110 protein-coding genes (2 of these 110 cut by a window edge) are annotated in these 111,303 nt (G+C 69.5%); 70 read left to right on the forward strand and 40 right to left on the reverse strand.

The features are described 5' to 3' along the window. A protein-coding gene (locus CAL25_RS09585) for a DUF3182 family protein (protein ID WP_094799741.1) crosses the window boundary here: on the reverse strand, positions 1–238 show its 5' portion. It extends 935 nt beyond the left edge of the window; 238 of the gene's 1,173 nt are visible here — the first part of the coding sequence; the start codon lies at positions 236–238; the stop codon falls past the left edge of the window. 167 nt (positions 239–405) lie between these two features. Here CAL25_RS09585 and CAL25_RS09590 point away from each other — a divergent pair, with 167 nt between their 5' ends. Beyond that, a complete protein-coding gene (locus CAL25_RS09590) occupies positions 406–2,226 on the forward strand; it encodes a hypothetical protein (RefSeq protein WP_094799742.1) in 1,821 nt (606 codons plus the stop codon). Positions 2,227–2,349: 123 nt separating this feature from the next. On the opposite strand, the gene CAL25_RS09595 is transcribed toward CAL25_RS09590, so the two are convergent. Genes CAL25_RS09595 through CAL25_RS09605 form a run of 3 tightly spaced genes read right to left on the reverse strand, consistent with a single transcriptional unit; the run spans position 2,350 to position 5,289 of the window. Continuing rightward, complete coding sequence (locus CAL25_RS09595; RefSeq protein ID WP_094799743.1) at positions 2,350–3,348, reverse strand: lysylphosphatidylglycerol synthase domain-containing protein; 999 nt, start codon at positions 3,346–3,348, stop codon at positions 2,350–2,352. Positions 3,349–3,376: 28 nt separating this feature from the next. Then, positions 3,377–4,615 (reverse strand): cardiolipin synthase ClsB, encoded by a 1,239-nt coding sequence (clsB, locus tag CAL25_RS09600; protein WP_094800201.1) that lies wholly within the window; start codon positions 4,613–4,615, stop codon positions 3,377–3,379. Continuing rightward, a complete protein-coding gene (locus tag CAL25_RS09605; protein ID WP_249279039.1) occupies positions 4,615–5,289 on the reverse strand; it encodes an endonuclease/exonuclease/phosphatase family protein in 675 nt (224 codons plus the stop codon). The genes clsB and CAL25_RS09605 overlap by 1 nt, the downstream gene beginning before the upstream one ends. Positions 5,290–5,558: 269 nt before the next feature. Between CAL25_RS09605 and CAL25_RS09610 the strand changes: the two genes are divergently transcribed. The 7 genes from CAL25_RS09610 (at position 5,559) to CAL25_RS09635 (ending at position 8,841) form a co-directional block, all read left to right on the forward strand. Beyond that, positions 5,559–5,744 (forward strand): hypothetical protein, encoded by a 186-nt coding sequence (locus CAL25_RS09610; RefSeq protein ID WP_094799745.1) that lies wholly within the window; start codon positions 5,559–5,561, stop codon positions 5,742–5,744. 152 nt (positions 5,745–5,896) lie between these two features. Continuing rightward, positions 5,897–6,064, forward strand: a complete 168-nt coding sequence (locus CAL25_RS24200) for a hypothetical protein (protein WP_170948454.1) — start codon at positions 5,897–5,899, stop codon at positions 6,062–6,064. Between the two features lie 73 nt (positions 6,065–6,137). Then, positions 6,138–6,296, forward strand: coding sequence for a DUF3309 family protein (locus tag CAL25_RS09615; protein WP_212590903.1), 159 nt, complete (start codon positions 6,138–6,140; stop codon positions 6,294–6,296). An 87-nt stretch (positions 6,297–6,383) separates the two neighbouring features. Then, complete coding sequence (locus CAL25_RS09620) at positions 6,384–6,638, forward strand: hypothetical protein (protein ID WP_094799747.1); 255 nt, start codon at positions 6,384–6,386, stop codon at positions 6,636–6,638. A gap of 148 nt (positions 6,639–6,786) precedes the next feature. Next, positions 6,787–7,395 carry a PadR family transcriptional regulator gene (locus CAL25_RS09625; RefSeq protein ID WP_094799748.1) on the forward strand — a complete coding sequence of 203 codons (609 nt, stop codon included), beginning with the start codon at positions 6,787–6,789 and terminating at the stop codon, positions 7,393–7,395. 61 nt (positions 7,396–7,456) lie between these two features. Beyond that, positions 7,457–8,281 carry a siderophore-interacting protein gene (locus CAL25_RS09630; protein WP_094799749.1) on the forward strand — a complete coding sequence of 275 codons (825 nt, stop codon included), beginning with the start codon at positions 7,457–7,459 and terminating at the stop codon, positions 8,279–8,281. Positions 8,282–8,403: 122 nt separating this feature from the next. After that, on the forward strand, positions 8,404–8,841 hold the full coding sequence (locus CAL25_RS09635; protein ID WP_094799750.1) for a universal stress protein: 438 nt from the start codon (positions 8,404–8,406) through the stop codon (positions 8,839–8,841). 36 nt (positions 8,842–8,877) lie between these two features. Here CAL25_RS09635 and CAL25_RS09640 read toward each other — a convergent pair whose 3' ends face one another. Beyond that, entirely contained in the window at positions 8,878–9,762 is an 885-nt protein-coding gene (locus CAL25_RS09640) for an ornithine carbamoyltransferase (RefSeq protein WP_170948455.1), read from the reverse strand. 236 nt (positions 9,763–9,998) lie between these two features. Between CAL25_RS09640 and CAL25_RS09645 the strand changes: the two genes are divergently transcribed. The 3 genes from CAL25_RS09645 (at position 9,999) to CAL25_RS09655 (ending at position 14,790) form a co-directional block, all read left to right on the forward strand. Beyond that, positions 9,999–11,009 (forward strand): tripartite tricarboxylate transporter substrate-binding protein, encoded by a 1,011-nt coding sequence (locus CAL25_RS09645; RefSeq protein WP_094799752.1) that lies wholly within the window; start codon positions 9,999–10,001, stop codon positions 11,007–11,009. Between the two features lie 106 nt (positions 11,010–11,115). Continuing rightward, on the forward strand, positions 11,116–11,541 hold the full coding sequence (locus CAL25_RS09650; protein ID WP_094799753.1) for a polyhydroxyalkanoate granule-associated phasin: 426 nt from the start codon (positions 11,116–11,118) through the stop codon (positions 11,539–11,541). 210 nt (positions 11,542–11,751) lie between these two features. Further along, positions 11,752–14,790 (forward strand): PAS domain-containing sensor histidine kinase, encoded by a 3,039-nt coding sequence (locus CAL25_RS09655; RefSeq protein ID WP_094799754.1) that lies wholly within the window; start codon positions 11,752–11,754, stop codon positions 14,788–14,790. A 117-nt stretch (positions 14,791–14,907) separates the two neighbouring features. Here the strand turns inward: CAL25_RS09655 and CAL25_RS09660 are convergent, their stop codons facing one another. After that, positions 14,908–15,285, reverse strand: coding sequence for a response regulator (locus tag CAL25_RS09660; protein ID WP_094799755.1), 378 nt, complete (start codon positions 15,283–15,285; stop codon positions 14,908–14,910). A 276-nt stretch (positions 15,286–15,561) separates the two neighbouring features. Here CAL25_RS09660 and CAL25_RS09665 point away from each other — a divergent pair, with 276 nt between their 5' ends. The 4 genes from CAL25_RS09665 to CAL25_RS09680 all read left to right on the forward strand — a co-directional run bounded on the left by CAL25_RS09665 (position 15,562) and on the right by CAL25_RS09680 (position 20,976). Next, the gene (locus CAL25_RS09665) at positions 15,562–16,107 is read left to right on the forward strand and encodes a sigma-70 family RNA polymerase sigma factor (RefSeq protein ID WP_094799756.1); all 546 of its coding nucleotides are present in this window, start codon (positions 15,562–15,564) and stop codon (positions 16,105–16,107) included. Beyond that, a complete protein-coding gene (locus CAL25_RS09670; protein ID WP_094799757.1) occupies positions 16,107–17,093 on the forward strand; it encodes a FecR domain-containing protein in 987 nt (328 codons plus the stop codon). The genes CAL25_RS09665 and CAL25_RS09670 overlap by 1 nt, the downstream gene beginning before the upstream one ends. Before the next feature lie 86 nt (positions 17,094–17,179). Then, positions 17,180–19,615 carry a TonB-dependent siderophore receptor gene (locus tag CAL25_RS09675; protein ID WP_249279011.1) on the forward strand — a complete coding sequence of 812 codons (2,436 nt, stop codon included), beginning with the start codon at positions 17,180–17,182 and terminating at the stop codon, positions 19,613–19,615. Beyond that, entirely contained in the window at positions 19,612–20,976 is a 1,365-nt protein-coding gene (locus CAL25_RS09680; RefSeq protein WP_170948456.1) for a PepSY-associated TM helix domain-containing protein, read from the forward strand. Before CAL25_RS09675 ends, CAL25_RS09680 begins: the two co-directional genes overlap by 4 nt. Positions 20,977–21,022: 46 nt before the next feature. Here CAL25_RS09680 and CAL25_RS09685 read toward each other — a convergent pair whose 3' ends face one another. The 3 genes from CAL25_RS09685 to CAL25_RS09695 are packed head-to-tail and all read right to left on the reverse strand — an operon-like array spanning position 21,023 to position 24,765. Next, positions 21,023–22,831, reverse strand: a complete 1,809-nt coding sequence (locus CAL25_RS09685) for an ABC transporter ATP-binding protein (protein ID WP_094799760.1) — start codon at positions 22,829–22,831, stop codon at positions 21,023–21,025. Positions 22,832–22,856: 25 nt separating this feature from the next. After that, entirely contained in the window at positions 22,857–23,723 is an 867-nt protein-coding gene (locus CAL25_RS09690) for an ABC transporter permease (RefSeq protein WP_094799761.1), read from the reverse strand. Positions 23,724–23,751: 28 nt separating this feature from the next. Beyond that, positions 23,752–24,765, reverse strand: coding sequence for an ABC transporter permease (locus CAL25_RS09695; protein WP_094799762.1), 1,014 nt, complete (start codon positions 24,763–24,765; stop codon positions 23,752–23,754). Between the two features lie 330 nt (positions 24,766–25,095). Here CAL25_RS09695 and CAL25_RS09700 point away from each other — a divergent pair, with 330 nt between their 5' ends. The 8 genes from CAL25_RS09700 (at position 25,096) to CAL25_RS09735 (ending at position 31,731) form a co-directional block, all read left to right on the forward strand. Then, entirely contained in the window at positions 25,096–25,869 is a 774-nt protein-coding gene (locus tag CAL25_RS09700) for a transporter substrate-binding domain-containing protein (protein ID WP_094800203.1), read from the forward strand. A gap of 10 nt (positions 25,870–25,879) precedes the next feature. Continuing rightward, positions 25,880–26,617: an amino acid ABC transporter permease gene (locus tag CAL25_RS09705; RefSeq protein WP_094799763.1), complete on the forward strand. Its 738-nt coding sequence runs from the start codon at positions 25,880–25,882 to the stop codon at positions 26,615–26,617. Next, complete coding sequence (locus CAL25_RS09710; protein WP_094799764.1) at positions 26,607–27,425, forward strand: amino acid ABC transporter permease; 819 nt, start codon at positions 26,607–26,609, stop codon at positions 27,423–27,425. The genes CAL25_RS09705 and CAL25_RS09710 overlap by 11 nt, the downstream gene beginning before the upstream one ends. Continuing rightward, a complete protein-coding gene (locus CAL25_RS09715; RefSeq protein WP_094799765.1) occupies positions 27,412–28,233 on the forward strand; it encodes an amino acid ABC transporter ATP-binding protein in 822 nt (273 codons plus the stop codon). The genes CAL25_RS09710 and CAL25_RS09715 overlap by 14 nt, the downstream gene beginning before the upstream one ends. 83 nt (positions 28,234–28,316) lie before the next feature. After that, positions 28,317–29,003: a cysteine dioxygenase family protein gene (locus CAL25_RS09720; RefSeq protein WP_249279012.1), complete on the forward strand. Its 687-nt coding sequence runs from the start codon at positions 28,317–28,319 to the stop codon at positions 29,001–29,003. Continuing rightward, positions 29,000–30,220 (forward strand): cystathionine beta-lyase, encoded by a 1,221-nt coding sequence (metC, locus tag CAL25_RS09725; protein WP_094799766.1) that lies wholly within the window; start codon positions 29,000–29,002, stop codon positions 30,218–30,220. The genes CAL25_RS09720 and metC overlap by 4 nt, the downstream gene beginning before the upstream one ends. Positions 30,221–30,411: 191 nt before the next feature. Beyond that, positions 30,412–30,762, forward strand: coding sequence for a VOC family protein (locus CAL25_RS09730; protein ID WP_094799767.1), 351 nt, complete (start codon positions 30,412–30,414; stop codon positions 30,760–30,762). A 33-nt stretch (positions 30,763–30,795) separates the two neighbouring features. Further along, complete coding sequence (locus CAL25_RS09735; protein WP_094799768.1) at positions 30,796–31,731, forward strand: CysB family HTH-type transcriptional regulator; 936 nt, start codon at positions 30,796–30,798, stop codon at positions 31,729–31,731. Between the two features lie 23 nt (positions 31,732–31,754). Here the strand turns inward: CAL25_RS09735 and CAL25_RS09740 are convergent, their stop codons facing one another. From CAL25_RS09740 to CAL25_RS09755, 4 genes are all read right to left on the reverse strand, one after another. Further along, the gene (locus CAL25_RS09740; RefSeq protein WP_212590887.1) at positions 31,755–32,837 is read right to left on the reverse strand and encodes a flavodoxin family protein; all 1,083 of its coding nucleotides are present in this window, start codon (positions 32,835–32,837) and stop codon (positions 31,755–31,757) included. A 75-nt stretch (positions 32,838–32,912) separates the two neighbouring features. Continuing rightward, positions 32,913–34,529: an ABC transporter substrate-binding protein gene (locus CAL25_RS09745; RefSeq protein WP_094799770.1), complete on the reverse strand. Its 1,617-nt coding sequence runs from the start codon at positions 34,527–34,529 to the stop codon at positions 32,913–32,915. An 89-nt stretch (positions 34,530–34,618) separates the two neighbouring features. After that, a complete protein-coding gene (locus CAL25_RS09750; RefSeq protein WP_094799771.1) occupies positions 34,619–36,346 on the reverse strand; it encodes a hydantoinase B/oxoprolinase family protein in 1,728 nt (575 codons plus the stop codon). Next, a complete protein-coding gene (locus CAL25_RS09755) occupies positions 36,343–38,496 on the reverse strand; it encodes a hydantoinase/oxoprolinase family protein (protein WP_094799772.1) in 2,154 nt (717 codons plus the stop codon). The genes CAL25_RS09750 and CAL25_RS09755 overlap by 4 nt, the downstream gene beginning before the upstream one ends. A 258-nt stretch (positions 38,497–38,754) precedes the next feature. Here CAL25_RS09755 and CAL25_RS09760 point away from each other — a divergent pair, with 258 nt between their 5' ends. Further along, on the forward strand, positions 38,755–41,013 hold the full coding sequence (locus CAL25_RS09760; protein WP_094799773.1) for a rhodanese-like domain-containing protein: 2,259 nt from the start codon (positions 38,755–38,757) through the stop codon (positions 41,011–41,013). A gap of 66 nt (positions 41,014–41,079) precedes the next feature. Beyond that, positions 41,080–41,295: a TOBE domain-containing protein gene (locus tag CAL25_RS09765; protein WP_056325532.1), complete on the forward strand. Its 216-nt coding sequence runs from the start codon at positions 41,080–41,082 to the stop codon at positions 41,293–41,295. A gap of 20 nt (positions 41,296–41,315) precedes the next feature. On the opposite strand, the gene CAL25_RS09770 is transcribed toward CAL25_RS09765, so the two are convergent. From CAL25_RS09770 to CAL25_RS09780, 3 genes are read right to left on the reverse strand one after another with little or no spacing between them, the layout of a single operon-like run. Next, positions 41,316–41,843 (reverse strand): DsbA family protein, encoded by a 528-nt coding sequence (locus tag CAL25_RS09770; protein WP_094799774.1) that lies wholly within the window; start codon positions 41,841–41,843, stop codon positions 41,316–41,318. Further along, positions 41,840–42,379: a redoxin domain-containing protein gene (locus tag CAL25_RS09775; protein WP_094799775.1), complete on the reverse strand. Its 540-nt coding sequence runs from the start codon at positions 42,377–42,379 to the stop codon at positions 41,840–41,842. The genes CAL25_RS09770 and CAL25_RS09775 overlap by 4 nt, the downstream gene beginning before the upstream one ends. A gap of 27 nt (positions 42,380–42,406) precedes the next feature. Further along, a complete protein-coding gene (locus tag CAL25_RS09780) occupies positions 42,407–42,925 on the reverse strand; it encodes a Dps family protein (RefSeq protein WP_094799776.1) in 519 nt (172 codons plus the stop codon). Positions 42,926–43,184: 259 nt separating this feature from the next. Here CAL25_RS09780 and CAL25_RS09785 point away from each other — a divergent pair, with 259 nt between their 5' ends. From CAL25_RS09785 to CAL25_RS09800, 4 genes are all read left to right on the forward strand, one after another. Continuing rightward, positions 43,185–45,137, forward strand: coding sequence for a PAS domain-containing sensor histidine kinase (locus CAL25_RS09785; RefSeq protein WP_212590889.1), 1,953 nt, complete (start codon positions 43,185–43,187; stop codon positions 45,135–45,137). Continuing rightward, the gene (locus CAL25_RS09790; protein ID WP_094799777.1) at positions 45,134–45,793 is read left to right on the forward strand and encodes a response regulator transcription factor; all 660 of its coding nucleotides are present in this window, start codon (positions 45,134–45,136) and stop codon (positions 45,791–45,793) included. The genes CAL25_RS09785 and CAL25_RS09790 overlap by 4 nt, the downstream gene beginning before the upstream one ends. 115 nt (positions 45,794–45,908) lie before the next feature. Beyond that, complete coding sequence (locus CAL25_RS09795) at positions 45,909–46,274, forward strand: response regulator transcription factor (protein ID WP_094799778.1); 366 nt, start codon at positions 45,909–45,911, stop codon at positions 46,272–46,274. 213 nt (positions 46,275–46,487) lie between these two features. Beyond that, positions 46,488–47,324, forward strand: coding sequence for an alpha/beta fold hydrolase (locus CAL25_RS09800; protein ID WP_094799779.1), 837 nt, complete (start codon positions 46,488–46,490; stop codon positions 47,322–47,324). 99 nt (positions 47,325–47,423) lie between these two features. Here CAL25_RS09800 and CAL25_RS09805 read toward each other — a convergent pair whose 3' ends face one another. Together CAL25_RS09805 and CAL25_RS09810 are read right to left on the reverse strand one after the other, a co-directional pair. Next, positions 47,424–48,368 carry an SDR family oxidoreductase gene (locus CAL25_RS09805; protein WP_249279013.1) on the reverse strand — a complete coding sequence of 315 codons (945 nt, stop codon included), beginning with the start codon at positions 48,366–48,368 and terminating at the stop codon, positions 47,424–47,426. 73 nt (positions 48,369–48,441) lie between these two features. Beyond that, the gene (locus CAL25_RS09810) at positions 48,442–49,773 is read right to left on the reverse strand and encodes an NTP/NDP exchange transporter (protein WP_094799780.1); all 1,332 of its coding nucleotides are present in this window, start codon (positions 49,771–49,773) and stop codon (positions 48,442–48,444) included. A 186-nt stretch (positions 49,774–49,959) separates the two neighbouring features. Between CAL25_RS09810 and CAL25_RS09815 the strand changes: the two genes are divergently transcribed. After that, on the forward strand, positions 49,960–50,382 hold the full coding sequence (locus tag CAL25_RS09815) for a winged helix-turn-helix transcriptional regulator (protein WP_094799781.1): 423 nt from the start codon (positions 49,960–49,962) through the stop codon (positions 50,380–50,382). An 84-nt stretch (positions 50,383–50,466) separates the two neighbouring features. After that, positions 50,467–50,901, forward strand: coding sequence for a hypothetical protein (locus tag CAL25_RS09820; RefSeq protein WP_094799782.1), 435 nt, complete (start codon positions 50,467–50,469; stop codon positions 50,899–50,901). Positions 50,902–50,932: 31 nt separating this feature from the next. Here CAL25_RS09820 and CAL25_RS09825 read toward each other — a convergent pair whose 3' ends face one another. After that, complete coding sequence (locus CAL25_RS09825; RefSeq protein ID WP_094799783.1) at positions 50,933–51,580, reverse strand: PIN domain-containing protein; 648 nt, start codon at positions 51,578–51,580, stop codon at positions 50,933–50,935. Next, a complete protein-coding gene (locus CAL25_RS09830) occupies positions 51,580–52,215 on the reverse strand; it encodes a helix-turn-helix domain-containing protein (RefSeq protein ID WP_094799784.1) in 636 nt (211 codons plus the stop codon). The genes CAL25_RS09825 and CAL25_RS09830 overlap by 1 nt, the downstream gene beginning before the upstream one ends. 309 nt (positions 52,216–52,524) lie before the next feature. On the opposite strand from CAL25_RS09830, the gene CAL25_RS09835 reads away from it, so the two are divergent. From CAL25_RS09835 to CAL25_RS09880, 10 genes are all read left to right on the forward strand, one after another. Next, complete coding sequence (locus CAL25_RS09835; protein ID WP_094800210.1) at positions 52,525–53,301, forward strand: MetQ/NlpA family ABC transporter substrate-binding protein; 777 nt, start codon at positions 52,525–52,527, stop codon at positions 53,299–53,301. 21 nt (positions 53,302–53,322) lie between these two features. Continuing rightward, positions 53,323–53,904, forward strand: coding sequence for an NADPH-dependent FMN reductase (ssuE, locus tag CAL25_RS09840; RefSeq protein ID WP_094799785.1), 582 nt, complete (start codon positions 53,323–53,325; stop codon positions 53,902–53,904). A 35-nt stretch (positions 53,905–53,939) separates the two neighbouring features. After that, positions 53,940–54,914, forward strand: coding sequence for a sulfonate ABC transporter substrate-binding protein (locus tag CAL25_RS09845; protein ID WP_094799786.1), 975 nt, complete (start codon positions 53,940–53,942; stop codon positions 54,912–54,914). Between the two features lie 14 nt (positions 54,915–54,928). Further along, positions 54,929–56,101 (forward strand): FMNH2-dependent alkanesulfonate monooxygenase, encoded by a 1,173-nt coding sequence (ssuD, locus tag CAL25_RS09850; RefSeq protein WP_094799787.1) that lies wholly within the window; start codon positions 54,929–54,931, stop codon positions 56,099–56,101. Positions 56,102–56,113: 12 nt separating this feature from the next. Continuing rightward, on the forward strand, positions 56,114–56,899 hold the full coding sequence (gene ssuC / locus CAL25_RS09855; RefSeq protein WP_094799788.1) for an aliphatic sulfonate ABC transporter permease SsuC: 786 nt from the start codon (positions 56,114–56,116) through the stop codon (positions 56,897–56,899). 70 nt (positions 56,900–56,969) lie between these two features. Beyond that, positions 56,970–58,181, forward strand: a complete 1,212-nt coding sequence (locus tag CAL25_RS09860; protein ID WP_094799789.1) for an acyl-CoA dehydrogenase family protein — start codon at positions 56,970–56,972, stop codon at positions 58,179–58,181. 20 nt (positions 58,182–58,201) lie between these two features. Continuing rightward, complete coding sequence (locus CAL25_RS09865; protein WP_094799790.1) at positions 58,202–59,014, forward strand: methionine ABC transporter ATP-binding protein; 813 nt, start codon at positions 58,202–58,204, stop codon at positions 59,012–59,014. 1 nt (position 59,015) lies between these two features. Then, positions 59,016–59,678, forward strand: a complete 663-nt coding sequence (locus CAL25_RS09870; RefSeq protein WP_094799791.1) for a methionine ABC transporter permease — start codon at positions 59,016–59,018, stop codon at positions 59,676–59,678. 52 nt (positions 59,679–59,730) lie between these two features. Next, positions 59,731–60,558 (forward strand): MetQ/NlpA family ABC transporter substrate-binding protein, encoded by an 828-nt coding sequence (locus tag CAL25_RS09875; RefSeq protein WP_094799792.1) that lies wholly within the window; start codon positions 59,731–59,733, stop codon positions 60,556–60,558. 32 nt (positions 60,559–60,590) lie between these two features. Next, complete coding sequence (locus CAL25_RS09880; RefSeq protein ID WP_094799793.1) at positions 60,591–61,472, forward strand: ATP-binding cassette domain-containing protein; 882 nt, start codon at positions 60,591–60,593, stop codon at positions 61,470–61,472. Positions 61,473–61,543: 71 nt separating this feature from the next. On the opposite strand, the gene CAL25_RS09885 is transcribed toward CAL25_RS09880, so the two are convergent. From CAL25_RS09885 to CAL25_RS09935, 11 genes are all read right to left on the reverse strand, one after another. Next, positions 61,544–62,371 (reverse strand): ABC transporter permease, encoded by an 828-nt coding sequence (locus tag CAL25_RS09885; RefSeq protein ID WP_094799794.1) that lies wholly within the window; start codon positions 62,369–62,371, stop codon positions 61,544–61,546. Beyond that, on the reverse strand, positions 62,364–63,125 hold the full coding sequence (locus CAL25_RS09890) for an ABC transporter ATP-binding protein (RefSeq protein ID WP_094799795.1): 762 nt from the start codon (positions 63,123–63,125) through the stop codon (positions 62,364–62,366). The genes CAL25_RS09885 and CAL25_RS09890 overlap by 8 nt, the downstream gene beginning before the upstream one ends. Beyond that, entirely contained in the window at positions 63,122–64,447 is a 1,326-nt protein-coding gene (locus CAL25_RS09895) for an acyl-CoA thioesterase/bile acid-CoA:amino acid N-acyltransferase family protein (RefSeq protein ID WP_094799796.1), read from the reverse strand. Before CAL25_RS09895 ends, CAL25_RS09890 begins: the two co-directional genes overlap by 4 nt. Further along, entirely contained in the window at positions 64,444–65,526 is a 1,083-nt protein-coding gene (locus CAL25_RS09900; RefSeq protein WP_094799797.1) for an ABC transporter substrate-binding protein, read from the reverse strand. The genes CAL25_RS09895 and CAL25_RS09900 overlap by 4 nt, the downstream gene beginning before the upstream one ends. A 36-nt stretch (positions 65,527–65,562) precedes the next feature. Continuing rightward, positions 65,563–67,098: a class I adenylate-forming enzyme family protein gene (locus tag CAL25_RS09905; RefSeq protein ID WP_094799798.1), complete on the reverse strand. Its 1,536-nt coding sequence runs from the start codon at positions 67,096–67,098 to the stop codon at positions 65,563–65,565. 12 nt (positions 67,099–67,110) lie between these two features. Continuing rightward, a complete protein-coding gene (locus CAL25_RS09910) occupies positions 67,111–67,533 on the reverse strand; it encodes a PaaI family thioesterase (protein WP_094799799.1) in 423 nt (140 codons plus the stop codon). 44 nt (positions 67,534–67,577) lie between these two features. Further along, the gene (locus tag CAL25_RS09915) at positions 67,578–68,582 is read right to left on the reverse strand and encodes a zinc-binding dehydrogenase (protein WP_212590905.1); all 1,005 of its coding nucleotides are present in this window, start codon (positions 68,580–68,582) and stop codon (positions 67,578–67,580) included. Between the two features lie 82 nt (positions 68,583–68,664). Next, positions 68,665–69,660 carry an ABC transporter substrate-binding protein gene (locus tag CAL25_RS09920; RefSeq protein ID WP_094799801.1) on the reverse strand — a complete coding sequence of 332 codons (996 nt, stop codon included), beginning with the start codon at positions 69,658–69,660 and terminating at the stop codon, positions 68,665–68,667. A 17-nt stretch (positions 69,661–69,677) separates the two neighbouring features. Next, the gene (locus tag CAL25_RS09925) at positions 69,678–70,481 is read right to left on the reverse strand and encodes an ABC transporter permease (RefSeq protein WP_094799802.1); all 804 of its coding nucleotides are present in this window, start codon (positions 70,479–70,481) and stop codon (positions 69,678–69,680) included. Continuing rightward, entirely contained in the window at positions 70,478–71,239 is a 762-nt protein-coding gene (locus CAL25_RS09930; protein WP_212590890.1) for an ABC transporter ATP-binding protein, read from the reverse strand. The genes CAL25_RS09925 and CAL25_RS09930 overlap by 4 nt, the downstream gene beginning before the upstream one ends. Further along, positions 71,236–71,964, reverse strand: coding sequence for a GntR family transcriptional regulator (locus tag CAL25_RS09935; protein ID WP_094799804.1), 729 nt, complete (start codon positions 71,962–71,964; stop codon positions 71,236–71,238). Before CAL25_RS09935 ends, CAL25_RS09930 begins: the two co-directional genes overlap by 4 nt. Positions 71,965–72,283: 319 nt before the next feature. Here CAL25_RS09935 and CAL25_RS09940 point away from each other — a divergent pair, with 319 nt between their 5' ends. Genes CAL25_RS09940 through CAL25_RS09975 form a run of 8 tightly spaced genes read left to right on the forward strand, consistent with a single transcriptional unit; the run spans position 72,284 to position 82,651 of the window. Then, positions 72,284–73,924, forward strand: a complete 1,641-nt coding sequence (locus CAL25_RS09940) for an ABC transporter substrate-binding protein (protein WP_094799805.1) — start codon at positions 72,284–72,286, stop codon at positions 73,922–73,924. Then, positions 73,921–74,883, forward strand: coding sequence for an ABC transporter permease (locus tag CAL25_RS09945; protein ID WP_094799806.1), 963 nt, complete (start codon positions 73,921–73,923; stop codon positions 74,881–74,883). Before CAL25_RS09940 ends, CAL25_RS09945 begins: the two co-directional genes overlap by 4 nt. Further along, complete coding sequence (locus tag CAL25_RS09950; protein ID WP_094799807.1) at positions 74,880–75,767, forward strand: ABC transporter permease; 888 nt, start codon at positions 74,880–74,882, stop codon at positions 75,765–75,767. The genes CAL25_RS09945 and CAL25_RS09950 overlap by 4 nt, the downstream gene beginning before the upstream one ends. An 8-nt stretch (positions 75,768–75,775) precedes the next feature. Beyond that, complete coding sequence (locus CAL25_RS09955) at positions 75,776–77,467, forward strand: dipeptide ABC transporter ATP-binding protein (protein WP_094799808.1); 1,692 nt, start codon at positions 75,776–75,778, stop codon at positions 77,465–77,467. A gap of 15 nt (positions 77,468–77,482) precedes the next feature. After that, on the forward strand, positions 77,483–78,847 hold the full coding sequence (locus CAL25_RS09960; RefSeq protein ID WP_094799809.1) for an NtaA/DmoA family FMN-dependent monooxygenase: 1,365 nt from the start codon (positions 77,483–77,485) through the stop codon (positions 78,845–78,847). Positions 78,848–78,884: 37 nt separating this feature from the next. Then, the gene (locus tag CAL25_RS09965) at positions 78,885–80,108 is read left to right on the forward strand and encodes an acyl-CoA dehydrogenase family protein (protein ID WP_094799810.1); all 1,224 of its coding nucleotides are present in this window, start codon (positions 78,885–78,887) and stop codon (positions 80,106–80,108) included. A gap of 12 nt (positions 80,109–80,120) precedes the next feature. After that, positions 80,121–81,524 carry an NtaA/DmoA family FMN-dependent monooxygenase gene (locus CAL25_RS09970; RefSeq protein WP_094799811.1) on the forward strand — a complete coding sequence of 468 codons (1,404 nt, stop codon included), beginning with the start codon at positions 80,121–80,123 and terminating at the stop codon, positions 81,522–81,524. After that, the gene (locus tag CAL25_RS09975; RefSeq protein ID WP_094799812.1) at positions 81,521–82,651 is read left to right on the forward strand and encodes an LLM class flavin-dependent oxidoreductase; all 1,131 of its coding nucleotides are present in this window, start codon (positions 81,521–81,523) and stop codon (positions 82,649–82,651) included. Before CAL25_RS09970 ends, CAL25_RS09975 begins: the two co-directional genes overlap by 4 nt. Positions 82,652–82,661: 10 nt before the next feature. Here the strand turns inward: CAL25_RS09975 and CAL25_RS09980 are convergent, their stop codons facing one another. From CAL25_RS09980 to CAL25_RS09995, 4 genes are read right to left on the reverse strand one after another with little or no spacing between them, the layout of a single operon-like run. Next, on the reverse strand, positions 82,662–83,471 hold the full coding sequence (locus tag CAL25_RS09980; protein ID WP_094799813.1) for an ABC transporter ATP-binding protein: 810 nt from the start codon (positions 83,469–83,471) through the stop codon (positions 82,662–82,664). A 5-nt stretch (positions 83,472–83,476) separates the two neighbouring features. Beyond that, entirely contained in the window at positions 83,477–83,983 is a 507-nt protein-coding gene (azu, locus tag CAL25_RS09985; RefSeq protein ID WP_094799814.1) for an azurin, read from the reverse strand. A 39-nt stretch (positions 83,984–84,022) separates the two neighbouring features. Continuing rightward, the gene (locus tag CAL25_RS09990; protein WP_094800212.1) at positions 84,023–85,090 is read right to left on the reverse strand and encodes a FecCD family ABC transporter permease; all 1,068 of its coding nucleotides are present in this window, start codon (positions 85,088–85,090) and stop codon (positions 84,023–84,025) included. Between the two features lie 8 nt (positions 85,091–85,098). After that, on the reverse strand, positions 85,099–86,262 hold the full coding sequence (locus tag CAL25_RS09995; protein ID WP_094800214.1) for an ABC transporter substrate-binding protein: 1,164 nt from the start codon (positions 86,260–86,262) through the stop codon (positions 85,099–85,101). Positions 86,263–86,444: 182 nt separating this feature from the next. Here CAL25_RS09995 and CAL25_RS10000 point away from each other — a divergent pair, with 182 nt between their 5' ends. The 4 genes from CAL25_RS10000 to CAL25_RS10015 all read left to right on the forward strand — a co-directional run bounded on the left by CAL25_RS10000 (position 86,445) and on the right by CAL25_RS10015 (position 90,962). Then, positions 86,445–87,125, forward strand: coding sequence for a response regulator transcription factor (locus CAL25_RS10000; protein ID WP_094799815.1), 681 nt, complete (start codon positions 86,445–86,447; stop codon positions 87,123–87,125). Further along, positions 87,112–88,494 carry a sensor histidine kinase gene (locus CAL25_RS10005; RefSeq protein ID WP_094799816.1) on the forward strand — a complete coding sequence of 461 codons (1,383 nt, stop codon included), beginning with the start codon at positions 87,112–87,114 and terminating at the stop codon, positions 88,492–88,494. Before CAL25_RS10000 ends, CAL25_RS10005 begins: the two co-directional genes overlap by 14 nt. 310 nt (positions 88,495–88,804) lie before the next feature. Continuing rightward, complete coding sequence (gene cfa / locus CAL25_RS10010; RefSeq protein WP_094799817.1) at positions 88,805–89,986, forward strand: cyclopropane fatty acyl phospholipid synthase; 1,182 nt, start codon at positions 88,805–88,807, stop codon at positions 89,984–89,986. A 265-nt stretch (positions 89,987–90,251) separates the two neighbouring features. Then, positions 90,252–90,962, forward strand: coding sequence for a hypothetical protein (locus tag CAL25_RS10015; protein ID WP_141217910.1), 711 nt, complete (start codon positions 90,252–90,254; stop codon positions 90,960–90,962). Between the two features lie 163 nt (positions 90,963–91,125). On the opposite strand, the gene CAL25_RS10020 is transcribed toward CAL25_RS10015, so the two are convergent. Next, positions 91,126–91,698 carry a hypothetical protein gene (locus CAL25_RS10020; protein ID WP_094799819.1) on the reverse strand — a complete coding sequence of 191 codons (573 nt, stop codon included), beginning with the start codon at positions 91,696–91,698 and terminating at the stop codon, positions 91,126–91,128. A 140-nt stretch (positions 91,699–91,838) separates the two neighbouring features. Here CAL25_RS10020 and CAL25_RS10025 point away from each other — a divergent pair, with 140 nt between their 5' ends. From CAL25_RS10025 to CAL25_RS10055, 7 genes are all read left to right on the forward strand, one after another. Beyond that, a complete protein-coding gene (locus CAL25_RS10025) occupies positions 91,839–93,230 on the forward strand; it encodes a chloride channel protein (RefSeq protein WP_094799820.1) in 1,392 nt (463 codons plus the stop codon). A gap of 176 nt (positions 93,231–93,406) precedes the next feature. Continuing rightward, positions 93,407–94,597 carry an enoyl-ACP reductase FabV gene (gene fabV, locus CAL25_RS10030; RefSeq protein ID WP_094799821.1) on the forward strand — a complete coding sequence of 397 codons (1,191 nt, stop codon included), beginning with the start codon at positions 93,407–93,409 and terminating at the stop codon, positions 94,595–94,597. 259 nt (positions 94,598–94,856) lie between these two features. Continuing rightward, positions 94,857–95,783 (forward strand): LysR family transcriptional regulator, encoded by a 927-nt coding sequence (locus CAL25_RS10035; RefSeq protein ID WP_094799822.1) that lies wholly within the window; start codon positions 94,857–94,859, stop codon positions 95,781–95,783. Between the two features lie 273 nt (positions 95,784–96,056). After that, positions 96,057–96,278 carry a hypothetical protein gene (locus CAL25_RS10040; protein ID WP_141217911.1) on the forward strand — a complete coding sequence of 74 codons (222 nt, stop codon included), beginning with the start codon at positions 96,057–96,059 and terminating at the stop codon, positions 96,276–96,278. Between the two features lie 98 nt (positions 96,279–96,376). Then, positions 96,377–96,757 (forward strand): hypothetical protein, encoded by a 381-nt coding sequence (locus tag CAL25_RS10045; protein ID WP_094799824.1) that lies wholly within the window; start codon positions 96,377–96,379, stop codon positions 96,755–96,757. After that, positions 96,754–96,942 carry a helix-turn-helix transcriptional regulator gene (locus tag CAL25_RS10050; RefSeq protein ID WP_094799825.1) on the forward strand — a complete coding sequence of 63 codons (189 nt, stop codon included), beginning with the start codon at positions 96,754–96,756 and terminating at the stop codon, positions 96,940–96,942. Before CAL25_RS10045 ends, CAL25_RS10050 begins: the two co-directional genes overlap by 4 nt. 15 nt (positions 96,943–96,957) lie before the next feature. After that, complete coding sequence (locus tag CAL25_RS10055; protein WP_094799826.1) at positions 96,958–97,311, forward strand: SH3 domain-containing protein; 354 nt, start codon at positions 96,958–96,960, stop codon at positions 97,309–97,311. A 3-nt stretch (positions 97,312–97,314) separates the two neighbouring features. Here CAL25_RS10055 and CAL25_RS10060 read toward each other — a convergent pair whose 3' ends face one another. Then, complete coding sequence (locus CAL25_RS10060) at positions 97,315–98,115, reverse strand: helix-turn-helix transcriptional regulator (RefSeq protein WP_094799827.1); 801 nt, start codon at positions 98,113–98,115, stop codon at positions 97,315–97,317. A 238-nt stretch (positions 98,116–98,353) separates the two neighbouring features. Between CAL25_RS10060 and CAL25_RS10065 the strand changes: the two genes are divergently transcribed. Genes CAL25_RS10065 through CAL25_RS10075 form a run of 3 tightly spaced genes read left to right on the forward strand, consistent with a single transcriptional unit; the run spans position 98,354 to position 100,675 of the window. After that, positions 98,354–99,322: a Bug family tripartite tricarboxylate transporter substrate binding protein gene (locus CAL25_RS10065; RefSeq protein ID WP_249279014.1), complete on the forward strand. Its 969-nt coding sequence runs from the start codon at positions 98,354–98,356 to the stop codon at positions 99,320–99,322. After that, on the forward strand, positions 99,315–100,184 hold the full coding sequence (locus CAL25_RS10070; RefSeq protein WP_249279015.1) for a PhzF family phenazine biosynthesis protein: 870 nt from the start codon (positions 99,315–99,317) through the stop codon (positions 100,182–100,184). Before CAL25_RS10065 ends, CAL25_RS10070 begins: the two co-directional genes overlap by 8 nt. Then, the gene (locus CAL25_RS10075) at positions 100,172–100,675 is read left to right on the forward strand and encodes a RidA family protein (protein WP_094799829.1); all 504 of its coding nucleotides are present in this window, start codon (positions 100,172–100,174) and stop codon (positions 100,673–100,675) included. The genes CAL25_RS10070 and CAL25_RS10075 overlap by 13 nt, the downstream gene beginning before the upstream one ends. On the opposite strand, the gene CAL25_RS10080 is transcribed toward CAL25_RS10075, so the two are convergent. Beyond that, positions 100,653–101,399 (reverse strand): hypothetical protein, encoded by a 747-nt coding sequence (locus CAL25_RS10080; protein ID WP_094799830.1) that lies wholly within the window; start codon positions 101,397–101,399, stop codon positions 100,653–100,655. The genes CAL25_RS10075 and CAL25_RS10080 overlap by 23 nt on opposite strands. Positions 101,400–101,646: 247 nt before the next feature. Between CAL25_RS10080 and CAL25_RS10085 the strand changes: the two genes are divergently transcribed. From CAL25_RS10085 to CAL25_RS10100, 4 genes are all read left to right on the forward strand, one after another. After that, complete coding sequence (locus tag CAL25_RS10085) at positions 101,647–102,408, forward strand: SDR family oxidoreductase (RefSeq protein ID WP_094799831.1); 762 nt, start codon at positions 101,647–101,649, stop codon at positions 102,406–102,408. Positions 102,409–102,662: 254 nt separating this feature from the next. Next, the gene (locus tag CAL25_RS10090) at positions 102,663–103,808 is read left to right on the forward strand and encodes a DSD1 family PLP-dependent enzyme (RefSeq protein WP_094799832.1); all 1,146 of its coding nucleotides are present in this window, start codon (positions 102,663–102,665) and stop codon (positions 103,806–103,808) included. 110 nt (positions 103,809–103,918) lie between these two features. Continuing rightward, entirely contained in the window at positions 103,919–104,611 is a 693-nt protein-coding gene (locus CAL25_RS10095) for an ABC transporter ATP-binding protein (RefSeq protein ID WP_349290548.1), read from the forward strand. Further along, a complete protein-coding gene (locus CAL25_RS10100) occupies positions 104,598–105,404 on the forward strand; it encodes an ABC transporter permease (protein ID WP_094799833.1) in 807 nt (268 codons plus the stop codon). The genes CAL25_RS10095 and CAL25_RS10100 overlap by 14 nt, the downstream gene beginning before the upstream one ends. A gap of 42 nt (positions 105,405–105,446) precedes the next feature. Here the strand turns inward: CAL25_RS10100 and CAL25_RS10105 are convergent, their stop codons facing one another. Further along, positions 105,447–106,259 (reverse strand): alpha/beta fold hydrolase, encoded by an 813-nt coding sequence (locus CAL25_RS10105; RefSeq protein WP_094799834.1) that lies wholly within the window; start codon positions 106,257–106,259, stop codon positions 105,447–105,449. 485 nt (positions 106,260–106,744) lie between these two features. Here CAL25_RS10105 and garD point away from each other — a divergent pair, with 485 nt between their 5' ends. The 3 genes from garD (at position 106,745) to CAL25_RS10120 (ending at position 110,398) form a co-directional block, all read left to right on the forward strand. Continuing rightward, the gene (gene garD, locus CAL25_RS10110; protein WP_094799835.1) at positions 106,745–108,352 is read left to right on the forward strand and encodes a galactarate dehydratase; all 1,608 of its coding nucleotides are present in this window, start codon (positions 106,745–106,747) and stop codon (positions 108,350–108,352) included. A gap of 50 nt (positions 108,353–108,402) precedes the next feature. Then, entirely contained in the window at positions 108,403–109,707 is a 1,305-nt protein-coding gene (locus CAL25_RS10115; RefSeq protein ID WP_094799836.1) for a DUF445 domain-containing protein, read from the forward strand. A gap of 64 nt (positions 109,708–109,771) precedes the next feature. Continuing rightward, complete coding sequence (locus tag CAL25_RS10120) at positions 109,772–110,398, forward strand: ABC transporter ATP-binding protein (protein ID WP_094799837.1); 627 nt, start codon at positions 109,772–109,774, stop codon at positions 110,396–110,398. A gap of 78 nt (positions 110,399–110,476) precedes the next feature. On the opposite strand, the gene CAL25_RS10125 is transcribed toward CAL25_RS10120, so the two are convergent. After that, positions 110,477–111,303: the 3' portion of an extracellular catalytic domain type 1 short-chain-length polyhydroxyalkanoate depolymerase gene (locus CAL25_RS10125; RefSeq protein WP_094799838.1), read on the reverse strand. The gene runs 313 nt beyond the window's last position; only the last 827 of its 1,140 coding nucleotides appear in the window; its start codon lies off the right edge, out of view; its stop codon occupies positions 110,477–110,479.

The following is a 111,303-nucleotide window of genomic DNA, read 5'->3' on the forward strand; positions in this document are numbered from 1 at the left end:
CACGGGCGCGTCCGATGATGGTACGAGCGGGCACGTAATACACGGAGCCGTAGCGCGGCCGCAGCGCCGGCCGATAGGCGGGCTCGGGATCGAGATCGAGCAATGCCGCAATGCGGCGCGCGAGCTGATCCTGCGAGGCGAGCTCGTGTTCGCTGGGCGCCTGGGCGCGGGGATAGGGTACGACCACGCCGCGGCGCGCCGCGGGGACGTAACTGGAAGAACGGGTGGGCGTCGTCATGAACGCGTCAGAGCAAGCCTCGTACCTGTAGTCTCACGACGGAGAGGAAACGGGGCCGCAACAAGCGGCCGGCGGCGGTGCTGCGCCGCAACGGCGGGCACACGACTTGCTACAGCCGCTGTATTGCCCGGTTACGGGCTCCTCCCGCGGCCCCGAGCCGTCGCATCATGACTCTCACGCTGATTTCTTCCATCGACTCGCGCGGTCCCGCCCGTGTAGCGGGCGCACCGGTGTTGCGGGTGCATGAACCTGCCCGCGGCGCCGAAACGCTGAATCGTTTTGCCTACAGCCTGCCCACGCCCTTGCGCATGGCGCTCACTCAGCGGCTCGCCATGGCCCGCCGCGCCCACTGGACCGAACGCCTGTGGCGTGCCGACGCCACCCTCTGGACGGGCGCCGACGAAGGCAACTGGCTGGGCTGGCTGACCTCGCTGCGCCGGCCGCAACGGCTTACGCGCGAGCTGGCCGCGCGCTGCGCGGCGCTCTGCGGCCAGGGCGCCACCGACGCCGTGCTGCTCGGCATGGGCGGTGCGAGCCTCGGCGCCGAAGTGCTCGTCGACATCGTGGGCAAGGCGGCCAAGGGCATGCGGGTGCATGTGCTCGACACCACCGACAGCGCCCAGATCCGGGCCGTGGCGCAGCGCATCGACCTGCGCTGCACGCTGTTCATCGTCGCCAGCAAATCCGGCACGACGATCGAATCGCGCATGCTGGCCGATTACTTCCACGAGCGCCTGTGCGCCGAGCTCGGCGAGGCCGAGGCGGGCAAGCGCTTCATCGCCATCACCGATCCGGGCACGCCGCTCGAAACCCATGCCCGCGAGCGTGGCTACGCCGCCGTTTTCCAGGGCGAGCCGACGGTCGGCGGACGCAATTCCGTGCTCACGCCGTTCGGTCTCGTGACGCTGGGCCTGCTGGGTCACGACCCGGCCGAATTCCTCAAGGCAGCGCGCCCGATGCTGCGCGCGTGCGCGCTGCGCGATCCCGAGAGCAATCCCGGCCTCTTCCTGGGCGCGCTGGTCGGCGAAGCGGCGCTGTGCGGGCGCGACAAGGCGACGATCCTGGCCACCCCGGGTCTGGCGCCTTTCGGTGCCTGGCTCGAACAGCTTTTGGCGGAGTCCACCGGTAAATATGGCCGGGGTGTGATCCCCGTGGACCGCGAGCCGGCCGGCGAGCGCGAAGACTATGGCGAGGACCGCCTCTTCATCGCCTTGATCGAGCCCGGCGAGGCCGGTCTGGCCGTGCGCTCGCGTGCGATCCGACTGGCCGAAGCCGGTCATCCCGTGGTGCTCTTCGAACTGGCGGATCCCGCGCGGCTCGGTCAGGAGTTTCTGCGTTGGGAAGTGGCCACGGCGATCGCCGGCGCGATTCTGGGCGTGAACCCGTTCGACCAGCCCGACGTCGAGGCCGCTAAGCAGCGGGCCCGCGCACTGACCGAGGCGTGGCGCACGGACGGCGCCTTGCCGGTGGCGGAACCGATGCTGCGCGAAGGCCAGCTGCGTTTCTATGGCATGCCGACCGGCGCGGGTTCCGCCGCCGAGCTGCTGGCGCATCACTTCGTGGCGCTGCGCGGCCGTGGCTACGGCGCCGTGCTGGCCTACATCGCGCGCAGCCGCGCGAACGAAGCCCGGCTCGAACAGCTGCGCCGCCTGCTGCGCGACGCCAGCGGCTGCGCCACGGTGGGCGGCTTCGGTCCGCGCTATCTGCACTCGAGCGGCCAGCTGCACAAGGGCGGCCCGGCCGGCGGTGTGTTCCTGCTCATCACGGCGGATACCAAGCCCGAGGTCATCGAAGGCCAGGGTCTGGACTTCGGCGTGATCCAGGCCGCGCAGGCGCAGGGCGATTTCGAGGAGCTGCGCGCGCGCGGACGTCCGTGCGTACGGGTGCATATCGAGGGCGACCTGCACAGCGGTCTGGCCCAGCTCGCGCACGCCCTGCACGAAGGCCTGTCGCAGTCCTGGCATCGCGCCGCCGAAGCGCACGCCTGATTCACGCAGTACAAAAACATCGCGGGACGACCGGTAGTACCGGCGTCCCGCGATTTTTATTGGGTGGAAGGAAGCGGGGTGGCTGCGGCAGACACGGCTCCCGCGTCCGCCGCACCCGCAGGATCAGGAATGCCGCACTTGCCCGCCGCCGTGACGCGCACGCCAGGCGAGCCGGGTTTCGATGATGCCGTAGGCCAGCACCGCGACCCCGAGCGGCACGACCGCGTATAGCGCGCGGTAGGTGAGGGCGGCGCCCAGCACCTGATAGCCGGGCAGCTGGCCCGCGAACGCGGCCATGAAGATCGCTTCGGTGGTGCCGAGACCGCCCGGGATGCGGGTCACGAGGGCGGCGAAACTGGTGCACAACAGCACGCCCAGCACGGCCGCGTAGTCGGCCTTGCCCTGCATCAGCACCCACATGATGGTGCCCATGATGGTCCAGGACAGCGCGGCCAGCAGCGTCTGCGCCACCGCCATGCGCCCGCCGGGCAGCACCAGATGCTGGCCGAACAGGCGGTAGCTGCGTTGGCGCGCCCTGGCGCAGTAGCCGATATAGACCACGCCCAGCACCAGGATCACCACGCCGATGATGCGCAGCACGCCACGGCCGATCTCCCAATCGGCCGGGACCGGCACCGCGCCGCTGACGAACACGGCGCCGCCCACGAAGGCATAGCCGATCCAGTTGGTCGCCGCCGAAAACAGCGCAACGCGCGTCGCCACCGACTTGCGCACGCCGAGTTTGGCGTAGAGCCTGAGCCGCATGCCCAGGCCACCCACCAGCACGCCGAGGTTCAGGTTCATGGCATAGCTCACCAGGGCCACGCCGGCGACCTGCAGCGACGGGAGCTTGTGCCGCGTGTAGCGCTTGGCGAGCAGGTCGAGGCTGGCATAGGCGAGATAGCCCGCCACCACCAGCCCGCCCGCGATCGCGATGTTGCGCGAAGGGATGTCGCGCATCGCGCTCCACACCTGTGGCCAATCGATACTGCGGGCCACGTGGAAGATCAGTCCTCCCACCACCAGCAGCACGAGCACGATCAGCACGCGTTTGATGAGGGGCCAGTGGCCTTGCCAGCGCCGCCGGAGGCGGTGCAGGGTGTGCGTACGCAGGTGTCTCATGACGGACTCCGGAAGCGGAAGCGCGGGTTCATGACGCCTCCGAGGGGGTGCGGGGCGTGGCGCTGTCGATGGTGTCGGCGCCCGGCAGGGCGTCGGCCTGTTGGCCCAGGGTCTTGAGTCGCGGCTTGTGCGCGGGCAGGCTGCCCGCCCAGGCCGGGAAGCGACGCAGGAAGTGATAGATCACGACGCCGAACCAGAGGCGGCGCAGACGGCGCGCGGACTGCGACGGGCGCGGCGCCAGCTTGCAGTGGTCGGCGATCAGGGTCTCCAGGCTCGTGCGCAGCGCCTGGTTGAGTCCGGTGTCGTGCACCACCACATTGGCCTCGAGATTGAGCGCCAGACTGAAGGGGTCGAGGTTGCTCGAGCCGATGGTGCTCCAGGCGCCATCGACGCAGGCGACCTTGCCGTGCAAGGGGCGCTCGCAGTATTCGTAGATCTGCACGCCGGAGCGCGCGAGATAGTCGTACAGCATGCTGGCGGCGTACTTCGCCACCGGCATGTCGGGCTCACCCTGCAGGATCAGGCGCACGCGTACGCCGCGGCGGGCCGCTTTCACGAGATCGCGCAGCAGGTTGAATCCGGGAAAGAAGTACGCGTTGGCGATCAGGATGTCTTCGCGGGCGGAGCGGATGCCGGCGCGGTAGTAGCGCTCGATGTCGGTGCGGTGCGTGTCGTTGTCGCGCACCACCAGGCGGCCGACGCCGTCCGCGCCGGGCGCGGCCTGCGTTGCGGTGCGCCGGCGCCAGCGCCGCCGTTGCCGCGGGCCCAGGGCCGCGCGCGCGTAGTTGGCCAGGTCCACGGCCAGCGGGCCATCGATACGCACGGCGTAGTCCTGCTTGGCCTCCGGCCCGGACTCGATCAGGTGGTCTTCCGAGAAGTTGATGCCGCCGATGAAGGCCACGGTCTCGTCCACCGCCACGATCTTGCGGTGCATGCGGCGGAACACGTTGGTCCGCATGCCGAGGATGCGCGGCCGCGGATCGAACACATGCAGCCGCACGCCGGCTTCGGTCAGTCCTTTGATGAAGGGCTCGGTCAGTTCGTCGGAGCCGTAGCCGTCGACGGTTAGGTCCACCGATACACCACGTCGGGCCGCCGCGATGAGCGCCTCGCGCAGCGCCTGTCCGACCGGGTCGTCGAACAGGATGAACGTTTCGACCAGCACCTCGGTCTTTGCCTGTCCGATGGCCTCGATCACCGCCGGGAAATACTCGCCGCCATTGATGAGCAGCTTGAACGTGTTGCCGTCGCGCCAGGGCATGTTCATCATAGCGAGATCTCCGCGGCGAGCGGCACGTGGTCCGACAGCTGCGACCACGGGCGCGAGGCCAGGGGCAGCGCGCGCCAGCTGCGCACGTTGCGAACATAAATCCGGTCCAGGCGCAGCAGCGGCCAACGCGCCGGAAAGGTCTTGGCCGGCCGGCCATAACGCGTGGCATACACCTCGGCGGCGCCGCAGCGGCGCATCACGCTTTCGGCACGCAGGCGCCAGTCGTTGAAATCGCCGGCCACGAGCACCGGCTCGTTGTCCGGCAGCTCCGCCATCAGGCTGCACAGCCGCGCGATCTGCCGCTTGCGCTGCCATTCGCGCAGGCCCAGGTGGACGCACACCGTGTGCACCGGGGCGCCATCGGCGCCCGCCGCGAGCACACAGTGCAACAGGCCGCGCGCCTCGTGGGGGCCTTCGCTTACATCGTGATTGTCGTAACGCATGATCGGATACTTGGAGAGCACCGCATTGCCGTGATGGCCGTGCGGATAGACGGCGTTGCGGCCGTAGGCGAAGTCCTGCCACAGGCTGTCCGCCAGAAATTCGTACTGCGAGGTCGTGGGCCAGTCGGTGTGACGCGCGGCATGTCGCTGATGCTCGCCCAGCACCTCCTGCAAAAAGACGACATCGGGCGCCGCCTGCCGCAGTGCCTCCCGCAGTTCGTGCAGCATGAAGCGCCGGTTGAACTGCGTGAATCCCTTGTGCGTGTTGACGGTCAGGACCTTGATCACGCCCGCGGCGCGAGGTGCGTCAGCGGCGCCAGAGGCCGGGGTCGATGGGGCGAGTGACTCCCGTGGGGGTGCGGTCATGCGGCGGGCTCCAGTGTGCGAGACGGCACCCAGAGCAAGCGTCATGCCCACGATGTTTTTCACCGGCTGGGCATGACACTTGCGAGAGCGACGGTGCGACCGCACTGTGCGCCGCGTCCAAGGAGACCGATATGCTTCATCTGATTCTGCCCAACGATAGCCTCGCCGCGCACACGCTCCGCATGCACGTGCCGCCGCGTCCCGATCCCATTCCGCCGGGCTCGCCCCCGGGCGATCTGCCCGTCGATCCCGATACCGACGAGCCCGAAGTCGACCTGCCGCCGGGCGAACCCGAGACGCCGCAAAAGGTGCAGTGAGCGAGCCTGGGGCAGCAGGGCGGCGCCGTAAGGCCGCCCGGTCAGGGCCGGCAAGTCGCCGCCTGCAACGCGCCATCCGGCCCGGGCACGCGACTTGCGAAAGGGGCTTCGGCGGAATCACCGCCTGTCTGTCAACACTCAGGAGACACACCATGAGTCAGCAGCGTCAGCCCGACCAGCAGAAACCGCAGAATCCCGGCCAGCGTCAACAGGCCCAGGAAAACATGCGCGACAAGAATGCTCCGCAGCAGCCCGGCAATCCCGCCGGCGGCAATAAGAGCGGGCAACAAGACTCGGGCAAGGGCAATCAGCAACGCTGATCGCTAACCCGAGGGGCCGCGTCTGTCCCAGGGTCGGGGCGGCGCGGCCCGTTTCCAGATAACGGACAAGGAGATCCTAATGGGCACCATACTTTTGATCGTGTTGATTCTGCTCCTCATCGGGGCGCTGCCGAGCTGGCCTTACAGCAGCGGCTGGGGCTATGGCCCGAGCGGCCTGTTGGGCGTTGTGGTGGTCGTACTGCTCATCCTGGTCCTTATGGGTCGGCTATAGAGCCTGCCCGCGCAACACCGTTTATTTCGATAACGCCGCGACGGGCCCGATGGGCCCGTTCGCGCACGCACATGAGAGGGGTAGCCTATGAGCAAGAGCGTTTGGCGTGATTTCGGCCCGTTTCGGGTGCATTGCAAGGTGGTGCGTACGCCCAAGGGGCGCTACGCGATCGAACTCTGCGTGGAAAAGCCGGAGTCCAAGGGCATGCCAAGCGTCTGGCCTTTGCCGCGCAACGTCGTCTTCGATTCCGAAGACGAGGCGATGAACCACGCGCGTCTGGTGCTGTCGGGTGTGCTCGACGTGCATCCGATCACCGGTGAGCCGCGCTTCGGCCTGCTCTGACCGCGACCGCCGGCATATCGTGCCGGCCCGGTTACACCGAGCGCCGGTCCGTCAGAGGCCATCACGCCGCTGACACACACTGCGTGGTTTGACGAACATATATCTTAAGATATATCGTACGATCTATATCGTAAGACATAGGTTCGTCATGCCCGCTCGTTCTCATTCCCTTCATACGTCCCGGCGCGAGCCCGGCCGTGGCGGCGACGACCACGGCTGGGCCCGCGGGCGCAAATTCTCCTCCGAGGATCTGCAGCTCATGGTGCTCGCGCTGCTGCGCGACGGAGCCAGCCATGGCTATGAGCTCATCAAGGCACTCGGCGAACGCAGCCAGGGCTACTACACCCCCAGCCCCGGCATGATCTACCCCACCCTGACCTGGCTCGAAGAAGCCGGTTACGCCACGGCGCAGAGCGAGGGCAGCCGCAAGCGCTACGCACTGACCGCCGCCGGTCTCGACCACCTTGCCTCGCACGAGGCGCGCGTCGCGCTGTTGCTGGCGAAGCTGGCGCATGTGGGCCGCAAGATGGCCTGGATCCGCCGTGCGATGGAGGCCGGCGAGCCCGAGCTCGACGCCGAGGGTGCCGACCGCCAGACCGGCTGGACGCCCGAATACGTGGCCGCCCATATGGCGCTGCGCGAGGCGCTGCTGTTGCGCGGGGGCGCCGCGCCCGCCGAGCAGCGCCGCATCGCCGCCATTCTGGCGCGGGCCACGCGGGCCATCGAGGCGCCGGGCACCGACGAGGCCGCCCCATGACGCCGCGGCTTGCCTGTACCCGGCCCGCCGTGCGGGCCCCTCGCGATACGGAATCACATTCATGAATCAAACGACACTCACCACCCCGGCCGCCGATCTCACCGTCGAGCGCGTGCGTCACACCCTCAAGCTGCGCCAGCTCACGGTGCAGCGCGTGCAATCCCTCACGCCGCACATGGTGCGCGTGACGCTCACCGGCGAGGACCTCGCCGACTTCGTGTCGGCATCGTTCGACGATCACGTCAAACTGTTCCTGCCCGAGCCCGGGCAGGCCGCCGTCCTGCCCACGATGAGCGAGCAGGGCCTCGCGTTTCCCGCCGACGCGCCCAAGCCGGTGATGCGCGATTACACGCCGCGCCGCTACGATGCCGCGCGGCGCGAACTCGACATCGATTTCGTGGTGCATGCGAGCGGCCCCGCCACCAGCTGGGCCGCGCAAGCCCGCGCCGGCGACACGCTCGCCATCGGCGGCCCGCGCGGCTCGTTCGTCGTGCCGACCGGCTTCGACTGGCATCTGCTGGTCGGCGACGACAGCGCGTTGCCGGCGATCGCGCGCCGCCTGGAAGAGCTGCCCGCCACCACGCAGGCCATCGCGGTGATCGAGGTCATCGATGCCCGCGGCGTGCTGGCGCTCGCCAGCCGGGCGGCGACGCGCATCGTGTGGCTGCATCGTGACGGGGCCGCGCGCTCGGGCCTCGCGGATGCCGTGGCCGGCCTGACCTTGCCGCCGGGCGAAGGCTATGCGTGGGCGGCCGCCGAATCGACGGCGGCGCGCGACGTGCGCCGCGTGCTGGTCGAGCAGCACGGCATGGACAAGAAGCGGGTGCGCGCGTCGAGCTACTGGAAGCAGGGCGCCGTGGGCGTGCACGAGACCCACGAAGACTGAGTTCCGCCACCGCGTTTGATCGGCCGCAAGCGTCGTGCGAGAGGTGTTGGCCGACGGGTCGGCGTACTGCCGTAGTATCGAGGGGAGCGGGCGGCTCGCGCCCGTTCCATCAGGAGACCGGTATGTACGAACACATTCTCATCCCCACCGATGGATCCGATCTGGCCGAAAAGGCCGTGGTGCAGGGGTTCGAGCTCGCGCGCAAGCTGGGCGCGCGCGTGACCCTGATCAGCGTCATTCAGCCGCTGCGTCCGCCCGGCGGCGAGTCGGTGCAGTTGCGCGGCACGCTCGAGGAATACGAGCGCGAACAGCGGCGGCAGACCGAGAGCTGGCTGGCGCAGGCGGGCCAGCGCGCCAGCGCGTCCGGCCTGACGTGTGACGTGGTGGCGGTCAACGCCATGAGTCCCGCCGAAGCCATCATCGACACGGCGCGCGAGCGCGGCTGCGATCTGGTCGCGATCGCCTCGCATGGCCGCAGTGGGCTGAGCGCCGTGTTTCTGGGCAGCGTCACGCAGAAGGTGCTGGCCGGCACGGATCTGCCGGTACTGGTCTACCGCTAAGACCGCTCACGGGCCGCGCCGTCGGCCCGTTGCCCCTCATAGCCCGCTTGCCGCCCACTCCAGCAGCGCGTTCTGCGCATGGAGGGCGTAGCCGTGCGCCAGCGGCCCGGTGCATGCCGCATGGCGCCAGGTGTCGGGATCGCAGGTGTCGGGATGGCTGTCGGGCGCCGCGATCACGTCGACGTCGGGGCGCAGCGTGTCGAGCAGCGCGGCATTGAGCCGGAACGGCGCCAGCAGTGTCGCCGCGGCATCGCGCGGCGCGGGCGCGGTCACGATCAGATCGGCGTCTTGGAGCTCGCCCATGTCGGTGCTGGTGACAAAACGCGGCGCCGTGCCTGCCGGCCGCAGCGCCAGCCACGGGCTGGCATAGACCTGCACCACGGTAATCGGCAGCAGCGTCGCTGCCTCGATCCAGGATTGCAGGCGCGCGCAATCGGGCATCACGGCACAGACCTTGATGCCATCGAGACGACCGTTGCGGTGCAGATGCCAGGCCAGATGGCCCAGCACCGGTAGCGGCTGATTGCGCCAGGTGCCCGCATTGATGACGGGGCAGGGCGCCGCGGCCGCGAGCGCCTGCAGCGTGGGGAGTTGCTGCGCGCCCGTCACGATCACGTCGAACCACGCGCCCAGTGTCGCGCCCGCGTCTTCGGCCTGTGCCGCGTCGCCCCAATCGGCGGGCACGCTGGCGCAGGTGCCGCCCATCGCCTGCACGCCGACCTCGAGCGCGGTGTTCTGCCGCCAGTTGCCGGCGGGCGGCAACGCCACGCGGCGTCCTGCCAGCACCTGCGGCACGCGCCGCGCCTGCCACCAGCGCGCCATGTCCTGCGCGCCTTCCAGGATCGCCATCAGATCGCGGGTCTCGAGCGCATCCAGCGCGAGGAAATCACGTGAGGCGGACGGCAGGGACGTGGGCTGCATATGGATATCCGGTTTTCGAGGATGCGGCATTGTGCCGCATGAATGCTGGCTGTGCGCGGTTCGGGCGCGGTTTCGCATGAAGACATTGCGCATCGGTATTTCGCGGGGCGCGCGGCGCGATCCTATCCTGCCTGCATGACAACGCGCCATCCGGACGAGGGCACGAGCAACCGAGATCGGTCTCCCTGTCCCGACCGCGTATTCCACCCGAACGTGTTCGACGCAGGAGCAGCAGCATGAACCGCAAGACGTTTCTGAAAAGTGGGCTGGGTGCCGTCCTGGCCGTGGCGGCCGGACTGGCGCTGTGGTCGGGCTCGGGCGCCGCGCCGGTCCCCGGCGAGGATGCCGCGCGCTTTCCGAACCGCCCGGTCAAGATCATCGTGCCGGTCTCGGCGGGCGGCAGTGCCGACAAACTCGCCCGTACGATTGCGCTGCGGCTGGGCGAGAAGTGGCAGCAGAGCGTGGTGGTCGAGAATCAGCCCGGCGCGAGCAGCGCCATCGGCAATGCCGCGGTCGCGCATGCGAGGCCGGATGGCTACACACTGTTGCTGAGCGGCGACTCGCTTTCCCTCAACGCGCTGCAGAGCAGCCGCGGCTACGATCCGCAACGCGACCTCACCGGCGTCACCAAGGCGGTCACCAATCCGCAGCTGCTGGTGGTGCGGCCGGGCCTGGGTGTGAAGACCTTCGAGGAGTTTGCCGAACTGGTACGCAAGCGCCCGGGTGAAGTCACGCTGGCGCTGCCGGGTGGCACCGGCAGCCTGCAACACCTGGCGGTGGAGCTGCTGAACGAGCGGATCGGCGCCAGGACCAACCAGATTCCGTATCCGGGCGGCGGCCCGGCCTCGCTGGATCTGCTGGGCGGCCACGTCGACGCGATGCTGATCACACTGGCCGCCGCGACCGAAAACGTGCGCACCGGCAAGTTGATCGCGCTGGCGGTCACCACCCGCTATCGTTCCAAGGCGCTGCCCGATGTGCCCACACTGCAGGAGGCGGGGCTGCCCGGCTACGAAGTGGAGAGCTGGCAGGGGCTGTCGGCGCCGGCCGGTACGCCGCGCCCGGTGATCGACCGCATCAATCGCGACGTGGTCGCCGTGCTGCGCGAGCCCGAGACCGCCACTTTGCTCGAGAACCTGGGCTTCACGCTCGCGGCCACGCCCGCGCAGGACGTCGACCGCACCGTGGCCGAGGACATCGCGACCTATCGCCGCGTGCTGGCCGGCGCCGGCGTCGCGCTGAAATGATTCCGCGATGTTGCATTGCGGCATGGCGCTTGCTGCGCCCGGGGGCACGCACCTCCACCGCGGCCGGCTCGGCCACGAACGGTGCGGTCCTCGAGGAGTTTCCGCCATGGCATCCCGACGTCGCGGCAGTGCCGCATCGCTATTCCGCAATACCGCCGAACTGGCGCTGGCCGCGCCGCAGGTCATCGCGCATCGAATGACCCGGCTGGCGTTGGCGGGCCACCCCTGGTCGGAACGCGACCGCAAGGAATTCACGCTCATGGGCATGGAAAAGGCCGGCGCCTTCGCGCAGGCCTGGAACGCGATGGCCTGGGCCAGCATGGTGAGCGGCCAGACGCTCGCGCTGCAGTGGTGGGCGGCCTGCTTCGCCCCGTGGCTGGGCTCGCGCAATACCGGCCAGTTCGTCCGGCAGTGGCAACAGGCGGGGCTGGGCGTGCTGGGCAAGGGGCTGGCGCCGATCCACGCCAAGGCGACGGCGAACGCGCGCCGCCTGGCAAGCACGCCGCTGTTGCCGGTGGGCCGGGGGCGTTGAGCCGGACACCGGACGTCGTATTCGCGGCACGCTTTATGCGGTAACACGGCGGTCCATGAACGCTCACCCGCCTCGTCGCGGGTCGCCCGCGGGGCTTGGCCGGCGCTTCGCCATCACCGCGTCGCGGCGTTCCATCTAGAATCAGGGAAACGCGCATCCGACGGACCGATCGAGTCCGGGCATGCTGACCCGAGGTCGAGACGGAATCCGATGGCCGCAAGTGTAGATCCCTCACACGAACTGCAGTACCAGCAGGAAGTGCGCCAGCGCTTTGGCGTGCTGCCCAACTTCTTTCGTGCATTGCCCGGCGCGTACGACCGCGTGCATCCGCTCTGGCCGTTCGCCCGCTCGGCTTATATCGACAACCCGCTGCCGTCCCTGTTCAAGGAGCGGCTGTTCGTCTACCTGTCCCGTTTCTGCCGCACGCGCTATTGCATCGTGCGCCATACGGGCTTTCTGGCGGGGCAGGGCCACGCCGCCGGCGATCCGCAAGCCGTGCCGCTCAGCATGGAGGCGATCCTGGGGTTGCTGCGGCGGCCCGTGCCCGACGCGTCGGCCGCCGAGCGCTCGCTGCGGGCCCTCGAGGCATATCCCACGCCGGGGCCCTTGCCCGAACCGGGCTCGCATCTCGACACACAGCTCTACGACGCGCTGACGCTCATGTTCCTCGCGCCGGAGCACGCGCGGCGGGCCGGCGCGGCGGTGCGCGAGTTGATCGGCGACGTTTATTACGAGCCGGTGAACGCGCTGCTGGCCTATACCCGCGCGGCGCATCACTGGAGCGATACCCATCCTGAGCTCGAAATCGAGCCGGACATGGTTGAATTCCTGGGGCGCCATCGCGAGCTGGCCCAGTTGCTGTACGACCCCGAGGAGGCGGCCGCCGCCAGCGTGAGCCTGCAATTGCGCCGCGCGCAGGACGACCTCGCGCACGCCGAAGACGCGCTGCAGCACAGCGAAGACCGCTACATCGGCCTCATCGAAGGGATCGCGCAGGCGATCTGGGAAACGGATAGCCACGGACGGATCGTGGCCGACAGCCCGAGCTGGCGCCGCTATACCGGCCAGACCGTGGAGCAGTGGCTCGATAACGGCGGGCTCATCGCGATCCATCCCGAAGATCGGGCGCTGGCCGATGGCGCCTGGCGCGAGGCGCTGGCGCATGGCACGAACGTGGACGCGGAGTTCCGGCTCTGGCATGCCGCCAGCCATGGCTACCGCTGGACCAACGTGCGCGCCGCGCCCGTGCGCGCGCCCGACGGCAAGATCGTCAAGTGGCTCGGCATGAACCTCGATATCGACGAGCGCAAACAGGCCGAGGCCCGGCTGCGCGAGCGCGAGGCCGATCTGGCGCGGGTTCAGCGCATCGGCGAAGTGGGCGGCGTGGACATCGACGTGGCCGGCGGCCTGCGCAGCTGGCGCTCGCCCGAGTATCTGCGCCTGCACGGGCTGCCGCCGCATTCGATCGAAGAGTCGCACGAGCAATGGCTGGCGCGCCTGCATCCCGAAGACCGGTTGCGCTCGCAACGGATCCTGATGGATGCGCTGGCCGGTAACGCCACGTTCTACGACAACGAATATCGCATCATCCGGCCTTCCGACGGCGACACGCGCTGGATCCACGCACGCGCGGACATCGAACGCGATGCGCAGGGCCGGGCCGTGCGCCTGGTGGGCGCCCACCTCGACGTCACCGAGCAAAAGCGGCTGCAGCAGGCGCTGCACGAGCGGGAAGAGCGCCAGCGCATGCAGCTCAAGCTGGCCGACGCGCTGCGTCCGCTGGCGTCGCCGCAGGCCATCCAGCGCGAGGCCGCGCGCCAGTTGGGCGAGTATCTCGGCGTGGACCGCGCGTTCTATGCCGAGATCGACCCGGCGGGGTCGGTGACGGTCAACGCCGAATATCGGAGCGACCTCGCGAGCGCGATACCCACGCAATTCCGCCTCGATGAGTTCGGCATCGGGCCGTGCACGGCGCTGGGCAACGGACGCACCCTGGCGGTACGCGATGTCGAACAGTGGAACTTGTTGTCGCCGCTGGACCTGCCCGCGTATCTGCGCGTCGGCGTGGCAGCGCTCATCAAGGTGCCGCTCGTGAAGGAGGGGCGGCTGGTGGCCTTTCTGGGCGTGCATCAGGACGCGCCGCGCGACTGGAGCGCCGGCGATGTCGCGCTGCTCGAAGAAGTGGCCGAGCGCACCTGGGCCGCCGTGGAGCGCGCGCGCGCCGAAAGCGCGCTGCGCGAGAGCGAGGATCGTCTGCGCAGCGCGGTCGAGGTGGGCCAGCTGGGCCTCTGGGACTGGAATCTCCTGACCGGCGAAATGCACTGGTCGGACCAGCTGTACCGCATGGCGGGCTACGTGCCGGGCGACGTGGTGCCCAGCTACGAGGCCTGGATGACGCCCATTCATCCCGACGATCGCGGTGCGGCCGAAGCGGCGCTGCGCAATGCCATGGGGGCGCACGGCGACTATGTGCAGGAGTTCCGCGTGGTGCATCCGGACAAGTCGGTGCACTGGCTGTACGGGCGCGGCCGGTTCTTTTACGACGTGGCCCGCCGGCCGGTGCGCATGATCGGCGCCACCGTCGAGACCACCGAGCGGCGCGACTTCGAGGACCGGCAGCGGGTGCTGGTGGCCGAGCTGCAGCATCGCACGCGCAATCTGCTCGCGGTGGTGCGCTCGATGGCCGACAAGACGGTGCGTTCCAGCGTGGATCTGCGTGATTTCCGGCGCCGCTTCGGCGACCGCCTGGATGCCCTGGGCCGCGTGCAGGGCCTGCTGTCACGTCTGAACGATCACGACCGGGTGGCGTTCGATGAGCTGATCCGCGAGGAGTTGTCCGCCATCGAAGGGCATTCGAGCCGTGTGACGCTCGAGGGCCCGAGCGGCGTGCGGCTGCGCTCGTCGACCGTGCAGATGTTGGCGATGGCCGTGCACGAACTGGCGACCAATGCCGTGAAATACGGCGCGCTGGGCCAGCCGCGCGGACGCCTGGCCGTGAGCTGGCGCCTGGAGCCGCACGGCGAGCACGGCAAGCCCTGGCTGCACATCGATTGGCGCGAAAGCGGCGTCGTGATGCCGGCGCCCGACGCGGCCCCGCGGGGCTCGGGCCAGGGCCGCGAGCTGGTCGAGCGCGCGTTGCCGTATCAGTTGCATGCCCGCACCACGTTCACGCTGGGCGAGGACGGCGTGCATTGCCTGATTTCGCTGCCGGTATCGAACACGCAGGCACACGAGGCGGAAGGGGACTGAGGCGGCGGCGCCCGTGCGCGCCGCGGTGAAGGCGCGTCGGGCGCCGCCGCGTCGGGCGCCGCTGTGTCGGGCGCCGCTGCGTCGGGTGCAGCGCGCCGCCGTTCCCGCGCGCGGGCGTCAGGCTGCCGTTTCGATGATGCGGGCGATGCCGCCCAGCATCGCGGCCGTGTTGTAAGGCTTGACGTAGCGTTCCACCTGCTCGAAGCGTGGCGGAATCGACGAGGCGTCGTAGCCGGTGGTGAAGACGAAGGGGATTCCCCGCGCGGCGAGCTCGTCGGCGAGCGGGAACACGGCCTGGCCGCCGAGGTTCACATCGAGAATGGCGGCGTCCATGGCGAGGCCGTCGCGCACCTGCCGCAGCCCGTCGTCGACGTTGCCGATCATGCCGGCCACGACGGCGCCCGCATCTTCGAGTTCGTACTGCAGAAACTCGGCAATCATGTACTCATCTTCGACGATCAGAATGCGCCGATCGCGCAGACTCTCTTCTGTCATTTCCGCTCCGGGACCCATCTTGTTGAGAAATCTCCTCGTCTATCGCGGCGCGTACGCCTTCTCGCTGCGCTGAGCATACCCCAGAGCGCGCGATGCGCGAGGCGGCGCCGGTGTGGGGACGCGGCGCCGAATGGCGCACGCGGCATGTTTCGTGCCTGCGCCTCGCGCCGGCCGGATCGGCCGGGCGGCGACGCTGTGTGATCGGCGTCGGAAGGGGTCGCCGGCGCCGCCGCGCTTGTGTAATAATAAATATCATTATCAACACGAGTGCCCCCCGTGCCGGACCGCGAGCACGCAGCCGGCGCGACGGTATCGGCTCTCTACAGCGCTCATTGCGGGTGGCTGCAGAGCTGGCTCCATCGGCGGCTGCACGACCACCACCAGGCTGCCGACCTCAGCCATGACACGTTTCTGACCTTGCTGGCGCGGCGCCAGCCGGTTGCCGACGTGCGTGAGCCGCGCGCCTTTCTGAGCACGATCGCGCGCGGCCTGCTGGTCGACTTCTGGCGCCGGCGCGACATCGAACAGGCCTGGGCCGAGACGCTGGCGGCGCGACCGGAAGAGACCCATCCTTCGCCCGAGGTCCAGCTGCAGGCGCTGCAGGCATTGGTGGAGATCGACCGCACCCTGCAACGTCTGGGCGCACGCGCCCGGGCCGCCTTCCTGATGCACAAACTGCATGACATGACCCACGCCGCGATCGCGGCCGAGCTGGGCGTGTCCGAACGCACGATACGCGGCGACATCGCGCGCGCCATGCTGTGTTTCCTGCGCGACGCGCCGGCCGCCGGGCCCGCGGCCGCGGACGGAGCGCCATCCTGATGCGCGCGCAGGCTGTCGCCCAAAACCGCGTGCTCGAAGCCGCCGCCCATTGGTACGCCGTGCTCAGTTCGGGCGCGCCGAGCGAGCGCGAACGCGCCGACTGGCGTGCCTGGCTCGCCGTCGACCCGGCGCACCGCACGGCCTGGCAACGGGTCGAAGCGATCAGCGCGGGCTTCGAGGCGCTGTCGGCCCAGTCCCTGAGCCGCGAGGCCAGCCTGGCTGGCCTGGAGGCGGCCGCCAAGGGGCGCCGCGACCGGCGCCGCCTGCTGTCGCTGGCGCTCATCGCCGGCGCGACCGGCGGACTGGCCTGGGGCGTCGCGGGGACGCCGGTCGGGCGCCGCACGCTGGCCGCGTGGCGCGCCGATCTGAGCACGCCGGTGGGCGGCTCGCACGATGTCACGCTGGCCGACGGCACCCGCGTTCAGCTCAATACCGACACGGCGTTGCGCGTCGATTATTCTGCCGCGCTGCGCCGCCTGGTGCTGCTGCGCGGCGAAATCATGATCTCGACGGCGAGCGATCCCGGGCGGGCCTTCGTGGTGGACACCGCCGAGGGGCGTATGCAGGCGCTCGGGACCCGCTTCAACGTGCGCAGCCTGGACGGCGAGACCACGCTGGCGGTGTTCGAGGGGGCGGTGCAGGCGCATTTTGCCGACGGCACGCCCGCGGGCTATCGCGTCGATGCGGGCATGCGGGTGCGCGGCGGCGCGCACGGCGTCGCGGCGCCCACGCAGGCCACGCCGCAGGACAAGAACTGGACCCGCAGCATCCTGCAGGTCGAAGACATGCCGCTGGCCGAGGTGCTGGCGGAGCTGGGGCGTTACCGGCGCGGCCACCTCGGCTGCGACGACGCGGTGGCGTCCATTCCCGTGACCGGCACGTTTCCCTTGCGGGATCCCGAGCGCGCGCTGCGCATGCTGGCGGAAGGCCTGTCGCTGCGGGTCAGCCAGCCCCTGCCGTGGTGGACGCGCCTGCAGCGCGCGTGAACGCCCGGCTGTTACAAAATCGTTTGCCGCTTTCGCGTCGCTCATCCGGCCTATAGGCACTCAACACCCTGTAGCGGACGCGTGGCATGCTCATCTCTTCTCGTAATTCCCCGATCTCTTCCTCGCGACCGGCCTGGCGGCCAGGCCGGTACGCGGCGCTGACCCTCGCGGCCAGCCTGACCCTGTGCGCCTGGCCGGTGATGGCGCAGGCGCAGGCGGCGGGCGCCGCCGCGCAGGTGCGGCAGTTCGACATTCCGGCCGGCCCGCTGGCGCAGGTGCTGAACCGGTACTCCGCCGAGGCCGGCCTGTTTGTGAGCAGTCACGGGGATCTCACCAGCGGGCGCCGCAGCCCGGGGGTGCGCGGTAGTTACTCGCCGCAGGCGGGTCTCACGGCGCTGCTGGCGGGCACCGGCTTGCAGGCCGATCGCCTGCCCGACGGCGGATACGTGCTGCGCCAGGCGCGCCAGGACATCGTCGAGCTCGCACCGATCGGCGTGACGGGCTACCACGAACGGCCCGATGGTCCCGTGTTCGGCGTGGCGGCCACCCGCAGCGCCACGGGCACCAAGACCGACACCCCCATCATCGAGACGCCGCAATCGATCTCGGTGGTGAGCTCCGTGCAGATGCGCGATCAAAAGCCGCAGACGCTGCAGGAGGCGCTGGGGTATACGCCGGGCATCATGCCGGGCGTCGTGTCCGTGAACTCGATGTTCGAAGACACCATGAGCATCCGGGGCTTCGAGGCCAACCCGCAGACCGGCAGCTATTACCGCGACGGCATGCGCTACATGATCAACCAGTACAACGGCAAGCAGGAGCCGTACGGGCTGGAGCGTATCGAGGTGCTGCGCGGACCTTCCTCGGTCCTGTACGGCGCCGCCGCGCCCGGCGGCATCATCAACACCGTGACCAAGCGTCCACCCTCCGAAGCGATGGGCGAGATCAATCTGGATGCCGGCAGCTTCGATCGGCGCCAGATCTCGGCCGACATCGGCGGCCCGATCGACGAGGCGGGGGAGTGGTCGTACCGCGTGACGGGTCTGTTCCGCGAGAGCAAGCAGTTCCTCGACCACAGCAAGGACAACCGCAGCTACTTTGCGCCGGCGCTCACGTGGCGCCCCTCTGCCGCGACGTCGGTGACCTTGCTGGCGAACTACCAGCGCAGCGATACGCTCTATCCGCCGGCGGTACCGGTGACCGGTACGCTCTGGACCAACCCCAACGGCGATATCCCGCGCCGGCGCTTTCTTGGCGAGCCGAACCACAACACGTTCGATGTGGAGTCGACCTCGGCCGCGCTGCTGATCGAGCATGCGTTCGACGACACGCTGAAGTTCCGCCAATCGCTGCGGTATTACGACGCCGATCTCAAAATGCGCTACGTGCTCTTGAGCGGTGACGTCGATGCGGCCACCCAGCGCCGGGTGGCGCGCCAGGCGCGCGGCTTCGACGATCGCACCACGGTGCAGACCTCCGACACCAACCTCGAGAAGAAATTCCAGACGGGCCCGGTGGCGCATACCGTTCTGGCCGGTTTCGACTACACACGTTCCACCTACAACAGCGACCGGCTGCGCGGCGCGCTGCCGGCCATCGATGTCTACAACCCTGTGTATCAGAACGAGGTGATTGCGTTGCCGTGGCAACAACGGCGCAACACCGAACATCGCCTGGGGCTGTACCTGCAGGATCAGCTCAAGATCGCCGACAAGGTCGTCGTGCTGCTGGGCGGACGCTACGATCGGGCGCGCGCCGAGAACCGCGCGCTTCACGCGCCGGGCAGCGATGCGCAGGATCGCGATTCGGCCTTCACGGGCCGTGCCGGGGTGGTCTACCTGGCGGACAACGGTCTCGCGCCGTATGCCAGCTTCAGCCAGTCGTTCGAGCCTACCAGCGGACGTGATCGCAACGAGAACACGTTCGAGCCCAGCCGCGGCACGCAGTACGAGATCGGGCTGCGCTACCAGCCGGCCGGTGAAGACATGATGCTGAGCGCGGCGCTGTTCGACCTGGAGCGCAAGAACGTGCTGACGGCGGATCCGTTCGATCCGACCTTCTCGGTGCAGACCGGCAAGGTGCGCTCGCGCGGTCTCGAACTCGAGGCTCGCGCCCGGGTCACGCCGCAGATCGACGTGATCGCCGCGTATACCTTCACCGACGCGAAAGTGCTGAAGAGCAATGTGCCGGGCGAGGAGGGCGAGCGCTTCAACACGCCGCGTCATGTGGCTTCGCTGTGGACCGACGTGAATCTGTCGAAGTGGGTGCTGCAGGGGCTGAAGGCCGGTGCGGGTCTGCGCTACGTGTCCGCGCGCCCGGACCGGCCCTCGCGCGACTGGCTGGGTGGCGCGGGCTACACCGTGGTGGACGCGCGGGTGAGCTACGAGACCGGGCCGTGGGTCTACGCCCTGAACGTCACCAACCTCACCGACAAGACCTACATTCCGTCGACTTGCTACACCGGCACGTGCAGCTACGGTGAACCCCGCCGCATCATCGGGACGGTGAGCTACCGCTGGTGATTCCCGTGCGTGGCGCGCTGGTACGCCTGCATCGCTGGACCGGCCTGGTCCTGGCCGGCTTCCTCGTCGTGGTCGGCCTGACCGGGATTCCCCTCGCCTGGTACGGCGATCTCGACCGGGCCACCGCGCCCGGGCTGCATGACGCCGCGGCGCCCGCGCCGGGCGCCGCGCCGCTCGATGTCATGGTTCTGCGCGAACGCGTGCGGCAGGCGTGGCCCGGGGCGCTGATGCCCGCCACGCCGCTGTCGGTGCCCGCCGGCGGCACGCTCGCCTTTCCGGTATGGGCGCAGACCGGCGAGGGCGCGCCCGTGCTGCACGAGGTGTTCATCGATCCCTACACCGGCGAGATCCGCGGCGACCGCCGCTGGGGCGACGCCAGCCAGGGCCTGCGCAATCTGATGCCGGTGCTGCATCGTATTCATGCGGCTTTGATGGTGGAGGGCGTGGGCGAGCTGCTGCTGGGCATCGTGGCCTTGCTCTGGACACTCGACGGCTTCGTCGGCGCCTGGCTGACGTTGCCCGCGCGCGCGGCCGCGCGTCCGGGCGCGCCGGGCTGGTGGCAACGCTGGCGGCCGGCCTGGCAGCTGCGCCTGCGGTCCGGCGCGCACAAGCGCAATTTCGATCTGCATCGGGCCGGCGGGCTGTGGCTGTGGGGCGCGCTCACGGCCATGGCGTGGAGCAGCGTGGCGCTGAGCCTGCCCCAGGTGTACGACCCGGTGATGCGGCAGGCGCTGGCGTATCAGCCGGATCCGCGGCGGCAGGCGGCAAGTCCGCAGCGCGTCGTTGGGACAGGCGCGGGGGCACCGGCCACCGGTACGCCCGCCGCCGGTACGCCGGCCGCCGGCACGCCGGCCACCGGTACGCCGGCCGCCGGCACGCCGGCCACCGGTACGCCGGCCGCCGCCTCCACCGCGGCGCGCTCGGGGCCATCGGCGCCGATGGAGACGGAAGCGGCGCGGGCCGTGGGCCGCCGATTGATGGCGGGGCTCGCGGCACACGAGGGCTTCGAGGTGCGGCGCGAGCATTGGCTCGCCCTGGACGCGCGCCGCAATCTGTACCGCTATACCGTGGTCAGCACGCGCGATCTGCGCGAACGCAGTGGCGCCACGTCGGTCTACTTCCGCGCCGATAGCGGCGACGAGGTGGGCCACTTCCTGCCGCGGGGGCGCGCGGCCGGCGACAGCGTCAAGCATTGGCTGACCAGCCTGCACATGGCCGCGATGTGGGGCTGGCCGCTGCGCGTGGCCGTGGCGCTGGTCGGCGTCGTGACCGTCTTGCTGAGCGTCACCGGCGTGTGGCTCTGGGCCAAGCGCCGCCGGGCCCAGGCCCTGGCGCGCCAACGGCAGCGCCCGCGCGCATAGGCGCTGCGCCGCGTGCGCAGTGGCCCGGCGTCGCGGCGAGTCCGGGTCAGGCCCGGCGCTGCCGGGGCACCTCGTCCTGCGCGCCGGGCATCGCGGCGAGCAGCTCGCGGGTGTAGGGATGGCGCGGATCGTGCCAGAGCGCGTCGGGCGTGCCCTGGTCGACGATACGGCCGGCCTGCATCACCATCACGCGATCGCAGAAGTAGCGCACCACGGCCAGGTCATGCGAGATGAACAGGTAGCTCAGGCCGAGCTCGGCCTTCAGGTCCGACAGCAGATTGAGAATCTGCGCCTGCACCGAAACGTCGAGTGCCGACGCGGGTTCGTCGAGCACCAGCAGCCGGGGCCGCACGATGAGCGCACGCGCGATGCCGATGCGCTGGCGCTGGCCGCCCGAGAACTGATTGGGATAGCGGCGCGCCGCGTCGGCCGGCAGCCCCACCTGACGCAGGATCTGCTCGGTGCGCGCCGCGCGTTCGTGACGGTCGCGGACCCCGTGCGCCTTCTGCACGGCGCCGAGGATGGTGCCGACGCTATGGCGCGGATTGAGCGAGGCGTACGGATCCTGGAACACCATCTGCACCTGGCGACGCCAAGGCTTGAGGTCGCGTTCGCGCAGCGCAAGCAGGTCGGTGCCGTCGAAGAGCGCGTGGCCCGCGTGGGCGGGCGTCAGTCGCAGCAGCGTGCGCGACAGCGTCGATTTGCCGCAGCCGGACTCACCGACCAACCCCAGGGTTTCGCCGCGCCAGACGTCGAGATCGACGCCGTCGACCGCCATGACCGGGCCGCCGCGCCCCTCGTAGCGGGTCTGCAGGCCGCGCACGCTGAGCAACGGAGCGGGTGCCTTCGCTACGACAGCCGCAGCGCCAGATGCTGGTACGCCGGTAGCCGCAGCGGCGGCCGCCGGTACGCCGGCCGCCGGAGCGCCGGCCGCCGGTACGCCGGCCGCCGCCCTCGCGGCCGCGGGCTGCACCACCTCGAATTCCCGCGGCGTGCCGTCGGCATCGCGTCGCACCCGGATCTCGGGCAGCCGTTCACTGCGGGCGCGCGCATCGATGCGCGTGTGCAGCGAGGCCGCAAGCAAGCCGCGCGTGTATGCGTGGGCCGGCGCGGCGTACAGGCGTTGCACCGGCGCCCGCTCGACGGCCACGCCGTCGTGCATCACGACGACCTGATCGGCGCGCTCGCGCACCACGCCGAGGTCGTGCGTGATGAGCAGCAGCCCCATACCCAGGTCGTGGCGCAGCTCGTCGAGCAGGGCCAGAATCTGCGCCTGCACGGTCACGTCGAGCGCGGTCGTGGGCTCGTCGGCGACGAGCAGGCGCGGCCGGCACGCGATCGCCATCGCGATCATCACGCGCTGGCGCTGACCGCCCGAGAGCTGATGCGGATAGTCGTGCAGCCGTTGTGCCGCGCGTGGGATGCGCACGCGTTCGAGCAGCTCCAGCACGCGCGCGTGCCGCGCGGCGCGGTCCAGGTCTTCGTGGCAACGGATGGCCTCGGCGATCTGGGCGCCGATGGTGTGCACCGGGTTCAGCGAGGTCATCGGCTCCTGGAAGATCATGGCGATGTCGCGGCCGCGCAGGCGGCGAAAGGCCGGCTCGGGCAGATCGTGCAGGGCCTGGCCGTCGAGGTGCATCGCGCCCGCCACCGCGGCGCCCGGCGCGAGCAGCCGCAACAGGGCGAGCGCGGTGGTGGACTTGCCGCAGCCCGACTCGCCGACCAGCGCCAGGGTCTGGCCCGCGGCCAGCGTCAGGTTCAGGCCGCGCACGGCATGGTGGACGCCGCCGGGCGTGGCGAAACGGACGTGCAGGTCGGAGACCTCGAGAAGCGGCGGGAGAACGGAACGGGTCATGCGAGGGAACACTCCGGGGCGGGCGTCAGCGCGACAGCCTGGGGTTGAAGGCGTCGTTGGCGGCGTCGCCCAGCAGATTGAGGGCGAGCACCGTCGCCACGATGGACAGGCCGGGCAGGGCGGCGAGGTACCAGGCCGTGCGCAGCATCTCGCGTGCGTCGCCGATCATGCTGCCCCACGACATCACGTTGGGGTCGCCCAGGCTCATGAAGGACAGGGCGGATTCCATCAGGATGGCATTGGCTACCAGCACGGAGGTGGTCACGATGATGGGCGGCAGCGCATTGGGCAGGATCTCGGCGAGCACGATGCGCGCATGACCATAGCCTTGCGCGCGCGCCGCCAGCACGAACTCCGCGTGCACCAGCGAACGGAACTCCGCCCGGACCAGCCGCGCCACCACCGGCCACGACGACACGCCGATCGCCAGCGCGATCACGGCCACGGAGGGCTGCGCGATGGCCACGATCACGATGACGAGCAGGAATGCGGGAATCGTCTGGAACAGCTCGGTGATGCGCACGAGCACCCGGTCGGCCCAGCCGCCGAAATAGCCGGCCGCGGCGCCGACGGCCACGCCGATCGTGAGCGAGAGCGCGGCGGCCGCGAGGCCGACCAGCAGCGACACGCGCGCCCCGTGCGCGAGGCCCGCGGCCACGTCCCGGCCCATGGTGTCGGTGCCCAGCGGGTAGGCCGCGTCGGCGCCCGGCCAGGTCAGCGGCGTGCTCACCATGTCGAGCGGATCGGCGGGAAACAGCCAGGGCGCCGTCAACGCGGCGCCGGCGACGACGGCCAGCAGTGCCAGGCCGACGAGCGCGGCGGGGTTGACCAGGAAGCGGCCGAGCGCGGTGGCGCGCCAGGGGGCGGGTCGGGCGAGTGCGGTGAGGCTCATGGGTGTCCAGTCTTGGCGTGGGGGGACGTCAGCGGCTGCGGACGCGCGGGTCGAGCGCGGTCTGGGCGAGGTCCACCACGATGTTGGCGACGATCACGAGCAGCGAGGAGAGGATGAGGATGCCCATGAGCACCACGTAGTCGCGGGCCATCACCGATTCGTAGGCGAGGCGGCCCAGACCGGGCCAGCTGAACACGGTTTCGACGACCACGGCGCCGCCCAGCAGCGTGCCGAAGTTCAGGCCGGCCACCGTCAGCACCGGCATCAGCGCGTTGCGCAGGATGTGCCGCAGCGTGACTGCCAGCGGCGCCAGACCCTTGGCGCGCGCGGTGCGCACGAAGTCCTGGCGGCTGACCTCCAGCATCGAGGCGCGGGTCAGCCGCGCGAAGATCGCCACATAGAAGCCCGCGAGGGCCAGCGTGGGCAGGACCAGATGGCGCGCCACATCCAGCACGTGCGCAAGCCCGTGGGCGTCGCCGCCCAGCGTGCCCACACCGCCCGGTGGCAGCCAGCCCAGTTGCACCGACAACAGAATGATTGCCATCAGGCCGAGCCAGAAGCCGGGCGTGGAATACAGCAGCAGCGCCGCGAGCGACAGGATGCGGTCGGGCCAGCGGCCCACGAAGGTGGCCATGACCGTGCCGAGCACGAGACCCGCGAGCAGGGCGGCGCCGAGCGCGGTGCTCATCAGCAGCGCCGTGTTGCCGATGCGGCTCGCGATCAGGTCCACGACCGGGGTGTTGTAGCGCGGCGAGAGGCCGAGGTCGAGCCGCAGCAGGTGATGCAGATAGTTGCCCAGCTGCTGCAGCATCGGCAGGTCCAGGCCGAAGTGTTTGCGGGTGGCGGCCATGCTGTCGGCGGTGGCCGAGCCGGATTCGGCGGCGATCACGTCGGCGGCGTCGCCCGGAATGGCCTGCATCAGGAAGAAGCTCAGCAGGATCACACCCACGACCGTGGGCAGGGCGTGCAGCAGCGCACGGCCCGCCGCGCGAGTCAGCACGGGCAGGCGCGAGGGGCGGGCGGAGACGGAGAAATCAGGCATCGGAACGGCCGGGCAGGGGGAAGGCGACGGACTGCCGATCGTAGAAGGGCCCCCGGGGGCGCGGCTACGAAGCAAAGCGCATATGCAAAGTCGGAATGCGCGCCCCGTCACGCCAGCGCCCGCTCATATCCATAGTTGAAAGCGTTCTTTGTCTTGCCGGCCGGCGGACCGCACGATGGGCGCACTTTCCGACTTGCTTCAATCGACCTGCGAGGTGATGTACTCATGGCACGACAAGAATTCCAACGCCGTTCGGCCTCCCGCCGCCTGCATCGTCAGGCGCGCCGTGTCGCGTGGCGCGCGGGCGCGGCGCTGGGCCTGCTGCTCGGCATGGGGCTGGCGCATGCCGACGCCACGCAGGACAAGATCCGCGAGCGCGGCAAGGTCACGATCGGCGTGCTCGCCAACGGCGGCGTGTTCGGTTCGCTCGATCCCTCGACCCAGCAACTGGTGGGCTGGAATCCGGAGCTGGCGCGCAAGTTGGGCGAAGGCCTGGGCGTGCCGGTGGAGCTGGTGCAGGTGCAGACGCCCACGAGGGTGCAGTTCCTGATCTCGGGCAAGGTCGATCTGCTGATCGCCTCGATGGAGCTCAATCCCGATCGTGCCGAGATCCTGGGCTATGCCCCGACGCCGTTCTATCGCGTGGGCGGCGCGGCCGCCACGCGCAAGAACAGCGGCATCAAGACCTGGGAGGACCTGCGCGGCAAGCCGGTGTGCGTGTCGCAGGGCTCGAGCTACGCCAAGCCGCTGGCGGGCGAGTATGGCGCGGAGGTCAAAGGCTACAAGACCTCATCGGACTCGCTGCTCGCGCTGAAGGGCGGGCTGTGCGTGGCGGCCGTGCATGATTCCACGCTGATCCATCCGCTGCTCAAGAGCAACGCCGAATGGGCGGATTTCCATGCGCCCATCACCACGGAAATCCTGCCGGCCAACTCGGTCGTCTGGACCCGCAAGGGCGAGACGGACACCATCGCCGCGGTGGACAAGGTGATCCGCGAATGGCACCGCAGCGGCTGGCTCATCGAAACCGAGAAGCGCCTGGGCATCACGCCGCCGCAGTCCTATCTGCAGGAGCTGCACGAACAGGCCGGAAAGGGCAGCTGAGCGTGACGGCATGACGCAATCTCTTCTCGAAAGCTGGGTGTCGTTCGCCCGCCCGCTCGGCCTGAACTACACGTTCGTGCTCGACGCGGGCGAGCGCGCGGCCTTCGTGCGCGGCCTGTGGGTGACGCTGCAGCTCTGCGTGGCCGCGATACCGGCCAGCCTGTTCTTCGGCGTGCTGATCGCGGCCGGCCTCACGAGCGGGCGGGCCTGGCTGGTGCGCCCGCTCACCGCCTTCGTGGAAGTGACGCGCAACACGCCCACGCTGGTGCAGCTGTATTGCGCGTTTCTCGTGCTCAACATGCTGATTGCGCAGAAGCTGGAGGGGGGCAACCCCATCACGCCGTTCATGTGGGTGGTGCTGGTCGTCGCGCTGCACAAGGCAGTGTTTCATGCGGAGGCGCTGCGCGCGGGCATCGAGGCCGTGCCGGCGGTCACGCTCGAGGCGGCGCGCTCGCTGGCCTTCTCGCGCGGCGAGATCCTGTGGCGGGTGCAGTTGCCGCTCGCCCTGCGCTTCGCGCTGCCGGCCCTCGTCAACAATCTGGTGGACCTGGTGAAGATGACGGCGATCGCGTCGGCCATCGCGGTGGGCGATGTCACGTACGAATCCATCATGATCTGGTCGCAGCGCGACAACGTGCTGGAGCTGCTGCTGCTCATCCTGATCTACTTCGGCCTGCTGACCTGGCTGGTCAGCGCGGCGGGGCGGTGGCTCGAACTACGCCTGAGGATGCCCGGTTATGGCCAATGACACGACGCTGTCGCTGCCGCGCGCGAGCGGCCTGAACACGGCCGTGCGTGGCGTGCTCGCCGACCCTTGGGTGCTGACCTTGATCGGGCTCGCGCTGCTGGCGGCCTGGTGGGCGGCGTCGGACACGACCCCGGCCGCCGTGGAGCGGCTCTGGTACTGGTGGCCCGCGCTGCTGCGGGGACTGGGCATGAACGTGCAGATCAGCCTGCTGGCAATGGCGCTCGGCACGTTGCTCGGCCTGGTGGTCGGCGCGATATCGCTGTCGCCCGTGGCGCCGCTGCGCGGCCTGACCCGCGCCTATGTGCTGGTGTTCCGCAACGCGCCCATCCTCGTGCTCGTGTACTTCACCACCTACGTGTTTCCGTTCGAGATGTCGGTGGCGCGCTGGGTGCTGCCGTTCCCGGACTGGATCAAAGTGGTGATCGGCCTCGCGCTGCCGGCCTCGGCCAACGTCGCGGAGATTTTTCGCGGCGCGGTGCAGTCGATCCCGGCCGCGCAGTGGGAGGCCTCGCAGTCGCTCGGGTTCGCCCGCACGCAGATCTTTCGCATGGTGATTCTGCCGCAGTGCCTGCGCCGGATGTTGCCGCCCTGGATGAATCTCTACGCCAGCATCACGATGAGCACGGCGCTGGCCTCGCTGGTGGGCGTGCACGACGTGGTCGACACCGCCACGGTGGCGAGCAACACGGTCAATCGCACCGACTTCACGATCCTCATCTATTTCACGCTGTTGGCGCTCTTCTTCGCCTACTGCTATCCCATCGCGCGTTTCACGCGCCATCTGGAGCGGCGTCATGCCCGACACTGACACCCTGGTCCGGCTCGCCGACGTACATCTCGCCTTCGGTGACACCGCCGTGCTCGACGGCATCGATATCACCGTGCGCCGCGGCGAGGCGGTCTCGATCATCGGGCCGTCCGGCTCGGGCAAGTCGACCATCCTGCGCTGCATCACCGGCCTGCTGCGGCCGCAACGGGGCGACATCCACGTCGACGGTGTCGACGTGCGGTCGCTGCGTCGCGAACGCGAGCTGATCGCGCTGCGCAAGCGCGTGGGCTTCGTGTTCCAGCAGTACAACCTGTTCCCGCATATGAGCGTGCTCGAGAATCTGGTCGCCGCGCCGATCAAGGTGGGCGGCGTCCCGCGCGCGCAGGCGCAGGCGCGGGCTCACGAGCTGCTGGCCCGCGTGCGCATGGAGCACAAGGCCGGCGCCTATCCCGGCGAGCTCTCGGGCGGGCAGCAGCAGCGCGTGGCGATCGCGCGCGCGCTGGCCCTCGCGCCCGAGCTGATCCTGTTCGACGAAGTGACGTCCGCGCTCGACCCGGAGATGGTGGGGGAGGTGCTGACCGTGATCCGCGATCTGGTCGACGATGGCCTGACCTGCGTGCTGGTCACGCACGAGATGCGTTTTGCCGAGGAAGTGAGCGACAACGTGTACTTCACCGAGGCGGGGCGCATCGTCGAATCCGGGCCGCCCGGCCAGCTCTTCGGTGCTCCCCGCAACGAGCGCACGCGCGCCTTCCTGCAGCGTGCGAGCGGGGCCGCCGCGCCCCGGCGCCGGCCCGATCCCTTTGCCCGTCTATTGGATTTCAACCCCCGGCATCTGGCGGTCTAGGCGTTTGCCTTTCGCCATGCCCATGCCCATGAACCCCGCCTTCGCGCGACGGCGACCCGCCGCGCGCTCATGAGGAGTCTGTAATGACTGTTTCCGTGCCTGCTTCCCAGGCGAACCCGGCCCATCCGGCGGCTGCCGCCGCGGCCGGGTCTCGCACACCGCGCCGCGCCAGTGTCGACGCCGCGCTGGCCGATATTCGTCTCATCCTCGCCGCGCAGGCGGTGGAGGGTGAGCCGCTCAACCGCGCCACGCTGGCGCAGGTGTCGCAACGCCTGGAAGCGCTGGCGGCCGAGCGCCATCTCTTCCCCGCCAGCGAGTTTCCGGCGCCGGGTGCCGGTGCGAGCGAGTCCTCCACCCGCTATCGACTCAATCCGGATGACGGCGACGACGACGTGGCGCTGTACCTGAACGCCATCAATCCCGGCAAGACCACGGTGCCGCACAACCACACGACGTGGGCCGTCATCGTGGCGCTGTCGGGCGCGGAACTCAACCGGGTGTACCGTCGCACCGACGATGGCCTGCGTCCGGATCGCGCCGACATCGAGCAGGTCCGCGAGGTCGTGGTCGAGCCGGGTCAGGCAATCGCCTTTCTGCCCGACGACATCCACAGCATTCATGTGTTCGATGGCGCGCCCACGCTGCACTTTCACCTGTATGGTCGGCCGCTCGAGACGCTCTCGGGCCGCATCGGCATCCGCCCCGGCACGGGCGAAATCATCAACTACAACGCCAGCCAGATGACGCCGAGCGTGGAGGTACGGACATGAGCCAGGCTCACGACATTCCGGCGCGCGCGGATCTGCGCACGCGTCTCATCCATGCCGGCACGCCGGACCTGAAGGACGGCGCCGGGCCGGTGAATGTGCCGGTCGTGCGGACCAGCACCGTGCGCTTTGCCGACAGTGCCGCGCAGCACCGGTTGCAGGCGCAACGCGGCGCCGGCGAGCGCGTGGCCACGTACGGCCGCCATGGCCTGGATACGCATGCCGCGCTCGAGGAAGCGATCACCACGCTGGAGGGCGGCTACCGCACGCTGCTGGCGCCCTCGGGCCTGTCGGCCATCACGCTGGTGTTTCTCGCGCTGCTCAAGCCCGGCGACCATGCGCTGGTGAGCGACAGCGTGTATGCGCCGGTCCGCAAGGTCGACCGCGTGTTGCTGGCGGAGCGCGGCATCACGGTGGAATACTTCACGCCGGGCCGCGACGCGCTCGAATCCCTGCTGCGTCCTCGCACGCGGCTGCTGTATCTCGAGTCGCCCGGCTCGCTGCTCTACGAAGTGCTGGACCTGCCCGCGCTGGCCGCCCAGGCGCGCGAGCACGGCGTGCTGGTGGCCGTCGACAACACCTGGGGCGCGGGTCTGCATCACCAGCCGCTGGCGCTCGGCGCCCATTTCTCGATCCAGGCCGCCACGAAATACCTGGCCGGGCATTCCGACGTGATGATGGGATCCGTGACCGCCAGCAACGTGGAACATTTCGACCGCCTCGCCGCCACGCACGATGCGCTGGGACTGGCGGTCGGGCCCGACGACGCCTACCTGACGCTGCGCGGCATCCGCACGCTCGACGTGCGCCTCACGCGGCACCAGGCCAACGCCACCGAGGTCGCCGGGTATCTGGCCCGGCATCCGGATGTGGTGCAGGTCTACTATCCGCCGCTGCCGCAGGATCCCGGGCATGCGCTCTGGCAGCGCGACTTCAGCGGCGCCAATGGCCTGTTGACGTTCGCGTTCGCGCAGATCGATCCGCGCGCGGCGGGCGTGTTCGTCGATGCGCTGCGCACCTTTTCGATCGGGGCGTCGTGGGGTGGTTACGAGAGTCTGGCGCTCGAGGCGGCGCCCGAGCGGCTGGGCGAGCATACGGGCTGGCCGGGCGGGCGCAGCGCCGTGCGGCTGCACATCGGCCTCGAGCATCCGGACGACCTCATCGCCGACCTCGAACAGGCATTTGCGGCCGTGCGCGAGCGCCTGCGGCGCAGTGCTTGAGACAGGTGCATCGCGGCCCACGGCGGGGCGGGGGCGGGTGCCTGTCGGGGCCCCGCCAGCCTACCGTCGGCTATATCGTTAGACCGCCGGGTCCTTAAGTCTCGCGCTCATGTAGACCGGATTACATCCTCTTTGTTTTTCATGGGCCTGCGTGCCTATCATGTGCCTGGTTCAGCAGCAGGAATCCAGGCATGTCCACCATTTTGTCCATCGAGTCCGTCCAACTCTCTTTCGTGGCGCGCCAGGCAGGCGCCGTCCGCGAGTTCTATCGCCACATTCTCGGCTTGCACGAGGTGGCGGGCGAGGGCGACGCACGCCTGACCTTCGCGCTGGGCAACGCCACGCTGTCGCTTTCGCCGGTGGCGAGCCGCAGCGCCGGCGTGAAAGCCGACTATCTGGCCTTGCGTACGGATGCCTTCGAGCAGGTACGAGATCGCCTGCAGGCCGCCGGCCATCATCCCGTCTGTTCGGTGCCGGACGCGGCCGAGCGCGTCATGTATGTCAAAGACCCCAGTGGCAATCAACTCGCGCTGCTGGGCTGAGGCCGGCCGCCCGCGGAACCGACGGAATCCCATATGAACTTCCAGCAACTGCGCTCCGTGCGCGAAGCGGTGCGCCGCGACTTCAACCTCACCGATGTCTCGGAGAGCCTGCACACCTCGCAGCCGGGCGTGAGCCGCCAGATTCGCGAACTCGAGGAAGAGGTGGGGGTCGACATCTTCATCCGCTCCGGCAAGCGGCTCATCGGTCTCACGCCGCCGGGCGAGTTGATCCTGCCGCTGGTGGAGCAGATCCTGCAGGCCGCCGACAATATCCGCCATGCGGGCGCCGAGTATGCCGGCGCGACCACCGGCGTGCTGTCGATCGCGGCCACGCACTCGCAGGCGCGCTATGCGCTGCCGCCGGTCATCAAGGAGTTCCGCGCCCGCTATCCCGACGTGGTGCTGCATCTGCACCAGGGCTCGCCCAAGCAGGTCTCGGAGATGCTGCTCGAAGGCGAGGCCGATATCGGCGTGGCGACGGAAGCGGTGGCCGACTATTCGGGGCTGGTCAACCTGCCTTGCTACCGCTGGACGCACAGCATCATCGTGCCGCCGCATCATCCGCTGGCCGGCAGTGTCGCGCCCACGCTGTCCGAGCTGGCGGCCTATCCCATCATCACCTACGGCCACGGCTACACCGGGCGCGCCCACATCGACGAGGCCTTCGCCCGCGCGGGCATCACGCCCGACATCGTCATGACGGCGATGGACGCCGACGTGATCAAGACCTATGTGGAGCTCGAGATGGGCGTGGGCATCGTGGCGTCGGTCGCCTGGGACGCCGAGCGCGATACCCGCCTCTCGGCCATCGACGCGCGCCATCTGTTCGAGATCAACCTGACCCGGCTGGCCGTGCGCCGCGGCGCGTGGCTGCGCGGCTACGCCTATCACTTCATCGAGCTGTTCGTGCCGACGCTCACGCAAGGCATCGTCGAGGCGGCGCTGCGCGGCGAAGCGCTGGAGGCGTAGCGCCGCGGCCGGCGGTGTCCGGCCTATTTGGGCCGGGGTTGCCGCAGGCCCGCATCCGGCGGCGTGAGCTCGCCGGAGCGCAGCCGGGGCACCGCGGCCGCCACCGCGCGGGCCACGTTGCGCACCTCTTCCTGCACGGCGTGATCCTCGTCCAGGTCGGCGTGGCTGGTCGCATAGGGCTGGTAGTAGCCGATGTAGCGGTCCAGCTTCGCGTCCGCGCCGGCCGCGACCAGACCCTTCCAGTCCAGCCAGTCCGACAGCGCGCGGCGCTGCGATTCGATGCCCGCGACGTCGCCGTGCACCACCACGCCATAGGCGCGGCCCGCCAGATGTTTGGGATAGTCCCAGCCATCGACTTCCAGCCGCTTGGCCTTCATCACGTCTTTGCCGGCGGTCGAGGTCGGATCGGGATTGCCGCCGTCGGCGCAGACCAGGCGGTCGATCATGAGCTTGAGCGGGCTGGGCGACTGATACCAGTAGGTGGGCGCGATCAGGATCACGCCGTGCGCCGCCACCCACTGCGCGTAGATATCGTTCATCGCATCGTTGACCTGACCGAGCGAGTGGTGGGGATAGCAGCTGCAGGGCCAGTGGCACAGCGGCATGGTGGTCGATGCGCAGCCCTTGCAGGGGTGGATCTGGTATTGGTATTCTGACACGGTACGGCTGAGGTCCAGCGTGTCGTGCCGGATGCCCGCCGCCTCGAGCTCGTGCGCCGCCAGCCGCGCCAGGCGCCAGCTCTTCGAGACCTCGCCCGGACAGGTGCCGTCGTTGCGCGCGCTGCCGATGATCACCAGCACGCGTGACGGCGTGGCGGGATCGCGCTGTGCCTCGGCGGCGTGCGCCAGGGCATCATGGGCGGCCTTCCAGTCGGCCGAGAGGTCGTAGTCGGGGTCGGCGTAGCCCGGGCCGGCTTTCACCGTGATCGGCGCCTTGCGGCTATCCATGTAGGCGTCCCACGCGATCTGCTCCAGCCGGTCGAGTGCGGCCCGCTCGACGGCATAGGCGGGATCGTGAAAGCGCTGCATGAAGCGCGCGCGGAACGCATCCCGCGTGAGTTTGCCCGGGTATTGACCGGTGCGGACTTCGAGCCGGGAAGGCGCCATGAGAATCTCCGAGAGGCGTGCTGCAGCCGCCTGCGCAAGCGCCATGCCCGGCGCGGCGTCGTCTCGCAGCGGTTTTCAGCGTTTGGTCTGCGGATCCAGATAGACGTCGGCGAGGTTGGACTCCACGCCATCGGCCGTGAGCGAGTGGTCGTGCACGCGCTGGTTGGCGATGGTGATGAACTCCGGCTGATACAGGTTCAGGTCGGGCACCTCGCGCGCCACGATCTGCTGGAACTCTTTGAAAAGCGCCACGCGGCGCGCCGGATCGTTCTCGACGGCGGCGGCCTCGAGCAGATCGTCCACCTTCGGATTGTTGTAGTGGGTGCCGTTGGAGAAGGGCACGCCCTTGATGAAGTTCTTCGACCAGTAAAGCCGCTGCACGCCAACGGTCGGGTCGAACAGATTGCTGGCGCCGTTGGTCGTGAAGGCGAAGTCGCGATCGGTGTAGACGCGCTTGATGAAGGCCGAGGCGTCCTGCGCGCGCACGTTGACCGAGATGCCCACGCGCGCGAGTGTGGTGCGCAGGTAGTCGGCCAGGCGCGCCCCGTCCGCGCCGATCGGATTGAAGTCGAGTGGCACCGCGAAACGCACGTTGTTGGCGCCGCGCGGATAGCCGGCCTCGTCGAGCAGCGCGTTGGCGCGCTTGAGGTCGTAGGGGTAGGGCGTGGGCGCCGGATCGTTGTACTGCTTCAGGCCCGGCGCGATCGGCGAGTAGGCCACCTGGCCCACGCCGTAGTTCACCACTTTGAGAATCACATTGCGGTCGATCGCGTGGGCCACGGCCTGGCGCACTTTCTCGTTCTTGAAGTACGGGTTGTCGAGGTTGAACTCGAGCCGCGTCACGTTGAACGAGTAGCTGTTGCCCTTGGTCTCGAAGCGCAGCGTGGGCACCTTGCGCAGGCGCTCCAGGTCCGCCAGCGGCACCGGCGTGCGGTAACCCAGGTCCACCGTGCCCGTTTCGAAGGCGATGGCCGCGGCCGCCGGATCGGCCACGACGCGCACGATCAGCCGATCCACATAGGGCTTGGGCTTGTCCCAGTAGTCGGGGTTGCGTTCGTAGACGATATGGCTGCCGCGCACCCACTCCTTGAACTTGAAGGGACCGGTGCCGATCGGCGCGGCGGTCGCGGGGTTGGTGAGCGGGTCGGTGCCGTCGTAGACGTGCTTGGGCACGATGGGCGTTTCGGTCGCGACGAAGGCGCGGATCAGGTAGGGCGCGGGCTTGGACAGGCGCAGCACCACCGTGTGATCGTCGGGCGTCTCGATGGCGGTCACGTTGGCGAAGGTGTTGCGGCCGCGCGGGTGAATCTTCTTCAGCAGCTCGAGCGAGTATGCGACATCGGCGGCGGTGAATGGCTTGCCGTCATGCCACTTGACGCCCTGACGCAGCGTGAAGGTGTACACCGTGCCGTCCGGGCTGATGGTCCAGGCCGTGGCGAGCTGCGGCTGCGGCGTGAGGTCGTAGTCATACTTGAGCAGGCCTTCGGTGACCTTCGCGCTCACGCTCAGGATCGGCGTGGCGACGTTGCCCACGGTGACCAGCGCCGTCGGCTCCGACGGCAGCAGCAGGGTAAGCGTGCCGCCTTGCGGCTTGGCGGTGGTTTGCGCGAGCGTCTGGCCGGGCAGGGCGAGCGCAGACAGGAGGGCCGCGCCGAGAGCGGCTTGCAGCAGGGTACGTCGGGTCAAGGTCATGGCAGGCATTCAGCGGTGATATCAGTGGCGGTGGGTGGGCGCGGGCCCGGGGCGGACGCCGCGCGTATCGGAGGCGATTCGTTGCGGGCTCAACCGTTTCGTGCGGCCTGAGCTGTGGCGTCGGGCGTGACCAGGCCGAGGCGCAGGTCGGTTCGCACGGCGGCGGGATCGCGCTGCGCGGGATCGCCGAGCCCACCGCCGCCGGGCGTGTGCACGACCAGCGTGTCGCCCGCGGGAATCAACTGGCGGCCCTTGGCGCGCAAGGCGGCGCCAGAGGCCAGCGCGAGCCGGCCGGGCGCGCCATCGTGGCCGCCGAGCGCGCCCCTGGCCGGGTGGACGACGCGATCGAAGGCGGCGGCGAGAATCATGGCGGCGCCGGGATCGGCGTGCCGCAGCGCAATGGTCTGGCCCAGGCCGCCGCGCTGGGTGCCCGCGCCGCCCGAGTCGGCGCGATACTCCTTGCGTTCGAACACCAGCGGATTGGCCGCCTCGAGGATCTCGATCGACACGTTGCGCACGCCGCTCGGATACGAGGTGACCGACAGGCCGTCCTTGCCGGGCCGTGCGCCCGTGCCGCCGGTCGAAAAGCTGACGGCATTGAAGCGCCGGCCGGCGAGCAGCGCCGCGTTCTGCTCGGCGCTGGCGCCGGCCAGCGGTTCGCCGCCCACCAGATGCAGGTTCCACAGCGAGGAGCTGCCTTCCGCCGGCACCTGGTCGGGCCGCGCCTGCCGCAGCGCGCCGAAGACCACGTCCGGCAGCATCTGGCCTATGATGTGGCGCGCCGTCACGGCGGCCGGAAAGCGGGCGTTCAGGATCGAGCCCTCGGGCGCGCTGACCTGCACGACCGACAGCGAGCCGGCGTTGTTCGGCACGTCGGCGCCGATCAGGCAGCGGATGCCAAAGGAGGTATAGGCGTCGGTGTAGGCCTTGACCACGTTGATCCCACGGGCCACCTGCGCCGAGGTGCCGTCGAAATCGACCAGGATGCGGCCGGGCTCGATCGTGACGCGCGCGCTCAGTTCGATCGGGGCGTCGTAGCCGTCGATGGTCAGCAGGTTGGTCCAGCTGCCCTGCGGCCAGGCGGCGATCGCGTGCAGCATCGCCAGCCGCGATTGCTCGATGATGGTGTTGCCCAGGGCGTTGAGGTCGTCGAGGTGGAACTCGCGCAGCAGGTCCTTGAGCCGGCGTCCGCCGACCTCATTGCAGGCCACCAGCGCATACAGGTCGCCTTCGACCTGCTCTGGCTCGCGCACGTTGGCGCGGATGATGGCCAGCACGCCCGGGTCGGGCTTGTGGGCATGGAACAGCTTCAGGATCGGCAGGAACAGTCCCTCGTGATAGACCTCGAGGCCGTCCGCGCTGCTGCCGATGCCGCCGATGTCGATCACATGCAGCGTCGATGCGAACAACGCGACCAGACGTCCTTCGTGAAAGACCGGCGAAACCATCGTCATGTCGAACAGATGGCCCGTGCCTTTCCAGGGATCGTTGGTGAGCAGCACGTCGCCGTCCTGCAGCGATTCCACCGGGAAGACATCGAGGAAGTGCTTGACCGATTCGGCCATGGCGTTGACGTGGCCCGGCGTGCCGGTGACCGCCTGAGCGATCATGCGGCCGTCGGGCAGGAACACGCCGGCCGACAGGTCGCCGGCTTCGCGCGTGGCGGTGCCGAAGGCCGAACGGATCAGCACCTGGGCCTGCTCTTCCACGACGGACAACAGGCGGTTCCAGGCCAGCTGATGGCGGATGCGCGAGAGGGCGGAGGCGGCGCGGGCCTGGTTGGCGGTGGCGCCGGAGGTCGCGGGAAGGGGGCTCATGCCGTGGTCTCCAGAAAGGTGGCGGGCGTGGTGGGCACGCGCTGGTGGTCGTGCAGCACCAGCGAACCCTGCGGGCTGCGGTGGCCGACGAAGCCGTCGGGCACGTGCGTGGTGGTTTCGTCTTCGACGATCAGGGCCGGGCCCGCCACGATCTGGCCGGTGGCCAGGGCCTCGCGCTCGTAGACCGGTACGTCGCGCCAGCGCGCCGCCTCGAAGTCGTACAGGGTGCGCTGGCCGCTCGGCGTGGCGGGCTGGCGGCCGGCCGCGTCGATCACGTCGGCCGCAATGGCGCGGCGGGCGCCGGCCTGCGCGGCCACCGACCAGCTCACGGTCTCGGCCGGCACATGCGGCAGGCTGCGTCCGTAGATCTGCGCGTATCGCTGGGCAAAGTGTTGGCCGAGCGTGCGCACCGAGTCGGCATCGAAGGGCCCCGGCGGCAGATCGATCGCGATTTCATGGCCCTGGCCGGCGTAGCGCATATAGACCTGGCGCTTGAGCGAGATCGGTTCGTCCGGCGCGGCGCGGCGCACCACGCCGCGCACCTGTTCGGCCAGCGCATCGAGCAGCGAGCCGGCCAGCGTGGTGTCGATGCGGTCGAGCCGCTGGTGCAGGCTGCGCACGGCCTGGTAGGCGATAGGGGCCCACAGAAAGCCCACGGCCGAGCCCACGCCAGCCGATTGCGGCACGATCACGGTGGCGATGCCGAGCTTGCGGGCGAGCAGGGCGGCGTGCAGCGGGGCCGCGCCGCCGAACGCGATCAGCGTGTGATCCTCGGCGGACTTGCCCAACTCGGAGGCGTGCACGCGCGCGGCATTGGCCATGTTCTCGGTCACGACTTCCAGCACCGCGTGGGCGGCTTCGGGATCGGTGAGCTTGCCGGGCCGGGCGAGATGGGCCTGGACGGCGAGCCGCGCGAGATCGGGATCCAGGGCGACCTTGCCCACCGCGAAGCGCTCGGGCGTGATGGTGCCCAGCACCGCGTGCGCGTCCGTCACGGTCGCGTGCTGGCCGCCGAGTCCGTAGGCGGCCGGGCCGGGCGTCGAGCCCGCGCTGTCGGGGCCGACCTGGATCACGCCCAGGTTGTTGATGCGCGCGATGGAACCGCCGCCCGCGCCGATCTCGATCATCTCGATGACGGGAATCCGGATGGGCAGGCCCGAGCCTTTCAGATGCCGATGCACGCGGCCGAACTCGAAGCTGCGGCTGATCTGCGGCTGGTAGTCGTCGATATAGCAGATCTTGGCGGTGGTGCCACCCATGTCGAAGGAGAGGGCGCGCGCCGCGCCGACCTGCTCGGCGATGTGCTGCGCCAGGATGGCGCCGCCGGCCGGCCCCGACTCCACCAGGCGCACCGGCTCTTCCACGCCGGTCTGCAAGGTGGCGATCGCGCCGCCCGAAGTCATCAAGAAGGGTTCCGCCCGCAGGCCGCGTTCGCGCGCCGCGTCCTGGAACCGGCGCAGATAACCGGACACCTGAGGCTGCACATAGGCGTTGGCGCACACGGTGGAGAGGCGCGGATACTCGCGGATCTCGGCGCACACATCCGAGGACAGCGAGATCCACAGTGCCGGCGCCACGTCGCGCAACAGCTCGCGGATGCGGCGCTCGTGCGCCGGGTGGGCATAGCTGTGCAGCAGGCACACGGCCACGCTTTCGATACCGTCGTCAAGTAGCCGGGCCGCCAGGGCCCGGACTTCGGCTTCGTCGAGCGGCGTCAGCACCCGGCCTTGCGCATCCACGCGCTCGGCGACGCCATGGCGCCAGTCGCGCGGCACCAGCGGCTGCGGCTTGTCCAGAAAAATATCGTATTGCGCATAGCGGTCTTCCAGACCGATCTCGACCAGGTCACGAAAGCCGGCGGTCGTGATGAGCGCGGTGCGGGCGCCCTTGCGCTCGATCAGCGCGTTGGTGGCGAGCGTGGTGCCGAGCACGAGACGCTCCACGGCGGGCCAGCCCAGGCCGGCGGCCTCGAGCAGTTCGCCGATGCCGGCGAGGACGGCCTGCTCGGGCGCGGCGGGGGTGGTGAGCAGCTTGGCGGAGCGGCGCAGCTCTCCCTGCTCCAGCACGATATCGGTAAAGGTGCCGCCGACGTCGACGGCCACGCTGACGGCGGCGCGCCGCGCGGCGGGCGCGGGGGATTGAGCGGACATGGGGGCGTACCCTGTGGCGGATGAATCGGAGGACGCCGCGTCGTGCACGGCATCGAGGAACTGAAGGCCACGATGCTAGGGAGCCGCAGGGGGCCGCGGAACGACGTTTTTCGTATGTCCTTATGCGTCGCGGCGCGCCGTCCGCGCGCATATGGATAGTCGGTTTTCTGCGTTGTCGCGCTGGACCGCGGCGCCGTAGTCTTGGTTGCATCCCGGCCGGGATCGCATCCCGGACCCCGACGCCACCACGGAATCCCCATGACCACGTTGCCGCCCAGCTCCGATCTCTCTCTTCAGACTACGCGTTCGCGCGCCGTCGCGGCGTTCATCGCCGACGTGCGCGCCATCCTGCCCGATCCGGCCCGGGCCACGCCCGCCCAGCTGGAGGCGGCGGCCGCGCTGCTGCGCGGGCTCGCGGCGCGCACCGAGCTGTTCGCGGCCGAGGCCTTCGCCTTGCAGCCCGGCCGCCCGGCGTCGATCTACCGACTAGCCGAAGACACCGACGGGGCGTACGCCCTGTATCTATCCCTGGGCGAGGCGGGCAAGGCGCAGCCGCCGCATGACCACACCACCTGGGCCATCATCGCCGGCGTGCGCGGCGACGAGCGCAACGAGGTTTACGCCCGTGGCCCGGGCGCGAGCGCCGGCCACGAGACGCTCACGCATGTGCGGCGGGTCGACGTGGGCGCGGGTGGCTCCATCGTGCTGCAGCCCGATGACGTGCACACGATCGAACTGATCGGCGACACCTCGGGCGCGCATCTGCATTTTTATGGTCTGGCGCTCGATCGCCTGCCGGGGCGCGTGGTGTTCGAGAGCACGGCCGGTGGCGCCTCGCGCACCTTCGGTCCGCCCGCCGCGATCTTCCACGCGCGGGTCGACGCCGCCGAGCTCGAGCGCGCGCTGCGCGCCACCGGCGAGATCGCGCTGCTGGACGTGCGCGAGGCGGGGCGCTACGCCGAACGCCACATCCTCGAAGCGGCGAACGCCCCGCTGTGGCGTCTGGAGCAGCGCATCGACCGCCTGGTGCCGCGCCGCGGCACCCGCATCGTCGTGACCGACGAGGACGAAAAGATCGCCCACGACGCGGCGGGCAAGCTGACCCGGCTGGGCTACACCGACGTGGCCGTGCTCGCCGGCGGCACGCGCGGCTGGGAAGCCTCGGGCCGGGAAGTGTTCTGGGGTACCAATGTGCCGAGCAAGGCCTTCGGCGAAGTCATCGAGCACGAGAAGCACACGCCCTGGATCGACGTGGACGAGCTCGCGGCCCGGGTTGGCGCCGGCGAGAACATCCTGGTGGTCGACAGCCGCACCACCGAAGAATTTCACAACTTCACGCTGCCGTTCTCGCACAGCCTGCCGGGCGCCGAGCTGGTCTATCGCATCGGCGAACTGGCGCCGGACCCCGAGACCTTCGTTGTTGTGAACTGCGCGGGCCGCACGCGCTCGATCGTGGGCGCGCAGACCCTGATCGACGCGGGCATTCCGAATCGGGTCGCGTCGTTGAAAAACGGCACGATGGAATGGCTGCTGTCCGGCCGCGAGCTGGCCTACGGGCGCCATGCGGCCTTGCCCGAACCGGCGCCGGCGCATCTTGCCCAGGCGCGCGAACGCGCCCGCTCGGTAATCGCGCAGGCGGGGGTGGAATACATCGATGCCGCACGCCTGGCCAGCTTCGAAGACGAAGCCGCCGCCGGCGAACGCAGCCTCTACCGCTTCGACATCCGCACCCGCGAGGAGTACGAGGCCGGTCATGTGCCGGGCTGGCGCTGGGCGCCGGGCGGGCAGCTGGTGCAGGCCACCGACGAATACGTCGGCACGCGCCGCGCCCGGGTCGTGCTGGCCGACCACGACGGCGTGCGGGCACTGACCACCGCGGCCTGGCTCAGGCAGCTGGGCGCGGTGGAGGTCTATCTTTTTGCGGCGGCGCTCGAGCCGGCCGCGCCCGTGGCGGGCAAGCCGGCCGTGCCGGTGGCGCTCGAGACCGGCGCCGAGCGCGTCCGCGTGCTGCGTCATCGCGAGGCGGCGCCGACGGTCCGCCCGCAGGTGCTGCAGGGCTGGCAGGAGGCGGGCGACACGCAGGTATACGACGTGGACCGGCGCCATGCGTACGAGCGCGGTCATGTGCGCGGCGCGCGTTTCGCGGCGCCCGATCGCCTGCCGGCGCTGCTCGCGGAGCCGGCGGCACTTCGCGTGGTGATCGTGTCCGACGACGGCGTGCTGGCGCAATCGGTGGCCGCGGAGCTGCGCTGGCAGCTCAGGCGCGACGACAATGCGCCCGCCGTGTATGCACTGGCCGGGGGCACCCGGGCCTGGCAGGCACAGGGCCTGCCGCTGGCCACCGGGCCGGCGGGCGTGCTGACGGGCGACGATGACCAGGACATCAGCCCTTATCACCTGGACGACATCGGGGCACGCAACGCCGGCTTCCAGGCCTATCTGGACTGGGAGCTGGGGCTGGTGGAGCAACTCGAACGCGCCGGCGCGCAGGACATCCGCCTGATCGGTGCCGCGTAATAACCGCAACGCGTGCCCGCGCACGGCACGCGCTCATATCACTCTCATCCGCAACAGGAGTTACGCATGGCCATTCAATCCATCAACGCCCGCAACCAGTTTCGCGGCAAGATCCGCGAGATCGTGCTGGGCTCCGTCGTGTCCGAGGTGGACATAGACACGCCCGCCGGGATCGTCACGTCGGTAATCACGACGCGCTCGGTCAAGGAGCTGGACCTGCAGGTCGGCACGGAGGTGCTGGCCTTCGTGAAGGCGACGGAGGTGTCGGTGGCCAAGCTCTGACGCAAAGCGCGCCGGGTGGCCTACGCGCCGCGAGCCCGTGCGCGCAGAGCCTCGATCAGGCTGGCCGCGTCGCGCTCGCCGTCGTAGCGCGTGCCCTCGATAAAGAGGGTGGGCGTGCCATTGACCCCGCTGCGGATACCGCCCTGGAAGTCGCGCTGGATGCGTGCATCGTGCGCGCCGGCGAAGGCTTCGTCGAGCGCGGCGGGCGCGAGGCCGAGCGTGCGGCCATAGGCCAGCAGGTCGGGCAGCCGCAGCGCCTGCTGATTTTCATACAGCATGTCGTGGGCTTGCCAGAACTTGCCCTCGCGGGCAGCGGCCTCGGCAAACTGCGCCGCCATCACCGCGTGCGGGTGCAGCTCGGTGATCGGGAAGTTGCGAAATACGAAGCGCAGCTGGTCGCCCAGCGCGCGTTGCACTTCCTGGATGATCGGGTAGGCCTGGCCGCAATACGGACATTCGTAATCGCCATACTCCACCAGGGTGACCGGCGCGTCGGCCGGGCCCTGCGAGTGATCCTGGGCGTCGACGGGATAGATCAGGCGGCTCATGATTGCGCTCCGGAAGCGGGTTGAGAGGCGGGTTGAACGGCGGCTTGGGTAGCGGCGGCGCCGAGCGCGTCGAGCGCCTCGAAGATGCCGTCGGCACCCGGATTGATGCCGAGCGGGGAAACGTAACTCCACCGGATCACGCCGCGGGCGTCGATCACGAACAGGGCCCGCTCGCAGATGCCTTCGGCCTCGCGGTATACCCCGTAGCTGCGGGCGACGGCGCCCTTGGGCTCGAAGTCGGCCAGCAGCGGAAAATGCAGATGCCGGTCGGCCGCGAATGCCGCGTGGCACCACACGCCGTCCACCGAAATGCCCACGAGTTGCGCGCCGGCGCGATGAAACTCCGGCAGTACTTCGTTGTAGAAGGCCATCTGGTCGCCGCACACCGGGCTCCAGTCGGCCGGGTAGAACGCCAGGATCAGCGGGCGACCGAGCAATTCATCCAGCGACACACGCTGGTCCGGGGTGGCGGGTAGCGAGAACGGCGGCGCGGCGGTGCCCGCGGGCAGGGCTGTCAGGGTTTGCGCATGCGACATGATGGGTTCCGGTGGACGTGGCGGGGCTCAGCGCGGCGCGCGGGTCGATTCGAACAGGAACCAGCTGCGGCGCTCGGCTTCGTCGATCCAGTTTTCGATCAGGCTGGCGGTGGCGACGTCGTTGTGGGCATCGCAGACCACGTGGGTGGCGCGCAGAAAGCCGGTGAGCTGGCGATTGTCGTCCGCGAGTTCGGCCAGCATGTCCTGCGGCGTCACGTACTCGGCGTCGTTGTCGAGCAGGCGCTGCAGGCGATGAATATGGCCGATCGAGCGCAGCGTGGTGCCGCCTACCTTGCGGGCCCGCTCGGCGATGGCGTCGGTGGTGGCGTAGATCTCGTCGCCCTGTTCGTCGAGCAGCAGGTGGTAATCGCGGAAGTGCGGGCCCGACATGTGCCAGTGGAAATTCTTGGTCTTCAGGTACAGCGCGAACACGTCGGCCAGCAGCGTGGTCAGCGCGGCGGAGATGTCGGCGCTGGCGTCTGCGCCCAGGTCGGTGGGGGTGCGCAGCGGGGCGCGCAGGCTGGCGGGAAGCGTGAGGTCGGTCATGACAAGCTCCATGCGGGTAGGGGAGAGGCCGGCAGACGGTGCGGGTGCGACCGTCCGTCGGACCGGGCTGTGAGGGGGGGTGCCCGATGGAAAACAGCTTATCGGCGCGCCGCGCCGGCATGAATCGGCTCATCGTTTTTCGCCGTCATACTTTGGTTTAGGCCACCATATGCTCGGGTGCGAGTGCGTTCGGCCCGGCGATGTCTGATAATGAGCGCGCCCGGGCCGCCACGGCGGCCCGCCTCCTGGAGGTGCCTTCTTGTCCACGCCGCCTGTGCGGGCATCGCGCCCGACACCGATCCCTGGTGCGTTTGCCGCCGACCCCGTCGAAGCCGGCGCGTCTCCCGCCGTCTGGCGCGTGGGTGCCGGCCTGCTGGCGCTGGGCATCTTCCTCGTCGACACCTTCACGACCGTCGAAGGGGCGGTGGCGGTGCTGTACGTGCTGGTGGTGCTGATGGCGGCGCGCACCGCGCGCGGCCGCGACATCTGGCTTGCCGCGCTGGGCACGCTGCTCCTGACCCTGGTGGCCTACATCGACTCGCACGGATTGCGCCATGTCGGCGCGCCCACCGTGCGCGCCTTCGTGAGTCTGGCCGCCATCGCGATCGCGGGCGTGCTGGCGTTGCAGAACCAGCGCGCGACCCGTCGCCTCGCGGCCCAGGCGCGCCTGCTCGACCTGTCGCACGACATGATCTTCGTGCGGGATCGCCAGGGCGTGATCACGTTCTGGAACCGCACGGCCGAAGACATCTATGGCTGGCCGGCCCGTGAAGCCATCGGCCGCGTGGCCGATGAATTGCTCCAGACCCGCTATGCGGAGCAGCGCGCGGCCATCGAGGTCGAGCTGATGCGGACCGGCCGCTGGGATGGCACCCTGCGGCAGGTCACGCGTGCGGGGGCGACGCTGTCGCTCTCGAGCCGCTGGGTCGTGCAGTACGGCCCCGAAGGGCGGCCGCTCGCGGTCATGGAGACGCACACCGACGTGACGGACCGCGAGGCGGCGCACGCGGCGGTGGTGGCCAGCGAGCGCCGCTATCGGCGCATGTTCGATGCCAGCCGCATCGGCGTGGTCCAGGAAGACTGGTCCGCCGTGCCGGCCGAGCTGGCGCGTCTCGCGCCCGACGCCGATGGGCTCGCGCGCCACTTCGCCAGTCATCCCGAAGACGTGCGGCGCATCCGCTGCTGCGTGCGCATCGATGACGTGAATCCGGCGTTCGAGGCCATGACCGGGCGTCTCGAGCGCAACGCGCCGCACAGCGTGGACGACGTGCTGAGCCCGGGCGATCGCAGCTTCGCCGACGCGCTCGTCGCCTTCGCGCGCGGCGAGCCGTTCCACGAGGGCGAGACCGACATGATCCGCGCCGACGGCACGCTGGTGCCGGTGCTGTTCACCATCACCTATCCCGCGGCCGACGATCCCGAAGGCTGCGTGCTGGTCTTCGTGGTGGACAACACCGACCGCAAGCAGGCCCACGACGCATTGCTGCAGGCCCAGGCCGAGATCGCGCACGCCGCGCGCGTGGCGACGCTCGGCGAGCTGACGGCGTCGATCGCGCACGAGGTCAACCAGCCGCTGATGGCAGTGGCCACCAGCAGCGACGCCGGCATGCGCTGGCTCAGGCGGGATCCGCCCGACCTGCACGAGGTCGAGACGGCGCTGGCCCGCATCGGGGCGGAGGCGCGCCGCGCCTCCGAGATCGTCAAGCGGGTGCAGGCCTTTCTGCGCAAGGCGCCGGTGCAGCACGATGCGCTCGCGCCGGCCGCCATCATCGAAGAGGCCGCCCGCCTGGTGGCGCACGAGCTCTCGCGCGAGCGGGTGGAGCTGCGGCTGGACATCGCGGCCGGCCTGCCGGAGATCCTCGGCGATCGCATCCAGCTGCAGCAGGTCCTGGTGAACCTGATGGTCAACGCGTGTCAGGCGATGGCGGAGCAGCCGGGCCCGCGCGCCCTGTCGATCACCGCCTCACAGCAGGCGCCGGACCAGGTCGCCATTGTGCTGCGCGATACCGGCCCCGGCATCGCCGCCGCCGACCGCGAACGGCTGTTCGATCCTTTCTTCACGACCAAGCCCACCGGCATGGGAATGGGCCTGGCCATCTGCCGCACGACCATCCAGGCGCATGGCGGCACGCTCACGCTCGCCGACACCGACGGTCCGGGCGCCGTCTTTCATCTCACGCTGGCCGTGGCGCACGCTGGAGCTCACGCATGAATCGTCCTTTCTCTTCCGTGCCGCCGGGCCAGCCCGCGCCCGCCCGCGAGCCGCTCGTGATCATCGTCGACGACGAGGCGCCGGTGCGCGATTCGCTCGACAGCCTGTTCCGCTCGGTCGGGTTGCGCACGCAACTGCACGCCGCGCCGGCCGAGCTGCTGCAATCGAAAATGCCGGACACCCCGGGCTGCATCGTGCTGGACGTGCGTCTGCCGGGCATCAGCGGCCTCGATTTTCAGGCGCAGCTGGCTGCCCATGGCATGGACCTGCCGATCGTCTTCATGACCGGACATGGCGACATCCCCATGACGGTAAAGGCGATGAAGGCGGGGGCGGTGGATTTTCTGGCCAAGCCGTTCCGCGAGCAGGACATGCTGGACGCGGTCACTACCGCCATCGAGCGCGACACCGAGCGGCGCGCCGAATCGGCCGCGCTGCGCGGGCTGAAGGCCGCCTACGAGACACTCACGGCGCGCGAGCGCGAAGTCATGGGCCACGTGGTGTCGGGGCTCATGAACAAGCAGGTGGCGGGCTTGATCGGTCTGAGCGAGATCACCGTGAAGATCCATCGGGGCAACGTCATGCGCAAGATGGGTGTGCGGTCGCTGGCGGATCTGGTGCGGCAGGCCCACGCGCTGGGCATTTCGCCCCGCTGAGCCGGAACGCCGGCAAACCTCTGTATGATTTTCCTTATGGTCAATAAGGTTCATAACGGAGACTGCCGCGTTTCGATGCACGCTCGTGCTGACCGCGGCCCGAAGGATTTCGTATATGAATCACGTTCCCACGATAGCGATCGTCGATGACGACGATGGGGTCCGCACCTCGCTGTCCAGCCTGATCCGTTCGCTCGGCTATCGCGTTCGCGCCTATGCGTCGGCGCCCGCGTTTCTGGCCAGTCTCGACGAAGGCTATCCCGACTGTCTGGTGTCGGACATCCAGATGGCGCCCATGACAGGCGAAGCGTTGCAGGCGGCCCTGATCGCCGCCGATTGCCGCTTCCCGATGATCTTCATGACAGCGTTTTCCACCGAGGCCATCCGATCGCGCATGCTCGCCAGCGGCGCGCGCGCCTGGCTCGAAAAGCCGGTCGACGGCGACATCATGGCGCGCTGTCTGGCCGACGCGCTCGACTGAATCACGACGCCGGCCCGGGTTACATGTGCTTGCCGAAGCCCCGTTTTCTTTTCGCGGTGTTTCATCGTCGCGTGCATGACACGCCATCGCCGCGCTGCTATACATACGTTGGTATGGCGCTCCGACCCCACGGTAGGATTTCGCGACGGCGCCGGTTTCCCTAATCTTGTCTTGCGGTCCACTTCCACTCACACCCCCCGGAGCAACCAGACCATGAGCACGATCACCACGAAAGACGGCGTCGAGATTTTCTTCAAAGATTGGGGCCCCAAGTCGGCCCAGCCCATTGTGTTTCACCACGGTTGGCCGCTGTCCAGCGACGACTGGGACGCCCAGATGCTGTTCTTCGTGAACAAGGGTTTTCGTGTCGTGGCGCACGACCGCCGCGGCCACGGCCGCTCGGCGCAGGTGAGCGATGGCCATGACATGGACCACTACGCCGCCGACGCGGCCGCCGTGGCCGAGCATCTGGACCTGCGCAATGCCGTGCACATCGGTCACTCGACCGGTGGCGGCGAAGTGGCGCGCTACGTGGCCCGGCATGGCCAACCGCAGGGCCGCGTGGCCAAGGCGGTGCTGGTGAGCGCGGTGCCCCCGCTCATGCTCAAGACCGACAGCAACCCCAACGGCACGCCGCTGGAGGTGTTCGACGGCTTCCGCGCCGCGCTGGCCGCCAATCGTGCGGATTTCTTCCACGAAGTGGCCGCCGGCCCGTTCTACGGCTTCAACCGTCCGGGCGCCAAGGTCATCGAACCGGTGATTCAGAACTGGTGGCGTCAGGGCATGAACGGCAGCGCCAAGGCGCACTACGAAGGCATCAAGGCCTTCTCCGAGACCGACCAGACCGAAGACCTCAAGGCCATCGAAGTGCCCACGCTGGTGATGCATGGCGACGACGACCAGGTCGTGCCCATCGATGCCGCGTCGCGTCTGGCCGTCAAGCTGCTGAAGAACGGCACGCTCAAGGTTTACGAGGGCTATTCGCACGGCATGCTCACCATCAACGCCGACGTGCTCAACGCCGACCTGCTGGCCTTCATCAAGGGCTGAAGCGGATTCTCCTCGCGCGCGTGGCGGGCAGCCGGTTCCCGGTGCCCCCACGTGACGCCGGCATGAACGAGGGCGCCTCATCGAGGCGCCCTCGTTGCGTTAGCGCGGCACGGCCGCGTTGATCCGGGCGAAGGCTTCGGCGTGGCGATTCTCGCGTTCGGCGTAGCGCTGGAAGTGGGCACGCTGCACCACGATCTCGTCGGGCACGGGCTGCTGCTGGAACAGCGCCATGACTTCGTCCATGAAGGCGTTCAGCGGCAGAAAGCCCTCACGCACCGACTGACCCGGCGTGAGTTCGGTCTGCACGCCCGGCGGGATCAGCTCGATCACCCGCACCTGGCCCTTTAGTTGCTGCCGCAACGATTGGGTGTAGGAGTGAACCGCAGCCTTGGTGGCGCTGTAGACGGCGGCATCCGCGCGCGGCACGAAGGCCAGGCCGGACGAGACGTTTACCAGCGCCGCGCCCGGACGCGTCTTCAGATGTTCGATCAGGGCGTTGTTCATGCGGATCGGGCCGAGCAGATTGGTGGTGATCTGCGCCTGCGCGTCGCGCAGGTCGTGCTGGCTGCCCACGTCCTCGTAGCGCATGATGCCGGCGTTGTTGATCAGGACATTGAGCGCCGGATGCTCCGCCACGACGCGCCGTGCAAACGCGTCGATCGCCTGCGGATCATCGAGGTCGAGCGTGAGCGCTACCATCCGGTCGCGATCGCCGATGGTCTCGCGCAGCGGTTCGAGCCGTCGTCCCGTGATGATGACCGTGTTGCCGAGGGCATGGAAGCGTTGCGCGAGCTCGCGGCCGATGCCGGAGCCACCGCCGGTGATGAGGATGGTGTTGCCGGTGGGGCGCAGCGCCGTGCCCTCGGAGGGGGCGGACGAGGCGGCCGTGTCACGTGCCGGCGCCGCGCTGTGGGCCTCGGCGCCGAACAGGCTGGCGGCCAGCAAGGTGGCGGCCGCCAGCATGCCGCGCGGCATTGCGGCGAAGCGGGCGGTCCAGGTGTCGTGGGGCAGAGAGGGGGATGCAAGCGAGGGAGAGAAGGTCATGCGAGTCTCCAGGACGGGGGTAGGAAGGCGCCTCGACGTGCTCGCGGCGCCAGGGACACGAGTTGAGGGGCCTTCAGGCCGGCGTGCGGTCGGCTTCGAGCGCACGCTCGCGGCGGCCGAGAAACACCCCGCAGCAGCCCCAGGCCAGCGCCAGCAGCGCGCCGACCACCATCGCCACGGCGGGGCTCTCGCTCAGAACGTCGATGGCGCGCTTGAGCCAGCCGCTCAGCGCGTCGCCGGCCCGATACACGACGGTGTCGATGAAACTCTTGGCCTTGTACTTTTGTTCGGCGGGCACGACCGTGTAGAGCATCTCGCGGCCCGGCCGCACCAGCGCGTACTCGCCCACGCGGCGCACCACCATCACGGCCACGAAGATCGCGAACAGCGGGGCGACGGCGAGCGCCAGCATGCCGAGCGCCATCACGAGCGGCACCGATACCAGCAGAACGCCGATCCCCATCCGCCGCGCCAGGCGCCCGGTGATCAGGGCCTGCACCAGCAGCGAGAGCGCCTGCACCACGGCGTCGATCGTGCCGAACACCTGGGTCTGGGTAGTGCGATCCGGGAAGTGCTCGGCCACCAGCCGGGCCTGTTCGAAATAGAGAAAGGTGTTGACGCTGGCGAGCAGCAGCACGAAGGCGGTGATGCCGAGCAGATACGGCGAGCGCAGCGTCAGGGTGGCGCCCGCGAACGGGTTGCCGCCCAGGGGCCGGCTGCGGCGCGCCGTCTCGGGCGCGGGCCTGCCGTCGGGCAGGGCCGGCAGGGGGTGGGCGTCGCGCCATCGATGCAGGGCCACCGCGCAGACCGCGCTGGCACCCAGCATCAGGGCCGACAGCAGCAGCAGGCCCGCGTGTCCGAGCGGGCCGACCAGCAGGGTGCCGAGCACCGGTCCGGCCAGTCCGCCCACGCTCGCACCCGCGGCGACCAGCGCGAACGTGCGCTTGGCCTGGTCGGCGGCGAGCACGTCGGCCAGCACGCTCCAGGCCAAGGAGATCGCGAGCAGGTTGAACACCGACAGCCAGATATAGAAGGCTCGCATGGTCCAGAGCGAATCGGGCGCGACGGTGAACAGCGCGGCAAAGCCCGCCAGCATCAGTGCGCAGGCGCCGTAGAGCCAGGGCAGCAAGGTGCGGCGCGACACCTTGCCCGCCAGCCAGCCGAACAGCGGCAGCACGGCCAGCGTCGCCACGAAGGTGGCCGAGAACAACCACTGCAGATTGTTGACGCCGGCGGCGACGCCCATGGTTTCGCGCACGGGGCGCAGCATGAAGTAGGCCGTGAACAGCAGGAAGAACATGGCCATGCCGGCCGCGACGGCAAAGCGTTCGGGCGGTTCGATCGCAAGGATGCGTTCGACGAGACGCGGGGCAGGGGAAGCGGACGACGATGAGGAGGAGGACATGAGCGAGACCCTCGACGAGGGGGAGTTGCACGATGGCCGCCAGCTTAGGGTTCTACACTCTCTAATGGGAAGTAGGCACCTTTAAGTACTATACTTACCTGAAAGAGAGTAAAGCGGCTCTCCCGGGCGTCGTGCCCGGAAGCGGCCAATGGTGGGCGGCAGTCGCCCAGCGATGGAGGCAGGAAAATGCCGATCGACAAGGCCCGGCACCTCGAGGTGCAACGCAAGCTGGCACAGGAGCACAAGCCGGATCCGCGCGTGCAGGCGCTCGTCAACGACGTGATCGCACGCGTCGCCGACAAGTGGACGATGATCATCCTCGAAGTGCTCGCCGAGCACGGCGCGCTGCGGTTCACGCAACTGGCGCGCCAAGTGAGCGGAATCAGCCAGAAGATGCTGACGCAGACGCTGCGCGACATGGAGCGCGAAGGTCTGGTGCTGCGCACGGTCTATCCGGTGGTGCCGCCCAAGGTCGAGTATCAGCTGACCGACCTCGGCCTCGGGCTCGGCGAAGCCTTCTGCGGCGTGTGGGTGTGGGCTCAGCAGAATCTGAACACCATCGAAGGCTCGCGCGCGGCCTTCGATGCACGGGCGCGGAAAGACGCCTGAGTCTGGCGCGTGCGCGGTGCACGGGCGGGTTATGCTCCAGTCACCCGATGCCCACGCATCGCCAACCGTTTCGGAGCATCGCCCATGAGCCAGGAATTCGTGCTGGTCAAAACGCTGTACCCGCCTAAGTCGCTCGCCACCCTGCAGGAAGATCTCGACGCCACCGTCGACGACTACGCCGACCTCGCGGAGGCCCTGTTCCCGTCGCTGGATTGGGACGAAACGGACGACGCCGACCAGACCGGCGGCGAGATCGACCTCGACGAAGACGACAGCGATACGCTGGCCGAAACCGCGCACATCGAGATGCCCGGTCTGTCGATCGAGGTGCGCGCCGATGAGGGCGCGCTGGTGCTCGCCGTGCAAGGCGAAGGCGAGGCCTTGCAGTCCCTCGCCCGCGGCGTGGCCCACGCGGCCGCCGCCCAGGGCTACGCCATGATCGACGTCGAACGCAACGTGCTGGTGGCGTCCGACACGCCCGACCTCACCTACACCGCGTGGCGCAAGCAGGCCGGCTGAAGGCGCGACCACCCAGACACCGTGGCGCGCGTCAATGCGCTGCGGTGTAGCCCCAGGCGTTAGCGAGTGCCTCTGCAAAGCGGCTGCATCTCGCGTTGTCGAGCACGGTAAGGAATGCGGCCTGGTCGAGCGGCGGCTTCCTGAATCGTTTGATCATGTCGTGCAGGATGGTAGCTGCGACAGGATGCGCATTGAGCACTGCAACGAGAAAAGTATCCGGCCGCAGACTGTGAACGGCGGTTCCCGCGAACGCACGGGGTGGAAGATCCTTGATGTTTTGAGTGACCAACGCGACTCGCTGCACACGGTTTCTTGACCTGCTCAGCCGTAACGCGCCCGCAGCGACGTGGCAATCCTTGGCGTCGATCATCCCCTCCTCGGTGAGCCTGCGCTCAACCCCGGGGCGATGTGAGACCAGTGCATCGGGAAAAGCATCAGCGAGGCTCAGTAACAGCGTGTCGGCGCGCGCAGCGCTGAGACCGAAACGCTTCTCGAGGTTGTGTCTAAGCTCTTCAAGAACCCGGGGTCCCCAATGGACGCGCATCAGCCCGGCATGAGCCAGGTCCAGGAAGACGGCACGCAGATGCGTAGGCAATAGAACATTCGCATCGAGGAACGCGACGGGCCGTTCATCAGGCATCAGCACATATGGCGACGGCCCGCGCCCCGACCGGGCCATCAGGGCTTCCGAATCCAGCGCCGAGCCGGCGTGGCGAGCGCTGCCTTGAGCTCGTCGGCATGTGTGTCGGCGGCGAGCTCCTCGATCCTGTGCAGTGCGTCGTTGCGTGAATCATGCATCTTGCGCGCCATTTTCTCGACTTCCGCTAAGGGAATCCGACGGTGATTGGCAGCCGTGCGCTGCACGCCTTTAAACGCCCCTTGGTCGACCAGCTTGATGACGTAGGGGCGGCTGACATTGAGGTAATCAGCGGCTTGCTGGGTCGACAGCATGCTCGGGCGGTTACCCGGCAGCGGGCGATCGGACAATGGCCGCAGCTCGAAGATCACCGCGCTGGTATCGTCGGGCGCCGTCAGGGCCTTGAGGCTGAAGCGCCGGTCTGTGCCGCCAGGCTGGCGCAGGCGCACGGTGCGTTCTCGAGTGGGCGCGCTGGCCTCGCCAAGCGCGCCGGGCGCCGGGGCGGCGCGCTTGTTCTTGGGGGTTGGGACATAGGCGGGCATCGGCGCTTCCATCAGGGCCAGAACCGCGGTTTCCAGGGAAACCACCGGCAGCGGCGCGTAGGCGTCGTGCGGCTCCTTCCCTTTGGCGGTGGCGGGAGACGTAGAACGGGGGGAGACAGATTTACGGGAGACCATGGATCAGAGCGTAGATACATTCCCGAAAAATCGCAATTATCGAAACTTCGAAATTGGCCGAGCGTGTTGGTTTGGAGGATCAGGGGCGGCTGAGCTGCCCACCATTCCCCCCTGATCCGTCCAGCCGCGGCGGCCTGGCCGCGGCGCTTCACGGTCCGCATATCGTCATGCGGATCAAGTATTTTTCGGCGTATCGGCTGCCTGACAGAATCGCTCCATTCTTCACTCAAGGAACGATTCATGCAGGTTCGACGCGGATTTCTGAAGCTGGCCCTGCGCCAGGCACTGGCCGGCACGGCGCTGCTGACGATGGCCGCGTTCGCGGGCCCGGCGGCACAGGCGGCGCAGACCAAGGATGGCAAGACGACCATCACGGTTGGCATCTCGGTAGGCTCGGCCGAAAAGATCTTCGATGTCGTGAAGCAGGTCGCCGCGCGCGACGGGCTCGAGATCGAGCTGATCAAGTTCAACGACTATCAGCTGCCCAACGCCGCGCTCAACAACGGTGACCTCGACGCCAACGCGTTTCAGCACAAACCGTTTCTCGACAACCAGATCAAGGCCCGTGGCTTCGACATCGTGCCGGTGGGCCTGACGGTCACCGCGCCGCTGGGCTTCTACTCGCGCAAGGTCAAGACGCTGGACGCGCTGCCCGAGGGCGCGACCGTCGGGATTCAGAACGATCCCTCGAACGGCAACCGCGCCTTGCTGCTGCTGCAGTCGTACAAGCTGATCACGCTCAAGCCCGAGGCCGTGCAAAAGAACACTGCGACGCCGCTCGATGTCGTGCAGAACCCGCGCAAGCTCAAGCTGGTGGCGCTCGATGCGGCGCAGTTGCCGCGTTCGCTCGACGACCTGACGGCGGCCTCGATCAACAACGATTACGCCGAACAGGCCGGTCTCGTGCCCGCCCGCGACGCCATCGGCCGCGAGGCGCCCGACGGCCCCTACGCCAATCTCATCGCCGTACGCCGCCAGGACCAGGAACAGCCCTGGGTCAAGAAGCTGGTGGCCGCGTATCAATCGCCCGAAGTGCGCACCTTCATCCAGAACGAGTTCAAGGGCTCGCTGGTGCCCGCATTCTGACGACAGGACGCCGACCGGACCATGACGATATTGACCTTGGCGGGCAGCCCGTCGCAACGCTCCCGCTCGTCGGCGCTCCTGCGCCATGCCTCACGCCGTCTCCAGGGCCTGGGATTCAAAACGCACGAACTCGGCCTGCATGACATTCCGGCCGAGGATCTGATCGAAGGGCGCTACGCCGGTGCCGCGGCCGCGTCGTTGCGGGCGCGGGTGCACGCGGCCAGCGCCGTGCTCATTGCCACGCCGGTCTACAAGGCCTCGTTCGCCGGCGGACTCAAGGCCGTGCTGGACCTGCTCGACGAGAAAGCGCTGATCGGCAAGGTGGTGCTGCCGATCGCCACGGGCGGCAGCCCGGCGCATCTGCTGGCGCTCGAGTACAGCCTCAAGCCCGTGTTGTCGGCGCTGGGCGCGCGACACATCCTGGCCGGCGTCTATGCCACCGACAAGGAAGTGACGTACGACGAAGACGGCCAGGCACGCATCGACGAGCTCGTGCGGCTGCGGCTCGACGAAGGGGTGGACCGGCTTGCCGAGCACGTGCGCCCGCATGCGCCGGCCGTCGACCTGGGCCAGCTGGCATTGCAGGCCCGCTTCAGCGTTTGAGCGGCAGGGGCCGCGTCATCACGGGAGAGTGGAATATGGAAGGGTACGTTCGAAAAGGGTCGCGGCTGGCGTGGCTGCGGCAGTGCGCCTTGATATTCAGCCTCGGGCTCACGGGCTCGGGCGCCGCGCAGGCGCAGGAAGCGCCGCGCGAGCTGCGCATCGGCTTCCAGAAGTACGGCACGCTCACCATCGTGAAGGCGCTGGGCACGCTGGACAAGCGTCTGGCGGAGCAGGGCATCAAGGTGCGGTGGACGGAGTTCCCGGCGGGTCCGCAGTTGCTCGAGGGGCTCAATGTCGGGGCGATCGACTTCGGCACCGTGGGCGAGGCGCCGCCGATCTTCGCGCAGGCCGCCGGCGCGGCGCTCGTGTACGTGGCCAACGAGCCCGCCGCGCCGACCAGCGAAGCGCTGCTCGTGCCGAAGGACTCGCCGATCCAGCGCGTGGCCGACCTCAAAGGCAAACGCGTGGCGCTCAACAAGGGCTCCAACGTGCATTACCTGCTGGTCAGGCTGCTCGAGCAGGCGGGCGTGGCCTATCGGGACGTCGATGTCGCCTATCTCACGCCCTCGGATGCGCGCGCGGCCTTCGAGCGGGGCTCGATCGACGCCTGGGTGATCTGGGATCCGTTCCAGGCGGCCGCCGAGCGGCAGCTGGGCGCGCGCGTGCTGGCCGACGGCACGGGCGTGGTGAAGAACTATCAATTCTTCCTGGCGGCGAAGCCGTTCCAGGAAAAGCATGGCGCGGTGATCGATGCGGTCATCGACGAAATCCGCAAGGGCGACGCCTGGGCGCGCGAGCACCAGACCGAAGCCGTGGCGTTGCTGGAGCCGGTGCTCGGACTGCCGCGTCCGGTGGTCGAGCTGGCCGCCAGTCGTCTCGCCTACGGCATCGTACCCATCACGCGCGAGGTGCTCGCCGAGCAGCAGCAGGTGGCCGACGCGTTCCATGCGCTCAAGCTCATTCCCAAACCCGTCACGGTGCTCGATGCGGCGCCCGCGACCCTGAAATAGGCGGTTGGCTCGATATGGATGTGTTCTGGTTCATTCCCACGCATGGCGACTCCCGGTATCTGGGTACCCGCACCGGCGCCCGCGAGGCCAGCTACGACTACTTCCGCCAGGTCGCGACGGCCGCCGACACGCTCGGCTACGATGGCGTGCTGCTGCCGACCGGCCGATCCTGCGAGGACGCCTGGGTGGTGGCATCGAGCCTGATCGGCGCCACGCGCCAGCTCAAGTTCCTGGTGGCGATCCGGCCCGGCGTGAGCTCGCCGCAGTCCGCCGCGCGCATGGCGGCCACGTTCGACCGCCTGTCCGGCGGCCGTCTGCTCGTGAATGTGGTGACCGGCGGCGACGCGGCCGAGCTCGAGGGCGACGGCATCTTCGCCAGCCATGACGAGCGTTATGCCATCACCGACGACTATCTGAAGATCTGGCGCGGTGTCCTGTCGGCGAGCCACGACGGCGTGGGCTACACGTATCAGGGCGACCAGCTCACCGCGCGCGACGGCAAGGTGCTGTATCCGCCCACGCAGCGCCCGTATCCGCCGCTGTACTTCGGCGGCTCGTCCGAAGCGGCGCACGACCTCGCGGCCGAACAGGTCGACGTGTACCTGACCTGGGGCGAACCTCCCGCCGCCGTGGCCGCCAAGATTGCCGACATCCGCGCGCGCGCCGCGCGCCATGGCCGCACGCTGCGCTTCGGCATCCGCCTGCATGTGATCGTGCGCGAGACCGAAGAGGCCGCCTGGGCCGCCGCCGATGCGCTGATCAGCCATCTGGACGACAGCACCGTGCAAGCCGCGCAGCAGGCCTTCGGCCGCATGGACTCCGAAGGTCAGCGCCGCATGGCCGCGCTGCACGGCGGCCGCCTCGACGACGGCAAGGGTGGACGCGCGCATCTCGAAGTGGCGCCCAATCTGTGGGCCGGCGTGGGCCTGGTGCGCGGGGGCGCCGGCACGGCGCTGGTGGGCGATCCGCGCACGGTCGCCGCGCGCATCCAGGAATACGCCGATCTGGGCATCGAGACCTTCATCTTCTCCGGCTATCCGCATCTGGAAGAGTCGTACCGTTTCGCCGAGCTCGTGTTTCCGCTCCTGCCCGGCAAGGGGCAGCGGGCGCAGGCGCAGGGCGTCCTGACGGGGCCCTTCGGCGAAGTCATGGGTACCGAAACCGTGCCGCGGCGCGCGGCGGGCTGAGGACACTCGGCCATGGCGCTCGCGATCCGGAATCCTCATTGGCGGCGTGCCGCCTTGCCCTGGCTGGTGCCGCTGGGCATCGTGCTGCTGTGGGAAGCGGCCGCGCGGCTGGGCTGGCTGTCGTCGCGCATCCTGCCCGCGCCTGGCGCGGTGCTGGAGGCCGCCTGGACACTCGCGCGCTCGGGCGAGCTGTGGGAGCACGTGCGGGTGAGCGCCTTGCGCGCACTGGTGGGGCTGGCGGTGGGCGCGGGGGCGGGCCTGGCGCTCGGCCTGCTCAACGGCCTGTCGCGCACCGCCGAAACGCTGCTCGACACCACGCTGCAGATGCTGCGCAACATTCCGGTGCTGGCGCTGATCCCGCTCGTGATCCTGTGGTTCGGCATCGACGAGATGGCCAAGCTGGTGCTGTTGGCGCTCGGCGTGTTCTTTCCGATGTACATCAACACGTTGCACGGCCTGCGTGCGGTCGACCCCGCGCTCATCGAGATGGGCCGCTCGTACGGGCTGCGCGGCTGGGCCCTGTTCCGGCAGGTGATCCTGCCCGGCGCATTGCCCTCCATGCTGGTGGGCCTGCGGTTCTCGCTCGGGCTGGTGTGGGTCATTCTGATCGTGACGGAGACGATCTCCGCGCGATCGGGCATCGGCTACATGACCATGAACGCCCGCGAGTTCCTGCAGACCGACATCGTGCTGCTGGGCATCGTGCTCTACGCCTTGCTGGGCAAGGGCGCGGATTTGGTGGCACGGGGCCTCGAGCGACGGCTGCTGCGCTGGAACCCCGCCTATCGGGCGGCCTGACGCCGCGCGCTCCGCGGCCCGACCTGTACCCGCCACGACCTGCGCCATGACACTGACAGAGTCTCTATACATGGAAAAAATCGAGTTCGACACCATGACCGGCGCGCGCGACGTGGGCCGCGTGCCCGACGTCGCCGCCACGGTGGAAACCTTGGCGCAAGCCCTGGCCGCCACCGCCGTGGCGCGCGACCGGGCGGGCGGCCATGCGCGCGAAGAGCGCGAACGCATCCGTGCCAGCGGCCTCCTGACCCTGTCCGTGCCGCGCGAGCAGGGGGGCGCCGGCGCACCCTGGTCGGTGGTGCTGCGCGCAGTGCGCCGGCTCGCCGAGGCCGACAGCGCGCTGGCGCATCTGTTCGGCTTTCATCATCTGCAGGTCGCGGGCGTCCTGCTGTACGGCACGCCGGCGCAGCACGACTATTTTCTGCGGCCCACGGTGGCGCGCTCCCTGTTCTGGGGCAACGCGCTCAATCCGCTGGATCGCCGCACGGTGGCCCGTCGTCACGGTGAAGGCTTCATCGTCTCGGGCACCAAGAGCTTTGCGTCGGGTTCGGTGGGCTCGGATCTGCTCACGATCTCGGCCTGGCACGAGCCCAGCGGCCAGGCGCTCATCGCGGCCGTGCCGACCGACGATGCCGCAATCACGGTCGAGGGCGACTGGGATGCATTCGGACAGCGCCAGACCGACAGCGGCACGGTGCGCTTCGATGCCTTGCCGCTGGAGCCGATCCAGGTGCTGCAATGGCCCGATGCGCCGCCCACGCCGCGCGCCACGGTGCGTTCGCAGGTGGCGCAGCTCATCATGACCAATCTCTATCTGGGCCTGGCGCGCGGCGCCAACGCCGAGGCGGTGCGCTTCGTGCGCGAGGAGGCGCGCCCGTGGTTCGACAGCGGCGCCGAGCGCCAGGCCGACGACCCCTATGTGCAGGAGCGGCTGGGCGAGTTCCGCCTGCGTGTCCGTGCCGCGGAGGCGCTGGCCGACGTGGCGGCGGAGCGGCTGGACGACGCCTTCGCGCAGGGCGACGCGGTCACGGCGAGCCTGCGTGGCGAGCTCGCCATCGCGGGCGCCGAGGCCAAGGTCTGGGCCCATCGCGCCGCGCTCGCCATCGGCACCGAGCTCTTCGAGGTGACCGGCGCGCGCTCCACCTCCGCACGCTACGGCTACGACCGCTTCTGGCGCAACGCGCGCGTGCACACGTTGCACGATCCCGTGGTCTACAAGGTGCGCGACCTCGGCCGCCATGCCCTCGACGGCAGCCTGCCCGTGCCGGGCCCTTACAGCTGAATCCTTCTCACAGGCCATCCATGACTGCCCATTCCCATCCCGCCGCCACCGTGAGCGCGGTGCCGGTACCGTTGATCCGGCTCGACGATGTCAGCAAGTCGTTTCAGATCAAGGGCGCGCGCCACGACGCGGTGCGCGGCGTTTCGCTGTCGATCCGCGCGGGCGACACCTTCGGCCTGATCGGCAAGAGCGGCGCCGGCAAGTCCACGCTGCTGCGGCTGATCAATCTGCTCGAGCGGCCCGATCACGGCAGCGTCCATGTCGCCGGGGCCGAGCTCACGCGTCTGTCCAAGCGCGATCTGCGCGCGGCGCGCCAGGGCATCGGCATGATCTTCCAGCAGTTCAATCTGCTGCAGAACGAGAACGTGTTCGAGAACGTCGCCTTTCCGTTGCGCGTGCATGGCGGCATTGGCCGCGCGGCCCTGCGCGAGCGAGTCCATACCTGCCTCGAGGTGGTGGGCCTGACGGACAAGCTCGCAAGCCATCCGGCCCAGCTCTCGGGCGGACAGAAGCAGCGCGTCGCGATCGCCCGTGCGCTGGCGAGCGAGCCCTCGGTGCTGTTGTGCGACGAGCCGACCTCGGCGCTCGATACCGAGACCACGCGCTCGCTGCTGGGCACGCTGCGCGACATCAATCAGCGGCTCGGCGTGACCATCGTGATCGTGACGCATGAGCTCGCGGTGGTGCGGGCGCTGTGCCGCCACGTGGCGGTGCTCGAGGACGGCCGCGTGATCGAGCAGGCCGAGATCGCGGGCCGCGATGTGGCGCTGCATTCCTCGCTCGGGCGCGAGCTCGTGCGCGAGGCCGACAATCCCTACGAGGCGGTGGCCTGATATGTGGAATACCTTCGTCGAACTCTGGCCCGAACTGACGGTTGCCGTGGGCCAGACCTTTCTGATGCTGGCGATCGCGCTGGCGGCGTCCGTCCTGCTCGGCGGGCCGCTCGGCATCCTGGTTTTTCTGACCGGGCCCGGCCAGTCGCTCGACCGGCCGGTGCTGCACGGGGTGCTGAGCTGGACGGTCAATACCGTGCGCTCCTTCCCGTTCATCATCCTGCTGGTGGCGCTGGTGCCGTTCACCCGGGTGATCGCCGGCACCTCGATCGGGCCGGTGGCGGCCGCGGTGCCGCTGTCCTTTGCCGCGATTCCGTACTTCGCCCGCCTGGTCGAGCAGTGCCTGCGCGAGGTGCCGCGCGGCGTGATCGAGGCCGCGCATGCGGCCGGCGCGTCGGAGCTGCAGATCGTGCGCCGGGTGCTGCTGGTGGAAGCGCGCTCTGGGCTGGTGCTGGCACTCACGGTGCTGGCGGTCAGTTTCCTGTCGTATTCGGCGGTGGCCGGCGTCGTGGGCGGCGGCGGCATCGGCGACCTGGCCATTCGCTATGGCTACTACCGCTTCCAGACCGACGTGATGGTGCTGACCGTGGCCATCCTGGTCGTGCTGGTGCAGATCATTCAGTTCGCGGGGACGACCGTGGCCCGCCGCATCGACAAGCGCTGAACGCGCCGGTGCATCTCCTCCTTCCCACGGCAAGGCACATCGAGGAAAACGCATGACATACGCAAGCAAGCTGGCCATGGCGCTGGTGCTGGCCACCGGGATCACCGGTGCCGCGCTGGCCGCGGATCCCGACAAGAAGGAAATCGTGTTCGGCGCCACCGCCGGGCCCTACAGCGACCAGATCAAGCTGGGCATCAAGCCCATTCTGGAGAAGCAGGGCTACAAGGTGCGCATCTTGGAGTTCAACGACTACGTGCAGCCGAACTTCGCGCTGGCGCAGGGGGCGCTCGACGCCAATGCGTTTCAGCACATCGTGTACCTGAAAAACTTCTCGACCAAGAACAATCTGCAGCTCACCGAACTGGTCAAGGTGCCCACCGCCCCGATCGCGATCTACAGCAAGAAGTACAAGAGCGTGGACGCCGCGCCCGACGGCATCTCGGTCGCGGTGCCTAACGACCCGACCAACCAGGCGCGCGCGCTGGTGGTACTCGAGGAGCTCAAGTGGATCAAGCTCAAGCCGGGCTATGACCCGCTGACCGCCTCCGAAAAGGACGTGGTCGAGAATCCGAAGAAGATCAGGATCGTGCCGCTCGAGGCCGCGCAGCTGCCCCGTTCGCTGGACGACACCGACTACTCGTTCGTGAACGGCAACTTCGCGATCGCCTCTGGCCTGAAGCTCACGTCGGCGCTGGCGCTCGAGAACACCACGCCGACCTATCAGAACCTGGTGGCCGTCCGGACCTCCGACAAAGACAAGCCGTTCGTGCGCGACATCGCCGCGGCTTATCAGTCGCGCGAATTTCTCGAGGTGACCGAAAAATCCTTCGCCGGTTTCGTCAAGACCGACTATCAACAACGCCTGGAGGCGACGCGCTGAGCGCGCGGCCGGGCCTTCCGCGGAGCGCCGTCATGTTCCTGAATCTCAACGAGTTCGAACTCTTGCGGTATCTGGAGGAAGGCGAGGCGCGCCGCCACGACGAGCCCCAGGGGGGCGGCACGCGCGCCGCCCCGCTGCCGGTGTCGGTGCAGCTCGCGCAGCTGTCCAAACACTACGGCACGCGGGGCGTGCTCGACGACATCACCTTGTCGGTGCGGGCCGGCGAGTTCGTGGCGGTGGTAGGCCGCAGCGGTTGCGGCAAGAGCACGCTGCTACGGCTTTTGGCGGGCCTCGAAACCGCCGACATGCGCGGCGCGCTGCGACTCGACGGCGTGCCCGTGACCGGCGCGGATCCGCGCGTGCGGCTGATGTTCCAGGAGGCTCGTCTGCTGCCGTGGCAATCGGTGCTGGCCAATGTCGCGCTGGGCCTGCCGGCCTGGCGGGCGCCGCAAGCGCGCGAGGTACTGCGCGAGGTGGGCCTGGCGAGCCGGGCCGGCGACTGGCCCGCCGCGCTCTCGGGTGGCCAGCGTCAGCGCGTGGCGCTGGCGCGAGCGCTGGTGCACCGCCCGGGCCTGCTGCTGCTGGATGAGCCGCTGGGCGCCCTGGACGCGCTCACACGCATCGAAATGCAGCAGCTCATCGAAGGGCTGTGGCAACGCGACGGGTTCACCGCGGTGCTGGTGACACACGATGTGGCCGAGGCCGTCGCGCTGGCCGACCGGATCCTGGTGATCGACGAGGGCAAGGTGGTGTTCGACGAACGCGTGCCGCTCGCGCGGCCGCGGGTGCGCGGGCACCCCGAGTTTGCACGGATCGAGTCGCGCGTGCTGGACGTGATTTTCAAGCGCACGCCGGCCGTGCCGCCGTCGCCGCCGCCGCTGATCCAGATTCGCCACCTGCGCCTGGCGGTGTAGGCGGGCAGGGCCGGGGTGTGGCGAGGCGTTCGACGCACGTCACACTCCCGGCGCATCGGCGGCCGGCCCGGCTACACGCGCTCGCCGCGCGCGGCGCCTTCCCAGAACACCACACGGCGATGCAGGCGCCGCATCAGCAGCGAGCCCGTGAGGCCGATGACCGCGAGCAGGGCAACCCCGGCGAACATGGTGGCCAGACTCATGCTGACCGAGGCCGATGCGATCAGGTAGCCCAGGCCGCGCTGCGCCGACAGGAACTCGCCGACCACCGCGCCGATCAGCGCCAGCGATACGCCGATCTGCAGGCCCGAGAAGATATCGCCCGCCGCGGCAGGCAGCTTCACGTGCAGCAGCAGGTACGCGCGACTCGCGCAGAAGGCACGGCAGGCGTCCAGCAGCTCGGGATCGGTGCGCTTGATGCCATTGACCGTGTTCACGAACAACGGAAAGAAGCACACCAGCGCCACCAGCACGACCTTGGATGCCATGCCGAAACCGAACCACACCAGGATGATGGGGCCGAGCGCCACCTTGGGCATGGCCTGCAGGCCCAGAAAGACCGGATAGCAGAAGCGTTCGAAGGTGCGCGACTCGGCCAGCAGCGCGCCGAACAGAATGGCGAGGCCGCAGCCCAGGCCGTAGCCCGTGAGGGCTTCGGCGAGCGTGGCGCCGATATGCGGCCACAGCGAGCCGGTCGCGAAACCCTGGACCAGCGCATCGAACACCGCACCCGGGCGCGGCAGCAGGTAGTCGGGAATTTCGAACAGCACGATGGCCGCTTGCCACAGACCGATCAGAACGGCAAGGCTGATCAGTGGATAGACCGGGGCGGGCAGCAGTGGCCGCGATGGAGCGCGCGGGCGGACCGGTTTGGCGGTGGAACGGGGCAGGTCAGGCATGGTTCGTAAAATGACGTCGCAGGTGATGGCAGGCCGCGTTGAAGTCGGCCTGGCCCAGGGTGTCGGGGGTGCGCGGCCGGCTCAGCGCGGGACGATAGTCCTCGACGATGCGCCCCGGCCGCGGCGACAGCACGATGACGCGGTCGGCCAGGAACACGGCCTCCGGGATGCTGTGCGTGATGAACAGCACCGACTTGCGCTGCTGACTCCAGATGCGTTGCAACTCCAGCGTGAGCGCCTCGCGCGTGAGGGCATCCAGCGCGGCGAACGGTTCGTCCATCAACAGCAGCTCGGGATCGGCCAGCAGCATGCGGGCGATGCCCACGCGCTGCTGCATGCCGCCCGAGAGTTCGTGCGGATAGTTCGAGGCATAGCGGTCCAGGCCCACCAGGGCGAGCAGCGCCTGGGCCCGTTCGCGTGCCAGGGCGGGGTCCAGGCCGAGCGTGGCGGCGGGCAGCAGCACGTTCTGGCTGACGGTGCGCCAGGGCAGCAGGTTGGGCTTCTGGAACACCATGCCGGTGCGGCGGCTGGGCCCGACGATCTCTTCGCCCGCGAGGGTGAGCGTGCCGGCCGTGGAGGCAAGCAGGCCGGCGGCGAGCTTGGCCAGCGTGGACTTGCCGCAACCCGAGGGGCCCAGCACGGCCACGAACTCGCCCTGGGACAGGGTCAGGTCGATCGGGCCGAGCGCCTCGATCTCGCCGCGGCGGGTGGGGTAGCTCAGCCGCACGCCGTCAAGTCGGAGGTCCTGCGTCATGCGCTCGCCTCGCGCAGAAAGCGTTGCACCGCCGCCCACGAGGCCCGGTTGGCCTCGGCATTGAGCCGCGCGGTGCCGCCTCCATCGAGCACCACGCCGGCGACCGGGTGCGGTTTGGCGATCAGCGTGGCGGGCAGGTTGGGAATGCCGATGGCGTGTCCCGCGCCCTCGCAGCGCACGTGTTCCACGGGCCAGGCGTGTTCGTGACGGTACAGCGTGTAGGCGATTTCGCTGGCGTAGAAGGACGAAGGCCAGAAGCCGTCGTCGGTGCCCGAGACCAGCATGACGGGCCCGGAGATCCGTTCGACCGGGATGCGGGCGGCCGCGACGCTGGGCGCGTGGCGCTGCGCGCTGACGAACGACGGTGCCTGGCGCACCGGCGCGGTGCCGGCGTCGCGGGCCTCGAAGGCGGACCAGTCGGCCAGCGGGTTGCCGTCCCAGACGCTGGCGAGCGGCTCGCCGCGCCAGGTCCAGGCCGGCTCGCCGGGCGGCTGGCCGGCGCGGCCCGCGCGCAGCGTGCCGTGCACGACAGCGCTGGGCACATAGGCGATCACGGCGCTCACCCGTTGCGGAAAGCGCGCGCCCAGCAGCAGCGACAGTTCGCCACCGCGTGACTGGCCCGTCAGCGCCACGAAGCCGCGCGCGGGCTCGAGCTCGGCATGAACCCAGTCGAGCGCCGCTTCGAAGTACTCCAGCGGCGTGTCGGAGATGTGGTCCGGGCGGCCGGGCGACTTGAAATAGCCGAGCGCGACGGCCTCGTAGCCGCGGGCGGCGTAGAGCGCCGCGCGTTGCCGCGCCACGCCGCCACCCGAGCCGTTGAACACCACGATGACCGGGTGCGGGCCGGGGCCGGCCGGGGTGTAACGCGTGCCGGACAGCGGGCCGTCGAGCTCGCGGCGGATCACACCTTCCGCCTCGAAGCGTTGCACCAGCTGCGTCTGCAACGATGCGCCGGGCCAATGCAGGGTGAGATCGACGCTGAGGGCGCGGGTCTCGTCGCTGAGCGATGGCGTGACGGGCGCGGCGGTGCGGCGCAGCGCCCAGACCACGGCCATCGGGTCCATGGCATCCCAGTCGCCGGCGACGGGCGCCATGGCGTCCAGGTCGAGCACGCCGTCGGCGCCGACCTCGAACTCGGCGTTGGCCTGCCATTCGCTGCCGTCCGGGTGTCGCAGGCGCGATTGCAGGCTGACGCGGCCCGCGGGCAGGCCGCTGGCGACGATGCGTCGACGCACGTCGACCAGCGCATCGGCCGGCTCCACGCGCAGCGCCGGGCGGCCGCACGGAGCCGTCGCCGGGTGGGTCAGGACGTCCTGGCTCATGGCTGGGCCTTCGCCTTGGCGCGCACGGCGTTCGCGTCGAAGTCGTTGATGCGCGGCAGCAGGTCGTTGGTGAAGAGCTTCTCGACGGGCACGTCGGCGCTGGGATACTCGCCCGCGTCGGCCATCGCCTTGATGCCGGCGCGGATGGCGCTCAGATCGTACTGGCCCGGCACGCGCGCTTCGCCCGACGGCGTGTGCAGCACGCGCTGCAGACGGCGCGACAGCAGGGTGGTGGCGTCCTGCAGGGCGCGGGCCTGGTCACCCTCGGGCCTGGCCTGCGGATTGGCCTTCCAGAAGGCCTGGACGCAGAAGGTCGGATTGGCTTCGCACGCCAGCTGGCCCTTGGTGTAGGCCCGCGCGAAGCGCTCGAGCAGTTGCGGATTGTCGCGCAGGGTGTCGACGTGCGCGATGAAGCCGTTGCCGGCGGTTTCGCCGAACACCGCGGGATAGGCCACGCGGCGGATCTGGGTGCCGGACATTTCCAACATGTCGTTCCAGCTACTGTTGAAATTCAGCGCGTCGACCTGATGGTTGCGCAAAGCCTGGAAGCCCGCGGCCAGCGCACCCACGGCGACGAAGTCCACATCCCTGCCAGGCGTGAGGCCGGCGGTGCGCAGTGCGGCCCGGCCGCCGGGGATGGTGCCCCAGGTCAGGGCGCCCACGCCGATCTTCTTGCCGTTGAGGTCGCCCAGCGTCTTGATGGGTCCGTCGGCCAGCACGGCGAACTCCATGGTGGTCGCCGGCACGCCGTTGTAGAAGTACTTGAGCGGCAAGGGGTCCTTGCCCGCGAACGTGCTCGAGATGACGGGTTCCGACGTCGGGTAGCCCACGGTCACGCGCTTGTTCGCCACCTGCGGCAGCAGCGCGCCCGCGCCCTGGAACACGATGGTCTTCACGTCCAGGTTTTCTTCCTTGAAGAATCCCAGGGCTTCGGCGGCGGCGTAAGGCGCGCCGTCGTGCACGGCAGGCGGAATCGCGAGCGCGACGGTGAACTCGTCGGCGGCATGGGCCGTCGTGCCGCCGAGCGCGAGCGCAAGCGCCAGAGCCAGACGCGCGAGGGGTCGTTGGGGATGGTGCATGGAAAACTCCTGTGTCTGTCGTGTCGTTATGGATGTTCAGGGCGTGGCGGCTGCGTGCACGCGTGCCGCCGCGTCGCGCAGCAGGGCGCCGCGGTCGATCTTGTTGGTGCCGGCCAGCGGCAATGCCGGCAGGAACCAGACGTGGCGAGGGTGCTGATACGCCGGGGCGTGCGCCAGCGCGTACTGTTTGATCTGCTCGGCGTCGGGCGTGGCGCCGGCGCGCGGCACGATGTAGGCGACGGGCTTGGCGCCCTTGATGTCGTCCTCCACCGGCACCACGCAGGCCTGTTGCACGTCGGGATGTGCCTCGAGCATGCGTTCGACCTCGCCGGGATAGATGTTCTCGCCGCCGCAGACAAACATGTCGTCGCGCCGGCCCACGAAGGTGTAGAAGCCATTGGCGTCGCGCGTAAACACGTCGCCGGTGCGGTAGAAGCCATCGGCCGAAATGGGCAAGACCAGGTCGGGGCGGGCGTGATAGCCCAGCATCAGACCCGGACTGCGCAGCTCCAGGATTCCGGTGTCCGGCGCGTCGTCCGGCCCCTGCGCCAGACGGATGTCCACCGCCGGGTGGGGGTAACCGACGGCCAGCGGCGGGGTGGGCAAGCCTAGCGGATGCGGGCCGAATACCACCGGACCGCCTTCGGTCGTGCCATAGGCGTTGATGACGCGGGCATTGGGAAACAGCGCGCGGATCTGCGCCAGCAGGCTGGCACTGACCGGCGCGGATCCCATCCGGATCACGCCCACGGAAGAGAGATCGGTGGCGGCCAGGAGCGCGTGCTCGCGCAGCATCATTGCGATCATCGGCGGCACGGCCGTGAGCCAGGTGGCCTGCCAGCGCGCGATCGCCTCGATGTAGAGCCGCGCGTCGAACTGCGGCAACAGCACCGCCGTGGCGCGGCAGCCCAGCACCAGGAAGGCAAGGGCCAGCGCGTTCATGTGGTAGAGCGGCGCCGCGATCAGCGTGCGCTCGCGGTCCAGCGGCGTTGCCGCCTGCCGGGTGCGTACCGTCCAGAGCTGCCCGGCGTGCGACAGACGCACACCCTTGGGCTTGCCGGTGGAGCCCGAGGTGTACAGCATGAGCGCCACGTCCTCGGGACCGGGTGTCCACGGCGGCTGCGAACCGGGCGCGAGAAACGCGTCCCAGGAGGCGTCGTCCAGCGGCTGGGCCGCCACGCCCGCGGGCACCGCGTCGGCTCGTGCGCCGTCATGGAACACCAGGCGCGCGCCGCTGTCGCCGATCACGTAGGCGATCAAGGCGGGCGGGAACTTGAAATTGACCGGTACCGCGATCAGGCCGGCGCGCATGATGCCGCACAGCGTGGCCAGATAGCGGGTGGAATTGGCGGCGAGCACGGCGATGCGTTCGCCCGGCGCGTAGCCGCGCGCACGTAGCCCTTGCGCCACGCCCTCGGCCTGCGCGGCGAACTCGTCGTGACTCACCGCCACGGCCGCACCGCTGGCGTCCAGCCCGATCAGCGCGATGGCGTCGCCATCGGCCAGGCCGGGCGCGCCGGCGAGCGCGCCCAGATTGCGGATGTCGGCCGCGGGGGTATCGAGGGCGGGCATGCCGGCTCCCGCTTACGCGCGCGGCGTGGCGTACACGCCGCGGCCGCTGGCCACGAGCTTGCCGTCCGCATCGAAGATCTGTGCCTCGGCCACGGAGACCTGGCCGCCGAACTTGATGACCTTGCCGTGGGCGCGCAGATCGCCCGGGCCGGCGGGGCGGTGGTAGTCGACGCGCAGGTCGATCGTGGGCACGCCGCGGCCGGTCTGCGAGACCAGTGCCCAATCGGCGGTCAGATCGACCAGCGCGGCCAGGATGCCGCCGTGGGTGTAGCGCTTCTCCGCGTTCACGACCCACTCTTCGCGCCAGCGCGCCGTGAGCTCGATCTCGCCTTCGCGCACGGCCTGGACTTCGAGGCCGAGCCACTGGTGGTAGGGGCCGCGCAGCAGGCGGGCCTGGATGTCGGCCGGCGTCGGCAGGGTCTGGGTGTCACTCATGATGGGCTTCCAAAAGAATTCGGTTGTCGGGGTGCGCGTCGCGCTCAGGGATTGACGATGACCTTGCCGAGCACTTCACGGTCGCGGATCAGCGCGAGGCCGTCGGCGGCCTGCGCAAGCGGCAGGCGGCGGTCGATCAGCGGATCGATGCGGCCTTCGGCCACGAGGTCCAGCAGGGCCTTGAGGTTGTCGTCATAGAAGCTGTTCGAGCCCTTGATGTTCAGCTCGAAGCTCCACACGTAGCGCAGGTCTTCCTTGGGATCGTGGCCGGCGGTGGCGCCGCACACGAGCAGCGTGCCGCCGCGTTTGAGGCATTTGAGCGAAGGCACCCAGGTGTCGCCGCCGGTGAAGTTCACCACCACGTCCACGCCGCCTTCGTTGGTGCGGCGCTGCGGCTTGCCGTACTGCGCGATGGCCCACTTGGAGAAGTCGGTCTCGCGGTAGTTGATGACGTGGTCGGCGCCCAGCGCCTTGAGCGCCTCGCCCTTGGCGTCGCTCCCGGCGCACGCGATCACTTCGGCGCCCAGCAGCTTGGCCAGGATCACGCTGGCGGTGCCCACGCCGCCGCTCGCGCCGAGGATCAGCACGCGGTCTCCCGCGCGCACGGTCTGATGCGTGATCAGCATGCGGTGCGCGGTGCCATAGGCCACCGGCAGCGCCGCGGCCGCGTCGAAGCTCACCGCATCGGGCAGCGCGATCAGTTGCTCCTGCGACACCAGGCAGTACTCGGCCATGCCGCCATCGAGCATTTCGCCCATCAGGCCGCGGGCGCGGTTCAGCGGATTGACCAGCACGCGGTCACCCGCCTTCCAGCCGGTCACGCCGGGGCCCACTTCGCTGACCTCGCCCGCGAGGTCCAGGCCGATCACCACGGGCAGCGGCACCTTGATGCCGGGCATGCCCTGCACGGTGAACACGTCGTGATAGTTGAATGACGAGGCGCGCACGCGGATCACCACATGGCCCTCGGTGGCGGTGGGCACCGGCTTGTCGGTAACGACGTGCAGTCGGTCGAGGCCGCCGTGTTCGGACAGCAGCAGCGCTTTCATGGTCTTGCTCATAACGGGATTCCTTGGGTTCGATGAAAAAGGGGGGGCGGGCGCCGCGCCGGGCGCGGGCAGGGCAGCCGGCCTACTTGAGCTTCTTGGCGGCTTCGTAGGGACCGGTAACGAACAGATCGGCGGGCAGTTCACCCTTGATGAGGCCGCCGGCGGCGAACACTTCGTGCTGACGCTTGAGCGTGGCCAGATCGGCGGCCTCGAAGGCCACGCGATTCATGTCGTTCCATTGGGCGGCGTAGATGCGCGCGTCTTCTTCGGGCAGGTTGGCCGACTTCTGCAGGATGCCGACCACCTCGTCGCGATGTTTGTCGCCCCAGGCCAGCGTGTTGCGCAGGCCGGCGATCACGCGCGCCACGACCTCGGGATGCTCGGCGACGAACTCGGCGCGGACCGCGCCGATCCCGATATAGGGCACGGACGGCGCGCCGGTCAGGCGCTGCCACTCCTGGGCGAAGGAGCCCAGGCGCGTGAGCTTGAGCTCTTTCAGCTGGGCCACGGTGACCGAGCGCAACGCGGCGCCGTCCACCTGTTTCTGTGCGAGGAACTGCGCGAGGCGCGACTCGTTGCCGCCGACGAGCGAGAAGTCGTTGGCGCCGATGTTGTGATTGCCCGCGAGCACCGCGCCGGCAATCACCGCCACCGAACTGCCGGCCGGCGACATGCCGATCTTCTTGCCGCGGAACTGATCCAGGCTCTTGATCGGCGAGCCCTCGGGCACCACGAACTGCACGTCGGCGGGCTGAGTGGCCGCGAACACCCTGATCGGCACCCCTTCGGCGGCGCTGCTGAAGACACCGGCGGCCGGTGCGCCGAACGCCAGATCGATGGAGTTGGAGGCCAGCGCGCGCAGCGGCGCATTCACGTCCGGGAACCGCACGAACTGGACGTCCAGCCCTTGCTGCTTGAGGAAGTCGGTGGCTTCGAGCACCGAGCCGTAGCCGAGGCTGACGCCACTGCTCCAGTAGCCGATGCGCACCTTGTCGGCGGCGTGAGCGGAGGGCGCGGCCAGGGCGCCGGCAATGGCGAGGGCGGTCGCGGCGGTGCGCAGGAAGGCGGGCAATTGCATGGGGAGACTCCGTTGCTTCAGAGAGGTTTCCAGCGGAACAGATGGCGTTCCAGCGGTTTGAGAATGCCGCCTTCCAGCGCCAGCATCAGCGCGACCAGCAGCAGGGTCCAGGCGAACACCTGGTCGGTTTGCACCAGATCGGCGGCCTGGCGCAGGCGGTAGCCGATGCCATCGGACGAGCCCAGCGTTTCGGCCACCAGCGACACGCGCCAGCCAAAACCGAAGGCCAGCCGCGCGCCCGAAAAGAAGTACGGCAGGATGGAAGGCAAATGGATGCGGAACAGGATCCGCGTGCGCGAGAAGCGCAGGCTGCGGGCCAGGTCGATCCATTGCTTGTCGACGTTGCGCGACCCTTGCCACACGTTGGTGAGGATGAGCGGCATCGCGGTCATGAACACGACGAAGATCGTGGTGGCGTTGGAGATGCCGAACCAGATGATGGCGAACACCGCCCAGATCGCGGACGACACGGTGTTCATCACGGCCAGCAGCGGTTCGAATACACGGGCCAGCGCGCGGCTCGAGCCCAGGGCCAGGCCGAGCGGCGTGCCGACCAGCGCGGCCAGCACGAAACCGGTCGCCACGCGATACGAGGTCATGCCGACGTCGTGCGCGAAGCTCGGGGTCTGCGTGAGCGCGACGAGCGCGTGCCAGACCTTGACGGGACCGGGCAGCACGAAGCTCGGCATGCGCGCCGCCGCGACGCTCCAGAGCGCCAGGAAGGCCGCGGCCAGCAGCACGCGCGTCAGCACGAGACCGACCCAGGGAGAGCGGCCGCGGTTCGCGGTGGGGGCTAGTGAGGACAGGGGAATACTGTTCATTGCTGGACTTTCAGGCGCAGGCGGCGCGTGGTTTCGGTGACGTCGGCATCGGTCGGCGTGCGGGGCCGCGGCAGGGCGATGGACACGATCTCGCGGATGCGTCCGGGACGCGGCTCGAGCAGCACCACGCGATCGGCCAGCACCACGGCCTCTTCCACGTCGTGGGTGACGAACAGAATGGTGTTGCCGCTCTCGGCCTGGATACGCATCAGCTCTTCGTGCATCTGGGTGCGGGTCAGCGGATCCAGCTTGGAAAACGGCTCGTCCATCAAGAGCAGATCGGGGCCGATCACCAGCGTGCGCGCCAGTGCCGCGCGGCTGCGCATGCCGCCCGACAGCGCGTGCGGCCAGGCGTCGCCGAAGCCCGCCAGGCCCACGCGCTCGAGCGCGGCGTCGGCACGCTGGCGGCGTTCCGCGCGCGACAGCGCGTCGGTCTCCAGACCGAGCGCCACGTTGTCGCGCACGGTGCGCCAGGGCAGCAGGCGGTCCTCCTGGAACAGATAGCCGAGTCGGCCGTGACGGTGAAACTGCGTCGCGGGCTCGCCGGCCAGCGTGATGTGCCCCGCGCCGGGCGCCTGGAGACCGGCGATCAGGTCGAGCAAGGTGCTCTTGCCGCAGCCGGAGGCGCCGAGCAGCGCGACAATCTCGCCGTGACCGACCTCGAAGGCGATGTCGCGCAGCACCTCGAGCGAGCCGAAATGCTTGGACAGGCCCGCCACGCGCAGGGCGGGCGCCGATGCCGACATGGCGTGACTCATCGCCAGCTCCCCGGACCCGTCACGGGAATGGCGGCGCCGGTCTCGGCGAGGCTGGCGTACAGCTTTTCCAGCGTCATGGCCTGAAACGTCTCGATGTGACGCCGCGCGATTAGCTCGGCGCGGCGGCCGTCGCCTTCTTCGAAGGCGGCGATCATGGCGTTATGGTCGTGCTTGATCTCGGGCTTGGTCTTCTGCACGCCGAAGCCCAGCGCCACCAGGCGCGACATCTCGTCCATCAGGCCGGCCAGGGTGCGATGCAGGCGTTCGTTGCCGCACGCCGCCGCAATGGCCAGATGAAACGCCTTGTTGGCGTCCATGAACACGTCGATCTGGTCGTTCAGGTGCAGCACGGGATGCTGCACGCGGCAGGCGGCCTCGAGCTCGCGCAACAGGCCGAGGTCGACGCGGCCCACGGCGAGGCGCGCGGCGAGCGGTTCGAGCTGCGCGCGCAATGTGAAGACTTCCTCGACGTCGCGCAGCGTGATGGGGGCGATCTGATAGCCCTTGCGCGGCCGCGATCGCACGAATCCTTCCTGCGCCAGGCGCGTGAGCGCGATGCGGCAGCTCGTCTTGCGGATGTCGTAGCTCGCCATGAGCGCCGGCTCGGTCACGATGGCGCCCGGCGCGAGCCGGCACGAGATCACGTCGCGCCGGATGCGCTGGTAGGCGTCGTCGCCGCTGCTCTGCGCGGCGTCTTCGTTCACGGGAAGTCGGGAGGTGTCCATCGCGGCCTCTAGAGTGGGTCTGGGCGGCTCACCGATGCGTACACATCGGCTTACCCAAAGATTCTAGGGAGGGGTAGGGCGAGGACGAACGAAGAATATCTGCTATGGATATTCGCCCTGGTGACCTGCTTACGTGAGCTGCCCACAGCGCGGGGCTTCGCGGCCCACCGTGCGCCCCTGGAGGGCGTGGCGGGCAATCTGTCCTCATTACCCGATGTGCTAAGGCGAGCGCCGTATATGGACGTGCGAAATTGGTTGTTCGCGCAACCGGGGCCGCTCCCTACGATGCAGCCTGATTCTTCGGTCAGGAGCGAGCCTCATGGGGGCAGTAGTGCAGCACGGGCAGGACAAGACAGTTTCGCAGAGCGAAAGAGGGCGGCGTGCGCGCCGCGTGGTGACGGGGTTGCTGGTGGCGTCGATCGCCACCGCGGGCCTCGCGCTGGGCGCGAAGGCCCAGGCGCAGGCGACGCCGAAGGCCGGGGGGACGCTCATCATCGGCCAGTATCAGGAGCCCACGGTCTACGACCCGAACCGGCAGTACTCGTGGGAAACCTACCGGGTCGACAAGCACATCTACGAGTCGCTGATCGCCGAGGACCTCGGCCGCCCGGCAAAGGACGGTCCGCCGCCGCTCGTGCCGGCGCTGGCCGAACGCTGGGAAGTCAGTCCGGACGCCCGCACATTCACGTTCACGCTGCGCCGCGGCGTGAAGTTCCATGACGGCACCGACTTCGACGCCGAGGCCGTGCGCTTCAATGTGCGCCGCTACACCGACCCGGGCTTCGAGTTCTACGACGCCCGTGCCGCCGCCACCATGAAGCCGGTGTACGGCAAGCTCGATGCGGTCAAGGTGGTTGACGATCACACCGTGCAGTACGTGTTCAAGGAGCCGTTCATCGATTTCCCGCGCCTGCTGCCTCAGGGCAACTACGTGTCGGGCATCTTCAGCCCGGCCGCGCTCAAGAAGCACGGGCAGGACGGGCTGGCCCTCAACCCCACCGGAACGGGACCGTTCAAGTTCGTGGAGCGGGTGCACGGCGAGAAGACGGTGCTGGTGCGCAACGACGCCTGGTGGGGTGGCAAGGCGCCCCTCGACCGCATCATCTTCCGCCCGATCCCCGACGAGGCCACGCGCCTGGCCGCGCTGCGCTCGGGCGAGATCGACATTCTGACGCGCGTGCCGCCCGATGCCGCCGACGCGCTGGAGAAGGCGCGCTACACCGTGCACGACAGCACCACCGCCGGCCAGTTGTTTTTGAGCTGGAACTTCCGCAACGAGTTCGTCAGCAAGCGCGCGGTGCGCGAGGCCATCGCCGCCGCGATCGATCGCGACAGCCTGGCGCGCACCATCTTCAAGGGCCGCGCGCTCGCGTCGCGCAACATTTTCAACATCGGCAGCACCGCCTACGATCTGGCGCAGAAAGACGTGGCCTACGATCCGGACCGCGCCCGCGCGCTGCTGAAAGAGGCCGGCTACAAGGACGGCGAGGTGCGCTTCACCATCATCACCGATGTGGCCAACCAGCCCGCCGTGGAGTGGATACAGCGCGATCTGGGCAAGGTGGGCATCCGCGTCGACGTGGTGTCGCAGGAGTGGCTGACCTACACCAGCAAGCTCGCCAACCTGGCGCCGGATACGGGCCTCTTCACCATGGAATGGGGCTTCGTCACGCCATACTGGCTCAAGCTCGCGTATGACGCTTACGTGGTGACGCGCGGGGGTGGCGAGAAGGTCGTGGATCCCGAACTCGGACCGGCCATCGCGCGCGCCGCCGCGCAGACCGACGAGACCCAGGCCATCGCGGCCTGGAAGGCGGCCAACGCGGTGGCGCAGCGCGACGTGGCGTTCCTGCCGCTCGTGACGTTCCGCAACCACTTCGCCTCGGCGCCGAACGTGCAAGGTTTCAACGTGCCGGCGCAGAACTTCTACGACCTCACCAAGGTGTGGATCAAGCCATGAGCCGGGCGATCCTGTCACGCCTCCTGCAGGCCGTGCCGCTCTTCTTCGTGATCTCGGTGCTGGTGTTCTTCATTTCGCATGCGGGTGGGGGCGACCCCATCACCAATGCGCTGGCGAGCACGCTGCCGCAGGAGTCGATCGACGCCATCCGGCGCGAGTACGGTCTGGACCAGCCGGTCTGGGTGCAGTACCTGCGCTGGCTGCAGCATCTGGCCGCGGGGGACTGGGGCACCTCGCTCGTCCTGCGCACGCCGGTGTTCGACGTGCTTGGTCGCAGCTTCGGCAACACGCTGATCCTGACCGGCGCGGCCGTGCTGGTGTGCGTGGCCGGCGGAGTGCTGGTGGGCGTGACCAGTGGTCTGAAACGCGGCAGCCTGCTCGATCACGCCACGATGCTGGTGATCCAGATCGGCCACAACTTTCCGGTGTTTTGGTCCGGCCTGCTTCTGATCTGGATCTTCGGCGTGCAACTGCGCTGGTTGCCGGTGTCCGGCATGTACGACCTGCGCGGAGACCATGGGTTGGGGGATCTGTTGCGCCATCTGATCCTGCCGGCCATCGCCGCCGCGATCATTTCCATGCTGATCCTGGCGCAGCTGGTGCGCGCGCAGGTGATCGAGATCATGGGCTCGGACTACGTGCGCACGTTGCGCGCGCAGGGGCTGCCGCGCGGCCTGATCCTGCGCCGGCATCTGGGACGCAACCTGCTGCCGCCCGTGGTGAACATCACCGGCCTGCAGATCGGTTATCTGCTGTCGGGCGTGGTGTTCGTGGAAAACGTCTTCAACTGGCCGGGCATCGGCACCCAGCTCTACAACGCCGCCGCCGGGCGCGACTATCCCATGATCCAGGCCGGCGTGATGCTCGTGACGGGCTGCTTCATCGTGGTCAACCTCGCGACCGACATCGTGCTCGACCTTCTCAACCCGCGCCTGCGTGGCGCCACGGCCTCCGCATGAATACGCTCGATACTGCTCTCATCGCCGCCGTGCCGGTGGCCTCGCACGGCGCAGGTCGCCGCGCCTGGCGCCGGCTGGCGGCCAACCGGCTCGCGCTCGTCGGGCTCGTCATCATTCTGGCGGCCGTCGCGGCGAGCCTGGCCGCGCCGTGGCTCGCGCCCTACGATCCGAATGCCGCCACGCCGATGCTGCGCAACGCGGGCTTGGGGACGCAGGGGCATTGGCTGGGGCTCGACGCCCAGGGACGCGACATCCTGAGCCGCCTGGTCTGGGGCGGACGGCCCGCGCTGCTGTCGTCGATCGTGCCGGTGGCGATCTCGGTGCTGCTGGCACTCGCCTGCGGGCTGCTGGCCGGCTACTACCGCAATCGCTGGTCGGCGCTGATCATGCGCGTGATCGATGTGCTGTTCGCGTTTCCGATGGTGCTGCTGGCCATCGGGCTGGCCACGGCGCTCGGGCCCGGTGGCTGGGCAGTGGGGCTGACGATCATTTTCTCGGCCACGCCCTATCTCACGCGGGTGGTCTATGCGGGTGTGCGGGCCGAGCGCGACAAGGACTATGTGGAGGCCGCGCGCGCCGGTGGCGCCACGCCGGCCGACCTCCTGCTGCGCGAGATTCTGCCCAACGTCGTGAGCGCCGCCGTGGTCTACGGCACCACGCTGGTGGGCGGCATGATCGTGTTCCAGGCCGGCTTGTCGTTCCTGGGTCTGGGCACGCAGCCACCGCACGCGGACTGGGGCAGGATGGTCGCCGAAGGGGCGCAGGTCCTGGTGCTGGGCGCGGCCCATGTGGCGACGCTGCCCGCGCTCGTCATCGTGGCGGTGGCGCTCTCGTTCAATTGGCTGGGCAACGGTCTGCGCGACGTGCTCGACCCGCGCGACTAGGAGACGTCATGAGCATTCTGCATATCGACGGACTGCGCGTCGACTTCACGGCGCCCTCGGGCGAGGTCCAGCCGGCGGTGCGGGGCGTCGACCTCGCGATCGAATCCGGCGAAGTGCTGGCGCTGGTCGGGGAGTCCGGATCCGGCAAGAGCGTGACGGCCGCGGCCGTGCTCGGCCTGCTGCCGGAGCGCGGCGTTTCGGTGAGCGGCTCGGTGCGGTTCGAGGGCGAGTCGCTGCTCGGCCGCAGCGAAGCCGGCTACAACCAGGTGCGCGGTCAGGGCATCGGCATCATCTTCCAGAACTCGCTGGCGTCGCTGGACCCGTCGTTCCGTATCGGCGATCAGCTGTACGAATCGCTGCGCTTTCGCCAGGGCCTGCGCGGCAAGGCGGCGCGTGCTGCGGCCAGCGGTTGGCTCGAGCGCGTGCGCATCCGGGATGTCGATCGCGTGCTGCAAGCCTATCCGCACGAGCTCTCCGGCGGCATGCGGCAGCGGGTCATGATCGCGCTGGCCATGCTGGGCCGGCCGCGGCTGCTGATCGCCGACGAGCCGACGACCGCGCTCGATCCGACCATCCAGAAAGCGATTCTCGAGCTGCTGGCCGACATCAATGCGCGCGAAGGGGTATCGATCCTGCTCATCACGCACGACTTCGGCGTGGTGGCCGCGCTGGCCGACCGCGTTGCGGTCATGCGGGCGGGCGAGATCGTGGAGTCCGGAAGCACGGCCTCCGTGCTGTCCGCGCCGGTCCATCCCTACACCGAACGACTGGTGCGTTCCGTGCCAGGGCGCGTCAGCCGGGTGCAGGCCAGTGCAACCGCCGCCGCTGACGGCACATCCTCCTCGCCACTCGTGAGCCTGGAGCAGGTGTCACGCCACTACACGGTCGGACGCCGCTGGTTCGGCGCCGCGCAGACGGTTCAGGCGCTCGCCCCGGTGGACCTCAGCATCCGGCGTGGCGAGATTCTCGGCCTGATCGGCGAGTCCGGCTCGGGCAAGTCGACCCTGGCGCGGGTCGCGGCACGCTTGATCGAGCCGTCCGGCGGCACGGTGCGCGTCGCGGGGCAGGATGTGACCGCGCTGCACGGCGCCGCGCTGGCGCCGCTGCGCCGGCAGGTGCAGGTGGTGTTCCAGGATGGCGGCGCCTCGCTCAATCCGCGCCGCACGGTGGGCGCGCAGCTGATCGCGCCGTTGCTGCGGCTGGGCGCGGCGAGCTCGGTCGCGCAGGCGCGCGGCCTGGCCGTGGACGCACTCGAACGCGTCGGTCTGGGTGCGCAACATCTGCAGCGCTATCCGCACGAGTTCTCGGGCGGACAGCGCCAACGCATCGGTATTGCCCGCGCGCTGGCGCCGCGACCGGCGTTCGTCATTCTGGATGAGCCCACGTCGGCGCTGGATGTGTCGATCCAGGCGCAGGTGCTGGATCTGCTGCGCGAACTGCGGCAGGCGCTGTCGCTCACCTATCTCTTCATCGGCCACGACCTGGCCGTCATCGAGTCGCTGTGCGACCGGATCGCGGTGATGGAACAGGGGCACATCGTCGAGGTGTTCGACCGCGACGCGCTGCGCGACCCCGGCCGTCATCCGGCCACGCGCCGTCTGCTCGACGCGGTGTTGCCGGTGTCAGGTGCCACCCGCCTCGGCGCTGCGGCGCACCGCACCCCCTCTCTCTCCACGCTGCCCGAACGCGCGGCGGCCTGATCTCGCCCGATCCCCATGGCCCACAAGAAAATCATCTACAACGCATTCACGCAGTTCACGCTGTCGCACCAGGCCCACGGCCAGTGGCGCCGCCAGGAGGCAGCCGCGCAGCGCAATTTCTCCCGCTTCGCGCCCTGGGTGCGACTCGCTCGCACGGCCGAACGCGCGGGGCTGGACACGATCTTCTTCGCGGACACGATCGGCGTGTACGACGTGTACCGCCAGGGCTGGGACACCGCCGCGCGCGAGGGCATGCAGTTTCCGGCCAACGACCCGGCCAGCCTGGTGTCCGCGCTGGCCTATGCGACCGAGCATCTGGGCTTCATCGTCACGAGTTCCATCCTGCAGGACCACCCCTTCAATTTTGCGCGCAAGCTGTCCACGCTGGATCATCTGAGCGAGGGCAGGGTGGGCTGGAACATCGTCACCAGCTACCTGGACAATGCCGCGCGCAACTTCGGCCAGCCCCGCCTGGACGGCCACGACGACCGCTACGCCTGGGCCGAGGAGTACACCGAGGTCGTCTACAAGCTATGGGAGGCGAGCTGGCAGGACGATGCGGTGGTGGCCGATCTCGCGGGCGGGATCTACGCCGATCCGGCGCGCATCCATCCGATCCATCATGAAGGCAGACGCTACCGTGTCGAAGGGCCGCATATGCCGCAGCCCTCGCCACAACGCACGCCGCTGCTGGCGCAGGCGGGCGCCTCGGGCACCGGACGCGCCTTCGCCGCGCGCCATGCCGAGATGACCTTCCTGCCCGCGATCACGCCGGCCTCGGCCGCGGCCGACATCGCCGATCTCGACGCGCGGCTCGTGGCGGCGGGGCGTCGCGCGGGCGATCTCAAGTATGTGGTTGGCCTGCACCCCGTCATCGGCAGCACCGAGGCCGAGGCGCGCGAACGCTACGAGGAGTTCCTCCATTGGCGCAGCGAGCCGGGCTACCTGGCACACGCTTCCGGCAGCATCGGCTTCGATCTGTCGGTCATCGATCCCGACACGCCGCTGGCCGACGTCAAGTCAGAGTATGTGCAGGGGGGCATCCGCGCCGTGATCGATGCCGAACCCGACAAGCAGGCCCGCTTCGGCGACGTCCTGCGTCAGCGCCTGAACAAGGCGGCGCCCGGCACGCCGGAGCAGATCGCAGACACCATCGGCGAATGGGCGCGTGCCGGCGTCGATGGCTTCAATCTGATTCCGGTCACTTTGCCGGATTGGTTCGACGTGTTCGCCGACGAGGTGGTGCCCATCCTGCGCAAGCGCGGCCTGATCCAGTCCGAGTACCGCTCCGGCACCTTGCGCGAGAAGCTGTTCGGCGACGCGCCGACGCTTCCCGACCGCCACCCGGCGCGCCGGCTGCGGCCCTGGGCGCAGGCCTGAGTTCCCGTTTTCTCATCCCTTTCCACAGGATTTTCCCATGTCTCACGACGCTCCCACCGATCAGGAGCTGGCCGAGCGGTTTCGGCCTGTATTCGCCCGTATTGCCGAGGGCGCGGCGCAGCGCGACCTCGATCGCCAGCTCGCCCACGAGCCGGTGCGCTGGCTGGCCGAGGCCGGCTTTGGCGCGCTGCGCGTGCCGCGTGAGTTCGGCGGCCTGGGCGCCTCGGTCGAACAGCACTACGATCTGCTCATCGAGCTGGGCGAGGCCGACTCGAACCTGCCCCAGGCGCTGCGTTCGCATTTCGGCTTTATCGAGCGTCTCTACGCGGAGGTCGACCCGGCGCTGCACGAGCCCTGGCTACGCCGGATCGCCGACGGCGCCATCTTCGGCAACGCCACGACCGAGCGCGGCGATCACCCGCTCGGCGAACTCGATACCGTGTTGCGCGAGACGCCCGATGGCTGGCGCCTGACCGGTGAGAAGTTCTACAGCACCGGCACGCTCTATGCCGACTGGATTCAGGTCAGCGCGCGGCGCGAGGGAAGGGCCGCCGCGCCGGAAGGGCATCAGACCTTCGTGCTGGTGCCGGCCACGGCCGAGGGCGTCACGCGCGAGGATGACTGGACCGGCTTCGGCCAGCGGCTGAGCGCGTCGGGCACGACGCGCTTCGACGCCGTGGCGGTCGACCCGGCGCACATCCTGTCGTACTCGCGCCAGGGCCCCACGCCCATGACCGCGGTGTTCCAGCTCACCCACCTCGCCACCCTGGCCGGCATCGCGCGCGCGATCGTGCGCGAGACCGCCGCGTTCGTGCGGCCGCGCAAGCGCACCTTCAGCCACGGCGCCGGTCAGGCGCCTGCCGAGGATCCGCTGGTGCAGCAGGTGGTGGGGCAGTTGTCGGCCACCGCGTTCACGGCCACGGCGGCGGTGCGCGCCGTGGCCCGTACCCTGGGTGCCGCCGATCGGGTGCGCCAGCGCGAGGGCCGGCTGCCGCCGGCGCTGCTGGTGCAGGCCGAGCTCGAGACCGCGCAGGCACAGGTCGGGCTGATCGACAGCGTGCTGGGCGCCGGCAGCCGGCTGTTCGACGTGGGCGGCGCGTCGGCGCTGCTGGAATCGCGCGGGCTCGATCGCCATTGGCGCAATGCCCGCACGCTGGCCTCGCACAACCCCACGCCATACAAGGCGCGGCTGCTGGGCGACCACGCGATCAACGGCACCGGGCCGTCGTTCTATTGGACCGTCGGCGCGCGCGCCGCCTGAGGGAGAGATGCAATGACCGCGACTCCCCTGATTCTGAACGGCTTCATCATGAATGTGGTGGGCCATGTGTCGGCTGGACTGTGGCGTCATCCCGCCGATCGCGCCACCGAGTATGTCGACCTCGATTACTGGATTCACATCGCGCGGCTGCTGGACGAGGCCGGCTTCGATGCCCTGTTCATCGCCGACGCGCTCGGTCAGCTCGACGTGTACGGCGGCAACGCCGACACGGCGCTGCGCACCGCGGCGCAGACGCCCGTCAACGATCCGCTGCTGCTGGTGTCGGCGCTGGCCGCGGCCACGCGCGACCTGAGTGTCGGGGTGACGGTGTCCACCACCTACGAGCATCCCTATCTGTTGGCGCGCAAGTTCACGACGCTCGACCATCTGAGCAGAGGCCGGATCGCGTGGAACGTGGTCACGTCGGTGCTGGAATCGGCCGCGCGCAATCTGGGCCTGGAACGGCAGATGGATCACGACGAGCGCTACGATCGCGCCCAGGAGTTTCTGGACGTGACTTACAAGCTGTGGGAGGGCTCGTGGGAAGACGGCGCGCTGGTGCAGGATCGCGTGGCAGGTGTGCATGTCGATCCGGCCCGCGTCCATCCGATCGGCCATGCCGGCACCTACTTCAATGTGCCGGGCGCGCATCTGAGCCAGCCCAGCGTGCAGCGCACGCCGGTCATCTTCCAGGCGGGCACCTCGCCGCGCGGCCGCGAGTTCGCCGCGCGCAACGCCGAGGTCGTGTTCCTGGGTGGCGCGCGTCCTGCGGACATCCGCGAGAGCGTGACGCAGATCCGGGCTCGCGCGGCGGAACTGGGGCGCGCCCCTGACGCGATCCGCTTCATCACGGCCGTGACCGTCGTGACGGCCGCCACGGCGCAAGCCGCGCAAGAGAAGCATGAGGATCTGCTGCGCTACACCGACGAGGACGCCGCCCTGGCGCTGTTCTCGGCCTGGACCGGCGTGGACTGGTCGCGCTTCGACCGCGATCAGCCGCTGGAATACATCGAGACCAACGCGGGCCGCTCGGCCCTGCGCAACTTCACGCGCATCGACGCCGAGCGCCGTTGGACGGTCGGCGATGTGGCCCGCTACATCGGTATCGGCGGCCTGCATCCCACGCTGGTCGGCGACCCGGTGCAGGTGAGCGATGCGCTCGAGCGCTATGCGGAGGAGGCCGGCGTGGATGGCTTCAACATCGCCTATGCGGTGAGCCCGGGCAGCTTCGAAGACTTCGTCACCTACATCGTGCCGGAGCTGCGCCGCCGCGGCCGTCTGCCGCCCAGGCCCGAGCGGCCGCTCACGTTGCGTGAACGGCTGCAGGGCACCGGCCAGCAGCGCCTGCGCGACGACCATCCCGGCGCGCGGTTTCGCTCCTTGCACACCCAGGTGACTTCGGAGGGCGCGGCATGAGCCTGCATCTGCATTGGTACCTGCCGACCAACGGCGATAGCCGCGGCATCACCGGATCGGGCGACGACTCGCACCGCATCGCCGGCACGGCGGGTGCCTTTCGCCGGCCCTCGCTCGCCTATCTCAAACAGGTCGCCCAGGCGGCCGAGAACCTGGGTTTCGAGGCGGTGCTCACGCCGACCGGCACCTGGTGCGAGGATGCCTGGATCGCCACGGCCGCCTTGTCGCAGCACGTGGCGCGGCTGAAGTTTCTGGTGGCGTTCCGGCCGGGCTTCATCTCGCCGACGCTGGCCGCGCACCAGGCCGCCACCTATCAGCGGCTGACCGACGGCCGCCTGCTGATCAACATCGTGACGGGCGGCGATCCGGTCGAGCAGCGGCGCTTTGGCGATCACGCCGATCATGGGCAGCGGTATGCGCGCACCGGCGAGTTCCTGTCTGTGTTTCGCGGGCTGGGCGAGCGGGCCGGCACCGGTGAGCTGCTGGACTTCGGTGGCGAGCACTACCGCATCGAAGCCGCGCATCTCGATCCTGCCCCGGCCGGCGCGCCGCCGGTGTTCTTCGGCGGAGCCAGTGCCGCGGCCGAACAGGTTGCCGCACGCCACGCCGATGTCTACCTGGCCTGGGGCGAGCCGCCCGCGCAGATCGCGGAACGCGTCACGCGGGTGCGCGCCCTGGCGCGCGAGCAAGGCCGCGCGCCGGCCTTCGGCATTCGACTGCATGTCATCAGCCGCGATTCCGAAGAAGCGGCCTGGGCCGAGGCCGGCCGCCTGCTCGCGGGGATCGATCCGCAGCGTGTCGAGCAGGCGCAGTCGTTGTTCTCGCGTACCGAATCGGTGGGACAGCAACGCATGACCGCGCTGGTGTCCGGCTGGCAGGCCGGGCGCGATGCCCGCGCGCTCGAGGTGGCGCCCAATCTCTGGGCCGGCTACGGGCTGGTGCGGGGCGGCGCCGGTACCGCGCTGGTCGGCAGCCACGCGCAGGTGGCCGATCGCATCGCCGAGTATCACGCGCTCGGGCTGACGCACTTCATCCTGTCGGGCCAGCCGCATGTCGAAGAGGCGTACTGGTTTGCCGAGGGGGCGGGCGCGGAGCTGCAACGCCGCGGCTTGTGGCAGCCGGCCTGAGGTTGAGCGATCAGGTCGGCTCGGCGACCAGGTCTTCCACATGCACGTGGCGCGCCTCGCCATCGCTCAGGATGCGGGCCTGCACGCCGTAGGCCTCGCGCAGGCGCGCCGGCACGATCACCTCCCGTGGCGTGCCGCGCGCGAGCAGCCTGCCGGCCTGCAGCAACAGCGCCTGATCGGTGTGATTCAGCGCCATGCCCAGGTCGTGCAGCACGATCACGGTCACCATGCCGCGCTCGCGGGTCTCACGCGCCAACAGGCGCATGACATGGAACTGGTAGTTCAGATCGAGCGCGGAGAGCGGCTCGTCGAGCAGCAGCAGGCGCGGCGCGCGGATCAGCGCCTGCGCCAGCCCGGTCATCTGCCGCTGCCCGCCTGAGAGCTCCGCCAGCGTGCGGTTCGCCAGCCCGGCGATGCCCAGACGGCCCAGCAGCGCGATGGCTTGCGCCAGCCGGTCCGATGCATCGGCGCCGGCGTTTGAGGGCGCGCTCGCGGCGCCCGCCGCCAGCACCGATTCGAGCACCGTCATGTGCACGCCGGCGGGCAGGGTCTGCGGCATGTACATCGCGTGCTGCGCGCGTTGCGCGGGCCGCAGCCGGTCCAGCCGCAGATCGCCCAGCCAGACCGCGCCCGCGCTCAGCGGCACCAGCCCGGCCATGGCCCGCAGCAGGGTGGACTTGCCGCTGCCGTTCGGACCGATCAGCGCCGTGACGGAGCCGGCCGCGAGCCCGGCGGCGTCGATGCCGTGCAGGACCTGACGGCGGCCGTAACCCGCCTGCACCCCCGTCAGAGACAGGCCGCTGGACGCGCACGTGCTCATGGGATTCAGCGCGCCAGTGCCAGCGTGCCGCGCATCATCTCGGCATGCGCGGGGAACGAGCAGTAGAACGTGTACGACTCGCCGGCCGCCAGACGGCTCACCGGGAACGTCACGGTCGCGGTCTCGCCGCCGCCCAGCATGGGCGTCTTGGCGAGCACGCGCGCGTCATTCGGCACGAGCCAATCGTCCTGCGGGCCGGCGCGCATGCCGTCGAGCATGACCTGGTCGATATCGGCGGTCTTGGTCAGCACCCAGTTGTGGCCGGCCTTTTCCTTGCTGTTCTTGCCCGTGTGGATCAGGCGCACCGTGAACTCGGTGCAGGTGGCGGGCACCACGATGTGACTGGGCTCGAACTTCTTGCCGGGCTGCCCCTGCACGTCGACGGCGCATCCTTGCGGCGTGGCCTGCGAGGTCTGCGTGGCCGGAGGGGCGGCGGGTGCCGCGTGCTCATGCGCCTGGGCCGTGGCGGCAAACAGAAAGGGCAGGGCGAGCAGGGCGAGGCGAGACGTCATTGCGGATTCCATGGTGAGGGAGGACAAGAGGCCGGTGGCTCACTGCTTGCGCAGCGTGCGCACCACGATGGCCAGAAAGAAAGGGATGCCCACGAGCGAGGTCACGATCCCGACCGGGATCAGCGCGCCGGGCAGCAGCGTCTTGGAGGCGATGGACGCGCCGGACAGAATCAGGGCGCCGGCCAGCGTGCTGCCCGGCAGGTAGAAGCGGTGGTCTTCGCCCAGCAGCATGCGCGCGATGTGAGGCGCCACCAGGCCGACGAAGCCGATCGTGCCGACGATCGACACGGCCAGCGCCGTGAGCGCGCTGACCCGCAGCAGGCTGACCATGCGCAGGCGTTTCAGGTCGACGCCCAGGCTGGCCGCGCGCTCTTCGCCCAGCCGCACCGCGGTGAGTTGCCAGGCGTCGCGCATCGCCCACGGCAGCACGCAGGCGAGTGCCACGGCGAGCGCGGCGACGCTGCCCCAGCTGGCGCGCCCGAGGTTGCCCATGGTCCAGAACACGATGCCTTGCAGCGCCTCTTCCGAGGCCACGAACTGCAGCAGCATGATGAGCGCCTGGAACGAATACACGAGGGCGATGCCGAACAGCACCACGCCCAGCGTCGAGCCGCCGCGCCAGCGCGCCACGCGTTCGAGCAGTGCCACTGACAGCAGCGCGCTCGCGAACGCGCACAGGGTCACGGTCCAGGCCGGCGGCAGGCCGGGCAGGCTGAAGTTGAGCGTGATCGCGGCCGCGGCGCCGAACGCCGCCGCCGCGGAGACGCCGAGCGTGAAGGGGCTGGCGAGTGGGTTGTTGAGCAGGGTCTGCATTTCGGCGCCGCCCCATCCGAGCGCGGCGCCCACCAGCACCGCCATCACCGCGTAGGGCAGGCGGAAGTCCCACACGATCACGCGCATGCCGGGCGTGGCGGCATCGGGATGCACCAGCGTGCGCAGCAGGTCCGCCGCGCTCAGTCCGGCGGGTCCGCAGGCTATGTCGACCAGCAGGCACAGCACCAGCGCGGCGGCGAACGCGCCGAGCCACACGCGGCGGCGGCGCTGCATGCGCAGATGGGTGCGCGCGATCTCCTGCGCCGGCGCGGGCAGGGCGGCGGTATGCGTCATGCCCATGCTCAGCGTGGCTGGGCCAGCGTGGTCCAGTAGGTGCCGTCGGCGGGCGCGCCGAGGAAGTCCGTGTGCAGCGTGCGCAGGTCGGCCTCGGGATCGATGCCGCGCGCGGCCGCTTCCTGCGGATGGAACCAGCGCGCCAACGCTTCGAGGGCGAGGATGTTGTAGGGCGAGTTGTAGTACGCGTGCCAAAGACCGTGGGCACGGCCCGCCTGCACCGCCGTCAGATCCCGGATGCCGGGGCGTGCCGCCAGCACGGCCAGGCTGTCGAGGGCGGTGGCGGGGGCCACGCCGGGGCCGGCGAGCAGGCCGGGACGGCCGGGCTCGCTGCGGCTGCCGGTGGCCACATACACCTCCGGCTGCTGCGTGATCAGATACTCGAGGCTGACATCGCCGATGGCGCCGGGCACCACGCCCTTGGCGATATTGACGCCGCCGGCGGTCTCGACCATTTCGCCCAGGCCGCCGCCGCCGGTGGTGTGGCAGCACGATGGCCACACGCCCGCCAGCAGCTCCACGAACACGCGCGGGCGCTTGCTCTCGGGCACGGCCGCGACCATATCCTGCACGCGTTTCACGCGCGGCTCATAGAAGTCGACATAGGCCTGCGCCTCGTTCTGGCGGTCGACCGCCGCGCCCAGGATCTTCATGCTGGCGGCGGTGTTCTGCAGCGGGTGCTGGCGGAAATCGATGAACACGACCGGAATGCCGGCCGCCTGCAGCGCCGCCACCATCGGGCTGTTCTTGCCGGGGCCATGGCCTGCCAGGCCGAAGATGGCCACGTCGGGCTGCAGGTCGACGATGCGCTCAGGGCTCACGCTGTCTTCCGAGCTCTTGCCGATCAGCGGCACTTGCGCGGCGCGCGGGTAGGTGCGGGTGAGTTGCGACCAGGCGTAGGGATCCTGCTGCTTGAGCTCGCCTTGCCAACCCACGATGCGCGCGGTGGGATCGGCACGATCGAGCAGGGCCATGGCAAACACGAAGCGGCCTTCGCCCAGCAGAATGCGCTTGGGATGGTCGGGCACCTCGACCACGCGGCCGGCCAGGTCCGTCACCTGCCGGGCACCCGCGGCACCCGGCAGCAGGGCGCCGAGCGCCAGCACGGCGGTCAGCAGCACGCGGGGGCGCAGCACGGCATGGAGAAGGGCGCGGGGGCGGAGCTGGAACATCATCATCTCGTTTCGATAGGCGGGAAAATCCGCCGGACAGACGCGGTCCGGATTACCCAGGAAACGCGAATGGTTCTTATTGAAACGAGAGTGTGCGTGGGTTAATGTCAAGGGAACGTTAAGACCGCCGGCCCTACAATCCGGTCCATCTCTCTTTGCCGTCCGTGGGCGGCGTTGTCCGCATGCGCATCCTGGTCATCGAAGACGATCCCTCCATCCTGTCCAACGTGGCGGCCTTTCTGGGCCGGCGCGGCTATATCGTGGATTGCGCCGAAGACGGCCGCCAGGGCTACGCGCTTGCCGCCACGGGCGAGTTCGATCTCATCGTGCTGGACCTGATGCTGCCGCGCATGGATGGCTACGACCTGTGCCGGCGCCTGCGCAACGAGGCACGCTGCGCGACGCCGGTGATCATGGTCACGGCCCGCGACACGCTGGATCACCGCCTCGAAGGCTTCGATGCCGGCGCCGACGATTACCTCGTCAAGCCCTATGCCCTGGCCGAGCTGGCCGCCCGCATTCACGCGCTCCTGCAGCGCAGCCAGGGCCGCGTCGCGGCCACCGTGCTGCAAGTGGCCGACCTGCGCTGCGATACCGCCACGCTCGAGGTCTCGCGCAACGGGCGGCGCATCCGGCTGGCGCCCGCGCCGCTGCGCATCCTCACGATGCTGATGCAGGCGAGCCCCGCGGTCGTGCATCGCACCCGTCTCGAAGAGGCGCTGTGGCGCGACTCGCCGCCCGACAGCGACAGCCTGCGCACGCACATCCACCAGATCCGGCACGCCGTCGACAAGGACGAGGCGGTGCCGCTGGTGCACACGGTGCGCGGCATCGGATACCAGCTGCGCGATGCCGCTCTCTAGCCTGCGGCGCGGTCTCGCGCGCAACCTGGTGCTGACCTATGTGCTGCTGGCGTTGCTGGTGGGCGGGCTGCTCACGGCCGTGTCGATCTTCACGGTCACCGGGCTCGAAGCGCATCTGCAGCGCATCGACATGGGCATGGCGGTGCAGCGCGTGCGTACCGAATACCTCGCTGGCCAGGACCCGGGCCGGCCCAACCGCTTCTTTCATGGCGTCGCGGGCAGCGAGGCGTTCCCGGCCTGGCTGCGCGAGCTGCCGCCCGGCTTCCACAAGGTCAACCATGACGGCCGCGTCTGGCACGCGATGGTCGACGACAAGGACGGCGATCGCTACATGCTGCTGCGCGACTACACCGACTACGAGCGCAGCCAACGCGGTTCGCACTGGCTGGCGGTGGGCGGGATGGCCGGCGGCCTGCTGGTGGCGTTCGGCCTGGGCGCGCTCATGATCCGCCGGGTGGTCGCGCCGCTCGCGCGCCTCGCGCGCCAGGTGCAGGGCCGTCCCGGCCAGCCGCCGCGCACCCGGCTTGCGCAGGACTACCCCGCCAACGAAATCGGCGCGCTCGCCGCCGCGTTCGACGCAACCTACAACCAGCTCGAGCAGGCGCTCGAGCGCGAACGCCTCTTCACGGCGGATGTGGGCCATGAGCTGCGCACGCCGTTGATGGCGATCACCAGCTCCTGCGAGCTGCTGCGCGACGATCCCGCGCTCGGTCACGCCGATCTGACCGCGCTGGCGCGCATCGAACGCGCGGCCGCCGACATGCGTCAACGGCTCGACGTCTACCTGATGCTGGCCCGCGGCCGCGATAGCGCGCAGAACTCTTTCGAGCAGGCCAGCGCACAGGTGGTGGCGCGCGATCAGGCCGCGGTCTATGGCCCGCTGGCGGAGCGCCGCGGCATGACGCTGCGGCTGGTCACCGACGGCCCGCTCACGCCGTACTACCCCGTGCCGCTGCTCAGGGCGGTGCTGGGCAACCTGATCCAGAACGCGCTGCAATACGCCGGGCCCGGCGCCACGGTGACGCTGGCCGTGCGCGGTGCGGCGTCCGGCGGACCGCCCGAGGTCGAAGTGAGCGACGACGGACCGGGCATCGCGGCCGACCGCCAGGCCAGCGTGTTCGCGCCGTTCGTGCGGGGCGCCGAGCGGGGCGCCGAGCGGGGCGCCGAGCGGGGCACGGAGCGCGGCGGCGAACGGGGTGGCGACAGCTACAACCTGGGGCTGGGCCTGTCTCTCGTGGCCCGCATCTGCGAGCACCAGGGCTGGCGCGTGAGCCTGCGGTCCGAACCGGGCGCCGGCGCGGCGTTCCGGGTGGTCCTGGCGCCGGGGGACGAGGCCATGGACACGGCCGTCGGCGCGGCCGCCGGCTAGGCCCCCGACGCGGCCTCCAGCGCGGCCACCAGCACGGCCGGCTCGGCCCGCGACGGCACGACGGCCTGGGCTACAGCAAGGGGGCGGGCGTCCGGTTTTGCGCCGGATTCTGCGCGCGCGCAACGGTTTTGATCAGCTTTCAGGGCAGGTGTCTGCCGGGTGTGCCACGGCCCGTGAGCTTGCGCTAAGATTGCCCGGTGCTATCGACATGATCGATTCAATTCATTGGAGAGTCAGCACTCTTTCAAGCAATAGTTATCCGCCGTGAGTCATGATGCCCCAGGCATCGCGTGCAAATGATGGAGTCTGTATGCAGCAAAGAGAAGATTTTCTGGATCTGCCCCCGCAACCCCAACCGCCGGCCGCGCAGAACAACGCACCGCCGGAAGTCCTGGTCGATCTGCTTGCACTGGCTGATGTGCGGATCAACGGCAATCGCCCCTGGGACATCCGCATTCGCGACCCGCATGTTTATAGCCGCGTGTTTTCCAGCTGGTCGCTGGGATTCGGCGAGTCGTACATGGATGGCGAGTGGGAATGCGACCAGCTCGATGAGTTGTTCACCAAGCTCATGAGCGCGCATCTCGAAGATGCGGCGGTGGGCCTCTCCAAGCTGCGCCTGATGGCCGAAGGCCTGCGGCACAAACTCTTCAATCTGCAGTCCAAAGGCCGCGCGTTCGAAGTCGGCGAGCGCCACTACGACGCGGGCAACGACGTCTTCGAAGCCATGCTCGATTCGCGCATGATTTATTCGTGCGGCTATTGGGCCACGGCCGACTCCCTCGAACAGGCGCAGATCGACAAGCTCGATCTCATCTGCCGCAAGCTCCAGCTCAAAGAAGGCGAGACCCTGCTCGACATCGGTTGCGGCTGGGGCGGCCTGGCCAAGTTCGCCGCCGAGCGCTACGGCGTGCACGTCACGGGCGTCACGGTCTCGAAAGAGCAGCTCGCGCTGGCGCAGCAGCGCGTGCAGGGGTTGCCGGTGCAACTGTTGCTGCAGGATTACCGCGACCTGCAAGGCACGTTCGACAAGATCGTGTCAGTGGGCATGTTCGAACACGTCGGCCCCAAAAACTACATCACCTACTTTGATACGGTGAAGCGCCTGCTCAAGCCCGAGGGCATGTTTCTGCTGCACAGCATCGGGCTGGCCACCACCAGCACCGCCACCGATCCCTGGATCGACAAATACGTGTTCCCGAACGGCAAGCTGCCGTCGCCCGAGCAGATTGCGCAACCCATCGAAGGCCGCTTTATCATCGAAGACTGGCACAACTTCGGCCAGGACTACGACCGGACCTTGATGGCGTGGTGGCAAAAGTTCGACGCCGCCTGGCCCGAGCTCGGCAAGCGCTACGACGAGCGCTTCTACCGCATGTGGAAGTATTACCTGCTGTGCTGCGCCGGCTTCTTCCGGTCGCGCGAAGGCCAGCTGTGGCAGCTGGTGCTGACGCATCCGACGCGGCGCGACACCTACCGTTCCGTGCGCTGATCGGCGCGCGGCCGGTTTTGCGCGGCCTGTGTTCGCGTCTCTTACGAAGGGCCATCTTGAGGGATGGCCCTTCGCTTTGGCGGCGCGGATTCATGCCCGGGCCAGGTGGGCGAGCGGGGCACGGGCACCGTCCGGCACGGAACATGCTGGCCCGCGGTACGGCCTGGTTCAGGCCGGACGACGCGCCGCCGCCTTGCCGGGCCCGGCGCGAACGCGATGAGGTTCACACGGGAGGATGGCAATGCGGCTGAGGACGAGCACACGGATGAGCGCGGGGCGGGACGGTGCGGGGCAGGGCGACGCGGCTCAGGGCTACGCGGCTCAGGGCCACGCGGGGCAGGGCATGGCCACAGGCGGCCACCGGCGCGGGTCCGGCAGGCGTGCGCGCCGGGTGCGGACGTGGGCGGCCGGCCTGGCGGCGGCCACCGTCATGGGAAGCGTCGTGGCCGCGGGCAAGCCGGTGGATGTTTCGGATGTCGCCATCGGCGGCGTCAAGCTGGGCATGAGTCACCGCGAAGCGATTCGCGCCGCGGCCGCCTACTTCAAGGTCGAGGCCGATCAGATCCGGCCGGACAAATTGGCCGCCGATAAGGGCGCAGCCGGCGCCGGCATGCCGATGTCGTTCAGCTATGCGAGCCGCACCGAGACGCTGCGCGTCTCGTCGGTGTCGCGCACGCCGCCCGACCCGGACCGTCCGACGGCCGTCACGCAGATCACCTACGAGCGCAAGGGCGAGAGCCCCGAGGTGAATCAGTCGGTGCGCGACGCGGCCGTGGCCAAGTATGGTGAACCGACGAGCGGCAAGACGAACCAGGGTGCTTATGCGTGGTGCGCGCAGCCGGGCGAAATGGGCTGCGCCAAGTCCGCCGGCGCCGTGCTGACCGCCACCGGCAGCATGCTCACCTTGCGTGATCGCGGCTACGAAGAGCGCGCGCGGCAGGTCGACAAGGGCGACACGGTGCGCAGGCCGCAATAACCTGGGTGTATGACGCGGCGCGGCCAGGCGGCCCGCAGCGGGCGGCTGGGACACCCGCGCGCGGCCGAGCCCGTCCCGCATGTGCCACCGCGCCCGTCACGCACGTGCCGCGGCGCCCGCCACTCAGCCGAGCCCGTCAAGCACGTGCCCCCGCGCCTCTCGCTCAGCCGCGCCGGCGCATGCGCCACGGCCGGCTGTAGAACACCGCCGTCATGATCGCCGTGCCCAGCAGTGCGGGCAGACCGACCAGCAGGAACGCGGGGCCGATCGGATCGCCCGGCCAGCGGTCGTGAAAGTTGCCTAGATACAGCGTCATCGTGCCCACCATGCCGGCGGTCGCGGTGAGACCGAAGCGGCCCCAGGACCAGCGCGACGTGCGCAACGCGCCGGCCAGGAGCCCCGTGCACAGGGCCGGCATCCCGCCGAACAGATACGCCGTCTGGACGCCCGCCACCAGGATGCGCGTGAACGCGTCGGCGTTGAGGTTGCTGATGGACGCGCCCAGCGCCAGCGTGGCCAGCGCCGCGAGCGGTCCCAGCACCAGATAGAGGGTGCCGCCCATCAGGATGTCGCGCAGCGCGAGGGCCGGCGTGTCGGGCACGACATTGCCCTTGACGGCCGGTCCGCCAGGCGCGTTGGCCTGGGCCGCGCGCGCCGCGCTGCGCATGCGCCAGATCACGCCCAGCAGCGCGAACGCCACGAGAGGCAGGAGATAGACGTTGAAGATCGAGTTCATGTAGGCGCTATGGCGGTGCAACGGCGGCGATAGCCTGAATCGTATCAGGCGGCGCGGAGGCGAGAGGGCGCAGGCCGCTTTGAGCGGAATGTCAGTCGGTCCATGGTACTTTTTCGAGCAGTCTCCTCATTCCCATTCCCATGTCGCCGCGCAGCCCGCTCATCCGTCTGCTGACCCACTTGCGCCTGCTGGCGCGCCGCAAGGCACGCCATCTCAGCCGCCTGTCGCGCAAGAGCGTGCAGATGGTGGTGCTGCTGGGCGGCGCGGCGCTCGTTGCGATCGTGTCGCTGGGCTTCGCGTGGCTGGCCGATCTGGCGCTCGAGTGGAACGCACGCTGGGTGGAGCGCGCCGGCTGGGCGGCTTTGATCGTGTTGCCGTTTTCGCTGGCGGGTCTGCGCTGGCTGACGCTGCGCTTCGCGCCCAATGCGGCGGGCAGCGGCATTCCGCAGGTCATCGCGGGTCTGTCGCTGCCGCCCGGGCCCGGCCAGACCAGCCTGGTGTCGCTGCGCCAGACGCTCTGGAAAATCCCGCTCGCGTTCGGCGGCATGCTCGCCGGCGCATCGATCGGGCGCGAAGGGCCGTCGGTGCAAGTCGGGGCGGCCGTCATGCTGGCATGGGGCGAGTTCTGGAAGCGTCAGGGCGTGAAGCTGCGCGGCTTTCATGCCAACGAACTCATCGCCGCCGGGGCCGCCGGAGGCCTCGCCGCTGCCTTCAACGCGCCGCTGGCCGGTGTGATCTTCGCCATCGAAGAGCTGGGCCGGGGCACGGTGCTGCGCTGGCAGCGGCTCGTCCTGATCGGCGTGCTGGCCTCGGGGTTTCTGGTGGTGGCCATCGCGGGCAACAACCCATACTTCGGCGTGTTCGAGGGCAAGGCCTTCACCGAGCAGATGCTGGTGTGGGTGCTGGCCGCGGGCATCGTCAACGGCGCGCTCGGCGGTCTGTTCGCCTGGCTGCTGGGCAAGGGCGCCGCCGGCATCGCGCCGCTGCGCTGGCGTGACCGCATCGTCGCCCATCCCATTCTGACGGCCTTCGGGCTGGGACTGGTGGTGGCGCTGATCGGGTTGCTCACGCAGGGCGCCGTCTACGGCACCGGCTATTCGGTCGCGGCCGGTCAGCTCTCCGGCGAGCACCCGGCGCCCACGGGCTTCGGCCTGGCCAAGATCGCAGCGACCGTGGCGTCGTACTGGGCCGGCATTCCGGGCGGCATCTTCACGCCGGCGCTGACCGCGGGCGCGGGCATCGGCGAGCACCTGTGGCAGCTGACCGGCGCCGCGGTGGATCCGCGGGTTCTGGTCCTGTTGTCGATGGCGGCGTTTCTGGCGGCGGCCACGCAGGCGCCGCTGACCGCCAGCGTGGTCGTCATGGAAATGACGGGCAGCCAACCCATGCTGTTCTGGCTGCTGGTGGCATCCCTGACGGCGTCGGTGGTGTCGCGGCAGTTTTCGCCGCACGCGTTCTATCACCTCGCCGCCGGGCGCTTCCGCCGCCAGGCGCTGGCGCTGCAGGGGAAGGCGGGCAACGCCAACGGCTGAGGCCGGCGGCGCTTTACTCGCGCTCGACGGCGCGCAACGGGCGGCCCGACGCGGGCCGGCGGCGGGCCTCCGGGGGGCGTCCCCGCCGCCACATCCTATACAATCCCCGCACTCCGCCATCCGCCGCGCCCGAGGGCAGCCGCGGGGCAATCCTATTCCGAATTCGAGACGACGCCATGATCATCAAACCCCGCGTGCGCGGCTTTATTTGTGTGACGACCCACCCGACCGGCTGTGCCGCCAATGTGCGCGAACAGATCGAGTACGTGAAGGCCCAGGGTCCGATCGCCAATGGTCCCAAGAAGGTGCTGGTGATCGGGGCGTCCACCGGTTATGGCCTGGCCGCGCGCATCACGGCGGCCTTCGGCAGCGGCGCCGCCACGCTCGGCGTGTTTTTCGAGCGCGAAGGCGAGGCCGGCAAGGCGGGCACCGCCGGCTGGTACAACAGTGCCGCGTTTCACGAGCAGGCCGAGGCCGCCGGCCTGTACGCCAAGAGCATCAACGGCGACGCCTTCTCCGACGAGATCAAGGCCCGCACGATCGACGCGATCAAGGCCGACCTGGGTCAGGTCGATCTGGTCGTCTACAGCCTCGCGTCGCCGCGCCGCAAGCACCCCAAGACGGGTGAAGTCTTCAACTCCACGCTCAAGCCGATCGGCAAAGAGTTGAAGATGCGCGGCCTCGATACCGACAAGGAAATCATCAAGGAAACCGTGCTGCCGCCGGCCACTCAAGAAGAGATCGACAACACCGTGGCGGTGATGGGTGGCGAAGACTGGCAAATGTGGATCGACGCGCTGTCCGAGGCCGGCGTGCTGGCCCCCGGCGCCAAGACCACGGCGTTCACGTATCTCGGCGACACCATCACGCAAGACATCTACTGGAACGGCACCATCGGCGCCGCCAAGAAGGATCTCGACGACAAGGTGCTGGGCATCCGCGCCAAGCTGGCCGCGACCGGTGGCGACGCCCGCGTGGCCGTGCTCAAGGCCGTGGTCACGCAGGCCAGCTCGGCCATCCCCGTGATGCCGCTGTACCTGTCTCTGCTGTTCAAGGTCATGAAAGAGAAGGGCACGCACGAAGGCTGCATCGAGCAGCTCGACACGCTGTTCCGCCAGGGCCTGTACACCGATAAGCCGATCCAGGACGAGGTGGGCCGCCTGCGCGCCGACCTCAAGGAACTCGAGCCCGAGGTGCAGGGCACCGTGACCGCCCTGTGGAACCAGGTGCAGGACGACAACATCTACCAGCTGACGGACTTCGCCGGCTACAAGGCCGAGTTCCTGCGCTTGTTCGGCTTCGGCATCGACGGCGTGGACTACGAGGCCGACGTGGACCCGGACGTCAAGATCGCCAACATGGGCTGATCGCACGGCCCGCGCGGCCCGTGCGCGCGTCGTGCCAATGACCCCCGCCGTTCCGGCCTGTCCGGACGCCGGGGGTTTTTGTTTGGTGGCGCCGGGATGCGGGGCCTGTCACAGGTGGCCCCGCGCCGATCCGGCGCGTCGCCCGCGCTTTGGCGGGCGCGCCTATGCCTTGCCATCCGCTCGTCCGCACCGCCTTGTCGGGCCCGCCGCTGGCCCGCTACCATTCAGTTTTACTGCATCCAGCATTCAGGGCGGCTTCGTGACCGACACCTCCGACATTCGCTTTTTGCTCACGATCCAGGCGGGCGGCAGCCTGCTGGCCGCCGCTCGTGCGCTCGGCGTCACGCCCTCGGCCGTGTCGCAGCGTCTGCAGCAGCTCGAGGCGCGGGTGGGCGCGCGGCTGGTCGACCGCAGCGCACGGCGGCTGCGCTTCACCGACGAGGGCGCGCTGCTGTGCCGGCGCGGCGAGGCGCTGGTGCATCAGCTCGACGAATTGATGCAGGAGGTGCAGGCCAGTCAGGCCGGGCTGCTCGGCCGGCTGAGCGTGTGCGCGCCGCTGGGCTTCGGCCGGCGGTACGTGGCGCCGCTCGCCGCGGACTTTCAGCGCCTGAATCCGCGCATCGAGGTGGCGCTCACGCTGTCCGACGAACCGCTCGCGGTCGCCGCCGAGCGCCACGACGTGATCGTCCACATCGGCGCGCTGCCGGCCTCCAATCTGATCGGCCATGCGATCGCGCCCAACGCCCGGCTGCTGGTGGCCGCGCCCGCCGTGCTGCGCCGCTTCGGCACGCCGCAAACGCCCGAGGATCTGGCCGGCATGCCGTGCATCGTGCTGCGCGAGAATAACGAAGACGTGTCGCTGTGGAGCTTCGCCAAGGGCCGCACCACCCGCAGCGTGCGCGTGCCCGCGCCGCTGTCGTGCAACGACGGCGATGTGATCCGGCAGTGGGCGGTGGAGGGCCGGGGCGTGATCCTGCGCTCGGAATGGGACGTGGCCGACGATCTGCGCGCGGGCCGGCTGGTGCGGCTGCTGCCCGGCTGGAAGGCGCCCGACGCCAACGTCGTGGCGCTCACCCACGATCGCGCCGGGCTGCCACGCCGGACGCGCGACTTCATGGCGCATCTGCAGGCCGGCTTCAAGGGCGGAGCGCCCTGGCGTCTGGCGCGCACGCCGGAGGCGGGGTAGGCCCAGGGCGACGGCGGCGCCATGTCGGCGCATGGGCAGCCGAGGGCGCAGCCATGGGCCTGGCGTGGCAGCACGCTGCGTGCGCCGGAGCATGCGCACTGTCGGGCGCTGCCCCCTGGGCAGTCACGGATCCGTCGGCGCACGCACGTTGACCCGCCGGGAACGCTTCGTGCTCGGTACCGAAGCCCGCCCGCCGCTGCGCGCTGCTCCCCGGGCGTCCCGCGCCAGCCTCGCCATTGGTGCCAGGCGCGCTTTCATCCACGCGAGGTACTCATGCGGCCATTGCTGATCCTGCTCATTGTCGTGACGGTGGTGTTGGCGCTGTCTCAATGGTTTGGCTCGAACGCCATCGGCGAACGTGCGCAAGGCGGATACGACGGGACCAGCACCCTCGCGCCGGGGCAGCATGCCGAGGCGCGAGGCGATGCCCGCGACGCGCCCGGCAACGCGGAGCGCGCCACGCAGCAGCTGAAACAGGGCGCGCAGGGCAACTGAGGCGCGCGCCCCGACCTTCCGGATCGTGTAAAGCAAGCTTGACACCGCACGTCGGTCGATGTCAAACTTGCTTTACATCATCACAACGGAAGTTTCTCGTGTTCAAACAAAAGCGTTACGCCGTCGAACTCTGCGCCGCCCTCGTGCTCTACGCCGTGTTGCTGGTCGGGGCCAATCTGATCGAAGCGGCGCTCGATCCCGCAGGCGGTCTCAAGATTGCGATCAATCTGCTGCCGATGCTGGGCGCGCTCGCGGCCGCATGGTCCATCATGCGGGCGCTCTGGCAGATGGACGAGCTGCAGCGCCGCATCCAGCTCGATGCCATCGCGATCTCGTTTCTGGGCACCGCGCTGATCACGTTCGGCTGGGGCTTTGCCGAGGGGGCGGGGCTGCCGCAGCTGCGCGCCTTCGCGGTGTGGCCCATCATGGCCACGCTGTGGGCGGTAGGGCTCGTGATCGCGCAGCGCCGCTACCGATGAACAACAGCATCAAGCAATTGCGGCTCGAGCGCGGCTGGAGCCAGGCCCAGCTGGCCGAGGCGCTCGCCGTCTCGCGCCAGACGGTCAATGCCATCGAGAATGGCCGCTACGATCCCAGCCTGCCGCTCGCGTTCGTGATCGCACGCGTGTTCGCGCTGCGCATCGAAGATATCTTCCAACCCTGATCACCGGAGTCCACCTTGAAGTACCGCGTCCACACCGCGCATCGCAGCGAGTATCCCGATCCGATCCGCTTCGAGCGCCACACGCCGCTCGTGGTCGGCGAACGCTATGCGGGCCCGGAGGGGTGGGACGACTGGTATTTCTGCTCGGTGGCCGGCCATGACGGCGGATGGGTGCCGGCGCAACTCATCGAGCACATGCCCGATGGCAGCGCGCGGGCGGTCGAGGCCTACAGCGCGCGCGAGCTCGACGTCGATCCGGGCGAAGCGCTGCTCGCGCGGCGCGAGCTCAATGGCTGGGCGTGGTGCGAACGCGAGACCCTGCCCGACGCGGGCTGGGTGCCGCTGGCGAACCTGACGCCGCAGGCCTGAGCTTCATTCGTCCGCATCCGTATCGAGCGCGGCGGGCAACGCGGTCGTCGCGTCGACCGCGCGCAGCAGGCGGCCGAGGTGTCCGCTGCTCGAGAAGCCGAGCTCGTTGCTCACGCGGGCCAGGCTTTCGCCCAGCGCCAGCCGCTCGCGCGCGGCCTGTGCCACCAGCATGCGCCGCAGCGTGACCGGCGAGACCCCATACACATCGAGGCAGGCGCGCTGCAAGGTGCGCGGCGACAGGCCCAGCGCGTTCGCCGCGTCGGCCACCGTGGACGGCGGGATGCCTTCCTGGAGCTGCCGGCGCAGGCTGGCGGCCCAGCGCAGTGCGGGATTGTCGGGGCCCGTTTGCACGAGCGTGGCCGTGCGGCTGCTGTCGAGCTGCGCGAGCAGCGCGGCGACCAGGGACGGCACGGCGCGGGGCGAGAGGGCGGGCTCCCACAAGGCATCGAGCATGGCCTGGGCGGCGCCGTCGAGCTGAAGAATGCCGCGCGCCCCGCAGGCGCGCAGCAGTTCGGGGGCGAGATAGAGCTCGCCATGTTGTTGCGTCACGCTCTGCGCGCGCGTGCTGTGCTCGCAATGCGAGGGCAGCAGCAGCGCCTGACCCCGCACCAGCCGGCCGCGCCGGCGCGCGGCGCCTGCATCCTGCCAGGCGGTGTCGAGGACGCCCGCGCGCGGCCACAGCAGCATGGCGCAATCGTGTTCGTGCCAATGAAACGTGTAGCGCGGCTGCCGGCTCGCGGCGAGCGCGAAGCCCGTTTGGGCGATCAGATCCAGCTTGGAAGAGAGCGGAGCGCGGCGCGTCATGGCGGTAGTGCAGGGGTGCGGCGCAACGGCGCCGGCCCGGTCGGTGGCGGGTGAGGGTGGAGTCAGTATCGGCGGGCGCACGCGTTTGCGCAATGGCGGGCGATACCGGTTACGAAGCCGCGGCCCCCGGCGCCCGGCCCCTGTCGTGTTTTGGATCGCGCCGTGTCGCGGGCGGGATCGCTCGCGCTGGCTACCGTCCTTACGATAGGCCGCACTAAACCACGACAAGGGGATGTGCATGATGCGCACGCTTTCACTCACTCTGCTCCACGGCCTGATGCTGTCCGCGATACCCGCGCTGAGCTCTGCCCAAGCCGCCTGGCCGGACCGGCCCGTCACGCTGATCGTGCCGTTCCCGGCCGGGGGCGGCACGGATCTGGTCGTTCGAACGCTGCAACCCGCGCTCAGCAAGCAACTGGGCCAGACCGTCGTCATTCAGAACGCGGGCGGCGCGGGGGGCACGGTGGGCTCCGGGCAGGCCGCCCGCGCCAAGCCCGACGGCTACACGGCGCTCGCCGTGACCACCAGCACCACGGCGCTGGCGGCCAATCTGTACAAGAACCTGGCGTATCGCCCGGACCAGGATTTCGCCTACGCCGGCTTCATCGGCACGTCGCCCTATGTGCTGGCCGCGAATCCCGCGTTGAAGGCGACCACGCTGCCCGCGCTGGTCCAGGCCCTGAAGGCGCGCGGCCAGGGCTCCTATGCATCGGTCGGTGCGGGCACGCTGTCGCACCTGCTGGGCGATCTGCTCAAGAAAGACGAAAAGCTCGATATCACCCACATCCCTTACCGGGGCGCGGCGCCTGCCTATACCGATCTGATCGGCGGGCAGGTGGACATCATGTTCGACAACCCCGTCGGGCTCGCGCCCTTCGTGCAGAGCGGCAAGCTGGTGGCGGTGGCCACCACGGCGCCCACGCCGATTCTGCCGGGCGTGCCCACCTTCGCCGCGCAGGGCATGCCTGCCTACACGCAGTTGCTGTGGTACGGCCTCGCGTTCCCGAAAGGCACGCCGGCCGACATCGTGACGCGCATGAACGGCGCGCTCAACGCCGCGCTGCGGGATCCGGCCGTGGCGGCCGACCTGGCCGCCAAGGGCGTCGATGTGCGGCCCGACACGGCGGCCGCACTCACGGACAGCGTCACCAAAGACCTCGCCTTCTGGGGCACGCTCATCAAGCAAAACGGAGTCCAATTTGACTGAGTACTACACGAACCCGCCCGCGCCTCCCCCGGCGGGCGCGGCCGCGCTGTTGCGCGTGTTCGTCGACACGTCCGCCGCGCGGGCCGGCGGCAATCCCGTTCCGCTCGTGCTGGACGCACGCGGTATGAGCGACGCGGCCATGCAGGCGCTGGCCGCGCAGCACGGCCACGAGTCGGCCTTCGTCCTGCCGCCCGACGCGCCCGACACGCTGTGCCGGCTGCGCTTTTTCGTGCCGGGCCACGAGATGGAAATGTGCGGCCACGCCACGGTGGGCAGTCTGTGGGCCCTGCGCCAGTGGGGCCGCTGGACCACGCAGCGCACGCGGGTGCAGACGCTGAGCGGCAGTGTCGACGCGGAATGGGACGAGGCGCGCGGCGGGGCCTGGATCTCGCAGCCCGCCGTCTCGCTCGCGCCGCTGCCGCAGGCCCACTGCGAAGCGATCGCGCAGGTATTGGGCATCGACGCGGCACACGCGGCCGTCAACGCCAGCACCAGCCGGGTCAAAACGCTGTTGCGCATGCCGGATGCCGAGGCGCTGGACGCATTGACGCCCGATTTCGGTGCGATGCGGGCGCTGTGCGAGCGCATCGGCTCCACCGGCCTGTATCCGTACGCCGTGTCCGCGGATGGCGTCTTCGCGCGGCAGTTTCCCAAGGCCTCCGGCTATCCCGAAGACGCCGCCACCGGCATCGCTGCCGCCGCGCTGTGGGGCTACTTGGACAGCGTGGGCGATATTCCCGCCGGCGCGATCTGCACGGTGTACCAGGGCAGAGCGATGGGCTCGCCGTCCGCCATCCATCTGCGCCGCCGCGCCGATGCGCCCGGATGCTGGCTGAGCGGGGAGACGCAATGGATGGCCTGACGCCGCATGCCGCCATCGAGGCGCGGCTGGCCGCGGCGGGCCTGGCGCTGCCGGCGCCGCCCACGCCGCGCGGCAGGTACGCGCCGTTCCATGCCTATGCGTTGGCGGACGCCGTATTCGTGTCGATCAGCGGCCAGGCCAGCCGCGACGCGGGCCGGCCCGTGCAGGGGCGCTCGCGTGCGGGCGATGCCTTGAAGCCGGCCCAGTCTGCCTGCGGCCGCGCGGCGCTGGCCGGCCTGGCCGCGCTGGCGTCCGCCTGCGAAGGTGATCTGGGACGCGTGCGGGCCATCACGCAGTTGCGCGGCTATGTGGCGTGCGATCCCGATTTCGAGGCGCACAGCGCGGTGCTCGACGGCGCGTCGCAGGTGATCGAACTGGCGTTCCCGGATCTGGCCCGACCGGCGCGCAGTGCCGTGGGCGTCACGAGCCTACCGGGTGGCTGCTGGGCCGAAGTGGAGTTGTGCGCGATCATCGCGCCGTGCCGACGCTGAAAAAGCCCATGGCCTCCAGATCCGCCTGCAGCGCGCGGGCGAGGGCTTCCAGCGCCACGTCGTGATCGATCCGCACGCGTACCCGCGTGTCGCCCGGCGCCTGGGTGAGCTGCACGCGGCCGTGCAGGGCGGGCACGTACAGCACGGCGCCCCAGGCAGCGTCCTGCCGGTGCGCGGCCGGCGCTTGGCGCTCCACGCAGGCGATCACGTCGGCCAGCGCGAGGGATTGCGCGGTAAAGAGCTCGAGCGTGACGCGGTCCAGGCCCGAATCGAAGCTGCGCCACGCGGGCGAGGGCGGCGGGGGCGCGTGCGGGCCCCAGTCGAGCGGATCTGCGAAGCCTCGCGGCATCCAATAGGCCCGGTCGTCGTGGCGCGGCAGCACGAACAGCGCCGCGCGCGCCGGGCTGTAGAACACCTTATCGCCGTCGATGGTCTGGCCGAACGGCACGGCGCGCGCCGCCTCGTCCAGCCTCAGGTCGTCCTCTTCCTCCCACAGCTCATCGAACCACTCGCGCACGAACGCCTGCTCATCGGCGGTGGCCGCCATGATCTCGTCGGGCAGCCACACGATCAGCCGTCCGTCGTACAGGCCCGCGCCGAGTTCGGTGACGTGTTCTGCGTATCCGGGTGGCAGCGGCGCGCCCAGCCAGTCGGCCAGCGCGGCCAGACGCGCCGGATCGGCAAGACGGCGTTTTGGAGTGACGAGGTAGGGAGCGGCGGGCATCGGGCGGGGCGAGAGCAGGGATGCTGCACTGTATACGAAGGATCCGCGTCCGCCGCGGGGCGCCGCCATCATGTCCCAGGTGATTGTGCATTTCTTGGCTCTGGCTGGCAGGACATGCGGCCTCTACAGTACGCCCATGCCCTGACAGACGTGATGAGCACGCAGACCAGGGCAGCCAACGGGCGCAGCACAGGCCCTCATACACAACACGGCCGCCAGGCTCGCGGTCAGGTCCGGAGAGAACATCATGCAAGCAAAGAAAGTGGTTGTGATCGGGGGCACCGGCTTGATCGGTTCCAAGGTGGTGGCGCTGCTGACGGCAGCCGGCCATGAGGCGGTGCCGGCCTCGCCCAACACGGGCGTGAACACGCTCACAGGCGAAGGGCTGGACGCCGCGCTGGCCGGGGCGGATGTGGTGATCGACGTGTCGAACTCGCCGTCGTTCGAGCCGCAGGCGGTCAAGGCCTTCTTCGAGACGTCCACGCACAACCTGCTGGCGGCCGAGGCGCGGGCGGGCGTGGGACATCACGTGATCCTGTCCATCGTGGGCACCGACCGCATGCCGGGCAACGGCTACTTTGCGGCCAAGGTCGCGCAGGAGGCCCTGATCAAGGCCGGCCCGATCCCGTACAGCATCGTTCGCGCCACGCAGTTCCTCGAGTTTCTGGGCGGCATCGCGGACGCCACGACGTCCGACGGCGTGGTGAGGCTGGCGGGCGGCTTGTTCCAGCCGGTGGCGGCGCAGGATGTCGCGGCGGCCGTGGCCGAGGTGGCGCAGGGTGCGCCCTTGCTGGGCACCACGGAAATCGCGGGTCCGGAGCGCGCGCCGTTCGACGAGATCGTGGCCCGCTACCTGGCGCTGGCGGGCGATGGCCGCCGGGTGGAGCGCGATCCGCAGGCGCGCTATTTCGGCGGCGTGGTCGAGCAGGAATCGCTCGTGCCGACCGGCCCGGCGCGGCTCGGCGGCATCGGTCTGGCGGAGTGGGTCGCCCGCCGGCCGGCGGCGTGAATAAGATGCGCGGGCGGGCAGAGCGGCTTGAGCCGCCCGCCTCGGGGCATGCATAGGGGGCCGGAAAAGGCAGCAGCAGCGGCTTCGGCAGCGTGAGCTTGCGGCGGGTCCGCGCCAGTCTGCCGGCGCGACCAAGATTCAGTCTGGCTACATCTAACGATTAGCCCGACCGACACGAGCAGGGCGTCCGGCGTTCGTAGAATACGGCTCATGCAGTGCCGCCCCGTCGGGCGGCCGCCCGACCGGATATGCCCATGAACGCCATCGCGCAAGACCTCTACGCCGACCTCGACACCCCCGCCGCGGTCGTCGATCGCGCGCGCCTCGCCGCCAACATCGCGCGCATGCAGGATCACATGAACGCGCTGGGCGTCGCCCTGCGTCCGCACGTGAAAACCACCAAATGCCTCGAGGTCGTGCAGGCGCAGATCGCCGCCGGCGCGCGCGGCATCACGGTGTCCACTTTGAAAGAGGCCGAGCAGTTCCATGCGGCCGGCATCACCGACATTCTTTATGCGGTCAGCATGGCGCCGTCCAAGCTGCCGCGCGCGCTGGCGCTCAAGCGCGCCGGCTGCGATCTCAAGATCATCGTCGACAACGTCGCGGGCGCAGAGGCGATCGTGGCCGCGTGCCGCGAGTCGGGTCTCGCGCTGCCGACGTGGATCGAGATCGACACCGACGGCCATCGCTCCGGCATCACGCCCGAACAACCCGAGTTGCTCGACGTGGCGCGCGTGCTGGACGCCGCCGGACTGGTGGACGGCGTGCTGACCCACGCCGGCAGCAGCTACGAGCTGAACACGCCCGACGCGCTCGCGGCGTTGGCCGAGGTGGAGCGCGCCGGTTGCGTGCGCGCCGCCGCTCGTCTGCGCGAGGCCGGCATCGCCTGCCCGAACGTCAGCGTCGGCTCCACGCCGACCGCGCTGGCGGCGCGCGCGCTCGACGGCGTGACGGAGGTGCGGGCCGGCGTCTACGCGTTCTTCGACCTGGTCATGCATAACGTCGGCGTTTGCCGCCAGAGCGATGTCGCGCTGAGCGTGCTGACCACCGTGATCGGTCATCAGCCCGACAAGGGCTGGATCGTGGTCGACGCGGGCTGGATGGCCATGAGCCGCGACCGGGGCACGTCCAGGCAGGGCCAGGACTTCGGCTATGGCCTGCCGTGCACGCTCGACGGCGAGCCGTTGGCGGGCTGGCTCATGACGCAGGCCAATCAGGAGCACGGCATCATCGCGCCGGTCGACGGCGCCGCGCCGGGCGATGTCACCGAACGCTTCCCGGTGGGCATGCGGCTGCGCCTGCTGCCGAATCACGCATGCGCCACGGGCGCACAGTTTCCCGAGTATGCGGCGGTGGACGAAAGCACCGTCGAAATCTGGCCGCGATTCTATGGGTGGTGAGCGATACTCTCGCCATGCCAGATCCAGTGTCATTGTCTAGCGCGCCCGCCGCGGGCCGGCCAGCCGCGGGATCGCCCGCCGCAGGATCGCCTGCCGCCACCTTGTTATCCGTGCGCGGGCTGAGCTGCGAGCGGCTCGCGCCGGTGTCGTTCGATCTCGCATCCGGCGAGTGTGTCGCCATTCTCGGTCCGTCGGGCGCCGGCAAGTCGGTGTTGTTGCGGCAGATCGCCGATCTCGATCCGGGCGAGGGTGAGGTCTGGCTCGACGGGCGCGCCCGTTCGGCCATGCGCGCGCCCGCGTGGCGGCGGCAGGTGGTGTATTGCCAGGCCGAGGCGGGATGGTGGCACGAACAGGTCGGGGCCCATTTCGCCAATCGCGCCGCTGCCGCTTCGATGCTGGATCGGCTGGGGCTGGACGCGGCCAAGCTCGATGCGCAGGTACACGAATGCTCCACCGGCGAGCGCCAGCGTCTGGGTCTGGCCCGCGCGCTGCTGCTCGAACCGGCCGTGTTGCTGCTCGACGAGCCCACGGCCGCGCTCGATGCGCAATCGATCGCGCGCGTCGAGGCGGTGCTGCACGCGGAGCTCGCGCGCGGCGCGGGTCTCGTGCTCGTCACGCACAACGACGAACAGGCGCGGCGGCTCGCGCTGCGGTGCTTTCATATGGAGGCCGGCCGCCTGAGCGTGCCGGCCGATGCGCACGGCGCACGTCAAACGCGCGCGGCAGATCCTGCGGCGATTCCCGCCGCGAGCCTCGCGGAGAACCCAGCCGCAACCCAGGGAGCGCGTCATGGGCGTGATTGAACTGAGCGCGGGCGATCTGGTGCTCGCGGCCAGCCTCGTCGTGGTCTCGGCGCTGATCTCGCTGGCCTTGCGCATGGGGCTGGAGCGGCAAGTGCTGTGGGCGGCGGTGCGCACGGTCGTTCAGCTGCTGCTGGTCGGACACATTCTGCGGGTGGTGTTCGCCCACGGCACGCCGTGGCTTACGGCGCTGGTGCTCGTAATCATGATGGGCCTCGCCGCGCGCGAGGTGGCGGCACGGCCGGCCGAGCGTCTGCGCGGCCGGGGCAATGGCTGGGTCGGGGCGGTCACGGTGGCGTGCACCACCTTGCTGACCGCGATGTTCATTCTGCACACTACGCTGCGGCCGGATCCCTGGTACGACCCGCGCTACACCATCGCCCTGGTTGGCATCGTGTTGGGCAGTGTGCTCAACGCGGCGAGCCTGGCGCTCGACGGCATGCTCTCCGGCATTCGGCGCGAGCGCGGCGCGATCGAGGCGCAGCTCGCGCTCGGCGCGTCGGCACGGCAGGCGTTCGCGCCGCTGGTGCGTGCCTCGGTGCGGCGCGGCATCGTTCCCAGCGTGAACCAGATGGCGGCCGCGGGGATCATCACCTTGCCGGGCATCATGACGGGCCAGATCATCGCGGGCATGGATCCGGTCGAAGCGGCCAAATACCAGATCCTGCTGATGTTCCTGCTGTGCGGGGCGAGCGGGCTGGCGGCGATGGGCGCGGCCTGGCTGGCGATGCGGCGCCTGACCGACGCGCGCGATCGGCTGCGGCTGGACCGCCTGCTGCCCGAACGGGCGGCGTGAGCCAACCAGGCGCGACGCCAGCGGCACCGGGCGCGCGAGCGTCTATCCCGCGCTCGACAGAAAATCCAGAATCAGCGCGTTGACCTCGCCCGGTTGCTCGAGGCTGGGCAGGTGCGCCACGCCGCGCAGGGCGTGCCCCTGTACGGCCGGCAGGGTCTGCACCATGCGGCGGCAGCGCTCCTGGATGTGCGGAAAGTCGTACTCGCCCCACAGCAGCAGCGTGGGTACGCCGATCTCGGCGAGACGGGGCCAGGCCCGGTCCATGTCGAGATCGGTGCCGGTCGGCGGCGCGAGCAACACGCGCTGGTTCATGTCGAGAAACAGCGAGCGCGTGGCGCCGCCGATGCGGCCTTCGGGCTGCAACGGGCCGTCGAGCCACAGCCGCGCCTTGATCGCGTTCATTTTGTCGATGTCACCGCGGGCCTCGGCCTGCTGCAGATTGGCGAGCAGCGGCAGCGCGGCGGCCGGATAGGCCGGCGCCGGCGCACCCGCCACGCTCGGCGAAACCAGCACCAGCGCGCTCACGCGTTCGGGATGGCGCAGCGCGGCGTCGATTGCGATGCGGCCGCCCGCGGAGCACCCCACGAGCACCGCCTGGCGGTCGGGCGCGACGGCGTCGAGCACGGCGAACAGGTCAGACACACTGGAATGGTCTTCGGGCACCGCACGCGTCTGCCCGAAGCCGCGCCGGTCGTACGCGATGGCGTGGAAAGCCTCGCCCACGGCCTCGACCTGCGCCCGCCACATGCGGTTATCGCACACGTTCGCGTGCAGGAACAGGACGGGGGTGCCTTCTCCGGCGGTGTCTGCGGCAAATACCGCGCCGGCATGCGCGATCTGTAAGCGGGTCGACATGGAACGAGCGCTCCGGTTGGGGAAGGTGGGGAGGGGGGGAAGGGCATCATGCTAGCCCTCGCGCCGTGGACTGGCGAGCAAATATTGCGCAGCTCGATGGGCCGCGCGTTGGTATTGCGCGTCTTTGGGGAAAGTGCGCCTTGACGCTCTGGCGATTGTCGAGGTTTAAACGGTAGTCTCGTCCGGCCGGGGCGCCGGCGCCGGCGACGGGTCCGGGGGCGGATCACCGCGTGCGCGCAAAGGCCGCGGCGCCGCGCAAGCGGAAGGCGCAGGCGGCAGGCCGGCGCTGTGGCCGCCAGACCACGTCTTGCGGCGAGCCCGCGGCGTCCCTCCGGCCCGCCGCACTGCTGGCTTTACAAGCAGGCAAAAAAACTCGACACTTGTATTACAAGTCCGGCCGCACCGGCTTGTGAGCGCTACCGTGCTGATCCCGGGGGCAGGCCCCGGGACACGCGCGTACAGACGACACGATCGAGACACCCGCCATGCCCGCCGCTACCGAAGTCCAGCTTGATGCTCCCCGCCTTGCTCCCCTGTATATCAAAGTCCACCCGAACGACAACGTCGCCATCGTGGCCAACGACGGCGGTCTGCCGGCCGGTACGGTATTTCCCTGTGGTCTGACGCTGGTCGAAGGCGTGCCGCAGGGTCACAAGGTGGCGCTGACGGACCTCGCCGAGGGCGAGCCGGTGGTGCGCTACAACGTGACCGTGGGCTATGCGGCCAAGCCGCTGGCGCGCGGCAGCTGGATCAACGAGCGCGTCACGACCATGCCCTCGGCCCGCACGCTCGACGACCTGCCGATCGCCAACCGCCCCGCGCCGGATACGACGCCGCTCGAAGGCTATACCTTCATGGGCTACCGCAACGCCGACGGCACCGTCGGCACGCGCAACATTCTTGCCATCTCCACCACCGTGCAATGCGTGCAGGGCGTGGTCGAGCACGCCGTGCGCCGCATCAAGGACGAACTGCTGCCGCGCTATCCCAACGTGGACGACGTGGTCGGCATCGAGCACACCTACGGCTGTGGCGTGGCGATCGATGCGCCCGGCGCCGCGGTGCCGGTGCGCACGCTGCGCAACATCGCGCGCAATCCCAACTTCGGCGGCGAGCCCATGATGGTGAGCCTCGGCTGCGAGAAGCTGCAGCCCGAGCGCCTGATGCCGGTGGCGGGCCGCCCGAGCACCATTCCGATCGCCCAGCAGGATGCCAATCCCTGGCAGGAGCCGGTCGACACGGTCTGCCTGCAGGACGATGTGCACGTCGGTTTCGGTTCGATGATCGATGCCATCATGCAGACCGCCGATCGACATCTGCAGCGCCTGAACGCGCGGCGCCGCGAGCCCTGTCCGGTGTCGGACCTCGTGGTGGGCGTGCAGTGCGGCGGAAGCGATGCGTTCTCCGGCCTCACCGCCAATCCGGCCGTGGGCTTCGCGGCCGACCTGATCGTGCGCGCCGGCGGCACCGTCATGTTCTCCGAGAACACCGAGGTGCGCGACGGCATCGATCAGCTCACCGCGCGCGCGGCCACGCCCGAGGTGGCGCAGGCGCTCATCCGCGAGATGGACTGGTACGACAAATACCTCGAGCGTGGCATGGCCGATCGCAGCGCCAACACCTCGCCGGGCAACAAAAAGGGCGGCCTGTCCAACATCGTCGAGAAGGCGATGGGATCGATCGTGAAGTCCGGCTCGTCGGCCATCTCGGCCGTGCTGTCGCCGGGCGAGCGCCTTACCACGCGCGGCCTGGTGTTCTGCGCCACGCCGGCCAGCGATTTCATCTGCGGAACGCTGCAGATGGCGGCCGGCATGAACCTGCACGTCTTCACGACCGGCCGCGGCACGCCTTACGGCCTGGCGCAGGTGCCCGTCGTGAAGGTGGCCACCCGCAGCGATCTCGCGCGCCGCTGGCACGACTTGATGGACGTGAACGCCGGCCGCATCGCCACCGGCGAGGCCACCATCGAAGACGTGGGCTGGGAGCTCTTCCATTTGCTGTTGTCGGTGGCGAGCGGCGAGCGCCAGACCTGCGCCGAGAAGCTCAAGCTGCACAACGCGCTGGCGCTGTTCAACCCGGGCCCGGTGACGTAAGCCGCGCCGGGCTTGGTATGCTCGGGTAACGAGCCACTCCTGCCCGCGCTATGTCCTACGCCGATCCCACGCTGCCCCTCGCCGAACTGCGCCGCCGCCAGTTGCGCCGCATGAAAGTCTGGGCGCTCGTGCTGCTGCTCGCCATGCTGGCGGGCTTCATCGCGAGCCATGTGATGGGCGGGCAGGGCGCGTGGGCCTGGGTGCGGGCGTTCTGCGAAGCCGCCACCGTGGGCGCGCTGGCCGATTGGTTCGCCGTGGTGGCGCTCTTCAAGCGCCCGATGGGCCTGCCGATCCCGCACACCGCCATCATCCCTTCCAACAAAGAGCGCATCGCCGACAACCTGGCGATCTTCGTGCGCGATCATTTTCTCGACCCCGATACGCTGCTCGAGAAGCTGCGCACGTTCGATCCGGCCACGCGGCTGGCGCGCTGGTTGTCCAAGCCCGCGCAGACTCGGGCGCTGGCGCAGGGCGCGCGCAAGATCGCGCTGCAGATGCTCGACCTGCTCGACGAACGCGCGGTGCGCGGCGCCATCCAGCGCTTCGTGGTCGATACCGTCCAGCGTTGGGACGCCGCGCGCACGGCGGGCGATGTGCTCACGCTGCTGACCCGCGACGGGCGGCACCAGGAGCTGCTGGACGCCGCCCTCGCGCGGCTGGGCAACTATCTGGGCGAGGCCGACGTGCGGGATCGGGCCTCGGCGCTGTTGGTGAAGTTCGCGCGCAAGGAGTGGCCGCGCACCATCAAGGCGCTCGATTACGTGGCCGATCTCGACGAGATGGCCGACAACCTGGCCGAGCGTCTGGCCCAGGCCATGGTCGACGAATTGCGGGAGGTGCTCGCCGCGCCCGACCACCCGGTGCGGCGCAACTACGAAACCTGGGTCCTCGATTACATCGAGCGCCTGCGCGACGATCCCGCGCTCGCGGCCCAGGTGCAGAAGCTCAAGCAACAGGCCATCGAGCATCCCAAGGTGCAGGAGTACGTCCAGACCCTGTGGGGCGATATTCACGATGCGCTGCGCCGCGACCTCAACGATGAAAATTCGGCGATGGCGACGCACCTCGAGTCCGCGCTGCGCAACCTCTCTGGCCGACTGGCGCAGGATCCCGGCCTGCGCGACGCGCTCAACGCCCATCTGATGGGTGCGGCGCGCCGCCTCACGGGCCGGCTGCGCAGCGGCGTGACGCAACACATCGCGCGCACGGTCAAGACCTGGGACGAGCGGCATCTGGTCGAAGAACTCGAGCTGAGCGTGGGCCGCGATCTGCAATACATCCGCTTCAATGGCACCCTGGTGGGCGGGCTGATCGGCGTCGCGCTGCACGCCATCGTGCTGTTGCTCACGCCGTGACACCCGCCGGATCAGCGCTCGGCATCCCAAGACGACATCAAGACGCAACGCCCAAAGGACCCTCATGCTACGCATCGATAAGCTCACCAAGCGCTATGGCGACGTGCTCGTCTTCGACGGCCTGACACAGGCGTTCGAGTCGGGTTGCGTGGCCCTGTGCGAGGAAGACAGCACCGGCAAGTCGACCCTGCTGGCGATCGTGGCCGGCGTGCTGGCGGCGGATCACGGCGATGTGTGGATCGATGGCCTGTCGATGGCCAGCGCGCCGCAGGTGGCGCGCGCGCGGCTGGCCTATGTGCCCGACAACTGCCTGCTGCATCCGGCGATGACCGGCCGCGAGCTGCTGGAACAGGTGGCGGCCGACAAGGGCGTGGCGCTGGATGACACGACATGGGCGCTTGCCGAGGATTTGGGCCTCACGCCGCATCTGGACAAGCGCTTCGAGCAGATGTCCACCGGCACGCGCCGCAAAGTCTTCCTGACGGCCGCCCGGTTGGGCGACCCGGCCGTCGTGATCGCGGACGGCCCGACTAACGGCCTGGACATGGCCGCGCGCGACGTGCTGGCCGAGGTGTTTGCCCAGTGGGGCGAAGATCGCGTCGTGCTGTTCGCCAGCCACGATCCCGAGTTCGTGCGGGCCTGCGGCGCGCGCGAGATCGAGGTCGGCACGCTGCGCGAACCGGCGCCCTGACACGGCGTCGCGCCCGCGGCACGCGTGCGCCTCGTGCTGGCCGAAATGCGCCGGCGCGCCGTGCCTGCGGGACGGTGCTCAGCGCGCGGGGTCGAGCTCCCGCTCGAAAAAGAAGCGCAGCATTTCCCCGGTGGCGTCCGGGCCGTTCTGGTCCGTGTACGAACCGCGGCTGGAGCCGCCTGCCCAGGCGTGGCCGGCGCCATGGATCTCCCAGCGTTCGACGATGACCGCGCCGGCGGCATTGCGGTAGAGGTAGCGCGTGCTGCCACGCCGGGGTCCGGCGGCGGGCACCGCGCCGGATTCGATCCGGGCCGACGCGCCGGCGCTGGCGGCGGCCACCGCCTTGGCGTTGGCCGGATGCACGGTGGCGTCGCGGTCGCCATGGAACACGATCAGCGGCACGCCGTTGCCGGTTGGGGCGGCGCCGGCAAGACCCTTGCCCTTCATGGCGGCCAGGGCCGACGGCAGGTCCGAGGCCGCGCCGGGCGCGAGCCCGGAGTGCACGCCCGCCGCTGCAAACAACTCGGGGTAGGTGTTGGCCAGGATCGCGGCCATCGCGCCGCCGGCCGACAGGCCCGCCGTGTAGACGCGCCGGGCGTCGATGTTGTGCGCCTCCATCACCGAACGCGTCATGCCGGCCAGAATCGAGGGCTCGCCGCGGTCGTGCTGCTGGTGATTGTGCTTGAACCAGTTCCAGCACTTCTGCGGATTGGATTCGCGCGGCTGAATCGGATAGAGCACATAAAAGCCCTGGGCCCGTGCCGCCTCGTCCATGGCCGTGCCGGCCGCGAAGTCGTTGGCGTCCTGGGTGCAGCCGTGCAGCATGACGACCAGCGGCCGGGGGCGGTCGCCCGCGCCCGGCGGCACATACAGCCGGTAGGCGCGCTGCCCGGACGCATTGCGGA

Origin of the sequence: Bordetella genomosp. 5, from assembly GCF_002261315.1 — a bacterium.
Lineage (GTDB): Bacteria > Pseudomonadota > Gammaproteobacteria > Burkholderiales > Burkholderiaceae_B > Bordetella.

Coding starts and splice junctions, on each gene's coding strand:
- CAL25_RS09880 (WP_094799793.1), top strand. CDS start 60,591: ATGTTCCTGAATCTCAACGAGTTCGAACTCTTGCGGTATCTGGAGGAA.
- CAL25_RS10115 (WP_094799836.1), top strand. CDS start 108,403: ATGTCCTACGCCGATCCCACGCTGCCCCTCGCCGAACTGCGCCGCCGC.
- CAL25_RS09670 (WP_094799757.1), top strand. CDS start 16,107: ATGCGCGCGCAGGCTGTCGCCCAAAACCGCGTGCTCGAAGCCGCCGCC.
- CAL25_RS10000 (WP_094799815.1), top strand. CDS start 86,445: ATGCGCATCCTGGTCATCGAAGACGATCCCTCCATCCTGTCCAACGTG.
- fabV (WP_094799821.1), top strand. CDS start 93,407: ATGATCATCAAACCCCGCGTGCGCGGCTTTATTTGTGTGACGACCCAC.
- CAL25_RS09715 (WP_094799765.1), top strand. CDS start 27,412: ATGCCCGACACTGACACCCTGGTCCGGCTCGCCGACGTACATCTCGCC.
- CAL25_RS24200 (WP_170948454.1), top strand. CDS start 5,897: ATGAGTCAGCAGCGTCAGCCCGACCAGCAGAAACCGCAGAATCCCGGC.
- CAL25_RS10040 (WP_141217911.1), top strand. CDS start 96,057: ATGCGGCCATTGCTGATCCTGCTCATTGTCGTGACGGTGGTGTTGGCG.
- CAL25_RS10080 (WP_094799830.1), bottom strand. CDS start 101,399: ATGCCCGCCGCTCCCTACCTCGTCACTCCAAAACGCCGTCTTGCCGAT.
- CAL25_RS09795 (WP_094799778.1), top strand. CDS start 45,909: ATGAATCACGTTCCCACGATAGCGATCGTCGATGACGACGATGGGGTC.
- CAL25_RS09780 (WP_094799776.1), bottom strand. CDS start 42,925: ATGACCGACCTCACGCTTCCCGCCAGCCTGCGCGCCCCGCTGCGCACC.
- CAL25_RS09875 (WP_094799792.1), top strand. CDS start 59,731: ATGACATACGCAAGCAAGCTGGCCATGGCGCTGGTGCTGGCCACCGGG.
- CAL25_RS09980 (WP_094799813.1), bottom strand. CDS start 83,471: ATGAGCACGTGCGCGTCCAGCGGCCTGTCTCTGACGGGGGTGCAGGCG.
- CAL25_RS09890 (WP_094799795.1), bottom strand. CDS start 63,125: ATGACGCAGGACCTCCGACTTGACGGCGTGCGGCTGAGCTACCCCACC.
- CAL25_RS09690 (WP_094799761.1), bottom strand. CDS start 23,723: ATGAGCCTCACCGCACTCGCCCGACCCGCCCCCTGGCGCGCCACCGCG.
- CAL25_RS10105 (WP_094799834.1), bottom strand. CDS start 106,259: ATGTCGACCCGCTTACAGATCGCGCATGCCGGCGCGGTATTTGCCGCA.
- CAL25_RS09970 (WP_094799811.1), top strand. CDS start 80,121: ATGACCGCGACTCCCCTGATTCTGAACGGCTTCATCATGAATGTGGTG.
- CAL25_RS10085 (WP_094799831.1), top strand. CDS start 101,647: ATGCAAGCAAAGAAAGTGGTTGTGATCGGGGGCACCGGCTTGATCGGT.
- CAL25_RS09905 (WP_094799798.1), bottom strand. CDS start 67,098: ATGCCCGCCCTCGATACCCCCGCGGCCGACATCCGCAATCTGGGCGCG.
- clsB (WP_094800201.1), bottom strand. CDS start 4,615: ATGAACATGCCCTGGCGCGACGGCAACACGTTCAAGCTGCTCATCAAT.
- CAL25_RS09685 (WP_094799760.1), bottom strand. CDS start 22,831: ATGACCCGTTCCGTTCTCCCGCCGCTTCTCGAGGTCTCCGACCTGCAC.
- CAL25_RS09735 (WP_094799768.1), top strand. CDS start 30,796: ATGAACTTCCAGCAACTGCGCTCCGTGCGCGAAGCGGTGCGCCGCGAC.
- CAL25_RS09945 (WP_094799806.1), top strand. CDS start 73,921: ATGAGCCGGGCGATCCTGTCACGCCTCCTGCAGGCCGTGCCGCTCTTC.
- CAL25_RS09950 (WP_094799807.1), top strand. CDS start 74,880: ATGAATACGCTCGATACTGCTCTCATCGCCGCCGTGCCGGTGGCCTCG.
- CAL25_RS09915 (WP_212590905.1), bottom strand. CDS start 68,582: ATGAAAGCGCTGCTGCTGTCCGAACACGGCGGCCTCGACCGACTGCAC.
- CAL25_RS09900 (WP_094799797.1), bottom strand. CDS start 65,526: ATGCACCATCCCCAACGACCCCTCGCGCGTCTGGCTCTGGCGCTTGCG.
- CAL25_RS10050 (WP_094799825.1), top strand. CDS start 96,754: ATGAACAACAGCATCAAGCAATTGCGGCTCGAGCGCGGCTGGAGCCAG.
- CAL25_RS09640 (WP_170948455.1), bottom strand. CDS start 9,762: ATGCAGCCCACGTCCCTGCCGTCCGCCTCACGTGATTTCCTCGCGCTG.
- CAL25_RS09740 (WP_212590887.1), bottom strand. CDS start 32,837: ATGGCGCCTTCCCGGCTCGAAGTCCGCACCGGTCAATACCCGGGCAAA.
- CAL25_RS09730 (WP_094799767.1), top strand. CDS start 30,412: ATGTCCACCATTTTGTCCATCGAGTCCGTCCAACTCTCTTTCGTGGCG.
- CAL25_RS10060 (WP_094799827.1), bottom strand. CDS start 98,115: ATGACGCGCCGCGCTCCGCTCTCTTCCAAGCTGGATCTGATCGCCCAA.
- CAL25_RS10015 (WP_141217910.1), top strand. CDS start 90,252: ATGAGCGCGGGGCGGGACGGTGCGGGGCAGGGCGACGCGGCTCAGGGC.
- CAL25_RS09960 (WP_094799809.1), top strand. CDS start 77,483: ATGGCCCACAAGAAAATCATCTACAACGCATTCACGCAGTTCACGCTG.
- CAL25_RS10090 (WP_094799832.1), top strand. CDS start 102,663: ATGAACGCCATCGCGCAAGACCTCTACGCCGACCTCGACACCCCCGCC.
- ssuC (WP_094799788.1), top strand. CDS start 56,114: ATGGCGCTCGCGATCCGGAATCCTCATTGGCGGCGTGCCGCCTTGCCC.
- CAL25_RS09820 (WP_094799782.1), top strand. CDS start 50,467: ATGAGCCAGGAATTCGTGCTGGTCAAAACGCTGTACCCGCCTAAGTCG.
- CAL25_RS09895 (WP_094799796.1), bottom strand. CDS start 64,447: ATGAGCCAGGACGTCCTGACCCACCCGGCGACGGCTCCGTGCGGCCGC.
- CAL25_RS09630 (WP_094799749.1), top strand. CDS start 7,457: ATGAATCAAACGACACTCACCACCCCGGCCGCCGATCTCACCGTCGAG.
- CAL25_RS09885 (WP_094799794.1), bottom strand. CDS start 62,371: ATGCCTGACCTGCCCCGTTCCACCGCCAAACCGGTCCGCCCGCGCGCT.
- CAL25_RS09605 (WP_249279039.1), bottom strand. CDS start 5,289: ATGCTGCACGAACTGCGGGAGGCACTGCGGCAGGCGGCGCCCGATGTC.
- CAL25_RS09835 (WP_094800210.1), top strand. CDS start 52,525: ATGGCCGCGTTCGCGGGCCCGGCGGCACAGGCGGCGCAGACCAAGGAT.
- CAL25_RS09635 (WP_094799750.1), top strand. CDS start 8,404: ATGTACGAACACATTCTCATCCCCACCGATGGATCCGATCTGGCCGAA.
- CAL25_RS09775 (WP_094799775.1), bottom strand. CDS start 42,379: ATGTCGCATGCGCAAACCCTGACAGCCCTGCCCGCGGGCACCGCCGCG.
- CAL25_RS09695 (WP_094799762.1), bottom strand. CDS start 24,765: ATGCCTGATTTCTCCGTCTCCGCCCGCCCCTCGCGCCTGCCCGTGCTG.
- CAL25_RS09720 (WP_249279012.1), top strand. CDS start 28,317: ATGACTGTTTCCGTGCCTGCTTCCCAGGCGAACCCGGCCCATCCGGCG.
- ssuE (WP_094799785.1), top strand. CDS start 53,323: ATGACGATATTGACCTTGGCGGGCAGCCCGTCGCAACGCTCCCGCTCG.
- CAL25_RS09920 (WP_094799801.1), bottom strand. CDS start 69,660: ATGCAATTGCCCGCCTTCCTGCGCACCGCCGCGACCGCCCTCGCCATT.
- CAL25_RS09790 (WP_094799777.1), top strand. CDS start 45,134: ATGAATCGTCCTTTCTCTTCCGTGCCGCCGGGCCAGCCCGCGCCCGCC.
- CAL25_RS10100 (WP_094799833.1), top strand. CDS start 104,598: ATGGGCGTGATTGAACTGAGCGCGGGCGATCTGGTGCTCGCGGCCAGC.
- CAL25_RS09910 (WP_094799799.1), bottom strand. CDS start 67,533: ATGAGTGACACCCAGACCCTGCCGACGCCGGCCGACATCCAGGCCCGC.
- CAL25_RS09705 (WP_094799763.1), top strand. CDS start 25,880: ATGACGCAATCTCTTCTCGAAAGCTGGGTGTCGTTCGCCCGCCCGCTC.
- CAL25_RS09830 (WP_094799784.1), bottom strand. CDS start 52,215: ATGGTCTCCCGTAAATCTGTCTCCCCCCGTTCTACGTCTCCCGCCACC.
- CAL25_RS09655 (WP_094799754.1), top strand. CDS start 11,752: ATGGCCGCAAGTGTAGATCCCTCACACGAACTGCAGTACCAGCAGGAA.
- CAL25_RS09650 (WP_094799753.1), top strand. CDS start 11,116: ATGGCATCCCGACGTCGCGGCAGTGCCGCATCGCTATTCCGCAATACC.
- CAL25_RS10120 (WP_094799837.1), top strand. CDS start 109,772: ATGCTACGCATCGATAAGCTCACCAAGCGCTATGGCGACGTGCTCGTC.
- CAL25_RS10005 (WP_094799816.1), top strand. CDS start 87,112: ATGCCGCTCTCTAGCCTGCGGCGCGGTCTCGCGCGCAACCTGGTGCTG.
- CAL25_RS09860 (WP_094799789.1), top strand. CDS start 56,970: ATGGAAAAAATCGAGTTCGACACCATGACCGGCGCGCGCGACGTGGGC.
- CAL25_RS09660 (WP_094799755.1), bottom strand. CDS start 15,285: ATGACAGAAGAGAGTCTGCGCGATCGGCGCATTCTGATCGTCGAAGAT.
- cfa (WP_094799817.1), top strand. CDS start 88,805: ATGCAGCAAAGAGAAGATTTTCTGGATCTGCCCCCGCAACCCCAACCG.
- CAL25_RS09955 (WP_094799808.1), top strand. CDS start 75,776: ATGAGCATTCTGCATATCGACGGACTGCGCGTCGACTTCACGGCGCCC.
- CAL25_RS10025 (WP_094799820.1), top strand. CDS start 91,839: ATGTCGCCGCGCAGCCCGCTCATCCGTCTGCTGACCCACTTGCGCCTG.
- CAL25_RS09675 (WP_249279011.1), top strand. CDS start 17,180: ATGCTCATCTCTTCTCGTAATTCCCCGATCTCTTCCTCGCGACCGGCC.
- CAL25_RS09610 (WP_094799745.1), top strand. CDS start 5,559: ATGCTTCATCTGATTCTGCCCAACGATAGCCTCGCCGCGCACACGCTC.
- CAL25_RS09810 (WP_094799780.1), bottom strand. CDS start 49,773: ATGTCCTCCTCCTCATCGTCGTCCGCTTCCCCTGCCCCGCGTCTCGTC.
- CAL25_RS09845 (WP_094799786.1), top strand. CDS start 53,940: ATGGAAGGGTACGTTCGAAAAGGGTCGCGGCTGGCGTGGCTGCGGCAG.
- CAL25_RS09870 (WP_094799791.1), top strand. CDS start 59,016: ATGTGGAATACCTTCGTCGAACTCTGGCCCGAACTGACGGTTGCCGTG.
- CAL25_RS09975 (WP_094799812.1), top strand. CDS start 81,521: ATGAGCCTGCATCTGCATTGGTACCTGCCGACCAACGGCGATAGCCGC.
- metC (WP_094799766.1), top strand. CDS start 29,000: ATGAGCCAGGCTCACGACATTCCGGCGCGCGCGGATCTGCGCACGCGT.
- CAL25_RS09800 (WP_094799779.1), top strand. CDS start 46,488: ATGAGCACGATCACCACGAAAGACGGCGTCGAGATTTTCTTCAAAGAT.
- CAL25_RS09625 (WP_094799748.1), top strand. CDS start 6,787: ATGCCCGCTCGTTCTCATTCCCTTCATACGTCCCGGCGCGAGCCCGGC.
- ssuD (WP_094799787.1), top strand. CDS start 54,929: ATGGATGTGTTCTGGTTCATTCCCACGCATGGCGACTCCCGGTATCTG.
- CAL25_RS09765 (WP_056325532.1), top strand. CDS start 41,080: ATGGCCATTCAATCCATCAACGCCCGCAACCAGTTTCGCGGCAAGATC.
- CAL25_RS09595 (WP_094799743.1), bottom strand. CDS start 3,348: ATGAGACACCTGCGTACGCACACCCTGCACCGCCTCCGGCGGCGCTGG.
- CAL25_RS09710 (WP_094799764.1), top strand. CDS start 26,607: ATGGCCAATGACACGACGCTGTCGCTGCCGCGCGCGAGCGGCCTGAAC.
- CAL25_RS09760 (WP_094799773.1), top strand. CDS start 38,755: ATGACCACGTTGCCGCCCAGCTCCGATCTCTCTCTTCAGACTACGCGT.
- CAL25_RS09825 (WP_094799783.1), bottom strand. CDS start 51,580: ATGGCCCGGTCGGGGCGCGGGCCGTCGCCATATGTGCTGATGCCTGAT.
- garD (WP_094799835.1), top strand. CDS start 106,745: ATGCCCGCCGCTACCGAAGTCCAGCTTGATGCTCCCCGCCTTGCTCCC.
- CAL25_RS09755 (WP_094799772.1), bottom strand. CDS start 38,496: ATGTCCGCTCAATCCCCCGCGCCCGCCGCGCGGCGCGCCGCCGTCAGC.
- CAL25_RS09865 (WP_094799790.1), top strand. CDS start 58,202: ATGACTGCCCATTCCCATCCCGCCGCCACCGTGAGCGCGGTGCCGGTA.
- azu (WP_094799814.1), bottom strand. CDS start 83,983: ATGACGTCTCGCCTCGCCCTGCTCGCCCTGCCCTTTCTGTTTGCCGCC.
- CAL25_RS09925 (WP_094799802.1), bottom strand. CDS start 70,481: ATGAACAGTATTCCCCTGTCCTCACTAGCCCCCACCGCGAACCGCGGC.
- CAL25_RS09930 (WP_212590890.1), bottom strand. CDS start 71,239: ATGAGTCACGCCATGTCGGCATCGGCGCCCGCCCTGCGCGTGGCGGGC.
- CAL25_RS09770 (WP_094799774.1), bottom strand. CDS start 41,843: ATGAGCCGCCTGATCTATCCCGTCGACGCCCAGGATCACTCGCAGGGC.
- CAL25_RS09590 (WP_094799742.1), top strand. CDS start 406: ATGACTCTCACGCTGATTTCTTCCATCGACTCGCGCGGTCCCGCCCGT.
- CAL25_RS09700 (WP_094800203.1), top strand. CDS start 25,096: ATGGGGCTGGCGCATGCCGACGCCACGCAGGACAAGATCCGCGAGCGC.
- CAL25_RS09750 (WP_094799771.1), bottom strand. CDS start 36,346: ATGAGCCCCCTTCCCGCGACCTCCGGCGCCACCGCCAACCAGGCCCGC.
- CAL25_RS10075 (WP_094799829.1), top strand. CDS start 100,172: ATGGATGGCCTGACGCCGCATGCCGCCATCGAGGCGCGGCTGGCCGCG.
- CAL25_RS09965 (WP_094799810.1), top strand. CDS start 78,885: ATGTCTCACGACGCTCCCACCGATCAGGAGCTGGCCGAGCGGTTTCGG.
- CAL25_RS09990 (WP_094800212.1), bottom strand. CDS start 85,090: ATGACGCATACCGCCGCCCTGCCCGCGCCGGCGCAGGAGATCGCGCGC.
- CAL25_RS09620 (WP_094799747.1), top strand. CDS start 6,384: ATGAGCAAGAGCGTTTGGCGTGATTTCGGCCCGTTTCGGGTGCATTGC.
- CAL25_RS09995 (WP_094800214.1), bottom strand. CDS start 86,262: ATGTTCCAGCTCCGCCCCCGCGCCCTTCTCCATGCCGTGCTGCGCCCC.
- CAL25_RS10020 (WP_094799819.1), bottom strand. CDS start 91,698: ATGAACTCGATCTTCAACGTCTATCTCCTGCCTCTCGTGGCGTTCGCG.
- CAL25_RS09745 (WP_094799770.1), bottom strand. CDS start 34,529: ATGACCTTGACCCGACGTACCCTGCTGCAAGCCGCTCTCGGCGCGGCC.
- CAL25_RS09940 (WP_094799805.1), top strand. CDS start 72,284: ATGGGGGCAGTAGTGCAGCACGGGCAGGACAAGACAGTTTCGCAGAGC.
- CAL25_RS09805 (WP_249279013.1), bottom strand. CDS start 48,368: ATGACCTTCTCTCCCTCGCTTGCATCCCCCTCTCTGCCCCACGACACC.
- CAL25_RS09645 (WP_094799752.1), top strand. CDS start 9,999: ATGAACCGCAAGACGTTTCTGAAAAGTGGGCTGGGTGCCGTCCTGGCC.
- CAL25_RS10065 (WP_249279014.1), top strand. CDS start 98,354: ATGATGCGCACGCTTTCACTCACTCTGCTCCACGGCCTGATGCTGTCC.
- CAL25_RS09935 (WP_094799804.1), bottom strand. CDS start 71,964: ATGGACACCTCCCGACTTCCCGTGAACGAAGACGCCGCGCAGAGCAGC.
- CAL25_RS09815 (WP_094799781.1), top strand. CDS start 49,960: ATGCCGATCGACAAGGCCCGGCACCTCGAGGTGCAACGCAAGCTGGCA.